103 protein-coding genes, 2 tRNA genes and 1 pseudogene (1 of these 106 cut by a window edge) are annotated in these 111793 nt (G+C 73.4%); 42 read left to right on the forward strand and 64 right to left on the reverse strand.

Annotation, left to right across the window (positions count from 1 at the left end):
* Window positions 1-94 precede the first annotated feature (94 nt).
* The 3 genes from ACPYO4_RS06720 (at window position 95) to ACPYO4_RS06730 (ending at window position 4031) form a co-directional block, all read left to right on the forward strand.
* Window positions 95-1153, forward strand: a complete 1059-nt coding sequence (locus tag ACPYO4_RS06720) for a glutathione S-transferase family protein (protein WP_425708443.1) — start codon at window positions 95-97, stop codon at window positions 1151-1153.
* A 261-nt stretch (window positions 1154-1414) separates the two neighbouring features.
* Complete coding sequence (locus ACPYO4_RS06725) at window positions 1415-2656, forward strand: sulfurtransferase (protein WP_425708444.1); 1242 nt, start codon at window positions 1415-1417, stop codon at window positions 2654-2656.
* 100 nt (window positions 2657-2756) lie between these two features.
* Window positions 2757-4031, forward strand: coding sequence for a YeeE/YedE family protein (locus tag ACPYO4_RS06730; protein ID WP_425708445.1), 1275 nt, complete (start codon window positions 2757-2759; stop codon window positions 4029-4031).
* A 17-nt stretch (window positions 4032-4048) separates the two neighbouring features.
* On the opposite strand, the gene ACPYO4_RS06735 is transcribed toward ACPYO4_RS06730, so the two are convergent.
* From ACPYO4_RS06735 to ACPYO4_RS06750, 4 genes are all read right to left on the reverse strand, one after another.
* Window positions 4049-6028: a hypothetical protein gene (locus ACPYO4_RS06735; RefSeq protein ID WP_425708446.1), complete on the reverse strand. Its 1980-nt coding sequence runs from the start codon at window positions 6026-6028 to the stop codon at window positions 4049-4051.
* A 65-nt stretch (window positions 6029-6093) separates the two neighbouring features.
* Window positions 6094-6858, reverse strand: coding sequence for an HAD-IIB family hydrolase (locus ACPYO4_RS06740; RefSeq protein WP_425708610.1), 765 nt, complete (start codon window positions 6856-6858; stop codon window positions 6094-6096).
* 130 nt (window positions 6859-6988) lie between these two features.
* On the reverse strand, window positions 6989-7336 hold the full coding sequence (locus ACPYO4_RS06745) for a type II toxin-antitoxin system PemK/MazF family toxin (protein WP_425708447.1): 348 nt from the start codon (window positions 7334-7336) through the stop codon (window positions 6989-6991).
* Window positions 7309-7530 (reverse strand): antitoxin MazE family protein, encoded by a 222-nt coding sequence (locus tag ACPYO4_RS06750; RefSeq protein WP_425708448.1) that lies wholly within the window; start codon window positions 7528-7530, stop codon window positions 7309-7311. The genes ACPYO4_RS06745 and ACPYO4_RS06750 overlap by 28 nt, the downstream gene beginning before the upstream one ends.
* Before the next feature lie 148 nt (window positions 7531-7678).
* On the opposite strand from ACPYO4_RS06750, the gene ACPYO4_RS06755 reads away from it, so the two are divergent.
* Both ACPYO4_RS06755 and ACPYO4_RS06760 read left to right on the forward strand, forming a co-directional pair.
* Entirely contained in the window at window positions 7679-8503 is an 825-nt protein-coding gene (locus tag ACPYO4_RS06755; protein ID WP_425708449.1) for a hypothetical protein, read from the forward strand.
* A 20-nt stretch (window positions 8504-8523) separates the two neighbouring features.
* Window positions 8524-9306 (forward strand): class F sortase, encoded by a 783-nt coding sequence (locus ACPYO4_RS06760; RefSeq protein ID WP_425708450.1) that lies wholly within the window; start codon window positions 8524-8526, stop codon window positions 9304-9306.
* 73 nt (window positions 9307-9379) lie between these two features.
* Here the strand turns inward: ACPYO4_RS06760 and dhaM are convergent, their stop codons facing one another.
* From dhaM to ACPYO4_RS06785, 5 genes are all read right to left on the reverse strand, one after another.
* On the reverse strand, window positions 9380-10114 hold the full coding sequence (dhaM, locus tag ACPYO4_RS06765) for a dihydroxyacetone kinase phosphoryl donor subunit DhaM (protein ID WP_425708451.1): 735 nt from the start codon (window positions 10112-10114) through the stop codon (window positions 9380-9382).
* Window positions 10114-10752: a dihydroxyacetone kinase subunit DhaL gene (gene dhaL, locus ACPYO4_RS06770; protein ID WP_425708452.1), complete on the reverse strand. Its 639-nt coding sequence runs from the start codon at window positions 10750-10752 to the stop codon at window positions 10114-10116. The genes dhaM and dhaL overlap by 1 nt, the downstream gene beginning before the upstream one ends.
* Window positions 10753-10869: 117 nt before the next feature.
* Window positions 10870-11862: a dihydroxyacetone kinase subunit DhaK gene (gene dhaK / locus ACPYO4_RS06775; RefSeq protein ID WP_425708453.1), complete on the reverse strand. Its 993-nt coding sequence runs from the start codon at window positions 11860-11862 to the stop codon at window positions 10870-10872.
* Between the two features lie 85 nt (window positions 11863-11947).
* A complete protein-coding gene (locus tag ACPYO4_RS06780; RefSeq protein WP_425708454.1) occupies window positions 11948-13753 on the reverse strand; it encodes a bifunctional folylpolyglutamate synthase/dihydrofolate synthase in 1806 nt (601 codons plus the stop codon).
* A gap of 164 nt (window positions 13754-13917) precedes the next feature.
* Complete coding sequence (locus tag ACPYO4_RS06785; protein ID WP_425708455.1) at window positions 13918-14439, reverse strand: GNAT family N-acetyltransferase; 522 nt, start codon at window positions 14437-14439, stop codon at window positions 13918-13920.
* Between the two features lie 49 nt (window positions 14440-14488).
* Between ACPYO4_RS06785 and ACPYO4_RS06790 the strand changes: the two genes are divergently transcribed.
* Window positions 14489-14707 (forward strand): hypothetical protein, encoded by a 219-nt coding sequence (locus ACPYO4_RS06790; RefSeq protein WP_425708456.1) that lies wholly within the window; start codon window positions 14489-14491, stop codon window positions 14705-14707.
* Here the strand turns inward: ACPYO4_RS06790 and ACPYO4_RS06795 are convergent.
* Window positions 14680-15279, reverse strand: a complete 600-nt coding sequence (locus tag ACPYO4_RS06795; RefSeq protein WP_425708457.1) for a DUF2087 domain-containing protein — start codon at window positions 15277-15279, stop codon at window positions 14680-14682. The two genes, ACPYO4_RS06790 and ACPYO4_RS06795, sit on opposite strands and share 28 nt — an antisense overlap.
* A 74-nt stretch (window positions 15280-15353) precedes the next feature.
* The gene (locus tag ACPYO4_RS06800; protein ID WP_425708458.1) at window positions 15354-16622 is read right to left on the reverse strand and encodes an alpha-amylase family protein; all 1269 of its coding nucleotides are present in this window, start codon (window positions 16620-16622) and stop codon (window positions 15354-15356) included.
* 120 nt (window positions 16623-16742) lie between these two features.
* On the opposite strand from ACPYO4_RS06800, the gene ACPYO4_RS06805 reads away from it, so the two are divergent.
* Complete coding sequence (locus ACPYO4_RS06805) at window positions 16743-17639, forward strand: NUDIX hydrolase (protein ID WP_425708459.1); 897 nt, start codon at window positions 16743-16745, stop codon at window positions 17637-17639.
* Between the two features lie 81 nt (window positions 17640-17720).
* Here the strand turns inward: ACPYO4_RS06805 and ACPYO4_RS06810 are convergent, their stop codons facing one another.
* Window positions 17721-18617 carry a hypothetical protein gene (locus ACPYO4_RS06810; RefSeq protein ID WP_425708460.1) on the reverse strand — a complete coding sequence of 299 codons (897 nt, stop codon included), beginning with the start codon at window positions 18615-18617 and terminating at the stop codon, window positions 17721-17723.
* Between the two features lie 218 nt (window positions 18618-18835).
* Here ACPYO4_RS06810 and nadA point away from each other — a divergent pair, with 218 nt between their 5' ends.
* Genes nadA through nadC form a run of 3 tightly spaced genes read left to right on the forward strand, consistent with a single transcriptional unit; the run spans window position 18836 to window position 22160 of the window.
* On the forward strand, window positions 18836-19813 hold the full coding sequence (nadA, locus tag ACPYO4_RS06815; RefSeq protein ID WP_425708461.1) for a quinolinate synthase NadA: 978 nt from the start codon (window positions 18836-18838) through the stop codon (window positions 19811-19813).
* Entirely contained in the window at window positions 19810-21318 is a 1509-nt protein-coding gene (locus ACPYO4_RS06820; protein ID WP_425708462.1) for an L-aspartate oxidase, read from the forward strand. The genes nadA and ACPYO4_RS06820 overlap by 4 nt, the downstream gene beginning before the upstream one ends.
* Entirely contained in the window at window positions 21315-22160 is an 846-nt protein-coding gene (gene nadC / locus ACPYO4_RS06825) for a carboxylating nicotinate-nucleotide diphosphorylase (protein ID WP_425708463.1), read from the forward strand. Before ACPYO4_RS06820 ends, nadC begins: the two co-directional genes overlap by 4 nt.
* An 88-nt stretch (window positions 22161-22248) precedes the next feature.
* On the opposite strand, the gene ileS is transcribed toward nadC, so the two are convergent.
* Window positions 22249-25533: an isoleucine--tRNA ligase gene (ileS, locus tag ACPYO4_RS06830; RefSeq protein ID WP_425708464.1), complete on the reverse strand. Its 3285-nt coding sequence runs from the start codon at window positions 25531-25533 to the stop codon at window positions 22249-22251.
* A 422-nt stretch (window positions 25534-25955) separates the two neighbouring features.
* Between ileS and ACPYO4_RS06835 the strand changes: the two genes are divergently transcribed.
* Together ACPYO4_RS06835 and ACPYO4_RS06840 are read left to right on the forward strand one after the other, a co-directional pair.
* Complete coding sequence (locus ACPYO4_RS06835; RefSeq protein ID WP_425708465.1) at window positions 25956-26714, forward strand: hypothetical protein; 759 nt, start codon at window positions 25956-25958, stop codon at window positions 26712-26714.
* A gap of 122 nt (window positions 26715-26836) precedes the next feature.
* On the forward strand, window positions 26837-27691 hold the full coding sequence (locus ACPYO4_RS06840; RefSeq protein ID WP_425708466.1) for a hypothetical protein: 855 nt from the start codon (window positions 26837-26839) through the stop codon (window positions 27689-27691).
* 14 nt (window positions 27692-27705) lie between these two features.
* Here ACPYO4_RS06840 and ACPYO4_RS06845 read toward each other — a convergent pair whose 3' ends face one another.
* The gene (locus ACPYO4_RS06845) at window positions 27706-28401 is read right to left on the reverse strand and encodes a response regulator (protein WP_425708467.1); all 696 of its coding nucleotides are present in this window, start codon (window positions 28399-28401) and stop codon (window positions 27706-27708) included.
* Window positions 28398-29384: a sensor histidine kinase gene (locus tag ACPYO4_RS06850; protein ID WP_425708468.1), complete on the reverse strand. Its 987-nt coding sequence runs from the start codon at window positions 29382-29384 to the stop codon at window positions 28398-28400. The genes ACPYO4_RS06845 and ACPYO4_RS06850 overlap by 4 nt, the downstream gene beginning before the upstream one ends.
* A gap of 130 nt (window positions 29385-29514) precedes the next feature.
* Here ACPYO4_RS06850 and ACPYO4_RS06855 point away from each other — a divergent pair, with 130 nt between their 5' ends.
* Together ACPYO4_RS06855 and ACPYO4_RS06860 are read left to right on the forward strand one after the other, a co-directional pair.
* Window positions 29515-30216 (forward strand): ABC transporter ATP-binding protein, encoded by a 702-nt coding sequence (locus ACPYO4_RS06855; RefSeq protein ID WP_425708469.1) that lies wholly within the window; start codon window positions 29515-29517, stop codon window positions 30214-30216.
* Complete coding sequence (locus ACPYO4_RS06860) at window positions 30213-31613, forward strand: FtsX-like permease family protein (protein WP_425708470.1); 1401 nt, start codon at window positions 30213-30215, stop codon at window positions 31611-31613. Before ACPYO4_RS06855 ends, ACPYO4_RS06860 begins: the two co-directional genes overlap by 4 nt.
* A gap of 159 nt (window positions 31614-31772) precedes the next feature.
* Here ACPYO4_RS06860 and ACPYO4_RS06865 read toward each other — a convergent pair whose 3' ends face one another.
* From ACPYO4_RS06865 to ACPYO4_RS06905, 9 genes are read right to left on the reverse strand one after another with little or no spacing between them, the layout of a single operon-like run.
* Entirely contained in the window at window positions 31773-32480 is a 708-nt protein-coding gene (locus ACPYO4_RS06865) for a hypothetical protein (RefSeq protein ID WP_425708471.1), read from the reverse strand.
* Window positions 32481-32529: 49 nt separating this feature from the next.
* Window positions 32530-33648 carry a polyprenyl synthetase family protein gene (locus ACPYO4_RS06870; RefSeq protein WP_425708472.1) on the reverse strand — a complete coding sequence of 373 codons (1119 nt, stop codon included), beginning with the start codon at window positions 33646-33648 and terminating at the stop codon, window positions 32530-32532.
* Entirely contained in the window at window positions 33641-34204 is a 564-nt protein-coding gene (gene idi / locus ACPYO4_RS06875) for an isopentenyl-diphosphate Delta-isomerase (RefSeq protein ID WP_425708473.1), read from the reverse strand. The genes ACPYO4_RS06870 and idi overlap by 8 nt, the downstream gene beginning before the upstream one ends.
* The gene (locus ACPYO4_RS06880; protein WP_425708474.1) at window positions 34201-35616 is read right to left on the reverse strand and encodes a nucleotide pyrophosphatase/phosphodiesterase family protein; all 1416 of its coding nucleotides are present in this window, start codon (window positions 35614-35616) and stop codon (window positions 34201-34203) included. Before ACPYO4_RS06880 ends, idi begins: the two co-directional genes overlap by 4 nt.
* Complete coding sequence (gene eboE / locus ACPYO4_RS06885) at window positions 35613-36842, reverse strand: metabolite traffic protein EboE (protein WP_425708475.1); 1230 nt, start codon at window positions 36840-36842, stop codon at window positions 35613-35615. Before eboE ends, ACPYO4_RS06880 begins: the two co-directional genes overlap by 4 nt.
* Window positions 36842-37726: a TatD family hydrolase gene (locus tag ACPYO4_RS06890; protein WP_425708476.1), complete on the reverse strand. Its 885-nt coding sequence runs from the start codon at window positions 37724-37726 to the stop codon at window positions 36842-36844. Before ACPYO4_RS06890 ends, eboE begins: the two co-directional genes overlap by 1 nt.
* Window position 37727: 1 nt before the next feature.
* Window positions 37728-39311 carry an EboA domain-containing protein gene (locus ACPYO4_RS06895; protein WP_425708477.1) on the reverse strand — a complete coding sequence of 528 codons (1584 nt, stop codon included), beginning with the start codon at window positions 39309-39311 and terminating at the stop codon, window positions 37728-37730.
* Window positions 39308-40171 (reverse strand): SCO3242 family prenyltransferase, encoded by an 864-nt coding sequence (locus tag ACPYO4_RS06900; protein WP_425708478.1) that lies wholly within the window; start codon window positions 40169-40171, stop codon window positions 39308-39310. Before ACPYO4_RS06900 ends, ACPYO4_RS06895 begins: the two co-directional genes overlap by 4 nt.
* On the reverse strand, window positions 40168-41442 hold the full coding sequence (locus ACPYO4_RS06905) for an inositol-3-phosphate synthase (protein ID WP_425708479.1): 1275 nt from the start codon (window positions 41440-41442) through the stop codon (window positions 40168-40170). The genes ACPYO4_RS06900 and ACPYO4_RS06905 overlap by 4 nt, the downstream gene beginning before the upstream one ends.
* Window positions 41443-41712: 270 nt before the next feature.
* Here ACPYO4_RS06905 and ACPYO4_RS06910 point away from each other — a divergent pair, with 270 nt between their 5' ends.
* Window positions 41713-42399: a hypothetical protein gene (locus ACPYO4_RS06910; protein ID WP_425708480.1), complete on the forward strand. Its 687-nt coding sequence runs from the start codon at window positions 41713-41715 to the stop codon at window positions 42397-42399.
* Window positions 42400-42542: 143 nt separating this feature from the next.
* Window positions 42543-43376 (forward strand): hypothetical protein, encoded by an 834-nt coding sequence (locus ACPYO4_RS06915; protein ID WP_425708481.1) that lies wholly within the window; start codon window positions 42543-42545, stop codon window positions 43374-43376.
* 37 nt (window positions 43377-43413) lie between these two features.
* Here the strand turns inward: ACPYO4_RS06915 and ACPYO4_RS06920 are convergent, their stop codons facing one another.
* On the reverse strand, window positions 43414-44193 hold the full coding sequence (locus tag ACPYO4_RS06920; RefSeq protein WP_425708482.1) for an SDR family NAD(P)-dependent oxidoreductase: 780 nt from the start codon (window positions 44191-44193) through the stop codon (window positions 43414-43416).
* 51 nt (window positions 44194-44244) lie between these two features.
* On the opposite strand from ACPYO4_RS06920, the gene proC reads away from it, so the two are divergent.
* On the forward strand, window positions 44245-45063 hold the full coding sequence (gene proC / locus ACPYO4_RS06925) for a pyrroline-5-carboxylate reductase (protein ID WP_425708483.1): 819 nt from the start codon (window positions 44245-44247) through the stop codon (window positions 45061-45063).
* 125 nt (window positions 45064-45188) lie between these two features.
* On the opposite strand, the gene ACPYO4_RS06930 is transcribed toward proC, so the two are convergent.
* Entirely contained in the window at window positions 45189-47156 is a 1968-nt protein-coding gene (locus ACPYO4_RS06930) for an ABC transporter ATP-binding protein (RefSeq protein WP_425708484.1), read from the reverse strand.
* A gap of 123 nt (window positions 47157-47279) precedes the next feature.
* On the opposite strand from ACPYO4_RS06930, the gene ACPYO4_RS06935 reads away from it, so the two are divergent.
* The 5 genes from ACPYO4_RS06935 (at window position 47280) to ACPYO4_RS06955 (ending at window position 54367) form a co-directional block, all read left to right on the forward strand.
* A complete protein-coding gene (locus tag ACPYO4_RS06935; protein ID WP_425708485.1) occupies window positions 47280-47846 on the forward strand; it encodes a MarR family winged helix-turn-helix transcriptional regulator in 567 nt (188 codons plus the stop codon).
* Between the two features lie 12 nt (window positions 47847-47858).
* Window positions 47859-48764 (forward strand): MauE/DoxX family redox-associated membrane protein, encoded by a 906-nt coding sequence (locus ACPYO4_RS06940; protein ID WP_425708486.1) that lies wholly within the window; start codon window positions 47859-47861, stop codon window positions 48762-48764.
* 162 nt (window positions 48765-48926) lie between these two features.
* Complete coding sequence (valS, locus tag ACPYO4_RS06945) at window positions 48927-51581, forward strand: valine--tRNA ligase (protein ID WP_425708487.1); 2655 nt, start codon at window positions 48927-48929, stop codon at window positions 51579-51581.
* Between the two features lie 87 nt (window positions 51582-51668).
* Window positions 51669-53510 carry an AMP-dependent synthetase/ligase gene (locus tag ACPYO4_RS06950; RefSeq protein ID WP_425708488.1) on the forward strand — a complete coding sequence of 614 codons (1842 nt, stop codon included), beginning with the start codon at window positions 51669-51671 and terminating at the stop codon, window positions 53508-53510.
* 137 nt (window positions 53511-53647) lie between these two features.
* Complete coding sequence (locus tag ACPYO4_RS06955; protein WP_425708489.1) at window positions 53648-54367, forward strand: hypothetical protein; 720 nt, start codon at window positions 53648-53650, stop codon at window positions 54365-54367.
* 20 nt (window positions 54368-54387) lie between these two features.
* On the opposite strand, the gene ACPYO4_RS06960 is transcribed toward ACPYO4_RS06955, so the two are convergent.
* The 8 genes from ACPYO4_RS06960 to tig form a co-directional block, all read right to left on the reverse strand.
* Window positions 54388-55002, reverse strand: a complete 615-nt coding sequence (locus ACPYO4_RS06960; RefSeq protein WP_425708490.1) for a hypothetical protein — start codon at window positions 55000-55002, stop codon at window positions 54388-54390.
* Window positions 55003-55069: 67 nt separating this feature from the next.
* Window positions 55070-55393: a chorismate mutase gene (locus ACPYO4_RS06965; RefSeq protein ID WP_425708491.1), complete on the reverse strand. Its 324-nt coding sequence runs from the start codon at window positions 55391-55393 to the stop codon at window positions 55070-55072.
* 79 nt (window positions 55394-55472) lie between these two features.
* Complete coding sequence (locus ACPYO4_RS06970) at window positions 55473-56021, reverse strand: Clp protease N-terminal domain-containing protein (RefSeq protein WP_425708492.1); 549 nt, start codon at window positions 56019-56021, stop codon at window positions 55473-55475.
* 13 nt (window positions 56022-56034) lie between these two features.
* Window positions 56035-56244, reverse strand: coding sequence for a helix-turn-helix domain-containing protein (locus ACPYO4_RS06975; RefSeq protein WP_425708493.1), 210 nt, complete (start codon window positions 56242-56244; stop codon window positions 56035-56037).
* 183 nt (window positions 56245-56427) lie between these two features.
* Window positions 56428-57696: an ATP-dependent Clp protease ATP-binding subunit ClpX gene (gene clpX / locus ACPYO4_RS06980; protein WP_425708494.1), complete on the reverse strand. Its 1269-nt coding sequence runs from the start codon at window positions 57694-57696 to the stop codon at window positions 56428-56430.
* A gap of 281 nt (window positions 57697-57977) precedes the next feature.
* Window positions 57978-58688, reverse strand: a complete 711-nt coding sequence (locus ACPYO4_RS06985) for an ATP-dependent Clp protease proteolytic subunit (protein ID WP_425708495.1) — start codon at window positions 58686-58688, stop codon at window positions 57978-57980.
* Between the two features lie 26 nt (window positions 58689-58714).
* Entirely contained in the window at window positions 58715-59356 is a 642-nt protein-coding gene (locus tag ACPYO4_RS06990) for an ATP-dependent Clp protease proteolytic subunit (protein WP_425708496.1), read from the reverse strand.
* Between the two features lie 284 nt (window positions 59357-59640).
* Complete coding sequence (tig, locus tag ACPYO4_RS06995; protein ID WP_425708497.1) at window positions 59641-61254, reverse strand: trigger factor; 1614 nt, start codon at window positions 61252-61254, stop codon at window positions 59641-59643.
* Between the two features lie 233 nt (window positions 61255-61487).
* Here tig and ACPYO4_RS07000 point away from each other — a divergent pair, with 233 nt between their 5' ends.
* The 3 genes from ACPYO4_RS07000 to thpD all read left to right on the forward strand — a co-directional run bounded on the left by ACPYO4_RS07000 (window position 61488) and on the right by thpD (window position 64218).
* A complete protein-coding gene (locus ACPYO4_RS07000) occupies window positions 61488-62024 on the forward strand; it encodes a hypothetical protein (RefSeq protein WP_425708498.1) in 537 nt (178 codons plus the stop codon).
* 645 nt (window positions 62025-62669) lie between these two features.
* Window positions 62670-62948 (forward strand): DUF1540 domain-containing protein, encoded by a 279-nt coding sequence (locus ACPYO4_RS07005; RefSeq protein WP_425708499.1) that lies wholly within the window; start codon window positions 62670-62672, stop codon window positions 62946-62948.
* Between the two features lie 370 nt (window positions 62949-63318).
* Complete coding sequence (gene thpD / locus ACPYO4_RS07010; RefSeq protein WP_425708500.1) at window positions 63319-64218, forward strand: ectoine hydroxylase; 900 nt, start codon at window positions 63319-63321, stop codon at window positions 64216-64218.
* A gap of 134 nt (window positions 64219-64352) precedes the next feature.
* On the opposite strand, the gene ACPYO4_RS07015 is transcribed toward thpD, so the two are convergent.
* Window positions 64353-64425, reverse strand: a tRNA-Pro gene (locus tag ACPYO4_RS07015).
* 211 nt (window positions 64426-64636) lie between these two features.
* On the opposite strand from ACPYO4_RS07015, the gene ACPYO4_RS07020 reads away from it, so the two are divergent.
* A tRNA-Gly gene (locus tag ACPYO4_RS07020) sits at window positions 64637-64710 on the forward strand.
* 19 nt (window positions 64711-64729) lie between these two features.
* Here the strand turns inward: ACPYO4_RS07020 and ACPYO4_RS07025 are convergent.
* From ACPYO4_RS07025 to rpmF, 3 genes are all read right to left on the reverse strand, one after another.
* Window positions 64730-67219: a protein kinase domain-containing protein gene (locus tag ACPYO4_RS07025; protein ID WP_425708501.1), complete on the reverse strand. Its 2490-nt coding sequence runs from the start codon at window positions 67217-67219 to the stop codon at window positions 64730-64732.
* Between the two features lie 169 nt (window positions 67220-67388).
* Window positions 67389-68621 (reverse strand): mannose-6-phosphate isomerase, class I, encoded by a 1233-nt coding sequence (manA, locus tag ACPYO4_RS07030; RefSeq protein ID WP_425708502.1) that lies wholly within the window; start codon window positions 68619-68621, stop codon window positions 67389-67391.
* Between the two features lie 185 nt (window positions 68622-68806).
* The gene (rpmF, locus tag ACPYO4_RS07035; RefSeq protein WP_425708503.1) at window positions 68807-68974 is read right to left on the reverse strand and encodes a 50S ribosomal protein L32; all 168 of its coding nucleotides are present in this window, start codon (window positions 68972-68974) and stop codon (window positions 68807-68809) included.
* 185 nt (window positions 68975-69159) lie between these two features.
* Between rpmF and ACPYO4_RS07040 the strand changes: the two genes are divergently transcribed.
* The 7 genes from ACPYO4_RS07040 to epsC all read left to right on the forward strand — a co-directional run bounded on the left by ACPYO4_RS07040 (window position 69160) and on the right by epsC (window position 75185).
* Window positions 69160-70353 carry a sensor histidine kinase gene (locus tag ACPYO4_RS07040; protein WP_425708504.1) on the forward strand — a complete coding sequence of 398 codons (1194 nt, stop codon included), beginning with the start codon at window positions 69160-69162 and terminating at the stop codon, window positions 70351-70353.
* Entirely contained in the window at window positions 70350-70850 is a 501-nt protein-coding gene (locus ACPYO4_RS07045) for a response regulator (RefSeq protein ID WP_425708505.1), read from the forward strand. The genes ACPYO4_RS07040 and ACPYO4_RS07045 overlap by 4 nt, the downstream gene beginning before the upstream one ends.
* Window positions 70847-71581 carry an IMPACT family protein gene (locus tag ACPYO4_RS07050; RefSeq protein ID WP_425708506.1) on the forward strand — a complete coding sequence of 245 codons (735 nt, stop codon included), beginning with the start codon at window positions 70847-70849 and terminating at the stop codon, window positions 71579-71581. The genes ACPYO4_RS07045 and ACPYO4_RS07050 overlap by 4 nt, the downstream gene beginning before the upstream one ends.
* 233 nt (window positions 71582-71814) lie before the next feature.
* Window positions 71815-72168, forward strand: a complete 354-nt coding sequence (locus tag ACPYO4_RS07055) for a GntR family transcriptional regulator (RefSeq protein WP_425708507.1) — start codon at window positions 71815-71817, stop codon at window positions 72166-72168.
* On the forward strand, window positions 72165-73271 hold the full coding sequence (locus ACPYO4_RS07060) for a DUF1648 domain-containing protein (protein WP_425708508.1): 1107 nt from the start codon (window positions 72165-72167) through the stop codon (window positions 73269-73271). Before ACPYO4_RS07055 ends, ACPYO4_RS07060 begins: the two co-directional genes overlap by 4 nt.
* Window positions 73272-73651: 380 nt before the next feature.
* Window positions 73652-74587 (forward strand): cysteine synthase A, encoded by a 936-nt coding sequence (cysK, locus tag ACPYO4_RS07065; RefSeq protein WP_425708509.1) that lies wholly within the window; start codon window positions 73652-73654, stop codon window positions 74585-74587.
* Between the two features lie 16 nt (window positions 74588-74603).
* Entirely contained in the window at window positions 74604-75185 is a 582-nt protein-coding gene (epsC, locus tag ACPYO4_RS07070) for a serine O-acetyltransferase EpsC (RefSeq protein ID WP_425708510.1), read from the forward strand.
* 151 nt (window positions 75186-75336) lie between these two features.
* Here epsC and ptsP read toward each other — a convergent pair whose 3' ends face one another.
* The 4 genes from ptsP to ACPYO4_RS07090 all read right to left on the reverse strand — a co-directional run bounded on the left by ptsP (window position 75337) and on the right by ACPYO4_RS07090 (window position 78812).
* On the reverse strand, window positions 75337-77052 hold the full coding sequence (gene ptsP, locus ACPYO4_RS07075; protein WP_425708511.1) for a phosphoenolpyruvate--protein phosphotransferase: 1716 nt from the start codon (window positions 77050-77052) through the stop codon (window positions 75337-75339).
* Window positions 77049-77315, reverse strand: a complete 267-nt coding sequence (locus ACPYO4_RS07080; protein WP_425708512.1) for an HPr family phosphocarrier protein — start codon at window positions 77313-77315, stop codon at window positions 77049-77051. The genes ptsP and ACPYO4_RS07080 overlap by 4 nt, the downstream gene beginning before the upstream one ends.
* Before the next feature lie 116 nt (window positions 77316-77431).
* On the reverse strand, window positions 77432-78451 hold the full coding sequence (locus ACPYO4_RS07085) for an Fpg/Nei family DNA glycosylase (protein ID WP_425708513.1): 1020 nt from the start codon (window positions 78449-78451) through the stop codon (window positions 77432-77434).
* Entirely contained in the window at window positions 78444-78812 is a 369-nt protein-coding gene (locus ACPYO4_RS07090; protein ID WP_425708514.1) for an MGMT family protein, read from the reverse strand. Before ACPYO4_RS07090 ends, ACPYO4_RS07085 begins: the two co-directional genes overlap by 8 nt.
* Window positions 78813-78833: 21 nt before the next feature.
* Here ACPYO4_RS07090 and ACPYO4_RS07095 point away from each other — a divergent pair, with 21 nt between their 5' ends.
* Complete coding sequence (locus tag ACPYO4_RS07095) at window positions 78834-79538, forward strand: hypothetical protein (protein ID WP_425708515.1); 705 nt, start codon at window positions 78834-78836, stop codon at window positions 79536-79538.
* Here the strand turns inward: ACPYO4_RS07095 and ACPYO4_RS07100 are convergent.
* The 3 genes from ACPYO4_RS07100 to ACPYO4_RS07110 are packed head-to-tail and all read right to left on the reverse strand — an operon-like array spanning window position 79507 to window position 81618.
* The gene (locus ACPYO4_RS07100) at window positions 79507-80391 is read right to left on the reverse strand and encodes an alpha/beta hydrolase (protein ID WP_425708516.1); all 885 of its coding nucleotides are present in this window, start codon (window positions 80389-80391) and stop codon (window positions 79507-79509) included. The two genes, ACPYO4_RS07095 and ACPYO4_RS07100, sit on opposite strands and share 32 nt — an antisense overlap.
* 4 nt (window positions 80392-80395) lie before the next feature.
* Complete coding sequence (locus ACPYO4_RS07105; RefSeq protein ID WP_425708517.1) at window positions 80396-81178, reverse strand: hypothetical protein; 783 nt, start codon at window positions 81176-81178, stop codon at window positions 80396-80398.
* The gene (locus ACPYO4_RS07110) at window positions 81175-81618 is read right to left on the reverse strand and encodes a ribose-5-phosphate isomerase (RefSeq protein WP_425708518.1); all 444 of its coding nucleotides are present in this window, start codon (window positions 81616-81618) and stop codon (window positions 81175-81177) included. Before ACPYO4_RS07110 ends, ACPYO4_RS07105 begins: the two co-directional genes overlap by 4 nt.
* A 45-nt stretch (window positions 81619-81663) precedes the next feature.
* Between ACPYO4_RS07110 and ACPYO4_RS07115 the strand changes: the two genes are divergently transcribed.
* Window positions 81664-83727 carry a M13 family metallopeptidase gene (locus ACPYO4_RS07115; protein WP_425708519.1) on the forward strand — a complete coding sequence of 688 codons (2064 nt, stop codon included), beginning with the start codon at window positions 81664-81666 and terminating at the stop codon, window positions 83725-83727.
* A gap of 43 nt (window positions 83728-83770) precedes the next feature.
* On the opposite strand, the gene ACPYO4_RS07120 is transcribed toward ACPYO4_RS07115, so the two are convergent.
* From ACPYO4_RS07120 to ACPYO4_RS07155, 8 genes are all read right to left on the reverse strand, one after another.
* Entirely contained in the window at window positions 83771-84478 is a 708-nt protein-coding gene (locus ACPYO4_RS07120; protein WP_425708520.1) for a hypothetical protein, read from the reverse strand.
* 158 nt (window positions 84479-84636) lie between these two features.
* A complete protein-coding gene (locus ACPYO4_RS07125; protein WP_425708521.1) occupies window positions 84637-85380 on the reverse strand; it encodes a hypothetical protein in 744 nt (247 codons plus the stop codon).
* Window positions 85381-85525: 145 nt separating this feature from the next.
* A complete protein-coding gene (locus ACPYO4_RS07130) occupies window positions 85526-86260 on the reverse strand; it encodes a hypothetical protein (RefSeq protein WP_425708522.1) in 735 nt (244 codons plus the stop codon).
* 89 nt (window positions 86261-86349) lie between these two features.
* Complete coding sequence (locus ACPYO4_RS07135) at window positions 86350-86967, reverse strand: hypothetical protein (protein ID WP_425708523.1); 618 nt, start codon at window positions 86965-86967, stop codon at window positions 86350-86352.
* Between the two features lie 220 nt (window positions 86968-87187).
* A complete protein-coding gene (locus ACPYO4_RS07140) occupies window positions 87188-87925 on the reverse strand; it encodes a hypothetical protein (RefSeq protein WP_425708524.1) in 738 nt (245 codons plus the stop codon).
* Between the two features lie 158 nt (window positions 87926-88083).
* Complete coding sequence (locus ACPYO4_RS07145) at window positions 88084-88857, reverse strand: hypothetical protein (RefSeq protein ID WP_425708525.1); 774 nt, start codon at window positions 88855-88857, stop codon at window positions 88084-88086.
* 117 nt (window positions 88858-88974) lie between these two features.
* Window positions 88975-89727, reverse strand: a complete 753-nt coding sequence (locus ACPYO4_RS07150; protein ID WP_425708526.1) for a hypothetical protein — start codon at window positions 89725-89727, stop codon at window positions 88975-88977.
* Between the two features lie 70 nt (window positions 89728-89797).
* The gene (locus ACPYO4_RS07155) at window positions 89798-90424 is read right to left on the reverse strand and encodes a disulfide bond formation protein DsbA (protein ID WP_425708527.1); all 627 of its coding nucleotides are present in this window, start codon (window positions 90422-90424) and stop codon (window positions 89798-89800) included.
* A gap of 160 nt (window positions 90425-90584) precedes the next feature.
* Between ACPYO4_RS07155 and pepN the strand changes: the two genes are divergently transcribed.
* Entirely contained in the window at window positions 90585-93185 is a 2601-nt protein-coding gene (pepN, locus tag ACPYO4_RS07160; protein WP_425708528.1) for an aminopeptidase N, read from the forward strand.
* A 217-nt stretch (window positions 93186-93402) separates the two neighbouring features.
* Here pepN and malQ read toward each other — a convergent pair whose 3' ends face one another.
* On the reverse strand, window positions 93403-95547 hold the full coding sequence (gene malQ, locus ACPYO4_RS07165) for a 4-alpha-glucanotransferase (RefSeq protein WP_425708529.1): 2145 nt from the start codon (window positions 95545-95547) through the stop codon (window positions 93403-93405).
* A 135-nt stretch (window positions 95548-95682) separates the two neighbouring features.
* Here malQ and ACPYO4_RS07170 point away from each other — a divergent pair, with 135 nt between their 5' ends.
* On the forward strand, window positions 95683-96099 hold the full coding sequence (locus ACPYO4_RS07170; protein WP_425708530.1) for a globin: 417 nt from the start codon (window positions 95683-95685) through the stop codon (window positions 96097-96099).
* A complete protein-coding gene (locus ACPYO4_RS07175) occupies window positions 96096-97109 on the forward strand; it encodes an acyl-CoA thioesterase (RefSeq protein ID WP_425708531.1) in 1014 nt (337 codons plus the stop codon). Before ACPYO4_RS07170 ends, ACPYO4_RS07175 begins: the two co-directional genes overlap by 4 nt.
* A gap of 19 nt (window positions 97110-97128) precedes the next feature.
* On the opposite strand, the gene ACPYO4_RS07180 is transcribed toward ACPYO4_RS07175, so the two are convergent.
* The 8 genes and pseudogenes from ACPYO4_RS07180 to ACPYO4_RS07215 form a co-directional block, all read right to left on the reverse strand.
* On the reverse strand, window positions 97129-97701 hold the full coding sequence (locus tag ACPYO4_RS07180) for an acyl-CoA thioesterase (RefSeq protein ID WP_425708532.1): 573 nt from the start codon (window positions 97699-97701) through the stop codon (window positions 97129-97131).
* A 118-nt stretch (window positions 97702-97819) separates the two neighbouring features.
* Window positions 97820-98347: a DUF4282 domain-containing protein gene (locus ACPYO4_RS07185; RefSeq protein ID WP_425708533.1), complete on the reverse strand. Its 528-nt coding sequence runs from the start codon at window positions 98345-98347 to the stop codon at window positions 97820-97822.
* Between the two features lie 180 nt (window positions 98348-98527).
* Entirely contained in the window at window positions 98528-100210 is a 1683-nt protein-coding gene (gene ettA / locus ACPYO4_RS07190) for an energy-dependent translational throttle protein EttA (RefSeq protein ID WP_425708534.1), read from the reverse strand.
* Window positions 100211-100478: 268 nt separating this feature from the next.
* Window positions 100479-101051 carry a single-stranded DNA-binding protein gene (locus ACPYO4_RS07195; protein ID WP_425708535.1) on the reverse strand — a complete coding sequence of 191 codons (573 nt, stop codon included), beginning with the start codon at window positions 101049-101051 and terminating at the stop codon, window positions 100479-100481.
* A gap of 250 nt (window positions 101052-101301) precedes the next feature.
* Window positions 101302-102849, reverse strand: coding sequence for a GTPase (locus tag ACPYO4_RS07200; protein WP_425708536.1), 1548 nt, complete (start codon window positions 102847-102849; stop codon window positions 101302-101304).
* On the reverse strand, window positions 102846-104486 hold the full coding sequence (locus tag ACPYO4_RS07205) for a hypothetical protein (RefSeq protein ID WP_425708537.1): 1641 nt from the start codon (window positions 104484-104486) through the stop codon (window positions 102846-102848). The genes ACPYO4_RS07200 and ACPYO4_RS07205 overlap by 4 nt, the downstream gene beginning before the upstream one ends.
* 80 nt (window positions 104487-104566) lie before the next feature.
* Entirely contained in the window at window positions 104567-105184 is a 618-nt protein-coding gene (locus ACPYO4_RS07210) for a glycosyltransferase (RefSeq protein WP_425708538.1), read from the reverse strand.
* Between the two features lie 143 nt (window positions 105185-105327).
* A pseudogene (locus tag ACPYO4_RS07215) lies at window positions 105328-105852 on the reverse strand (glycosyltransferase); the annotation flags it as partial.
* A 192-nt stretch (window positions 105853-106044) separates the two neighbouring features.
* Between ACPYO4_RS07215 and ACPYO4_RS07220 the strand changes: the two are divergent.
* From ACPYO4_RS07220 to ACPYO4_RS07235, 4 genes are all read left to right on the forward strand, one after another.
* The gene (locus ACPYO4_RS07220; RefSeq protein ID WP_425708539.1) at window positions 106045-107028 is read left to right on the forward strand and encodes an ABC transporter ATP-binding protein; all 984 of its coding nucleotides are present in this window, start codon (window positions 106045-106047) and stop codon (window positions 107026-107028) included.
* Window positions 107029-107047: 19 nt separating this feature from the next.
* The gene (locus tag ACPYO4_RS07225; protein ID WP_425708540.1) at window positions 107048-108196 is read left to right on the forward strand and encodes an ABC transporter permease; all 1149 of its coding nucleotides are present in this window, start codon (window positions 107048-107050) and stop codon (window positions 108194-108196) included.
* Window positions 108193-109356: an ABC transporter permease gene (locus ACPYO4_RS07230; protein WP_425708541.1), complete on the forward strand. Its 1164-nt coding sequence runs from the start codon at window positions 108193-108195 to the stop codon at window positions 109354-109356. Before ACPYO4_RS07225 ends, ACPYO4_RS07230 begins: the two co-directional genes overlap by 4 nt.
* 133 nt (window positions 109357-109489) lie before the next feature.
* The gene (locus tag ACPYO4_RS07235; RefSeq protein ID WP_425708542.1) at window positions 109490-110347 is read left to right on the forward strand and encodes an HAD family hydrolase; all 858 of its coding nucleotides are present in this window, start codon (window positions 109490-109492) and stop codon (window positions 110345-110347) included.
* A gap of 48 nt (window positions 110348-110395) precedes the next feature.
* Here ACPYO4_RS07235 and ACPYO4_RS07240 read toward each other — a convergent pair whose 3' ends face one another.
* Both ACPYO4_RS07240 and ACPYO4_RS07245 read right to left on the reverse strand, forming a co-directional pair.
* Window positions 110396-110821 (reverse strand): NUDIX hydrolase, encoded by a 426-nt coding sequence (locus ACPYO4_RS07240; RefSeq protein WP_425708543.1) that lies wholly within the window; start codon window positions 110819-110821, stop codon window positions 110396-110398.
* Between the two features lie 137 nt (window positions 110822-110958).
* Window positions 110959-111793: the 3' portion of an FUSC family protein gene (locus ACPYO4_RS07245; protein WP_425708544.1), read on the reverse strand. 377 nt of this gene lie beyond the right edge of the window; the window shows 835 of its 1212 coding nt (coding positions 378-1212); its start codon lies off the right edge, out of view; its stop codon occupies window positions 110959-110961.

The raw sequence follows: 111793 nt of genomic DNA on the forward strand, positions 1-111793 counted from the left end.
ATGGACACAAAACGGCAAGAAAAGGGGAGGGGCTGCGTCCCGGGCCCCTCCCCCCCCCCCCCCCGCGGCCCTCGTCGCGTCCTAGGCTGGGGCGATGAGCGACCAGCAGTCCGAGAGCCGGCCCGAGCACTCGACCGGCGGCACCTACTCGGTCCCGGGCAAGGAGTTCTCGCGGGACACGAACTACATCACCACGCGGATCGTCCGCGAGCCGGAACCCGGCTCCGGTGACTACCCCGTCGAGCCGAACCGCTACCGCCTCGTGGCCGCGCGGGCGTGCCCGTGGGCGAACCGTACGGTGATCGTGCGACGGCTCCTCGGCCTGGAGGGCGTGATCTCGCTGGGGCAGCCCGGCCCCACCCACGACGCCGACTCGTGGACCTTCGACCTCGACCCCGGCGGCGTCGACCCGGTGCTCGGCATCCCCCGGCTCAAGGACGCCTTCCTCGCGCGCGACCCCGACTACGCGCGCGGCATCACGGTGCCCGCGATCGTCGACGAGCGGTCGGGCGCCGTGGTGACGAACGACTTCGCCCAGATCACGCTCGACCTGTCGACGGAATGGACCGAGCACCACCGCGAGGCCGCCCCCGACCTGCTGCCGACGGCCCACCGCGACGAGATGGACGCGGTCATGCGGCACGTCTACACCGAGGTCAACAACGGCGTGTACCGCTGCGGGTTCGCCGGCTCCCAGGAGGCCTACGACGCCGCCTACGACCGGCTGTGGACCGCCCTGGACCAGCTCGAGGACAGGCTGACGGAGCGGCGCTACCTCGTCGGCGACACGATCACCGAGGCCGACGTCCGCCTGTTCACCACGCTCGCCCGCTTCGACGCCGTCTACCACGGGCACTTCAAGGCGAACCGCAACCTGCTGCGGGAGATGCCGGCCCTGTGGGGGTACGCGCGCGACCTGTTCCAGACCCCGGGCTTCGGCGACACGATCGACTTCGTCCAGATCAAGGAGCACTACTACGTGGTGCACACGGACATCAACCCGTCGGGCATCGTGCCCGCCGGACCGGCGCTGTGGAGCTGGCTGACGCCGCACGGCCGCGAGGCCCTCGGCGGACGCCCGTTCGGGGACGGAACCCCGCCGGGGCCGGTGGCCGCGGGCGAGGAGGTCGCCGAGGGGCACGGCGCGGTCTGACCCGGGCTCTCGCGGACCCGCGGGACCGCGGAGCTGCCGGCCTGCGGCCCTGCAGTCCCGCGGGTCCACAGGCCTGCAGACCCGCGGCCCCGAGCACCCGCAGCCCAGCGGCTCCACATACCTGAGGTCCCGGGATCTCAGCATGTGGATTCTGCGCACCTAGCGATACGACGCGGTCGGATTCCCTTTAACTTTCCACTACCGAGAGAGGCGCGGCACAGACGGCGCACCCGGCACGGAAGCCACCAAGGAGAGTCCCCCATGAGCGAGCAGAACACGCCCACCGAGCGCCCAGAGCCCACCGACGACGCGGGCTCCACCGGTTCGCCACCCGCACCCGAGGAAGCCACGTCTCCGCCCGCCGGCGGGCGCAAGACCTGGCAGACCGTCGTCGCCGTCGTCGCCGTGGCGGCCCTGGCCGGCACTGCCGGCCTGCTGATCGGCCGCGGTGGCACGGCGGAGGCGGACGCGGACACCCCGGGCAGCGGCGCCGGCCAGGCGGGTGCGGTCGACGGGGACACCGTCGTGGCCGACACCGTCTCCCAGAGCTTCGCCGAGGGCGAGCACCGCGGTCTCGACTCGGTCCACCAGGGCGGCGACGAGGACATCGAGAACGTCCTGGTCTCCACCGACTGGCTCGCCGAGCAGATCGGGTCGGGGCTGGAGGAGAACAACATCGTGCTGGTCGACGTCAGCGAGCAGCTCGCCTCCTCCGAGCTCACGCCCTACGTCGACGGCCACATCCCCGGCGCACAGTTCCTCGACTGGGCGACCTCCTTCACCCAGGACAACACCCGCGAGTTCATCGACGCCGACCAGTTCACCGAGGTCAGCCAGGGCCTCGGCCTGGACGAGGACTCCACCCTGGTGCTCTACGGGGACAACAACAACTGGTTCGCGGCCTACGCCGCCTGGGTGTTCAACCTCTACGGCTTCGAGGACGTCCGCCTGCTCGACGGCGGCCTGCACAAGTGGGAGCAGGTCGACGGGCGCGAGCTCGTCCAGGAGGTCCCCCAGCCCGAGCCCGGCACGTGGGTCGCCCAGCCGCAGAACTTCGACATCCGCGCGTTCCAGCCCGAGGTGCTCGACGCCGTCGACACCGGCAGCCACACCCTCATCGACATCCGCTCGACCGAGGAGTACAACGGCGAGGTCGGCGTCGACCCGGCGATCTTCGGGGGCGAGTCCACGGTGATCTGGGGGCACATCCCCGGCGCGATCAACGTCCCGTGGGGCTCCATCGTCAACGAGGACGGCACCTACCGCAGCGCCGAGGAGATCCGCGCGGTCTACGAGGAGGCGGGCGTGGACCTCGACGGCCCGATCATCACCTACTGCAGGATCGGCGAGCGCTCCTCGCACACCTGGTTCGCCCTCTCCCAGATCCTCGGCCTCGACGTGCAGAACTACGACGGCAGCTGGACCGAGTGGGGCAACACCGTCGGTGTGCCGGTCACCAACGAGACCGGCGACCGCGGCGGCGTGTGGGGCACGAGCCGGTAGTCCTCCCGCCCGGCACGGGCGACCCCACCGATGCCCCCGACGGCGGACGCGCCTCGCGCCTCCGCCGTCGGGGCACGCCACCGAAAGGACGACGACGACCGTGAGCACAGCACCCGTGGCAGCCCCTGCGGCCGGCCCTGCCCCCTCGCCCCGGGCGACCCCCGAGGGCGAACGACCGCTCGGCTGGACGCCGGCCGACACCGTACGGACCGTGATCGCGCTGACGGTGGCCGTCGCGCTGCTGGCGACGGCCGGCTGGCTCGGGTCCGTGCGCGGCGACGGGGTCGGGGGCAGCGCGGCGAGCTTCGCGCTGCTCGCCGGCACCGGTCTCGGCATCCTCTTCGAGCGCGGCCGGTTCTGCTTCTTCTGCATCTTCCGCGACGCCTTCGAGAAGAAGAACACCCGGGGCGTCTACTCGATCCTCACCGCGATCGGCGTGGGCACCGTGGGCTACGCGCTCGTCTTCTCGATCCGGCTGCCCGACCCCACGTCTGGCACGCTGCCCTCCGGCGCGCACATCGCGCCGGTCAGCATCGCGCTCGTCGTGGCCGGCCTCGTGTTCGGGGCCGGTGTAGTGATCTCCGGCGGCTGCATCGCCGGTCACCTCTACCGCCTCGGCGAGGGCAGCCTGCGCTCGATCCCCGCGCTGCTCGGCGCGCTGATCGGGTTCGGGCTCGGCTTCCTCACGTGGAACCCGATCTACTCGCACGTCGTCGTCGGCGCGCCTGTGCCGTGGCTGCCGGCCGGCGCCGGATACGGGATCGCCGTCGCCCTGCAGCTCGGCGTGCTCGCCGCGGTGGCCGTCGCGCTGCTCCGGTGGAACCCGCCGATCGCGGCGCGGCCACGACGCACGCTCGACGCCGACACCCTCCGCCGCCTGGTCTTCTTCAAACGGTGGCCGGCCCTGGCCACGGGCGCCGGCGTGGGCGTCATCGGTTTCCTGGCGTTCCTGCGCGACCGTCCGCTCGGCGTGACCTCGCAGCTGTCCAGCCTGACCCGCACGACGATGGACTCGGTCGACGCCCTGCCCCACACCCTCCTCGGGCTCGACGTCAGCCTGGGCGGCTGCGTCGCCCTCGTGGTCGACACGATCACCTCCAACGGGTGGCTCGTCATCGGGATCGTCGCGGGCTCCTTCGCCGCGGCGCTGCCGGGCAGGCGGTTCTCGATCGAGCCGCTGACCCTGCGCGGCTCCGGGACCGGGCTCCTCGGCGGTGTGCTCATCGGCTGGGCCTCGATCATCGGCCTGGGCTGCACGATCGGCGTCTTCCTGTCCGGGACGCAGGCGCTGGCCGTGTCCGGCTGGGTGTTCGCCGGTGCCGTCGTGCTCGCGCTCGGCGTCGGGTTCCGGCTCGGTCTGCACCGCGGAACCTGACCCGCACCCGGCACGAGCTACTGGTAGGTGACCAGGTCCGGGGTCGGCTCGACCGCCATCGTCCCCTCCGGGGTCAGCATCGGCGTGTCCTCGTCGTAGAAGTTCTTCCAGCCCCACGCGGTCACGGACGGTGCGTTGTCGAGCAGCGTGCGCCACGTCGTCTGCTTGTCGCCCTGCGCGCCCTGGCCGTCGGCATGGATGAGCACCTGGACCTCGTCGCGCGACTGGTCGACCTGGTCGACGTCGGGGATCATCCGCACCTGGAACTGGTGCAGGACGAGGAGCTTCTGCGGCAGGTCGTGCTCCGACGTGAGGTCGGCGAGGTAGGTGACGACCTCGTTGACCTCCTCGACCGGGACCTGCCCGATCTGGGTGAGGTGGACCTGGTCCGGCGTGAGCCGCCACTCCGGGTCGAGCGCGAGCCCGACGTGCGGCTCGAGCAGCAGCTCCTCGTAGATCTGCGCCTGCGTGACGAAGTCCGTGCGGCCGGGCTGCAGGTCGAGCACGACGTACAGCCCGTGCTCGCCGGCGAGGTCGACGAGGGGGCGGATCCGCTCGACCGGCGTCTCGTTGGAGTAGTCGCCGTCGTCGCCCGGCTCACCGGAGGCCACGGTCGCGATGATCTCCAGCGTGGGCACCACCGTCTCGTCGGTGAGCCCCTCGTACTCGGCGGCGACCTCCTCCGCCCTGGCGATCGTCTCCTCGGGCCCCTGCTCGCCGAGCACGCCGAGGGCGGAGGAGTCGGGGCTGCCGTAGAGCGCGACGTAGAGCGCGCCGGTCTGGTCGCCGTCCGGCTCGGGCAGCACGAGCTGGCCGCCCGCCGGCAGCTGGACACCGGTGGCGGCACTCCTCGTCCGGGTGGCCAGCTGATCGGCGTCGCCGAGACCGGGCGAGAGTCCGACGACGACGAGACCCGACTCCGCCTCGGCCTCGCCCTCGGCGGTGGCCGGGTCGGAGGGCGACTCGCCGGGGGCACCGTCGGACTCGTCGGACTCGGCGGACTCGTCGGACTCGTCGGAGTCGCTCCCGGCGCCGTCGCTCGACGCCTCCGGCCCACCTGAGGCACTCTCCTCGTCCGGTGCCAGGCCCAGGTCGGTGGCCAGCGCATGGACGGCCTCGACGCCGGCCGCGCTCGCGCGCGGGTCGCCGCCGCTCGCCACGACGACGTTGGCTCCGGCCGCCCGTGCGGTGGCGGCGACGGCGAGCTCGTCGAGGGTGCCGCCCCCGAGTGCGACGGTCTCGCCGGCGGAGGCCTCGGTGTCACCGAGGTCGGGCAGCTCGGTGACGACGTCGTGCGAGCCCGTCTCGGCGGCGCCGTCGCTCGCCGGCTCCGTCGGGCCGTCCGAGGTCGTCCCTGCCGGACCGTCGCTCGCCGGCTCGGCCGGGCCGTCCGTGGTCGTCTCGGCGCCGGCAGCGCCGGGACCCCAGTCCGCACCGGCCACGACGAGCGCCTCGGCGCCGGTCCCGGCCACGGCGCTGACGGCCTCCGAGGACTCGACCTCCTGTACGTCGGGCCCGCCGAGCAGCTCGGCGAGCGCGGCATCGTCGGCCGGGGCGGCGACATCGACGCCGACGTCCCCGGGGACCGACACCGGCCCGACGGCGAGGACCGTGGTCGCGCCGAGGCGCTCGATCTCGGCGGCCTCGGCCGCGTCATCGCCGTCGACCAGGACGGGCACCCCGAGGTGCACGCCGGCGGAGGCCGCCTCGACGGAACGGGGTCCGCCGTCGGGCGCGAGGACGACGACCGGGGACGAGTCGAAATAGGTGCCGGCGGCCGCGACGGAACGCGCGGTGCCCTCCCCCTCGAGCACGAGCGACTCCCCCGGCGCGGCGGCCTGCGCGACGTGGGCGGTGGAACCGTCGGCACCGCCGTCGCCGTCCTGCCCGCCGTCCCCCTCGGCGTCGTCGCCGCCCGAGCCGCAGGCAGCAAGGACGAGCGTGCTGGTGGCCAGCGCGGCGAGCGCAGCGCGCCGCGGTGATCGAACGGTGCTCATGTCACCCCTCCCGGTCGGAACCCGACCACGGTAGGCGCATCTGGACCGATGGTCGCCAGGAGAGCTCAGGACGTGGCGGGCCCGTCGGTGTCGAGGTCGGCCACCAGGGCCGTCACCAGGTCGACCGTCTCCTCCCAGCCGGTGACCGCCCGGCAGGGCACGCCGAGGTCGAGGACCGGGCGGTCGTTGCCGCCCTCGTCGAGGCGGTCGCCGACGAAGAGCATGTCCGCCAGCGCGACGCCGGTCCGCTGTGCGAGCCGCTCCATGCCGTACGCCTTGTCGATGCCGGTGGCCGTGATGTCCACGGAGGTCGAACCGCCGGAGCGGACCTCGAGGTCCGGCAGGTCGGCGGCGACGGCGGCGCGCAGGCGTTCCTTCTTCTCGCCCGTGGGGTCCCACGCCTTCTTCGCGTCCACGGGGGCCCGCTGGCCGAGGGCGGAGAACGTCATCTGGGTGCCGCGGTCCTCGATGATGTCGCCCCACGTGTCCGGCTCCCACAGGCCGAGCTCGCGGGCCCGGCGCTCGAGCGAGGCGGCCGCGGCCGAGCGCATGGCCTCGGGAAGCTCGTGGGCGTAGATCTCGACCAGCTGCTCGCCCTCGACCCGGAGGTAGCGGGTGCCGCACGTGGGCAGGAGGTGGAGGTCGGTGAGGTCGTGGCCGGCCATCCGCTCGACCACCTGGGTGCGGAACTGCGAGACGTCGCCGCCCGAGATGAGGCAGACGGGCACGCGGGCGAGGAGGTCCGCGAGCGCGCGGACCATCGGGTCCGGCAGGGGCTGCTTCGACGGCGCGAGCGTGTCGTCGAGGTCGAAGGCCACGAGGGCTGGCATGGGCACGGCGGCTCCCGGGGTCGGTGGCGGAGCCTCGATCGTAGGCTCGCTGCCCGGGTCTGTCGGGAGCGGTTGTCCTGCACCACGTCGGTGCCGATGGCCTCCGCAGCCCCGGGGCGAACCGGGCCGGTCAGCCCGCGAGGCCGAGGAAGGCGAGCAGTGCCCGGTTCAGCCGCACGAGCTCGTCGTCGGGCAGCCGTCCCACCCGCTCGCGCACGCCTGCACGCGGCACGGTGGTGACCTTGTCGACCATGATCCAGCTGGACCGAGCGATGCCGACGGCGGGGTCCACAGGAATCCTCAGCAACGGGGCGTCGACAGCGCTGGTGGTCATCGGGCAGACCGTCACGGACCCGGTCGCATCGAAGCGGTCGTCCTGGACGATCACCACGGGCCGTGGCTTTCCGGAGTAGCTGCCCCGCGCAGCAGCGGTCCATATCTCGCCGCGTCTCACTCGCCCTCGTCCTCGTCGCCCCACTCCACCGATATGGCGTCGACGAAGGCCTGGTCGTCGCTCTCGTGTGCGCTGCCGGCCACGAGAGTCGACTGGCGATGCGCCTCCGCCACGAACTCGGGTGCGCGCACGTCCGGCACCCAGATCTGCACCGGTCGCAGCCCCTGGTCACGGAGACGCTGGCGATACGCCTGGACCCTCTCGCGCGTGCTCGCCATGCACCGATGTTACATGTCACGCACTCTCGCGAGCAACGGTTCGGCAGAGCGACGACGGAATCTCGGCGTCGTCGAATCCGCACCCATCCGATCGCCCACCGGCTCCGAACCCTGCGTGTCCGACCGACGGATCACGAAGGAGCTCATCATGCGAACGACGAAGTTCTTGGCAGCACCGGCCCTGGCGCTCGGTGCCCTGACCCTGGCGGCCGGCCCGGCGCTGGCGCACGGCCACGACGACGGGCACGACGACGGCGGTCACGACGGCGGCAGCCACGCCGAAGGCACCTGGTCCGGCCAGGCCCACCTGGGAGAGCTCAACAACAGCGGGACGACCGGCGACTTCTGGCTCGAGCTCGACGGCCACGAGGCGACCGTGTCGATGAACGTCTCCGGTGCGGCCGAGACGTTCATGGACGCACCGTTCCCGCACGCGCAGCACATCCACATCGGCGCGGAGGGGACCTGCCCCGGGCCGGAGGCCGACATGAACGGCGACGACGCGGTCAACGTCGAGGAGGGCCACCCCTTCTACGGCATGATCGCCACCTCGCTGACCACCGAGGGCGACACGAGCCCTGACTCCGGCCTGGCCGTCGACCGCTTCCCGGGCGGCTCGGCCTACACGTACGAGCGGACCCTCGAGCTCGACGACGACACCGTGGCGGCCCTCGCGGACGGCACCGCCGTCGTGGTCGTCCACGGCGTCGACCCCGCGAACCTGTCCGACGCCGCGGCCGGCGCGCAGAGCGAGCTCGACCCGTCGCTGCCCCTGGCCGCGACGCTGCCGGCGGCCTGCGGACCGGTGACGGTCTCGCAGGTGGGCGAGATGCCGCACGGCGGCGCCGACACCGGCTCGCCGGTGCAGCAGTCGGACGACGGCACCGCGCTCGCGGTCGGCGCCGGCGTGCTCGGGGTCGGCATCCTCGGCGGCGGAGCCTGGGCGCTCAAGCGTCGCGCCGCCACGGCCTGACGGGTCGGGAGCACCCCGTGATGCCTCGCATCCACGGTCGCCGCGCGGGCCTCACGGCCGGCGCGGCGGCCGTGCTCCTGGTCCTCGGCGCCTGCTCGGGGACCGACGAGCCCGACTACGCCGACCCGGTCGGCCCCTCGGCGTCGAGCACTCCTGACGGGGATCGCGGGTCGACCACCCCGAACGGGGAGCAGGTCCCACCGTCGGACGGCGCGGCCCCCGACGCGCCCACGGACGGCCCGGGGCCTGCTCCCTCCCCCGGTGACGGGTCCAGTTCTCCGACCGACGCGCCCGCTCCGCAGGAGGACGGCGCGCAGGAGGCGGAGGAGGTACCCGTCGCCGATGCCATGCCCGCCTCGGAGCCGGCCCGGATCGAGATCCCGAGCCTCGGCGTCTCCTCGGAGGTCATGGACCTCGGTCGCCAGGAGAACGGGGTCATCGAGGTCCCGCCGTACAACCTCGGGTCGCCGGCCGGCTGGTACGTCCACTCGCCGACCCCCGGAGAGGCCGGTCCGTCCGTCGTCCTCGGGCACCGCAACGGCAGCGAGGGCGGGCCCGGGATCTTCGCGGACCTGCCCCGGACCGAGGTCGGAGACACCGTGGAGGTCACGCGGGAGGACGGTTCGGTGGCGACGTTCACCGTCTACCGGACCGAGCAGTTCTACCAGCAGGAGTTCCCCACGCTGGACGTCTACGGGAACACGGCGGGGCCCGAGATCCGCCTCATCACCTGCGACGGGCTCAACCCTGAGACCGGGCAGCTGGAGGACAACTTCATCGTCTACGCCGCCCTGGACGCCTGACGGGACCGGCCGGTCGCCGGCGGCGTCGGCCCGTGGTCAGGCGAAGGTCCGTCGTCGGGTGCCGGTCCGCGGGTCAGCCCTTGGCCTCGGCGATCACGCGCACGACCGCGGCCACGGCCTCGGCGGCGTCGGCGCCGGTGGCCGCCACGGTGAGCTCGGTGCCCGGCTTGACGTTCTTCGCCATGAGGGCGAGGACGCTGCGTGCGTCGGCGCCGTCGATCGTCACGGCCGCCTCGAACGTGGCCGCCGTCGTCGCGACGGCCGCGGCCGGCCGGGCGTGCAGGCCCATCGGGTCCTCGATGACGACGGTCTCCCGGACAGCGTCGGCGGCCGAGGCGTCGCCTGCTCCGGGGGAGGTACCGCCCTCCGCCGCGGTCGCGTCCGGCTCGCCCTCCGCCGCCGCACCCGCGGCACCGTCGACGAGGCTGCGCCCGGCCGCCGCGACCGCGCCGGCGACCGCCGTCAGGTCCCCGCCACCCTGCGCCTCGACCGCCGCGGCGACGACCCCCTCCACGAGCGGACCGGTCGCGTGACGGGCGGGCTCGTCGTCGTGCAGCTCGAGGACCGAGTCGATCGTCATCGCCGCCGACCCTAGGTCCGCGACGAGCACCACGCCGGACACCTCGTCCTCGGCGAGCAGGTCGGTCAGGGCCGTCTCCAGGGCGTCGAAGCTCGTCCCGATCCGGCCGTCGTCGGTGCCGCCGACACCGACGATCCGCACGTCGGGCGCCATCTGCGCCGCGAGCTCGACCAGCCCGTCCGCGAGCGCCCGCGAGTGGGACACCGCGACGAGCGCGACCCTGGACATCAGTTCGCCTGGGCCGCGGCGGCGTCGGCGGCCGCGCGCAGGAGGAGCGCGGTCGAGCGGGCCCCCGGGTCCATGTGGCCCGCGGAGCGCTCACCCAGGTAGGAGGCGCGCCCCTTGGTGGCCACGAGCGGGACGGTGGCCTCGGCGCCCTCCTGAGCGGCGGTGGCGGCGGCCTCGAGCGCGGCGGTGGCGTCCCCGCCGTCGGACTGCACCTTCTTCGCCGCCTCGAGGGCGGGGGCGAGGGCGTCGACCATCGTCTTCTCCCCCGGCGTCGCGCGGCCGCGGGCCTTGACGCCCTCGAGGGCGGCCTCGAGGAACGCGGCCACGCCGGCGGCGTCGACCTCCTCGCCGATCTGCTTGGAGCCCCGCAGGAACGCGGTGCCGTAGAGCGGGCCCGCCGCTCCCCCGACGACGGACATCAGCGTGCTGGCCACGCCCTTGAGGACGTCCGGGACCGTCGCGGGTGCGGAGGTCTCGAAGCGCGGCGCGATCGCGGAGAAGCCCCGGTCGAGGTTCTCGCCGTGGTCGGCGTCGCCGATCGCTCGGTCGAGGTCGATGAGCTCGATGCGGTGCTCGGCGATGGTCGCCGTCGCCCTGCTCACCCAGTCCAGCGCCCAGTCCGTGCCCAGCGTGCTCATGTCTCTCCTCAGGTCGTTCTCGGTGTGCGTATGTCGGTCGGTGTGCGTGCGCGACCCGTCAGGGCCTGCGCCGCCCGCGCCGACCCGGCCGCACGGGCGGCCGGGTCGGCCTACGGATCAGCCCTGCGTCCAGGCGACCGTGCGGGCGGGGGCGTCGTACAGGGCGAGCAGCTCGTCGTCGACCTTGAGCACGGTGACCGAGGCACCCGCCATGTCGAGGCTGGTCACGTAGCTGCCGACCTTCGAACGGACGACCTCGACGCCCTTCTCCTCCAGCCGCGCGCGGGCGCGGCCGTAGATGAGGTAGAGCTCGGAGTCCGGGGTGGCGCCCATGCCGTTGACGAGGAGGACGACCTTCTCGCCGCCGGTGAGCCCCAGGTCCTCGACCACCGGGTCGGTGAGCTGGTCGGTGAGCTCGTCGGAGGTCGTCATCGGGATGCGACGGCGGCCGGGCTCGCCGTGGATGCCGATGCCGATCTCGACCTCGTCGTCGCCCAGGTCGAACGAGTGCTCGCCCGTGCTCGGCGAGACCGGCGAGTCGAGCGCGAGGCCCATCGACCGCACGTTGTCGGCGGCGCGCTGCGCGAGAGCGGTGACGCCCGCGAGGTCGTCCCCGCGCGCGGCGGCGGCCCCGGCGATCTTCTCCACGAGGATCGTGCCGGCCACGCCGCGCCGGCCCGCGGTGTAGAGGGAGTCCTCGACCGCGACGTCGTCGTTGACCAGGACGGTCGTGATCTCGACGTCGTCCGCGAGCTCGGCGGCGGTCTCGAAGTTGAGCACGTCGCCCGTGTAGTTCTTGACGATGTGCAGGACGCCGGCGCCGGAATCGACCGCACGGCTCGCCGCCTCGATCGGGTCCGGCGAGGGCGAGGTGAAGACGGGACCGGGGACGGCGGCGTCGAGCATGCCCTCGCCGACGAACCCGGCGTGCATCGGCTCGTGTCCGGAGCCGCCGCCGGAGATCACGCCGACGCGTCCGGCCACCGGGGCGTCGTTGCGCACGACGTACAGGGGGTCGGCGTTGACCCCGAGGATGTCGGAGTGGGCGAGACCGAACGCGCGGACGGACTCGTCGACGAAGCGGGCCGGGTCGTTGAGGAACTTCTTCATGGCATCTCCCTCGATGGCTGGTGGGCACCATCCTGCCGCGTCGTGCGTGCGGCGTCACTCCCGTCCGCCGGCCGTGGACGGATTCTCAGCCCCGGGTGTGCCCGGTGACCTCGCGGGCGCGGCCGGCGAGCACGACTGACCCGACGACGAGGACCGCGGTCCGCGTGACGAGCTCCGACTGGTCGGCCTCGGCGAGGGTGGCGGCCCGGTCGATGGCCTCGTCGAGGCGGGGCACGAGATGGACGCGCTCCTCACCGAACACCTCGCGGGCGATCTCGGCGAGCTCCTCGGCGGGCATCGCGCGGTCGGTGCCGGCGTCGGTGATGACGACCTCCTCCAGGAGGGGCTCGAGCTCGCCGAGCATCGCCTCCGCCTCCTTGTCGTACATCACTCCCACGACGCCGACGACGTGCTCGAGGTCGAACGCCTCCGCCAGGCCCTCGCGCAGGGCCTCGATGCCGGCGGGGTTGTGCGCGGCGTCGACGATGACCAGCGGCGAGGCGCGGACCACCTCGAGGCGGCCCGGCGAGGTCACGCCCGCGAAGGCCTGCTCCACGACGTCGCCGGCGAGCGCCGCCCCGCCGAAGAACTGCTCGACGGCGGCCAGCGCCAGGAGCGCGTTGCGGGCCTGGTGGGCACCGTGCAGCGGGAGGAAGATCCCCTCGTAGACGCCGGCGGGGGTGCTCAGGGTGAGGACCTGGCCGCCGACCGCGGTCTCCCGGTCGACGACCTCGAGCTCGACGTCCTCGCGGACGAGCCGGGCGCCCGCGGTGGCCGCGGCGGACAGCACGATGCCCTCGACCTCCTCGTGCTGGCGGGCCACGACGACGGTCGCGCCCTCCTCGATGATGCCGACCTTCTCGTTGGCGATGTCGGTGAGGGTGGAGCCGAGCCAGCGCATGTGGTCGCGCTCGATGGTGGTGAGGACGGCGACCTGGCCGCGCGCGACGTTGGTGGCGTCCCAGCGACCCCCCAGGCCGACCTCGACGACCGCCACGTCGACGGGGGTGTCCGCGAAGGCCGCGTAGCCCAGGACGGTGAGGAGCTCGAAGAAGCTGAGGCGCGCGCCGCCGTCGGCGACGTTCCGCTCGTCGATGAGATCGAGGTACGGGGCGACGTCGTGGTAAGCGGTGAGGAAGTCCGGCGTCGAGATGGGGGCGCCGTCCAGCGCGATGCGCTCGCGCACCGAGTGCAGGTGGGGGGAGGTGAACCGGCCGGTGCGCAGGCCGCGCTCGCGCAGCAGCGCCTCGATCATGCGGGCGGTCGAGGACTTGCCGTTGGTGCCGGTGAGGTGGATGACCGGGTAGGAGTCCTGCGGGTTCCCCAGGAGGTCGAGCGCCTCGCGGACGCGCTCCAGGCTCGGCTGCGGGGCGTGCTCGGGGGCGCGGGCGACGATCTGCGCGGCGAGCTCGGCGAGCGCCGCCTCCTCCTCGGGGGTGCCCTCGCCGGTGGGGTTCTCCGACGACGCCGGGTCGCCGGTCGGGTCGCCGGCGCCCGCGTCGTCGGTGCCCGCGTAGGGGGCGTGCGGGTCGTCGTCGGGGCGATGGGCGTCGTCGGGGTCGATCCGCTCGTCGTCGCTGACGAACAGCTCGTCGTAGTCGTCGTCGAAGTCGGCGTCCCGACCGGCCTCGCCGGCGACCTCCCGGACGACGTCGTCGTCGGGTCCGCCGAACAGGCCGGAGCGCAGGACGACCTGGAGGTCGGCCTCGCGCTCGTCGTCCTCCGCCCGGGCCTCGGCCAGGCGTTCGGCCAGCTCGGGGTCGGCCTCGTCCTCCGCGGCGGCGAGGGCCTCGTCGATCGTCGGGAAGGACTCGCTGATCGCGGGCTCGTCGCCGCGCATGTCGTCGCGCGCGTCGTCGTCGGGCCGCTCGTTACCGCCGGGAGTCGTCACCGTCCGATCCTCCCACGCGCCGGGGGCTCGCCGCCGGGGCGATCGGCTCTACCACCGCTCCACCCGAGCTTCACCGACTTCGTGCCTGAGCCGTCGAGGTCGTGCTTCGGAGGCACGACCTCGCCACACCAGGCACGACCTCGCCACCGTGGGGCGAAGCCGCCTCAGTCCAGCGGCAGCTTGTAGCCCTCGTGGGTGGCTCGGTAGCCGAGTCGCTCGTAGAACCGGTGCGCGTCCGCGCGCGACCTGTCGGTCGTCAGCTGGACGAAGCGGGCGCCCCGGCTGCGGCCGTAGGCGTGGGCCCAGTCGAACATCGCCCCGCCGAGGCCGGAGCCGCGGGTCGTGGCCGCCACCCGCACGCCCTCGATCTGGAGGCGGAGCGCGCCGCCGCGCGAGAGGCCCGGCAGGAGCGTGAGCTGCATGACGCCGACGACCTGCCCCTGAGAGTCGCGCGCGCACGCGAGGTAGTGGCTCGGGTCGCGATCGATCGCCTCGAACGCGCGCTCGTAGGCGGCGAGGTCGTGGTCCTCGCGCTGGGCGCCGAGCACGTCGTCCCGGAGCAGGTCGACGATCGCCGGGACGTCCTCCGCCCTCGCCCGGTCGACCCGGTAGGTCACCCCGCCGGCCTCGAGCACGCCGTCGGGCGTCACCGCTGCTGGGCTCTGGGGTCCTCCGGAGGTGCGCACGCACCGATGCTGCCACGCGCGCCCCACCCCTTGTCCGGATTCCCGTCGCGTGCTGCAGGAGTTCTTCCGCGGCGCGATGAGCTCGCTCCGGCCCCGACTGACCCTGCATCGGGTGATCGACGGTGGGCGGGCGATCGCCATGGAGATGACCGAGCGGTGGACGCATGACGACCAGGAAAGGACGGCCGCGCTCGTGGCCGTCCTCGACATTGCCGACGGTCGCATCTCGGGGGCGAAGATCTACCGCGAGGGGTCGGCCGAGCCCTGATCGCCCCCGCCGCCGTTCGTGTCACATCTGGATGGACCCGCGACGACGTCCGCGCTCTCGTTGTCGAGGACTCGTGCGTACTCAGACCCTGACGGGGTCCTCTCCATCACCTCGTGGTCGATCATCTCGCGTCGCAGTCGCGCCGTATCGTCTGCGAACGCTGTCAGACGCTCGCTCAGCTCCCGCTCCGGGAGCACCTCGCCCTCGCCGATCGTCTTTCTCGCGAGGAGGTGGAGCAGTGCGCGACGCTCGTCGAGATCGGTGGGGTAGCGATCGATGCGACCTTCGCCGTCGAGGAATCTCTCGGGGCCTTGCGGTCGGTCGGAGGCACCGGCTGCGAGCGCATCGGCGAACACGTCACTGCAGGCCACGAAGGTGCCTTCCTCCTCACGAACGAGACCGGATCGCACGAGGGCATCGAGCGTGCGCCGCCGCCGTGTCGGACCGAGGTCGGAACCGATCACCTCCGCCGACTCGCCGACCACGATCTGTGAGAACACGAGTCGGCAGTGCGGATTCGCAAGTGCCGCGATGAGTGGCCGCCAGTCCGCGTGCTGAGGCGATGCGCGCATGCCACCAGGCTAGGTGGACCTGTCACGTCGAGCCCGCGCATTCTTGCTCGGACCTTCGCGGTCCGCGGGCGGGCTCAGCGTCCGACGACGAGCAACGTCTGGTCGCCGTCGCGGATATCCGCCCACGGCACGCCGCCGATGTCGAGGGTGACGCGCAGCCGCTCGTCGTCGGCCCCGACGGCGTCGTAGGCGTACCGGGTGTTGGTGAGCTCGACGGTCTCGGTGCGGGCGGTAGTCAGCCACGGGTGCCGCCGGCGCAGCGCGATGAGGTCCTGGTGGACGCGAAGCATCGTCTGCTGCTGCGGGTTCAGCCCGTCCGGCTCCGGCGGGTCCGGCGGGAAGATCGGGCGGACCTCGTCGTCGCCGCCGAGCCGCTCCTCCTTGACGCCCTCCCAGCCGTACTCGTCGCCGCCGTAGATCGACGGGATGCCGCCGACCGTCAGCAGGACGACCGCGGCGAGCGCCGCCTTCTCGGCCCCGACCTGGCTGGCGATGCGGGTGGTGTCGTGGTTGCCGACGAACGTCTGGGGCACGAAGGCCTCGAGGAACTCGTCGTGCCGCTGGAGCGTCCAGTCGAGCTCGAAGAAGTTGCCCTCCTTCAGCGAGCTCCAGGTCGCCTTCCACAGCTCGTACTGGGTGACGGAGTCGATCGTGCCGTCGACGACGAAGCCCGCGTAGTCGCCGTGGATGACCTCCCCGAGGAACCAGGTGTCCGGGAACTCCTCACGCACGCGCGGCAGCACGCGTGCCCACAGTTCCGTGGGCACCGAGTAGGCGGCGTCGAGTCGCCAGCCGTCGACCCCGCGCGCCAGCCAGTGCGTCATCACCTCGACGAGCAGGTCCTCCACCGCCGAGCTGGCGTGGTTGAGCGCGACGAGCGAGCCGTGCCCCTCGAAGTCCTCGGCCACCGGCTCGTCCCCGGAGAAGTCGATGCGGAACAGCTCGGCCTCGGCCGACCCCTCGCCCCCCTCGAGCGCCGCCGTGTAGAGCGGGTGGGTGGCGCCGACGTGGTTGAAGACGCCGTCGAGGAGGACACGGATCCCGCGCGAGCGACACTCGGCCACCAGGTGGTCGAGGTCGTCGTCGTCGCCGAGGCGGGGGTCGATGCGGAAGAAGTCGGTCGTGTCGTAGCCGTGCGTCTCGGACTCGAAGACCGGGCCGAGCAGCAGGCCGTTGGCCCCGAGCTCGACGACGTGGTCGAGCCACGCGGTCAGGTGCCGCAGGCGGTGGACCGGCTCGGCCTCGACGGCGGCACGCTCCTCCTCGGTGGGGCGCACCGGGGCGCCGGTGAACCCGAGCGGGTAGACGTGCCACCAGATCGCGTGCTCGCTCCAGTCGCTCATGGGGTCACTCTTCCGTCAATCCGGCGAACATGCGACCAGGTGGCACAGGTGCACGGTCAGTCGGGCCGACGACGGCGCACCAGGCGGCATGATGGTTCCGGTGCGACGACAGGAGGGTCCATGGCCGACGTGGCCGAGCAGGTGGAGGCCGAGCTGGTCGCCGTCATCACGGCGGTGCACGACGGCGAACCCCTGGCCCTGACCACCGAGGACGGGCGACGGCTGCCGTCGGGGCCCCTGCAGACCGAGCACCGGTCGATGCAGGCCGGGATGCGCTCGTGGGTGACCCGGCAGACCGGTCACGACCTCGGGTACGTCGAACAGCTCTACACGTTCGCCGACCGGCGGCGTGCGCCCCACCCGGCCCTGGAGATCTCCTACCTCGGGCTCACCACCGTCGCCTCCCCCACGGACTCGTGGGTGAGCTGGCTGGAGTACTTCCCCTGGGAGGACCGTCGCGCGGGCGACGACCTTATCGAGGCCCACCTCGCGCCCGCGCTGAGCCGCTGGGCGGACGAGCCGCCGGACCGTGAGCTGGCCGTGCGCCGGCGCCTGCGGTGCGCCGTCACCTTCGGCCTGGAGGGCCAACCGTGGTTGCCCGGCATGGCGCTGCAGCGCTACGAGCTGCTGTACGAGGTCGGGCTGGTCCCCGAGGCCGGTGCGAGCGCCGACCCGGAGGTGACCGGGCGGCCGATGGACCGCGACCACCGGCGGATCCTCGCCACCGGGATCGGTCGGCTGCGCGCCAAGATCCAGTACCGGCCGGTGATCTTCGAGCTCGTCCCGGAGTCGTTCACGCTCGGCCGCCTCCAGTCCACGGTCGAGGCGGTGGCCGGCCACCAACTGCACAAGCAGAACTTCCGCCGGCTGGTCGAGCACCAGGAGCTGGTCGAGGAGACCGGCGAGGTGGAGCACTCCACAGGCGGGCGTCCCGCCAAGTTGTTCCGGTTCCGCCGCGAGGTCCTCGACGAGCGCGAGGCCGCGGGGACGAAGCTGCCGATCGTCCGCTCGCGCTGACGCCTGCGACCTGCACGGTCCGGCCGAAGCGCTCCGGTCAGTCCCGGACCCAGGCGCTCCGTCACGCCGTTACCTGTGCGCTTATAGGTCGGGTCGACGAGCGGATGTCTCGGCATTCAGAGTGTCGCCGTCCCAGGTGAGGTCCGAGTCCTCGTCCACCTCGTACGCCTCGAACTGCGGGTCGGCGAGGACCTCCTCGACGAGCGTGCGGGAGCCGGCGACGATCGTCGAGTCCCAGTCGATCTCGCTCGCCACCACCCACGACCGGTCCGCAGGCCACAGCAGCTGGGGCAGCACTCCTCCGATCCCCCAGCCCGGATCACACTCGCCGGCACTCACCCGCCTCAGGTCGGCGAGCTCGGTCAGACTCGTGCCGAAAAGCAGGAAGTCCCGGCCCGGCCATTCGAGGAACGGCCCCGTCACCGCCGCGCGACGGACGTCAGCGCAGACGGAATCCCTCCGCTCCGCCTCAGCTCGAGCACGCTCGGTCGCCCTCTCGACCGGGTCTGCGTCGGCGTCGACGAACACGTAGACGGCACCGTTGCCGTGGAGCTCGCCCCACCCGTTCCAGACGCCGGCGGTCACATCATCGGCAGCGGCGGTGGAGAGCCTCAGATGCTCCGTCAGGGCGGCGAGCTGGTCGGGCTCGAGCATCCCCTCGACACTCGGCGAGACCTGCCAACCGTCGGCGAAGGACAGGGCCGTCTCGTCGTCCGTGAGGCGGCACCACTGCACGAGCGGGTGCATCACCCGGCCGTTGCGGGCGGCGACCTCAGCCCACGTCCACCGGGCAGCGTCGATCGCCGCGCGCTCGCCCGGCTCGTCGGCGTCCGGCGAGACCACACGGCGTGCGTCGACGGGGTGCAGGATCCGTGCGTACGCCTCGAACCCGGTTCCCGCGGAGCCCCCGACCCTGCCCCAGCCGCCGACGCGCTCGAGCAGCCACGCCCCACGCCCGATTTCGCCCGTCAGCTCCACGCCGCGAGCGTAGCCATCTGCCGAGCCGGCACGGCTGATGGCCGGCCGAGCGGCGGTCGGCCCGTCCGACTCCGCGGACCCACAGAGAACGCCGCGGCACGACACGACGCCGAGTCGTTTGCACCGCGCTACCGCTCTGGTTATGCTCACCTCGAGCATCACTAATGCTCACTCTGAGCATCACTAGCGGTCACCGACGACCAGGCAGGGAAGGCACCATGACGACGGTCAGCATCAGCACCGACGCCCTCTACGAGCGGGTCCGCGGGTCCGTGCCGCGCGTGGAGTGGGCGACGATGGAGGACGACGTCGCGGCGATCTGGCGGCTCAAGGCCGAGCGCAACGCGGTGATCCTCGCGCACAACTACCAGACCCCGGAGATCTTCCACGGGGTGTCCGACATCGTCGGGGACTCCCTCGCCCTGGCGCGCGAGGCCCAGGACGTCGACGCCGACGTCATCGTCCTGGCAGGCGTCCACTTCATGGCCGAGACCGCGAAGCTGCTCAACCCGTCCCGGACCGTGCTCGTGCCCGACCTGCGCGCCGGCTGCTCGCTGGCCGAGTCCATCACCGCCGCCGACGTGCGCGGCCTGCGGGCCCAGCACCCCGGCGTCCCGGTCGTCACCTACGTCAACACCTCGGCCGCCGTGAAGGCCGAGTCCGACATCTGCTGCACGTCCGGCAACGCCGTGAAGATCATCGAGTCCCTCGGCGTGGACCGGGTGATCATGATCCCCGACGAGTACCTCGCCCAGAACATCGCCCGGCAGACCGGCGTCGAGGTCATCACGTGGGCCGGCCGCTGCGAGGTGCATGAGCGCTTCACGCCCGGCGACATCGCCCAGGTCCGCCGCGACCACCCCGGCGTCGTCGTGGTCAGCCACCCGGAGTGCCCGCCCGACGTCGTCGACGTCTCCGACATGTCCGGCTCCACCGCCCAGATGATCGACTACGTCCAGGACCGCCGGCCCCGCCAGGTCGCGCTCATCACCGAGTGCTCGATGAGCGACAACATCGCCGCCGCCTCCCCCGGCGTGGAGTTCGTCCGCCCGTGCAACCTGTGCCCGCACATGAAGCGCAACAACCTCGGCAACATCCGGGTCGCGCTGGAGGAGATGCGCAACGAGGTGACGATCGACCCCGACGTCGCAGAGCGCGCCCGCGCCGCCGTCGAGCGCATGCTCGCGGTCCGATGAGCGCCGATCGGCCGGTGATCGTCGGCGCCGGGCTCGCCGGCCTGCTCACCGCGCTGCGCCTGGCCCCGACGCCGTGCCTCGTCCTCAGCGCCGGAACGCTCGGCGCGGACAGCTCGACCGCGCTCGCCCAGGGCGGCATCGCCGCGGCCGTGGTGCCCGGTGACTCGGCGGCGCTGCACGCACTCGACACGCTGGCCGCGGGCGCGGGGCTCGGCCAGCGTGGGGCGATCGACCGGGTGACGAACGGGGCCGCCGAGGCCCTCGCGTACCTCGTGGAGCTGGGCGCGGAGCTCGACCGGGACGACGACGGTGCCCTGGTCCTCGGCCTGGAGGGGGCGCACAGCCGGCATCGCATCGCGCACGCGGGCGGCGACGCCACCGGACGCGAGCTGCTGCGCGCTGCGACGGCCGCCGTGCGGCGCACGCCGTCGGTCACGGTGCTCGAGCACGCGCGAGCGGTCCGGGTCGTCGTCGAGGACGGGACGGTCCGCCGCCTCGAGGTCGTCCTGCAGGGCGACCAGCCGGCGTTCCTGCCGACCGACCGGGTCGTGCTGGCCACCGGCGGGATCGGCGGCCTGTTCGCGCACTCGACCAACCCCTCGTCCTCGCGCGGCCAGGGCCTCGCACTCGCGGCGCGTGCCGGCGCGGTGCTGCGGGACCTGGAGATGGTGCAGTTCCACCCCACCGCCCTCGACGTCGGCCTGCGGCCCATGCCGCTGGTCAGCGAGGCGCTCCGTGGCGCCGGCGCGCGCCTGGTGGACGCCTCCGGCCGCGACCTGCCGGGTGACCCGCTCGCGTCGCGCGACGTCGTCGCCCGCCGGGTGTGGACGCACCTGGCCGACGGCGGACGCACCTTCCTCGACGCCCGCGACCTCCAGGACGTCGCCGACCACTTCCCCACCGTCACCGCCGCGTGCCGGGCGGCGGGGATCGACCCCGCCCGCGATCTGCTCCCCGTACGGCCGGCCGCGCACTATCAGATGGGCGGCGTCGTGGTCGACGAGCACGGCCGCAGCACGGTGCCGGGTCTGTGGGCCGTCGGGGAGGTCGCGAGCACCGGTCTGCACGGCGCCAACCGGCTCGCGTCGAACTCGCTCCTCGAGGCGGCGGTGTGCTCCCGCTGGGTGGCCGAGGACGTCGCGGGGGGCGCCCCTCCCACGCTCGCCCACACCACGCCCCACCTCGGGCATCGCGGGCCGGCGCAGCAACATCCCGAGGCGCTCGATCTCGCCAGGGTGCGCGACCTCGTGTCGTCCGCCGTCGGCGTCGTGCGCTATGGCCCCACCCTGACTGCCGCCCAGGACCGGCTCCGCGCGGCCCATCTCACCGATCCCGATGACGACGACACGCTCGTCGCCCTCCTGCTCGTCACCGGTGCGCTTCGGCGCGAGGAGAGCCGCGGCGCGCACCACCGCACCGACCACCCCTCCCCCGCACCGGCGGCCCACCAGGACCTCACCCTGGCCGACGCCTACCACCACGCCCTGGAACGGAGCTCCGCATGAGGCACCTGCCGACCGTCCTGATCGAACCGCTCGTCCGCGACGCCCTGCGCGAGGACCTCGGCCGCGCCGGCGACGTCACCACCGACTGGGTCGTCCCCGCCGACCGGGTCGCCACCGCGGAGCTCGTCGCGCGGGACCCGGGCGTCGTCGCAGGCACGGACCTCGTCGTCCTCGCCTTCGGCCTGCTCGACGCGCGGGTGACGGTCGACGTCGAGAGGCCCGACGGGACCGCCGTCGCTCCCGGCGACCGCGTCGCCACGGTCAGCGGTCCCGCCCGCGCGCTACTGACGGCGGAACGGGTGGCACTGAACTTCCTGGGTCACCTGTCCGGGGTGGCCACCGCGACCACCCAGATCGCACGAGCGATCGACGGGACCGGCACGCGGGTGTGCTGTACCCGCAAGACCACGCCGGGTCTGCGGACGGTGGAGAAGCACGCCGTGGTCGCGGGCGGGGGCGTCAACCACCGCTTCGGCCTGGACGACGCGGTACTCATCAAGGACAACCACGTCGCGCTGGCCGGCGGCGTCGGCGCAGCCGTGGCCCGGGTGCGCGAGGCGGCCGGCCACCTCGTGCCGATCGAGGTGGAGGTCGACACGCTCGATCAGCTGCGCGAGCTGCTGACCACCCCGGTCGACGCCGTCCTGCTGGACAACATGACGCCCGCCCAGCTGGCGGAGGCGGTCGCGCTGGTCGACGGCCGAATGGTCACTGAGGCGTCGGGGCGGTTGACCGCCGAGACAGCGCCCGCCGTGGCCGCCAGCGGCGTGGACCTGGTGTCGGCCGGTTGGCTGACGCACTCCGCGCCGGTCCTCGACATCGGCCTGGACCTCAAGGTGTGACCCGCGCCGGGAGGCGGCGGAACCGTGAGCCCCCGCAGCTCAGCCAGCCTCCGGCGCCCGCACCACCCCCCGGCGCCGACTGCCGGCGTCACCCGACCTTGCGCACCTGCGGCACGATCGCGTCGCCCTCCCCGGCGGACACCGTCAGCCCGATGGACAGCGTCTCGTCCATGACGAGCTGCCGATGCGCTTCGACCACCGCGACCCGCCCCGCAGGCACGGCGAGCTCCAGCGCGATCCGGTCGGACACATGCAGGCCGGCGTTCTTGCGCTCGTCCTGCACGGCGCGCACGACGTCGCGGGCGTACCCCTCGGCCTCGAGCTCGTCGTCGATGGAGGTGTCCAGCGCGACGAAGCCGCCGGCCGGGAGCACGCCCGCCGTCACGTCCTCGGAGGCCCCCTCGGCCCGGTCGACGGTCGTGGTGCGCTCGACCTGCTCGGCGCCCAGCGTCACCGGTGCGCCGGCTCCCTCGAGGCCCTCGGGGACGAGGACGCCCGGGAACGTCGCTCCGCCGTCGTCGATCTCCTGCCACTCCCCTGCCTTCGCGGCGGCGAACAGCTGGGACGTCAGCCGGCGCAGCTCCTTCGGCAGCTCGCGCGGCAGCACGGCGAGGTCGGTGCGGACCTCGAGGGCGGCGTCCTCGGGGCGGACGAGCTCGACTGCCCGCACATTGACCTCGCGGGCGATCAGCGACGCGTACGGCTCGAGGGCCGCCGGGTCGTCGACGGCCACGGTGAGGGTGCGCAGCGGCTGGCGCACCCGCAGGGACGCCGCCTTGCGCAGCGCGTGCGCGGCGGAGACGGCCTCGCGGACCTGGTCCATCGCCGCGACGATCTCCGGCGCCACGACCGACTCACCCAGGGAGGGCCAGTCCGTGAGGTGCACGGAGCGCCCGCCGGTGAGCCCCCGCCAGACCTCCTCGGTGACCATCGGCGCGAGCGGAGCCATCACGCGGGTGAGCACCTCCAGGGCCGTACGCAGCGTGTCGAACGCCCCGCGCTCCTCGGCCCAGAACCGGTCGCGTGAGGTCCGCACGTACCAGTTGGTCAGCAGGTCGAGGTGCTCACGGACGAGCTGGGTCGCCCGCGGCACGTCGTAGGCCTCGAGCGCGGCGCCCACCTCGTCGGCGAGCGTCCCCGTGCGGGCCAGCAGGTAGCGGTCCATGACGTCGAGCGCCTCGAACGCCTCCCGGTCGCCCAGGTCCACGCCGTCCGACACGTAGCCCGCCCCGCCGTCGAGCGTCCCGGCATAGAGCGCGTAGAAGTACCAGGCGTTCCACAGCGGGAGGTGCACCTGCCGGACGACCTCGCGGATGCCCTCCTCGGTCACCACGAGGTTGCCGCCGCGCAGGATCGGGGAGGCCATGAGGAACCAGCGCATCGCGTCGGCGCCGTCGCGGTCGAGGACCTCGGAGACGTCGGGGTAGTTGCGCAGGGACTTGCTCATCTTGCGGCCGTCGGAGCCGAGCACGATGCCGTGGCTCACCGAGGTGCGGAACGACGGCCGGTCGAAGATCGCGGTCGCGAGGACGTGCAGCGTGTAGAACCAGCCGCGCGTCTGCCCGATGTACTCCACGATGAAGTCGCCCGGGTAGTGGTGCTCGAACCAGTCGGCATTCTCGAACGGGTAGTGCACCTGCGCGAACGGCATCGACCCGGAGTCAAACCAGACGTCGAGGATGTCGGGGATGCGGCGCATCGTCGCCCTGCCCGACGGGTCGTCCGGGTTGGGGCGGGTGAGCTCGTCGATGAACGGGCGGTGCAGGTCGGGGTTCCCGTCCCGGTCCGTCGGCAGGCGGCCGAAGTCGGCCTCGAGCTCGGCGAGGGACCCGTAGACATCCGTGCGCGGGTACGCGGGGTCGTCGCTCACCCACACGGGGATGGGGGTGCCCCAGTAGCGGTTGCGGGAGATCGACCAGTCGCGGGCACCGGCGAGCCAGTTGCCGAAGATGCCGTCCTTGATGTGCTCCGGCACCCAGGTGATGTCCTGGTTGAGCTCGACCATGCGGTCCCGGAACTGGGTGACGCGGACGAACCAGCTGGTCACGGCCTTGTAGATGAGCGGGGTGCGGCACCGCCAGCAGTGCGGGTAGGAGTGCACGTAGGACGCGCGGCGCACGAGCAGCGCGCGCTCGGCCTCGGGCCGGCGGGCGAGCGGTCCGCTGCCGTCGCGCAGGTCGGTGAGGATCGACTTGTTGGCGTCGAAGACCTGCTGCCCCGCGTAGTCGCTCACCTCGGCGGTGAAGCGGCCACCGGCGTCGACGGGCACCACGGGTCGGATCCCGACGGCGTCGCACACCGCCATGTCGTCCTCACCGAAGGCGGGGGCGAGGTGGACGAGGCCGGTGCCGTCCTCGGTGGTGACGAAGTCGCCGAGGATGATCTGCCACGCGTGCGGACCGGGGGCGGCGTCGTCGTCGCGGCCGGTGAAGTAGTCGAAGATCGGGGCGTAGCTGCGCCCGGCGAGGTCGCGTCCCGTGAGCCGCTCGACGATCTCGGGCTCCTCGCCGAGCTCCTTGGCGTAGGCGCCGAGGAGGGCCTCGGCGAGGATGACGCGCTCGCCGGCGGCGGGGCCGTCGGCCGAGCGCACCACCACGTAGTCGATGTCCGGCCCGACGGCGATGGCCAGGTTCGAGGGCAGCGTCCACGGGGTGGTGGTCCAGATCAGGGCGAGCTCGCCGGTCTCGAGCCGCACGCCGACGGTGGCGGTCTCGTCCTGGCGGTCGGAGTAGACGTCGTCGTCCATGCGGAGCTCGTGGTTGGACAGCGGCGTCTGGTCGTTCCAGCAGTACGGCAGGACGCGGTAGCCCTCGTAGGCCAGGCCCTTGTCGTAGAGCTGCTTGAACGCCCAGATCACCGACTCCATGTAGGTGACGTCGAGGGTCTTGTAGTCGTGCTCGAAGTCGACCCAGCGGGCCATGCGGGTGACGTAGTCCTGCCACTCGCCGGTGTAGCGCAGCACGGAGTCATGGCAGGCCTTGTTGAAGGCCTCGATGCCCATCTCGTCGATCTGGGACTTGTCGGTGATGCCGAGGATCCGCTCGGCCTCGAGCTCGGCGGGCAGGCCGTGCGTGTCCCAGCCGAAGCGGCGCTCGACGCGGCGGCCGCGCTGGGTCTGGAAGCGGGCCACGAGATCCTTGACGTAGCTCGTCAGCAGGTGCCCGTAGTGGGGCAGTCCGTTGGCGAACGGCGGGCCGTCGTAGAAGACGAACTCGTTGTCCCCGTTCTCGCCCGGCTCGCGGTTGTCGATCGAGGCCTGGAACGTGTCGTCGGCACGCCAGTGCGCGAGGACGTCCTCCTCGATGCGGGGCAGGCGCGGCGAGGGGTCGACGTCGCCGTCGCGGTGGAGGGGGTAGTGGCCCTGGGTGCTCATCGCGGTCCTTCTCGTCACGGGTTGCCTGCCGTGCGAGGACGACGCTCCTTCCGCGCGTCTCCGCGCGGCCGGTGCCGCGGTACCACCCCGCTTGCCGCTCCCCCGCTCTTGCGCGGGTGCGGCCGCTCTGCTCCGGCTGTCACGGGCCTGCCCCGTCCGGGTCTACTGGGGCCCCCGCTGACGGGGAACGCCTGTTCTTCCGGAGGCTCGCCGGTGATGCCCCCACGGACGGGGCCGGGTCGATGCCTGTGCGACGAGTGTAGCGGCCCCGCAGATTCATCGAGCGTGCGGTTTCCAGGTGTCGAGTGTGCGGCTCCCGAGGTGCGATCGGGCAGCTCCCGACCTGCACGTATCTCCGCCGAGGATCGACCTACCCATGCGCGTGCGGTGCAGACCGGCCACACGAGGGCCACGGTGGTGGTATGAGTCACTCACTGAGCAGACAGGTCGTACCCGTATCGGCCGTGGCTCTCGCGCTGAGCCTCGCCGCGTGCTCGTCCGACGACGACACCGATGCCACCGAGCCCGAACCGCCGGCCACGTCGGAACCGGCGCCCGAGCCGACCGAAGAGCCGTCCGAGGAGGCCCCGACGGAGGAGGCGCCGTCAGAGGATCCGACCACCGAGGAACCGCCCGCGGAGGAGACCCCGTCCGACGAGCCGCCCGCCGAGGAGGCCCCATCCGACGACGAGGAGGACGACGGCGAGGACGCCGGGAGCGCGCACCCGACCGACGTCCCCGGCTCGGCTGAGCTGTTCGGGGCGATCGCGACCGTCCAGGCCACATACCCGGATGCCGAGGTCGTCGCCGTCTCCCACAACGACACCACCGAGTTCCCCGAGGAGCCGGAGGGCAACGGCACCGTGGTCGAGGCCGTCAGCGGTGACCAGCTGCTGACGATCACGCTCGACCCGTCGGGTGCAGTCGTCGACGAGACCTCGGCGCCGGCCGACGCGGAGATCCTCGGTCACCTCGACGTCGCGACGCTGACCATCGACGACGCCATCGACCTCGCGATCGAGGAGACCAGCCTCGGTGGCGGCGAGTTCATCCTGCACAGCCTGTCCCTGACGGAGGTGTGGGAGGGCGACGCGGCGTGGAACTTCCTGTTCTACGGCGCCCACGACTTCTCAGTCGTCTACGACGCCGTCACCGGGGAGAACGTCAGCCCGGTGGGATGACAGGCACCGACGTCGGCCGGCCGCCCGCATTCGTTCGAGTCCGACAAGGGGAGGGCTTCCCGGGGCAGTGCTCCCCTCGTCCGCCCCGGCAGATCGCACTGCGGCACGGCTACGGTCGCGACATGTCCCCCCACCGCACCACCTGGTCCCTCGCCGCCGTGGCCGGCATCGCACTGACGCTGGGCGCCTGCGCCGGCGACCCGATCCCGCCCTCCGGCACCCCCACCGGACCGGCCGGACCCACCGAGGTGCCGTCGGACCCCTGCCCGGCCTGGCCGGAGTGCGACACCATGCCCGCACCGCCGGTCGACCTCCCGACGACCGACGACGGGCTCGGGCTGCCCGACCGTGCGTTCGACACCGTCGATCGTGCGCTGCGCGACGCAGACGACCAGAGCCCGACGCTGAGCATCGCCGACATCGCAACTCTCGAGGAGCTCTCCCTCGGCGAGACCGGGCAACGGATCGCCTGGGTGGTCGAGCACTCGACGATCGCGGGTACGGAGGACCACGGCACGACCGACGGTACCGAGGGCCGGTTCGATCAGGACGTGTGGCAGGTCTACACGGCCGATGCCGACGAGGTGAGCATCGTCAGCTGGCCGGCCCCGCTCGACCCTGACCCGCACGCCTGGGAGCCGCTCGAGGTCGAGACATTCGGCAACGAGGAGCTGGATACCGGCGCCGAGGACCAGCTGGCCGCCCACGAGGTAGGACTGACGGATACAGCGGCGGCAGCGGTGACCGCACGCCCGGGCAGCGTCCTCATCGTCGCCACGACGGACGACGTGTCGGCCCGCTCGCTCCTCGCGGTAGGGATCCTCCAGGACGACGGGACCGCGTTGCGGGTGACCGTCGACGCCGCCACCGGTGAGGTGCTCAACGCGGTGCCGGTCGGCAACGGTGCCTCGGACGGCGGGTCCCGGGGCGACCGCGGCGAGACCGAGGAGCCCGACGAGGGCGGCACCACCACCTGACGGGTGGTTCCGGCTCAGGAACCGACCGCGGTGAGGTAGGCGAGCACCGCGCGCACACGGCGGTTCTCCTCGTTCGCCGCCAGCCCCAGCCCGCTGAACACGTTGGCCACGTGCTTGGCCACCGCCCCGTTCGACAGCACCAGCCGCTCGGCGATCTGGGAGTTGCTCAGCCCCGAGGCCATGAGCTCGAGCACCTCCCGCTCTCGGACGGTCAGCGCGTCGACGGCGGTGCGACGGCCTGCCACGAGACGCGAGACGACGTCGGGGTCCGCCACCACTCCCCCGGCCGCCACGATGCCGAGCGAACGCATGAAGTCCGCCACCCGCGCCACCCGCTCCTTGAGCAGATAGCCCAACCCGCCGACGTCGGGCCGGGACGAGGCCGCGGCCGCCGGGTCCGACAGCGGCGCGAACAGCTCTGCCGCGTACGCCGGGGCCGCGTACTGGGACAGCACGAGGATCCCGATCTCCGGGTGCGCGGCGCGGATCCGGGCTGCGGCGCGCAGGCCGTCCTCGCCGTCGCCGGGCGGCATCCGCACGTCGGTGACGACGACGTCGATCGCCTCCCCGCCGCCCGCCACCTTCTCGACGACGGCCTCGAGCTCGGGCGCCGACGCCGCCTGCGCCACCACCTCGTGCCCCTGCCGCTCGAGCAGCCCGACCAGGCCCTCCCGCAGCAGCGCCGCGTCGTCCGCCACCACCAGTCTCACGGCCGACCTCCCAGCTCGACGACGACGGCGGCGTCCCCCTGGTCGAGCAGCAGGGGGACGTGGGCGGCGACGATCGTCGGCCCGCCGGAGGGGCTGGAGACCTCGAGCCCGCTCCCGACGGCGGCGAGCCGCTCGGCCATCCCGGCCAGCCCGCGACCGGGCACGATCTCGGCCCCGCCGGGACCGTCGTCGACGATCGAGACGTGCAGGGCGTCGTCGACGACGAGCAGCACCGTCACCGACGCCTCCGGCGCGTACTTCGCCACGTTGGTCAGCGCCTCGCTGATGACGAAGTAGGCCACCGCCGCCACGCCCTCCGGGAGCGCGGGCAGTGCGTGCGGGACCTGGACGGTCACGGGCACGACGGCGCGCTCGCCGAGCTCGCGGACGGCTGCCTCGAGACCACGGTCGGACAGCACGGTGGGGTGGATGCCGGAGACGGTCTCGCGCAGGGCGGCGAGCGCCCGGTCGGCGTCGTCCTGCGCGGCAGCCAGCAGCTGGGACACGTTCGCGAGGCGGTCAGGGCCGGGCGGGACGGCGTCGTCGTCGGGGGCGTGGACGGGATCCGAGGTGGCGCCGGTGTGCTGCTCGACGAGCATCGCGGCCTCCCCCAGCTTCATGCCGGCGGTGACGAGGTGCTGCTGGGCGCCGTCGTGCAGGTCACGTTCGATGCGGCGGCGCTCGAGCTCGAAGGCGGCGACGATCTCCCGGCGCGAGGTGCGCAGGTCGGCGACGCGCTGCGCCCACTCCGGCACGTCCGCGACGTCCTCGGCGAACGGCTTGCGCCGCTCGAGGGCGAGCAGCGCACCGACCAGCACACCGAGGCAGGCCAACCCGAGCACGGCCCCGTAGGCCCACCACGAACCGGCGCTCAAGCTGGCGAGGACGGCACCGAGCAGGACGACCCCGCCGACCAGCCCGACGGCCACCTGGAGCCAGAACAGGCGGCGCGCACCGCGCTCGGGCCTGCTCAGGGACGACATCCCGCTACCGTACCGAGGCACGGCCGATCCGCCCCGAGTGCCACCGCCCGCTCGGCGGTGGTGCCAGCACCACCCCAGGTCGGCACCGGGCACCATGGGAAAGCGACCCGGCACGCAGTGAGGTGGAGGCATGACACAGAACAACGGCCCAGCGTCCCTGCTCGCCACCGACCTCACCACCACGTACGGGCAGGTCCGCGCCCTGGCCGGCGTCAGCCTCGCCGTCCCGGCCGGCCAGACCCTCGCCGTCATGGGCCCCTCCGGCTCCGGCAAGACCACCCTCCTGCACTGCCTCGCCGGCATCCGCGTGCCGGACTCCGGCGAGGTGCGCCTCGGCGACGTGCCGGTATCCGCGCTGGGCGACACCGCCCGGTCCCGGCTGCGGCGCGAACGGCTCGGCTTCGTCTTCCAGGACGGACAGCTCGTCCCCGAGCTCTCCGCCCGCGAGAACGTGGCGCTCCCCCTCCTCCTGGGTGGCACGCGCAGGGGCGAGGCGCTCAGGACCGCCGACGAATGGCTCGAGCGGCTCGGCATCGGGCAGGCGGCGGGGCGCCGTCCCGGCGAGATGTCCGGCGGGCAGGCGCAGCGGGTGGCCGTGGCGCGAGCGATGGTCCACGGCCCGTCGGTCGTGTTCGCCGACGAGCCCACCGGTGCGCTGGACCAGGCCACCGGCCACGAGGTCATGCAGGTGCTCACCACCACGACCCGGATGTCCGGCGCCACGCTCGTGGTCGTCACGCACGACACCCAGGTCGCGTCCTGGTGCGAGCGGCTCGTCGAGCTGCGCGACGCCATGATCCACGCCGACCGGAAGCTGGAGGCCGCGCGATGAACCAGGTCCTCTCCCTCGCTCCCCGGCTGGCCGTGGCACGCATGCGCGGCGCGCGGGCCGGCGCCACGCTCGACGTGCTCGCCGTCGTCACGTTCGCGGTCAGCTCGTTCCTCGCGCTCACCGTGGTGGGCGGCACGTGGATGTTCATCACCCGCTTCCAGGAGGCGCCGCAGTCCGTCCTCACCGCCATGGCGCTCGATCCCGAGTGGGCCGACAACCAGCTGCAGGTGTACGTGGTGCTCGCCGCGATCGCCTGCGCGCTGCTGGTGCTGCCGGTCCTCGGCCTCGGCGCCGCCGCCGCCCGGCTCGGCGCGCGCGGCCGCTCCCGCCGGCTGGCCTCGATGCGGCTCGTCGGCATGACCGGGGGCGAGGTCGTGTCCCTGTCCGTGCTCGAGACCCTCGTCCAGGCCGCGGCCGGCACGATCGTCGGTGGCGCGCTGTGGCTGCTGTCCCTTCCCCTGTGGCAGGCCGTGTCCTTCCAGGGCGTTCCTATCGGCGCCACGGAGATGCTCGTGCCGCTCTGGCTCGGCCTCGCCACGGTCGCCGGTCTGCTCGCTCTCGCCGCGCTGTCCACGGTGGTCGGACTGCAGCGCGTGCGGATCAGCCCCCTCGGCGTGGCCGCCCAGCAGGTGCCCCCGCGGCTCAAGGCCTGGCGGCTCGTCATCATGGTCGCGGCCGTGCTCGCGTTCGCGCTGGTGTCCCAGTCGTTCGGGGACGCCGTCGCGGCCTCGGAGCTGTTCGGCTACGCGTTCCTCGTCGGGATGATGCTCGTGGTCATCGGCGCCCTCAACCTCGTGGGCCCGTGGGTGCTCCAGCTCGTGGCCCGGCCGCTCGCCCGCACCTCCTCGGTGCCGCGGCTGCTCGCCGCGCGCCGCATCGTCGACGACCCGCGGGCCGCGTGGCGCAACGTCTCGAGCGTGGCGCTGCTCGGCATGATCGCCGCGTTCGCGGCACTGCTGCCCTCGGACGCCGACTCCCTCGGCGCGGACCGCGCGAGCCTCATCATGGCCACCGACATGCGCACGGGCGTGGTCATCACGCTCGCCGTGGGGCTCGTCGTCGCCGCGACGTCGACGCTCGTCAACCAGGCGTCCACCGTGGTCGACCGGGCCGAGGAGTCGGTCGCCATGGACCGCGCGGGGACGCCCCGGCCGGTGTTCGCGGCGCTGCGCCGGCACCAGGTCCTCGTGCCGCTCGTGGTCACGCTCGCGATCTCGATCGGCGTGGGCGTGCTGCTGTCGGTGCCGTTCCTCGCCTTCTCGAGGCCGAGCGCCACCGGGATCCTCGTCGTGCTCGCCACCGTGGTGCTCGGCGTGCTGCTCACCCTGCTGTCCGCGGAGGCCTGCCGGCCGCTGCAGTCCACGGTGCTCGGGGATCAGCGCCGCCGCAACGACTGATCGCTCCCGCACCTGCCCGGTTCGCCGAGTGTGCGGTTCTTTATCGCCGAGTGTGCGGTTCGGGATCGCCGAGAGTGCGGTCGGGGCCCTCCCCGACCGCACTCTCGGCGTGGGGTCTGCTGAACAGATGAGCGACACCTGATCTGCGCACCAGCACCCTCAGTCTCGGGGTTCGGCCGACTTCCGTTCTGGGGCCGGGGGCGGGGCCGGACGGGACCGGTCGGCGATCCGCTCGGCCTCGTCGGCCACGTGAGGATGCAGCTCGCGCAGCACCGAGAGGACCTCGACGGGCAGCGGCTCCCTGGCCAGCACTGCGGACGCGACGTACATCGAGTCGTCCCGAGCGATCTCGACGAGACGGGCAAGGGACGTGGCCGGGTCCACCACTTCCTTGTGCAGACGATTCATGTGCCAGGTCTCGTCCTGCATGGCGCGATGCCTCGCGGTGGCCGCGCGGTGCGCGACGTCGTCGTGCTCGTGTCGGATCCGGTACTCGCGAGTGATCTCACCGAGCGGGGGGCCACCGGTCGGCGGGTACGCGCGCTGGGCGGAAACGAATCGACGCCACAGGTCGTCGTCGGCCCCGATCCGCCACATGTAGTTGAGGATCGCCCCACCGACGCGATTCACCGGCTGCGCCTCGATAACCTCCAGCGGCGCGTTCTTCTCGCTCGCGATCGACTCGGCCATGTCGGGGCGCGCCTCAACGAGACTGCGGAGCACGGCTTCGCTGAGACTCGGGTTCATCAGGACGGAGACGACGACGTTCATCGAGTCGGACCGGGTGAGCTCCAGGAGACGCCACTCGGGCGTCTCCCCGCTGCTCGCCTCCAGGGCATCGCGGTCACTATCGGAAATCTTCATCATCTCACCGACAGGAGTGTCGTTGCCGACGCGTAGTCATGAGTTCTCGAGGCTACCTCTCGCGGTCGCGCAGCGTGGCCGTGAGGCCGACCAGGTAGGTGGACAGCGCGGGCGGCAGCCCTGCCTCGGCGGCCTCCAGGGCCTGCCCGAGCAGGGCGTCGACCTGCTCGAGGACGGCGGCCCGCGCGCCGGTGGAGACGATGATCGTGCGCAGGACCTCTGCCCCGTCGTCGTCGAGGTCGGGATCGCCCAGCAGCCGGTCGAGGTCCCTGCGCTGGTCCGGGTCCGCCCGCTGAGCCGCCAGCCGGACGTGCTCGGTGCGCTTGCCGTCGCGCAGGTCGGAGACGACGGACTTGCCCGTCGTCGCCGGCTCGCCGAACAGCCCGAGATCGTCGTCCCTCAGCTGGTAGGCCACACCGAGCGGCTCGCCCACCTCGGCGAGGACCGCTCGGACGGGCTGGTCGTCCATGCCGGCGGCCACCGCACCCAGCACGAGCGGCAGCGTGATGCTGTACGACGCCGTCTTCAGCGCCGCCACCACGAGCGGCCGGGACGTCGCGGGCTCCGCGGTCTCGGACCAGACGTCGAGCGTCTCGCCGGCGATCGCCTGCTCGAGCGCCGCCAGCGCGGCCTCCGCGAGCCGCAGCCGGACGGCCGTCGACGCAGGGGCCGAGACGAGCGCCGCGACGGCCGTGCTCATCGCGAGGTCCCCGGACAGCACGCCGGCCGCCATGCCCCGCCGCCCCGCGTCGCCCGCATCCTCGCCCGCCTCGCGGGCCGCGTCCTCCACCCGGGCGACGACACCGACGCGGCCATGGCGCACGCGGTCACCGTCGATGAGGTCGTCGTGGACGCAGAGCCCGACGTGCAGGAGCTGCTGGGCGGCCGCGACCCGGCGCAGCAGCTCCGGGTCCGTCCCGCCGAACGCGTAGTAGGCCGCGGCAACGAGCCGAGGCCGGAGGTACTTGCCGCCGTCGGCGGCGCGTGCGGCCTCGACCAGCTCGGTGAGGGCGTCCGACGCCGAGGGGCCGCCCGACACGCCGGCCCACAGCTCGTCGGTCAGGGTGTGCGCGCCGGCCATGAACTCCTCGACGCGCGCCATCACCTCCTCGAGGCCGATGACAGTCACCGGCGAGGCCGGCGCCGTCGCGGGCGAGGCGGCGCTACCCATGGGCGGGCCGCACGCCTCGGGCACGCATCTGCTCGACCTGCAGCACCGACCACGGGCTGAAGACCATCGGCGCGGCCGCGATCGCGGTCAACATGTCGTCGATCTCGATCCACGCCCACTCCTCGACCTCGTCGGGGGCCGGCACCGGGTCGCCGACGACCTCCCCGACGAACACCGGGCAGATCTCGTTCTCGACGATCCCGTCGCTCGCGACCGCCCGGTAGCGGAAGTCCGGCAGCAGTGGCCGGACCCGCGCGACCTCGAGGCCGAGCTCGTCGCGCATCCGGCGCACAACAGCGTCCTCCGACGTCTCCCCCGGTCCGGGATGCCCGCAGCACGCGTTGGTCCACACGCCCGGCCAGGTCGTCTTGCTCAGCGCGCGGCGAGTGAGGAGCGTCCGGCCGCGCGCGTCGAGCACGTAGCAGGAGAAGGCGAGGTGCAGCGGCGTGGCGTCGGTGTGGATCTCGGCCTTCGGGGCGGTGCCGACGGGGGTCCCGTCCTCGTCGACGAGGACGACGAGCTCCTCCCCGGTCGCGCCGGCCTCCCCCGCGGTCACCCCGTTCCTCCCGCTCCCGCGCCGCCCAGGCCCTGCGCGGCGAGGACGAGGTCGCGCACGGCGGTCGCGCGGACCGACTCCACGTCGTCCGCCAGCAACGACGGGTCGGAGGTGAGCAGCATCGGGCCGTCGGCGGCACTGTCCGGCAGCCGGCCGTGCGTCCCGCGCACGAGTCGCGGGTCCAGGGGAACGGTGCTCATCGCGTACCTGAGGCCCACCTTCTTCTTCACGAGGTTGAGCCCGGCCTTGGCCTTGGCGAGCCGGTCCTCGGGGTCGAAGAACAGCTCGGCGGGGTCGTACCCGGGCTTGCGGTGGATGTCGACGCCGCGGGCGTACTCGGGCGCGCGGTCGTCGTCGAGCCAGAAGTAGTAGGTGAACCAGGCGCCGGGCTCGGCGACGGCGACGAGGTCGCCCGCGCGCTCGTGGTCGAGCCCGTAGCGGGCCTGCTCGCTTCGGTCGAGCACCTCGTCGACCCCGGCCAGCCCGCCGACGATCGCCCGCACCCGTGGGAGGTCGGCCGGGTCGGGGACGTAGACGTGGGCGACCTGATGGTCGGCGACGGCGAACGCCCGCGACGTCCACGGGTCGAGCTGCTCGCGCCGCTGTTGGACGTACACCTCGAGGAGGCCCTCGCGGCGCAGCGCCCGGTTGATGTCGACCGGCCGGTCGGCGTCCGCGATCCCGTACTCGCTCAGCGCGATGACGGAGTAGCCGAGCTCGAGCGCGTCGTCGAGCAGCGGGGCGAGCGCGGCGTCGAGGTCGGCGGCGGCCCGGTCGGCCTCGGGCGAGTCCGGGCCGAAGCGCTGCAGGTCGTAGTCCAGGTGCGGCAGGTAGGTCATCACCAGGTCCGACTCCGGCTGGCCGAACCGGCCCCGGAGCTGGCCGCGAGTGGCCTCGATGAGCCAGCGCGAGGAGACGATCGACGCGGTGGGCCCCCAGTACTGGAACAGCGGGAACTCCCCCAGCTCGCCGACGAGCTGATCGTGCAGGGCGGGCGGGCGCACGTAGGCGTCGGGGCTCTTGCGGCCGTCGGCGTGATAGATGGGCCGGGGGGTGACGGTGATGTCCGTCGTCGCGCCCATGGCGTACCACCAGCCCATGTTCGCCACCCGGAAGGCAGGTTCGGCCCGGCGGGCGGTCTCCCAGACCTTCTCGGCCTCGACGAGGCGGTTGTGCTGGCGCCACAGGAGCGGGTCGCCGAGGCCGCGGAAGTACCAGCCGTTGCCGACGATCCCGTGGTCGCGCGGCATGCGGCCGGTGAGGATCGTCGACTGCACGCTGCACGTGACGGCGGGCAGGATCGTGTCGTGCCGGACGGCCCGCCCCTGCTCGCCGAGGGCGCGCAGCCGGGGCATGTGGGCCAGGGTCTTCGGGGTGAGGCCGACGACGTCGAGAAGCAGGACGCGGTTCATCGGGCCACCTCCTTCCTCGTGCGGGGGTCGCCGGCGGGGATCATCTCCGGCGGGAGGGCGTCGGCGAGGTGCTCGGTCGCCCAGCGGAGCTCGGCGGCGATCCCACCGACGAGGCTGTCCGGCTGCAGCGCGTCCGGGAGCACGTGCCAGGTGTAGGTCTCGACGTCGAGGTGTGCCTCGTCCCCGTGCGGGGCGTCGAGCACGGCGTCGACGGCGGACGCGAGCACCTCGGTCGTGGCCCGCAGCGGCTCCGCGGGTCGTGCGTGCAGCGGGATGTGGACGTGCACGCGCCACGGGCGGTCGACCGGCCAGGCGGGGTCGGCGCGCAGGACGTCGATGAGGTCGTCGGCCGCGAGCGCCTCCCACTCGTCGGCGGGCGGACCGTCGCCGGGGCCACGCGCCTGGTCGGCGCCGCCCGGCCGCGCCCGGACCTGGTGGACGTAGCGGGCCTCGGCGAACGGCTCGAGCGCCGCCATGACGCCCGGCGCGGACGGGTCGGGCACCTCGAGCGCGACGGAGGCCTGGACCTTGACGACCCGCACCCCGGCCGCGTTCGCGGCGGCGACCGCGCCGGCGGGGTCGGCGAACGAGACCGCGAGGTGGCAGGTGTCCAGGCACAGCCCCACGTAGCCGTCCTCGATCAGCGCCGGGCGGGCGCCGAGCCAGGCGACGACGTCGGCAACGTCGTCGAGGATGCAGCCCGGTTCCGGCTCGACGGCGAGGCGGACAGTGCGTCCGGTGCTCGCCTCGAGCTCGCGCAGGTGGGCGACGAGCGCGGTGAGGTTGTCCTCGGCCTCGGCGTCGGCGGCCGCGTCCCAGCCGGTGCGCCAGCCCAGCGGCAGGGTGGAGATGCTGCCCGAGCCGCCCGCGGGCAGGAGGTCGGCGAGCGCCGTCGCGCAGTCCTTCGTGTAGGCCAGCCGCTCTGGGGTGGTCCAGTCCGGGCGGTAGACGGCGAGCTTGACGACGTCGTCGTGGAAGCCCGCGAAAGGGAACGCGTTGACGGTGCGCAGCTCGAGTCCCTCGGCCGCCAGCACATCGCGGAGCCGGTCGCGCGCCGCGGGGTCGCCGGCGAGCTCGGCGGCGGCGCCGACCGGGAGCCAGAGGCCCACGCCGAGCGTGTCGAGCCCGGCCTGGCGGCGGACCGGTCCCGCGTGGCGGCGGAGCTGGTCGATGATGCCGTCGAGGTCCTCGGCAGGGTGGACGTTGGTGCAGTAGGACAGGTCCATCAGGCCTCCCGGCGCGACTTCATGCCGCGCAGGACCGAGTTGCCCTCGAACAGGTCGGGGCCCTGCCGCTCGGGCTCGAAGCCGGGGATCGGTTCGAGCTCGAGGCGGCCGGACTGGCCGTAGAACTTGACGGGGTTGCGCCACAGGACCTTGTCGACGTCGTCCTCGCTGAAGCCGGCCTCGAGCATCGCGTGTCCGGTCTTCAGGGTCTTCAGCGGGTCGGAGCGGCCCCAGTCGGCGGCGGAGTTGACGATGATCCGGTCCAGGCCCAGGCGCTGCATGATCGCGACGACGCGGGTCTCGTCCATCTTCGTGTCGGGGTAGATGGAGAAGCCCATCCAGGCGCCAGTGTCGGCGACCATGTCGACGCACGTCTCGTTGAGGTGGTCGACGAGCACCCGCTCGACGCTCAGGCCCGACTCGGCGACGACGTCGAGGGTGCGCTGCGTGCCCGGCGCCTTGTCGCGGTGCGGGGTGTGCACGAGGGCCGGCAGCTCGAACTCGATCGCGAGCGCCAGGTGGCGGGCGAGGATGTCGTCCTCCTCCGGCGTCATCGAGTCGTATCCCGTCTCCCCGACGGCGACGACCCCGTCCTTGCCCAGGTAGCGGGGCAGGATGTCCATCACCTCGGTCAGGCGGGGGTCGCCGGCCTCCTTGGGGTTGAGCGCGATCGTGCAGTGATGCCGGATGCCGAACTGCGCGGAGCGGAAGCGCTCCCAGCCGATGAGGGAGTCGAAGTAGTCGACGAAGGACCCGACGTTGGTGCGCGGCTGGCCGAGCCAGAACGCCGGCTCGACGAGGGCCCGCACGCCCGCGGCATACATGGCCTCGTAGTCGTCGGTGGTGCGGGAGGTCATGTGGATGTGGGGGTCGAAGATGCGCATGTCACGCCTCCTGGGGGCGGTCGTCGATATGGGGCTGCTCGTGCGTCTGGGGCTGCTCGTCGATGAGGTGCAGGTCGTCGGGGACGGTGCGGCCGGCCGCGCGGCGCTCCTCGGCGAACCGGGCGGCCATCGCGGCGAGCTCGGCGTCGCGCCGGTCGTCGAGGCCGGCGACGACGCTCAGGGGGACGCCCATGAACACGAGCTTGAGGACGCCGTGGCGCCACGCGTGGGCGTCGAGGTGGGCCGCGGCCAGCGGGCCCATGGCGGCGGCGACGAGGCGGGGGTCGTTGGTGCGCAGGGCGTCGGCTGTGAGGTCGAGGCCGGTGGCGCGCCAGTCGTCGTCGAGCTCTCCGGACGCGGTCAGGGTGCCGAGACCGCGCAGGACGCCGCGGCGCTCGGAGTCGTCGCCGTGCTCGTAGAGGGCGCGGACGGTGTCCGGTCCCGCGCCGGCGTCCTTCAGCGCGCGGACGATCGTGGCGCGGGCCTCGTCGTCGGCCGTGCCGCCGAACCCGGCGGTGTCGGTGGGGTCGAGGGGCGCACGGCCGACCTTGCGGCCGGCCTCGGCGAACAGCCGGGTCGCCCGGGCGGGCTCCTCGGTGACCGCGGCGACGGCGGTGGCGGTCCACGGGTCACGGGCGGAGGCGTCTCGCGCGGCGGCCGCCCCGGTCGTGGCACCGGCCTCGACGGCGGGCGCTCCGGCCGTGCCGTCGGCTGTCGCTGCCGCCCCCGGGGCTTCGGCGGCGGCCTCCCATGCCACGAGGGACGTGCGGGCGAGCCGCGGGGCGTCGTGGGAGTGCCGGGGCAGCTCCACGGCGGCAACCCCCGCGTACCCGATCTCGCGCAGCGTCGCGATCGCGGCGATCAGGTCCAGCTCGCCGGCGCCGAGCTCGAGGTGCTCGTGGACGCCAGGGAGCATGTCGTCGACCTGCACGTTGCGCAGGAGCGTGCCGGCCGCCCGCAGCGCGCCGACCACGCCGTCCGGCTCCACCGCCACGCAGTGGCCGAGGTCGACGGTGATGCCCACGCCCTCCGGCTCACCGAGTGCGGTGCGCAGCCGGAGCGCGTCGGCGACGGTCTCCACCAGCATCCCCGGCTCGGGCTCGATCGACAGGACCACGCCGCGCTCGGCGGCGAACGGCACGAGCTCGGCAAGGCGCCCGACCATCAGGTCCCAGCCCTCGTCGGCGGTGACGTCCTCCGGCAGCACCCCGCTCCACAACGAGACGCAGTCGGCCCGCAGGACCTGTGCGATCTCCACCGCGCGCCGTAGGAAGGCCGTTCGGGCGTCGGCGTCCCGGTCGACGAGGGTGGGGCGGTGCTTGCGCCGCGGGTCGAGGAGGTAGCGGGTGCCGGTCTCGACCACCGAGCGGAAGCCGCGCCGGTCCAGGTCCGCGGCGAGCGCCTCGGCGGACTCCCGCCACCCGTCCGCGAACGGGTCGAGGTGGGGGTGGCCGATCGTCAGGGCGACGGCCTGGTAGCCGGTCTCTGCCATGACGTCGAGCGCGTCGGCCAGTCGGTGGTCGGCGAACCCGTTGGTGCCGTAGCCGAGGGCCCAGGCGTCGCTGGTCGTGTGGCGCGTGGTCATGTGACGTCTCCCTTCGTGCGTGCGCGCGCGACCAGGCGGCTCGCGCCCTGGACGGCGAGGAGAGCGGCCGTACCGATCGCGTGCCCGGTGCGGGCGACGAGCGCCGTCTGCAGCGGGACCATCCCGCGTATGCCCTGCCTCGTAGCGGTACGGGCGTGGTCCGCGGTGGGCTCGCGCGCCGCGTCGACCTGCGGGGGCAGGACGGCGCCGGCGTAGGTGGCGGCGCCCAGGACCGCCCCGGCGGCGGCTCCCCGGCGGGCGCCGACGGGGACGAGCGCGGCGGTGCCGGTGGTGACGGCGACGGCGGCCGAGGCGGCGGCGCGGCTCGTGCCGTGCACCTCACCCATGGACACGGTGGTGACTGCGGCGGTGTGCGCGGCCATGAGCGCGGCCGGCAGCGCGGCCCGGCGCCAGCCCGGGCCGGCGGCGCCCATGAGGACGTCCAGCCCGCGGCACACGGCCATGACCGGCGGTCCCGCCGGCGTCGACTTGGCCAGCAGGTCGTAGATCCACACCGAGGCGGCCAGCGCGAGCGCGACACGGCCGTGCGGGCGGCCCGCGCCGAACGCCAGGCCGACGCCCGTGGCCGTCAGGCCGGCGCCCACGACCAGGGCCGTCTCGCGCGGCACGCGCCCGGAGGGGATGGGCCGCTCGGGCCGCTCGACGGCGTCGAGGTCGGCGTCGGCGTAGTCGTTGAGGGCCATGCCGGCCGCGTAGATGCACGCGGAGGACAGGGCGAGCGGCACGGCGCGGCCGCCCACCCGCCCGCGCGCGGCCGTGGCACCGACGAGCGTGTCGCCGACGACCGTCAGCGCAGCGGGCGCCCGGACCAGCTCGAGGACATCGGCCGGCGCCGTCATCGTCCGGCGGAGACGCGCGTGTCGGCCGCGGGCGTGCCGGCGTCGTCGTGCGTGCCCTCGTGTCCCGGCGCGGCGCCACGAGCTCCCGTCGCCGCGAACAGCGAGGTCTGCTCGACCCACGCGGCGAACCGCCTGGTCTGCTCGGCGAACGCGTGCACGTCGCTGCCCCACGGATCCTTGAAGAAGCAGCCGAGCTCGGTGACCGCGCCGGCCACACCGGCGTCGGAGGCGAGGGCGAGCGAGCGGACGAGGTCGATGACGAGCGGCGCCGCGAGTGCGGAGTCGTGGGCGCTCCACGTGGTCTGCAACGTGATGCGGCTGCCGAGGAAGCCCACGGCGTGGACGTGGTCCCAGGCGGTCTTGACGTTGCCCATGTCCGGCACGTTGTCGATGTGCAGGGGCGTGTGCACGTCGTCCCCGACGAGCGCGTGCAGCCCACGGTTCTTGGAGGCGAGCTTGGAGCTCACGGCGCGCGGGTCCGCGAGCGTCGCGCCGTCGCCGCCCCCGAGGATGTTCGTGCCGGCCCAGGACAGGACCTTGAGGTTGCGCGCGGCGAACATCGGGGCGATGACCGTGCGGAGCAGCGTCTCGCCGGTCTTGCCGTCCTGCCCGGCGTACGGGACGCCGGCCAGCTCGGCGCGGGCGCGCAGCACGGGCAGGCTCAGGGCGGCGGACGGGGTGAATCCGGCGTAGGGCGAGCCGGCCTGGACGGCCGCGGCGGCGGCGACCGCGCTCGCCGGCAGCACGTCGCCGTCCGGCGACTTCAGCGCCTCGAGCAGGTCGTCCTCCGAGTGGAAGGCCGGGTGGTCGTCCGGCAGGGCCTCGGTCGAGGAGATGTCGACGACGACCACGGTGCGCAGGCCGTGGCGGTCCTTGAAGGAGGTGATGTCGGCGGCCATCGCGTCGATCGCCTCCTGCTGCGTGGCGGCGGCCAGCGGGACAGGACACAGCTCGTCGTCGATCTCCGCAAGGTCCTCGGCGACCTGGTCGACCAGCTCGCGCGGGAACAGCCCGCCGGCGGCGAGTGCGGCGGCCTTCGTCGCCAGCGGGGTCGTCTCGACGTCGTGCCCACCGACGACGATGTCGCCGAACCCGACGAAGGGGGCGTCGGCGAGGTCGCCGGCCGCGGTGGTGACGCCGTGCGGCTCGACCAGCTCGTGGGCCAGCGCCCGCAGACCGACCGTCGCGGTGGTCGCGAGCGAGCCGCGCGCTCCGATGAACCACGCGCCGACGGCGCCCTGGTGGTTCGTGGAACGGGTCCTGTCATTCATTGAAGATCCTTCTCGATTCGCCTGCCCGAGCGACATCACCGGGGGGACGGTGCGGAAGCGCTCGTTGATCCCGCGTCTTGCACTCTATGTCACCTGTTGGCCCATGCAACTCGCCACGGCTGCACTTATGTTCATTGCGATAAGAAGGCGCTCACCTGCGCGTTCTCCATCGGGGGACCACCCCGGCGCCGCGGCCGCCACCGGCGCCGCTGAGAACGCTCTCACCGGCACCTTGACCACTGCCTCATGCCGGCGCGCGATCATGGAGACATGCGAACGAACCGACTCACCGCCACCCTGTCCGCCTCGACGCTCGCCCTCGCGCTCGTCCTCGCCGGGTGCTCCTCCTCGACCGACGACGGGTCGGGCGCCGAGGACCAGACGGGGTCGGCCGACACCGGCACCGGCGATGACGCCGGCACCGACGACTCCGGCGAGGCGGGCGGCCAGGACGACTCCGGCGAGACCGGGTCCGAGGGCGCGGATGGCCAGGACGACTCCGGCGAGTCGGGCTCCGCCAGCTCTGGCGAGGCCGGGTCCGACGGCGCCGAGCTGCCCGGCGTGGCCGAGCTCGCCGCCGCCGTCAACGCGGCCCTCGAGGTCGCCCCGGAGGGCGACGTCGTGATGGTCGAGCGGGACGACACCGGGTACGAGGTCGACGTCGTCGACGGCTCGACGCTCATCGACGTCACGCTGCGCGCCGACCACTCGATCGTCGAGCAGGAGTCCGACGACGTGGACGACGACACGGTCGCCGAGCTCGAGACCGCCGAGCTGACGATCATCGACGCGATCACGGCCGCCGCCGAGGAGGGCGCGATCAGCGACGACCCGATGGTCGAGGAGATCGAGCTCGACACCGAGGACGGCACGGTCTACTGGGAGTTCGACCACGACGAGGACGACGAGGTCGACGTCTACGTCGACGCCGTCACCGGTGAGGTCCGCGTCGGCTGACGCCCCACGGGCCGGCCGGCCTCACGGGGTGCGCCTCACGGGTGCGCGCCGGCCGACCCCACCACTGCGGGGAGCGCTGCCCCAGGTAGCGCTCCCCGCCGTCGGCCATGGCCGTGCGGCGCCCGGCTCCCTAGCCTCCGACCATGACCACGACCCGCCCCCGGCGCTCCCCCCTCGCCGCCGCCGCAGCCGCCCTGCTCCTCGCGCTCGTCGGCGGGTGCGCCGGCGGTGAGGTCGTCGGCACCGCACCGCCGACCGACGGCACGGACAGTCCCGAGCCGCCTATTCCCACGACCGACGACGTCCTCGACGTCGACCCGATCTCGCTGGTCACGGTCGACACCCTCCTCCTCGAGTCCACGGCGACGTCACCCGCCCTCACGCTCGACGAGGTCCGGTCCCTCGAGGACGCGACCCTGGACCACACGGGGCACGACGTCGCCCTCGGCCTCCACCCCGAGGACACCAGCGGGGGCGAGGCATGGCAGGTCTGGTCGGTCGGCGACGACGAGATGGCGCTGACCGAGCTCCTGAACGGCCGGGTCGACACCGGGCGGTCCGAGTCCTTCCCGTTGACGGAGGACGAGGCCGGCGGCACAGAGGCCCTGGAGATCGTCCTGGGCTGGCAGGTCCGGGTGTCCGACGCCGTCGAGAACGCGCTGCAGGTCCTGCCCGGCGAGGTCCTCGTCGCGATGCCGCCCGACGAGCCGGCGTCGATCCTGCTCGTCGGCATCCGCACCGACGACGGCGACTTCGCACGCGTCGGCATCGAGGCGGTGACCGGCGATGTTCTCAACGTCGTCACCCCCGATCCGACCACGGGCGACCACGACGACCAGCTGTGCGAGCAGGACGGGACCGGATGTGACGGCGACACGGAGACCCCGACCCCGCACGCGCCCGACGCAGCCCCGGACCACGCACCGGGCACCACTCGCGACACGGCACCCGGCGAGCCGCGCGGGCCGGTCGCGTGACCGAGACGTCCCGGGCCGGTGACCCGGCCCCTGAGACTCAGGGCTCCCGGTGCAGGAGGGTGTGGGTGGCCTGCGCGCGCGGTCGGATGACGATCGAGTCGAGGTTGACGTGATGCGGACGGGTGAGGGCGAACGTGATGACGTCGGCCACGTCGTCGGCGGTGAGCGGCTCGGCCACGCCCTCGTAGACCTTCGCGGCCGCCTCGACGTCGCCCCGGTAGCGGTTGACCGAGAACTCGGGCGTGGCGACCAGGCCCGGCTGGATGTCGAGCACGCGGATCGGCTCGCCCATGAGCTCGAGCCGGAGCGTGTCGACGATCATCCGGGCCGCGTGCTTCGCCCCCGTGTACCCGGCGCCGCCGGGGTAGGTCCCGGTCGCGGCGGTCGAGGTGACCACGAGGACGTCCCCGCCTCCGTCGGCGCGCAGGTGCGGGAGGAGGGCCCGGGTGACCCGCAGCGTGGTGAGCACGTTGAGGTCGTACATCCGCGCCCAGTCCGCCGGGTCGCCGTCCTCGACCCTGTCGGCCCCGACGGCTCCGCCGGCGTTGTTGACGAGCGAGGTCAGCGGCCCGCCGGCGATCACGTGGTCGGCGAGCGCGTCGACGTCGGCCTGCACGGTGAGGTCGGCGACGAACGTGTCGCAGCTGATCTCGTCGGCGAGGGTGGCGAGCCGGTCGGCCCGGCGGGCGGTGGCGACGACGCGGTACCCGGCCCGCGCGAGGTGCTGGGCGGTCGCGCGGCCGATGCCGGACGATGCTCCGGTGACGAGGGCGCGCGGGGCGCCCGGGGCGGACGGCGCTGGGTGGTCGGTACTCATGGGTCCATCATGTAGTCACTGACCACGCAGGACCGGCGGGAGGACACACACGTGCGCATCGGATTCATCGGGGCCGGGGCGATGGCCTCGGCCATCGCCCACGGGGTGGCCGCCTCGGCAGGCGGGCACGAGATCGTCGTCACCGACGTCGTCGCGGCCTCGGCGGAGCGGGTCGCCGCCGCGGTGGGCGGCACGGCGGTGCCCGACGCCGACGCCCTGGTCCGCGAGGTCGGTCCGGACGGGCTCGTGGTCGTCGCGGTCAAGCCGCACGTCGTGCTGGGCGTGCTCGAGGGGGTCCGCGAGTCGCTGGCCGAGACCGGCGCACCCGTGGTGTCGATCGCCGCCGGGCTGCAGCTGGCCACGCTGACGTCCGCGGTGCCGGACGGTCACCCGGTGGTACGTGCGATGCCGAACGTGGCCGCCCAGGTCGGCGTCGGCGCCGCGGCCGTGTGCGGGAACGACGCGGCGACCGAGCAGCAGGTCTCCGCCGTCGTCGAGGTCTTCGAGGCCGTCGGCACCGCGGAGGTGCTCGAGGAGCGGCACTTCAGCGCGTTCACCGCCATCGCGGGCTCCTCACCCGCATTCGTGTTCCAGCTCGTCGACTCCCTGGCGCGCGCCGCCGTGGCGGCAGGGCTCCCGAAGGCGCAGGCCGTGCGGATCGCCGCGCAGGCCGCCGCGGGTGCGGGCACGCTCGCGCGCGAGCTCGCCGCCGAGGGCACGAGCCCCCAGGACCTCGTCGACCGGGTGTGCTCGCCTGGTGGCACGACGGTCGCCGGCATGGTCGCGCTCGACGCCGCGGGCTTCCCCGCCGCCGTCGTGGCCGGGGCGAACGCGGTGATGGCGCGCGACGCCGAGCTGGCCGGGGACTGACCCGGCCAGCTCGCCGGCCCACCACGCCGAACTGGACCATGCCCGGTCGAGACTGACCACGCAGAGGTCCAGCTCGACCGCTACCGGTCCAGCTCGCCGGCGGTCGGTCCGACGAGCACCCGGACTCAGGCGTCGACCAGCTCCTGCGAGCCGGCGAGCCCGGCGAAGACTCCCCCGCGGGAGACGAGCTCGGCGTAGGTCCCCCGCTCGACGACCCGGCCGTGGTCGAGGACCGCGATCTGGTCCGCTCCTGCGATGGTCGACAGGCGGTGGGCGATGGTGATCGTGGTGCGCCCCTCGGCGAGCGCGTCGAGCGCCTCCTGGACGGCCCGTTCCGTGCTCGTGTCGAGCGCGGAGGTCGCCTCGTCGAGGACGAGGACGCGGGGGTCCCGCAGGATGGTGCGGGCGATGGCGATGCGCTGCTTCTCACCGCCGGAGAACCGGTGGCCGCGGGCGCCGACCACAGTGTCGTAGCCGTCGGGGAGGTCCTCGATGAGCTCGTGGACCTGGGCGGCGCGGGCCGCGGCGACGATCTCCTCGTCGGGCGCGTCGGGCCGGGCGTAGCGCAGGTTCTCGCGGATCGTCGTGTGCAGCAGGTAGGTCTCCTGGGAGACGACGCCGACCACCGAGGCGAGGTCGGCGAGCGCCATGTCGCGCAGGTCGACGCCGTCGATCGTCACCCGGCCGGCGGACGGGTCCGCGAGGCGGGCGACGAGCGAGCCGAGCGTGGACTTCCCCGAGCCGGTGTGCCCGACCAGGGCGAGCGACCGCCCCGCCGGCACGTCGAGGTCGATGCCGTCCAGCGCGGGCACGGAGGAGCCCGGGTAGCTGTAGCCCACGCCCTCGAGCCGCACATGGCCGCTGACGGCCCCGGGGTCGATCTCGGCCGGGTCGGCCGGGTCGTCGATCTCGACCACGAGGTCCAGGTACTCGAAGACGCGGCTGAACAGGGCCATGGAGGTGACGACCTGCACGCCCACGTTGAGCACGCCCATGAGCGGGCGGAACAACTGGGACTGCAACGCGGTGAACGCCACGAGCGTCCCGATCGTCATGCCGCCGGACGTAGCCGGGAGGCCCGCGACCAGGTAGATGAGCGCCGGGATCGCGGCGAACACGATGCTCAGGCTGGCCATCCGCCAACGTCCGGCGAGCTGGGAGCGCACCTCGAGGTCCGCGAGGTCGCGGGACGTGCCCGCGAAGGCCGCCGACGCGGTCGGTCCGGTGCCGAGGATCTTGCCCAGGGTGACGCCGCTGACGGACAGCGACTCCTCGACCTGGCTCTGCAGGTCGGCCATCGCGCGCTGGCGCCGCGTGGTGATCTCCCGGCGCAGGAGCGCGACACGTCGGGTCAACCAGATCGCGGGCGGCAGCACGGCGAGCGAGAGCAGCGACAGCTGCCAGGACAGGGCGACCATCGCCACCGCGGTGCCGACCGCCGTCGTCACGTTGGTGGCCATCGAGGTGGCGGTCGTGGTGACGACGGACTGCATGCCCTGGATGTCCTGCGTGAGGCGGGCCTGGACCTCGCCGCCTCGGGTGCGGGTGAAGAAGTCGACGGACTGACGCTGGAGGTGGGTGAAGACGTCGGTGCGCAGCCCGTGCATGACGCGCTGGCCGACGGTCGTGGACATCCAGGTCTGCACCACCCCGAGAACGGCGGTGACGATGGTGACGGCGAGGAGCCCGCCCACGAGCCACAGCAGGAGCGGGACGTCCTGGTGCGGGATCGCGTCGTCGATGAGGTGCTTGGTGATGAACGGGGTCGCGAGGCCGACGAGCGAGGTCGCGACGATGAGGATCATGACCACGGCGATCGTGCCGCGGTGGGGAGCGAAGAGCGCGCCGATGCGGCGCAGGCTGACAGGGTGCTCGGCGAGCTGGGCCCTGTCGGCCGGGTCGACGGTGGCGACCCTGCCGCCCGGGCCGCCAGGTCCACCGGGTCCGCCAGGTCCACCCAGGCCACCGGGGCCGCCAGGTCCGCCCGGGCCACCGGGCACGCCGGTTCCGTCGGACGCGCCGCCGCCCTGATGCGTGTGGCGCGAGGGGCCACCACCTCGGCGGCCGGAGGAGAAGTTGTGGGGTGCTGCCATGGCGCACCACCTCCTGTTCGTCGGAGTCGTCGGGCTCGACGGCGCGACCGGGCGACCGGCCGGAGCCATATAGTGAGGTTACCTCACGATGAGGGTAACCGCGACGGGCAGTACGCTATTCCGGTGAGCCGCCAGTCCGCCTCCCCCGCGCACCCGCACGACGAACGGGCGCGGGCCGACGTGGCAGGCGACGGCCGGGCGAAGGCCGAGCACCGGCACCGTCCGGACCACGCACACGGCACGGACCGGCCGCACGGTCCCGACCACGCGCACGAGCCCGACACGTACGAGCTCATCGTCCGGGCGGCCCGCCAGGTCAGGCGCCGGTGGATGGAGGCGCTCGAGTCGGACGGCCCCTCGCCGCACGAGTTCCGCGCGCTACGCGCCGCCGTCGCGGCCGACGGCGGCGCCCGACTGGCCGACATCGCCGAACGGCTGCGCATCGCCCCCCGCTCGGCGACCGAGGTCGTCGACTCCCTCGAGGCCAAGGGCCTCGTCCGCCGGACGCCGAGCCCCACCGACCGGCGCGCGATCCTCGTCGAACCCACCGGTTCCGGGCGCGCGCTCGCCGAGGAGGTCGCCGCGGCCCGGGCGGCTCACGGGGCCGCCCTGCTCGCCCCGCTCGACGAGGACGAGGCCGCCCAGCTGCACGCGCTCCTCGCCCGGGTCGTCGACGCCGCCGGCTGCTGACCCGGGTCGTCCATGACCGACGTCGTCCTCGGCGCAGCCGTCCTCTCCCTCACCGTGGTCCTCCTGGTGGCGGGCGCCGGGAAGCTCGCGCGGCCGCCGGACCCGGTCCACATGGACGTCCTCGGGCTGCCCCGCGGCCTGCAGCGGTACGGGTTCGTGCGCACCCACGCCGTCGCGGAGATCGTCCTCGCCCTCGCGCTGCTCGGCGCGCCGGGCCCGTGGCTCGCCGGCGTCGGCACGGTCGTCCTCCTGCTCACCGTCGCCTACCTCGTCGTCGCCCTGCGGGCGTGGCGGTCGCCCGAGCCCCTCGCCTGCCACTGCTTCGGGCAGGACGACGACCGACCCGTCGGCCCGCTGCACGTCGCCCTCAACGCCCTGCTCGTCCTCGCCGCGGGGGGCGCCGTCGCGGCCGGGGCGACCGGTTGGTGGGCCGTCGACGACCTGCACCCGGCGATCCTCGGCGCGGCCGGGGCGATCGCGCTCGTCGTCCATCTCTGGGGCAGCGGCGAGGAGGGCTCCGGCCGGGTGCAGCCCTACCTGCGCCGGCCGATCCCGGCGGGACAGGTCGTCGTCGACGGGGTGCGACGCGACCTCACCGAGCTGGCCGCGCAGCGCGCCCAGCTGCTCGTGCGGATCCCCCGCCTCGGGAAGGACGCCGAGCACCTGCGCACGGCGCTGCCCGACTGGCGGCGCCGGCTGCCGCACGTCGACGTCCGGGTCACCCAGGGCGACGCCGGTGGCGCCTACCGGCGCCTCGGGCTGACCGGCGCGCCCTCGGCGGTCGTGCTCGGGTCGGACGGGCTGCTGGCCGGCGGGCCCGTCGTCGGCGCCGACCTCGTCCGCGATCTCGTCGACGAGCTCGCCCGCACCGCCCCGGCGAGGGGCCACACGGGCCCGGCGGAGCGGCCACGGACCTGACCCGCGCCTCCCGCCACCGACAGTCGAGCGGGAATCGACGCGAGGTCACGCGGGTGAGCCGCAGGCCGACGCCGCAGACCTCCTCCACGGGCCCGCGAGAGTCGCGCCCGCCACCGTTCGGCCCACCCGGGCAGCGCCCTCACCGTGGAACAATCGGACACCATGAGCACCCCGTCCTCCACCTCGCGACCCACCCGTCTTCCCGCCCCCACGGCGCCGGACAAGGTAGGGACCGACGGGCTGGAGGATCGGCACGACGCCCGCTGGAGCGAGCTCGGCACGTACGCGTTCGACCGCACGGCCGACCGGGCCGACGTCTTCTCGATCGACACCCCGCCGCCCACGGCGTCGGGCTCCCTGCACGTGGGCCACGTCTTCAGCTACACCCAGACCGACGTGCTCGCCCGCTTCCAGCGGATGCGTGGTCGCTCGGTGTTCTACCCGATGGGGTGGGACGACAACGGGCTGCCCACCGAGCGTCGCGTGCAGAACTACTACGGCGTGCGCTGCGACCCCTCCCTGCCCTACGAGCCCGGCTTCACTCCGCCCCAGGAGGGCGGGGACGGGAAGTCGGTCCGGGCCGCCGACCAGGTGCCGGTGAGCCGGAAGAACTTCGTCGAGCTGTGCCTGCGCCTGGCCGCCTCGGACGAGGAGGCCTTCGAGCAGGTGTTCCGCCGCCTCGGCCTGTCCGTCGACTGGCGGCAGACCTACCAGACGATCGGGGCTGACGCCCAGCGCGCCTCCCAGACCGCGTTCCTGCGCAACCTCGCCCGCGGCGAGGCCTACCAGTCCGAGGCGCCAGGGCTGTGGGACGTCACCTTCCAGACCGCCGTCGCCCAGGCCGAGCTCGAGGCCCGCGACTACCCCGGGCACTACCACCGGCTCGCGTTCCACACCGACGAGGCGGCCGACGTCGTCATCGAGACCACCCGCCCCGAGCTGCTGCCCGCGTGCGTGGCCCTCGTCGCCCACCCCGACGACGAGCGGTACCGCTTCCTGTTCGGCCGCACCGTGCGCACGCCGCTGTTCGACGTCGAGGTCCCCGTGCTCGCCCACCCCGCCGCCGAAGCGGACAAGGGCACCGGCATCGCGATGGTCTGCACGTTCGGTGACCTCACCGACGTCATCTGGTGGCGCGAGCTCGACCTGGCCACCCGCGCCGTCGTCGGGCGCGACGGCCGCCTGCTGCGCGCCACACCCGAGTGGCTCACCGGCTCCGGCGCCGAGCTCTACGCCGAGCAGCTCGCCGGGAAGACCGCGTTCTCCGCCCGCGAGGCGGTCGCCGCGGCCGCGCGGGAGTCCGGCGAGATGCTCGACGACCCCACGCCCACGCAGCGCAAGGCGAACTTCTACGAGCGGGGCGACAAGCCGCTGGAGATCGTCACCTCGCGCCAGTGGTACATCCGCAACGGCGGGCGCGCACACGAGGACACCAACGGCGTCGACCTGCGCACGAACCTCCTTCAGCGCGGCCGCGACCTGCGCTTCCACCCGGGCTTCATGCAGTCGCGCTACGAGAACTGGGTCGACGGCCTCAACTCGGACTGGCTGGTCAGCCGCCAGCGCTTCTTCGGCGTGCCGATCCCGCTGTGGTACCCGCTCGACGAGCACGGCGAGGTCCGGCACGAGTCCCCAATCGTTCCGGACGAGTCCGCGCTGCCGGTCGACCCCACCTCCGACCCGGCGCCGGGCTACGAGGAGTCCCAGCGGGGGCAGGCCGGCGGGTTCGTCGGGGAGGCCGACATCCTCGACACGTGGGCCACGTCCTCGCTCACCCCGCAGATCGCGGCCGGCTGGCTGCGCGACGAGGACCTGTTCGACCGCGTGTACCCGATGGACCTGCGCCCGCAGGGGCACGACATCATCCGCACGTGGCTGTTCTCCTCGGTGGTGCGCGCGCACCTGGAGTTCGGCGCGCTGCCGTGGTCCGACGCCGCGATCTCGGGGTGGATCCTCGACCCGGACCGCAAGAAGATGAGCAAGTCCAAGGGCAACGTCGTCACGCCGATGGCGCTGCTCGAGGAGCACGGCTCCGACGCGGTCAGGTACTGGGCGACGTCCGCGAAGCTCGGCGTCGACACCGCCTTCGAGGTCTCACAGATGAAGATCGGCCGGCGCCTGGCGATCAAGATCCTCAACGCCTCGAAGTTCGCCCTGACGATGGGCGGCGACGCCGACCTCGAGCTCGACCCGGCCCTGGTGACGCACGAGATCGACCGGGCGATGCTCGCCGGGCTGACCGACGTCGTCGCCCAGGCCACCCGCGCGCTCGACGCCTTCGAGCACGCCAAGGCGCTGGAGGTCACGGAGTCCTCGTTCTGGACGTTCTGCGACGACTACCTCGAGCTCGTCAAGGAGCGGGCCTACGACCGGGACGGCACCGCCGAGCCCGGTGCCAAGGAGTCCGCCCGCGCGGCGCTCGCGCTCGCCGTCGACACCTACGTCCGGCTGCTCGCGCCGTTCCTCCCCTTCGCCACGGACGAGGTGTGGACCTGGTACCGCGAGGGTTCGGTCCACTCCGCCGACTGGCCGACCGGCGACCAGCTGCGCGCCGCGGCCGGGGACGCGGACGCCGGGCTCGTCGGCGCGGCCGGGCGCGCCCTGGCGGCGCTGCGCAAGGTGAAGTCGGAGGCCAAGGTCTCCCAGAAGGTCCCGTTCGCCTCGGTCACGCTCGCGGTCCCGACGGCGGACGCCGCCTTCGTCCGGTCGGTCGCCGGCGACCTGCGCGACGCGGCCAAGATCCGCGGCGAGCTGACCATCACCGACGGCGTGGAGACCACCGCGGTCACCGACCACCTGCTCGAGCCGGCCGCCTGAGCACGTACCCTCGTTCCGGGTGCCCAGGACCCCACCGGCGGGGTGCCGGCCTCTCCTGACCCCCCACGCGCGACCACGGAGGATGCGATGACCCAGCCCACGTCCAGCACCGAGGCGCGCGGCGAGATCGACGGCTCGACGACGATCCCGCACCTGCTGCGGGCCCGCCTGGAGAATGGCGGCACGGCCCCGATGTTCGAGGTGGCCACGCCGTCCGGCGGCTGGGACACCGTGTCGGTCGCCCAGTTCCACACGCAGGTCGTGGAGGTCGCCAAGGGCCTGATCGCGTCGGGCGTCGAGGTGGGCGACCGGGTCGCCATCATGTCCGCGACCCGCTACGAGTGGACGCTGCTCGACCTCGCGGCCTGGAGCGCGGGCGCCGTGCCGGTGCCGATCTACGAGACCTCCTCGGCCGAGCAGTGCGAGTGGATCCTCACCAACGCGGGCGTGGTGCTGGCGTTCGTCGACGACGCCGACCGCGCCGCGGTCCTTTCGGAGGCCGCCCCGAACGCGCCCGCCCTGCGCGAGACCCTGACGATCGACGACGGGGCGATCGACGAGCTCGTCCGCCGGGGCGCGGGCGTCGAGGACGGCGAGGTGGAGGCCCGCATCTCCGCGCGCACCGGGTCGGACGTCGCCACCATCATCTACACCTCCGGCACCACCGGCCGGCCCAAGGGGGTCGAGCTCACGCACGGCAACTTCGTGGCGCTCGTGGTCAACGGCGTCGCGGACCCCAACCTGCGCGACGTGGTGGCGAGCGACGGCGCCCGCACCCTGCTGTTCATCCCGCTCGCGCACGTGTTCGGCCGGTTCGTCTCCGTGCTGTGCGTGCACTCGGGTGCGGTCCTCGCCCACAGCCCCGACCTCAAGCAGCTCGTCCCGAACCTGCAGAGCTTCCGGCCCTCCTTCCTTCTCGCCGTCCCGCGCGTGTTCGAGAAGGTCTACAACTCCGCGGACGCCAAGGCCTCCGCCTCGACGGTCCGGCGCCGGATCTTCCGCTGGGCCGCGAAGGTCGCCGAGCGCACCTCGCGCGCCGAGGAGTCCGGCCACGGCGTGGGCCGGGTGCTCGCCGCCCAGCGCAAGGTCGCCGACCGCCTCGTGTTCTCCACGCTCCGCGAGGTCATGGGCGGGAACCTGCGCTACGCCGTGTCCGGCGGCGGCCCGCTCGGCACGCGGCTCGGGCACTTCTACCGCGGCATGGGGCTCGTCATCCTCGAGGGCTACGGCCTGACCGAGACCGGCGCGCCCACGTCCGTCAACCTGCCCGGCCGCATCAAGATCGGCACCGTCGGCCCCGCCTACCCCGGCACCTTGGTGCGGATCTCGGAGACGAACGAGATCGAGATCAAGGGCCCGCACGTGTTCCGCGGGTACCACGACGACGAGGCGGCCACCCGCGAGTCGTTCACCGACGACGGCTGGTTCCGCACCGGCGATCTCGGGACGCTCGACGACGACGGCTACCTCTCGATCACCGGCCGCGCGAAGGAGATCATCGTGACGGCCGGCGGGAAGAACGTGGCGCCCGCCGTGCTCGAGGACCGGCTGCGCGGCCACCCGATCGTCTCCCAGGTGGTCGTCGTCGGCGAGGGTCGGCCGTTCATCGGCGCCCTGGTCACCCTCGACGCCGAGATGCTGCCGCAGTGGCTGACCAACCACGACCTGCCCGAGATGAGCGTGGCCGAGGCCGCCCGGAACGAGAAGGTGCGCGAGGCGTTGGACCGCGCCGTCGAACGGGCCAACCGGGCGGTCAGCCGCGCCGAGTCGATCCGCAAGTTCACGATCCTCGACACCGACTTCACGCTGGAGAACGACCTGCTCACGCCGTCGTCGAAGGTCAAGCGCGCCCCCGTGCACGAGCGGTTCGCCGACGTCATCGACGAGCTCTACGCCGGGCCGAAGCCGGAGCGGTCGACCAAGGCCTAATCGGGAGGTAGCCGGGGCGGACGCCGCCGGTGGGCGGTCCGGTGCCCGACGTCGCCGGGTCTGGTCGTCCGTCCCGCAGGAGGGCAGGGGTACCCCGCCCTCCTCCGCCCGCGGGGCGCGGGTCCTAGCGTCCTGCCATGCGTACCGCCGACCGTCCCCCCGCCCCGATGACGCTCCGCCCGCTGGCTGCAGCCGCGCTGGTGGTGCTCGGGCTATCGCTGGCCGCCTGCGCCGGCGGGCCCGGCGGGCCGGCCGGCGGATCGGCGGGGGCCGGAGGTGCGGGCGGAGCGGCAGGCACCCTGCCGACGTCGGACGACGACCTCGGCCTCCCGGACGACGCGTTCGACCGGCTGGAGCGACACGCGGTCGAGGCGATCAGCGAGCTCGGGAGGCTCACACCGGCGGACGTCGCCCGACTGGCCGAGGACGCGGCCGGCGACGGAGAGCTCACACTGGCGGTGCAGCCCGAGTTCATCCGGGTCCACTACAGCGACGACACCACGGCGCCGGACGAGTTCCACGAGGCCGAGGCGACCGAGTGGGCCGTGCACACGACGGACGGCTCTACCGTCTCGACGGTCGCGTTCCCCGCCGTGGGCGAGCCGGAACGTCATCCGCTGACCCACCCGCACGTCCCGGAGGTCCCGACCGCGGTCCTGGCCGAGTGGGTCGTCACGGCCGAGGACGCCGCACGCACGGCGAGCGAGGTGCAGGACGGCGAGATCGAACGGATCGGGGTGCCGGACGGTATCGACCGACCGCTGACGACCGTGGTCCTGCGGGACGGCCACGATCGCGTGCGCGTGACCGTCGATGGGGTCACCGGCGAGGCGCTCAACGCCGTCACGATCGGCTGACCGCAGCCGGCCGCCGCGGCCTACTGCGGGGGCTGCTGGCCGGGCTGCGCCTGGCCGTAGCCCTGCGGGGGCTGCTGGCCGGGCTGCGCCTGGCCGTAGCCCTGCGGCGGCTGTCCGTAGCCCTGCGGGGCCGGCTGGCCGTGCGGGGCACCAGCACCCTGAGGCGGCATTCCCTGCTGCGGGTAGCCCTGCGCGGACTGGCCGTACGGCGCGCCCTGGTGCGCGGGCATGACCTGCTGCGGGGGCCCCTGGTGCGGCTGACCCTGTTGGGGCTGGCCTCCGAACTGCGCTCGGATCGCTGCGGCGTCGGCCTTGTCGACGCCGAACCCGAGCGTGGTGACCTTCTTGCCGGTCGGCACGTGCCAGAGAGCCTTCTCGTCCGCTCGCAGGTCGGACTGCGCCCGGATGGGGAAGCGCTTGAGGGTCATCCCGAAGAGGTTCTTGCGCTGCGCCTCCCCCTGCTCGACGCGCGCCATCGGGTTGACGAGTGCGAGGAGGCCGAAGAGCAGGAGAAGGAAGCCCGGCAACGAGATCGCCCAACTCCGGCTGAGGAACGTGGTGCCGAGCAGGAGCACCCCGACCACGATCATGGCGATGATGAAGGGCTTGCTGAAGCGGATATCGAGAGCACCCATGGCTGCCAATGTATCTGGGACGAGCTGCACCTGGCGCCGAAGCCGCGCCCGTGCCGAGGCCAGACCGTCAGGACCGGCCGTGCTCCTCGGCGATCGTCTCGTGGTGCTGGATGACCTCGGCGACGATGAAGTCGAGGAACTTCTCCGCGAACACGGGGTCGAGCCCGGCCTCCTCCGCCTTCTCACGCAGCCGCGCCACCTGCCGCTCCTCGCGCCCGGGGTCGGACGGCGGCAGCCCCTGCTCGGCCTTGAGCCGCCCCACGGCCTGGGTGCAGCGGAACCGCTCGGCGAGGAGATGGATGAGGGCGGCGTCGATGTTGTCGATCGTCCCGCGGGCGGACCGCAGCCCCTCGGGCAGATCGTCCGGCTCGGTGCGCGCGGCGTCGGTCATGCGCACCACCGTAGACCGACCGCCCTGGGGATCGGGTGCAACGACCGGGAAGCGGATGCCCCGCAGGCCGTCCGGACCGTCAGGCGACCCGCGAGCCGGCCTCGAGCGCCCGGCGCACGGACGGCCGGTCGGTCGCCTGCGCGAGCGTCTCGGCGACCGGGCCGCCGGACCTGAGCACCGCCAGGAGGATGTGCCGCTCGTCGATGGCCTTGTCCCCCAGGCGTACCGCCTCGCGCAGCGCGAGCTGGAGGACCTTCCGCGCGGCGGCGGTGAACGGCAGATGATTCCCACGGCGCCCGCGGTTGCGGGCGATGAGGTCGGCGCGCGCGAACGCGCCCTCGCCGAACGTCGCGTCGGTGGCACTCCGGACGGCGTCGACGTCGATCCCGAGCCCGGCAAGCGCCTCGCCGTCCAGGCCCGGACCGCTCAGCCGGGCCGCGAGGCCGGCCCTGGCCCCGTCGACGTCCACGCCCCCGGCACCCAGGGCACGGGCCGCCTCCCCGTCCGTGGTGAGGGCGGCGCGTGCGACGTGCACGACCTCGATCTGCGGAGCCCCGGCCCGGCGGGCCAGCTCCTGCGCGTGCACGACGGCAGCCCGTGCCTCGCTCGTGAACCGGTTGACCTTCATGCGGAGCTCCTCCTCAGCGTCCCCGGCCGTGCTTCTTGTGCGCCGCCTGCCTGCTCACGCCCAGCTGGTCGGCGATCTCCTGCCACGACCAGCCCTCGTCCCGGGCGCGCTCGACCTGGAGGATCTCCAGCCGGTCGGCGAGCTCTCTGAGCGCGCGCACGCCGCGGAGCCCGCGCCGGGGGTCCGGGTCCTGCGCGGCGACTGCGGTGTCCTTGACGGCCATGCGTCAACTTTGGTTGACAGCGGACAGTCTGTCAACCCAGATTGACACGTGGGGTGTGGCGGGACGGCCAGTGTGAGGTGCGGGCAGCCCCGCGGCGCCGGTCGGGCGGACAAGCAACGTTCGGGACGGTGCGTAGCGGGGAGGTCAGGGCATCCCCGGGGAGTCGCGGAGCGCCGCGGAGCGTCAGGCGGAGCGCTGCTGGCGACGCCGGGTCTTGCTGCGCAGCGCCAGGGTCGGCGCCTGGCCGCTGCGCACCGACTCGGCGGTGACGACGACCTTCTCGACGTCGTCGCGCGAGGGCACGTCGAACATGGTCTCGCGCAGGGTGTTCTCCATGATGGCGCGCAGCCCGCGCGCCCCCGTCCCGCGCTCGAGCGCGAGCTCGGCAATGGCCTCCACGGCCTCGTCCGTGAGCTCGAGCTGCACGCCGTCGAGGTCGAAGATCTTCTGGTACTGCTTGACGAGCGCGTTCTTCGGCTCCGTCAGGATCGTCACCAGGTCGGACTGGGTGAGCGCATTGACCGTCGCCGTGACGGGCAGGCGCCCGACGAGCTCGGGGATGAGCCCGAACTTGTGCAGGTCCTCGGGCGAGACCTTGGTCAGCAGGTCGGCCTCGCTCTCGGTGCCCTTGAGGGCGGCGCCGAAGCCGATGCCGTGCCGCCCCACACGGCTGCTCACGATGTCCTCGAGGCCGGCGAACGCACCGGCCACGATGAACAGCACGTTCGTCGTGTCGATCTGCAGGAACTCCTGGTGGGGGTGCTTGCGCCCGCCCTGCGGCGGCACCGCCGCGGAGGTGCCCTCGATGATCTTCAGCAGCGCCTGCTGGACGCCCTCGCCGGAGACGTCGCGGGTGATCGACGGGTTCTCGGCCTTGCGGGCCACCTTGTCGATCTCGTCGATGTAGATGATGCCGGTCTCGGCCTTCTTCACGTCGAAGTCGGCGGACTGGATGAGCTTGAGGAGGATGTTCTCCACGTCCTCGCCGACGTAGCCGGCCTCCGTCAGCGCCGTGGCGTCCGCGATGGCGAACGGGACGTCGAGCATCTTCGCGAGCGACTGTGCGAGGTAGGTCTTGCCCGTACCCGTCGGGCCGATCATGAGGATGTTGGACTTCTGGATCTCCACGGCGTCCGGCGCCGGCTTCTCCTCGGCCGACCGCACCCGCTTGTAGTGGTTGTAGACCGCGACGGCGAGGCCACGCTTCGCCTCGTCCTGCCCGACCACGTACTCGCCCAGGAAGTCGAAGATCTCGCGGGGCTTGGGCAGGTCCTCCAGGGAGGACTCGCCGAGCTCGGCCAGCTCCTCGTCGATGATCTCGTTGCACAGCTCGACGCACTCGTCGCAGATGTAGACGCCCGGGCCGCCGATCAGCTTCTTGACCTGCTTCTGGCTCTTCCCGCAGAACGAGCACGTGAGGAGGTCCGCCGTGGCGGGTCCAGTGCGCACCATCGGGTCCTCCTTGTCTCGTCGCGGTCCGGGGCCGCTCGCCGCTGGGTACGGCTCTCGGCTCAACCTTCGCACACGCGCGACCCGGTAGGCATCTGCGTTTGCCCGGCGCGCCTCGTCGTCCGCGCCACGGTGCACGGTCCGTACGGCAGGTGCGCGACGCCGTCGGGCCGCGCCCATGCGCCACGGCGCACCGTCCGTACGGCAGGTGCGAGACGCCGTCGGGCCGCGCCCACGCGCGACGGCGCCCCCGGACCGTTGGTCCGGGGGCGCTGTGCGCGAGGCTACTTCTGGATGGTTACCGGCTCGGTGTTCTTCCGGGACTCCAGGACCTGGTCGACGATCCCGTACTCCAGCGCCTGCTGGGCGGTGAGGATCTTGTCGCGCTCGATGTCCCGCGAGATCGTCTCCGAGTCCTGGGACGTGTGGTGCGCGAGCGTCTGCTCGAGCCACTGGCGCATCCGCTGGACCTCGTTGGCGTGGATCTCGATGTCCGAGGCCTGCGCGTAGCCGCCGCCCTCGAGGGCGGGCTGGTGGATCATCACGCGCGCGTTGGGCAGCGCGAGGCGGCGCCCCGGGGAGCCGGCCGCGAGGAGCACGGCAGCGGCCGAGGCGGCCTGCCCGAGGCAGACCGTCTGGATCTCCGGCTTGATGTACTGCATCGTGTCGTAGATCGCGGTCAGCGCCGTGAACGAGCCGCCGGGGCTGTTGATGTACATGGTGATGACGCCGTCCGGGTCCTGCGACTCCAGGACGAGCAGCTGGGCCATGACGTCGTCGGCCGAGGCGTCGTCCACCTGCACGCCGAGGAAGATGATGCGGTCCTCGAAGAGCTTGGCGTACGGGTCCTGGCGCTTGTAGCCGTAGGCGGTGCGCTCCTCGAAGGACGGGAGGATGTAGCGCGAGGTCGGGCTCTGCGGGGCGGTCCCGCCGGGCATCGGGGCGGTGGCGCCGTTCGGTGCGAAGCCGGCGCGGCCCATCATGGGGAGGTTCATTCGGACTCCTTCGGTGGTCGCGGGGCTCAGGACGTGGAGGACGGGTCGGACTCGTCGTCGGACGCGGTGCCACCCGAACCGGTGACGGCGGCGGCGCTGGCGACCACGTGGTCGATGAAGCCGTACTCGAGCGCCTCGGCGGCCGTGAACCACCGGTCGCGGTCGGCGTCGGAGTTGATCCGGTCCAGCGGCTGGCCGGTCTGCTCCGCCGTGAGCTCGGCGAGGACCTTCTTCATGTGAAGGATGAGCTCGGCGTTGATCTTGATCTCGGTGGCCGTGCCGCCGATGCCGCCCGAGGGCTGGTGCATCATCACGCGGGCGTGCGGCGTGGCGTAGCGCTTGCCCTTGGTGCCCGAGGTGAGCAGGAACTGCCCCATCGAGGCGGCCAGGCCCATGCCGACCGTGGCGACGTCGGGCTTGACGTACTGCATCGTGTCGTAGATGGCCATGCCCGCGGTGATCGAGCCGCCGGGGCTGTTGATGTAGAGGAAGATGTCCTCGTCCGGGTCCTCGGCGGCGAGGAGGAGCATCTGCGCGCAGATGGCGTTCGCGTTCTCGTCGCGCACCTCCGAGCCGAGCCAGATGATGCGCTCCTTGAGCAGCCGGTTGTAGATGCTGTCGTTCAGACCGAGGTTGCTCGCCTCGGCGCGCGCGATCGGTTCGCTCACGTGCAGCTCCTAGATCGAAGGTGGGGGCGGCGGTGCGGAGTGCCTCCGCCGCGGGTAGTCACTGGACCCTAACCGCGCGCGGCCGAGGTTCCTGCCCCTGTCCGGGGCCTTTTCGCTGTCGGCGCACGGGCAGCCGCGCCGGGGCCGCCAGGGCAGCCACGCCGGGCGTACACACGCCTCTGGGCGTACACGCGCCGAGGGGCGTACACGGGCCAAGGGGCGTACACGGGCCGAGGGGCGGCCGACCGGTGGTCGGCCGCCCCTCGTGGCGGATGGTGCCCGGGTCAGGCGTCCGAGTCGGTCGTCGCCTCGTCGGACTCCTCAGCGGCCGCCTTCTTGGCAGCAGGCTTCTTCGCGGCCGGCTTCTTGGCGGCAGCCTTCTTCTCAGCGGGCTTCTTGGCGGCAGGCTTCTCGGTCTCGGCCTCTGCTGCCTCGTCCGCGCTGTCGGCGGACTCGGGGCTGTCCGGGGAGTCCGCCGAGTCGGCGCTGTCGGCCGAGTCGCCGGAGTCCGCGCTGTCGGCCGACTCCTCGCTCTCCTCGGCGTCGATCTCGTCGAGCTCCGCCTCGGCCTGGTCGGTCTCCTCGGAGCCGAGGTACTCGGAGAGGTCGAGCTCGGTGCCGGAGCCGTCGACGACCTTGACGTCGCGGAGCACCACGGCGAGGGCCTTGTTGCGGGCGACCTCACCCATGAAGGCGGGCAGCTGCCCGGTCTGGCCGGCGGCCTGGATGAAGTTGTTCGGGTCCATGCCGTACTGCTGGGCCTGCTCGACGAGGAACTCGAGCAGCTCGTTCTGCGAGACCTGAACCGAGACCTGGTCGGAGATCGTGTCGAGGATGATCTGGTCGCGCAGGAGCTCCTCGGTCTCGCCGCGGATCTCCTCGCCGTGCGGGTCGCCCTCGGGCTTGCCCTCCGCCTCGAGGTGACGGGCGATCTCGGCGTCGACGACGCCCGAGGGGATCGGGACCTCGAGGTTGTCGCGCAGGTGCGCCAGGAGCAGGTCACGGGCCTCGACGGCCTGGTTGCCGGCGCGGTCGGAGGCCACCTGGGTACGCAGGTCGGCGCGCAGCTCCTCGAGCGTGTCGAACTCGGAGGCGAGCTGGGCGAAGTCGTCGTCGGCGTCAGGGAGCTCGCGGACCTTGACGGCGGTCGGCGTCACGGAGACGTCGGCCTCCTTGCCGGCGTGGTCGCCGCCGGCGAGCGTCGTGGTGAAGGTGCCCTCCTTGCCCGCGGTGAGGCCGACGAGGGCCTCGTCCTGGCCGGGGAGCATCGAGCCGGAGCCGACCTCGTAGGAGATGCCCGACGCGGTGTCGACCTCCTCGCCGTCGACCATGGCGGACAGGTCGAGCGTGACGAAGTCGCCGGTCTCGACGGCGCGGTCCACGCCCGTCAGCGTGCCGAAGCGCTCGCGCAGGGCGGTCAGACGCTCCTCGACGTCCTCGTCCGAGACCTCGGAGTCGGCCACCGTCAGGGTGATCGTGGAGAAGTCGGGGAGCTCGATCTCGGGGCGCACGTCCATGGTGGCCGTGAAGACGAGCTGACCGCCGAGGGGGCCGGTGACGGCAGGGAGCTCGGTGACCTCGATCTCCGGCCGGCCGAGCGGGTTGACGCCCGACTCGCCGACGGCCTCGCGGTAGAGGGAGTCCATCTGGCTGTTGATCGCCTGGTCGAGGACCGCGGCACGGCCCACGCGCTGGTCGATGATCCGGGCCGGGACCTTGCCCTTGCGGAAGCCGGGGATGCTCACCTGCTGGGAGACCGTGGCGTAGGCGGAGTCGATCGCCGAGCTGAGGTCCTCGTACGGGACCGTCACGGTCAGCCGGGCCCTGGTGGCCTCGAGGTTCTCCACGTCCGTCTTCACTGCGGGGTACTCCAACTCGTCGGTAGCTGACTTGAGCACGGGGCAGCGCGCACGGCGGCGCGGTGGGACCCGTGGGGTGGCGCCGCACGCCTCGTCGAGCAGGCGTGGGCACGCACGATCCTCACGATCCTACGGCACACCGCGGCTCGCGTAGAGGGTGAACGACCCAGGGACAGCGTCATCCGGGCCACACCACACCCGGAGCGCGACCCGGCTCCTGGGCCGGCGCCTACGCTCGGCTGCGACACACACGCCCCGACGACGGAGCCGCCATGACCACCGATCCGAGCGCCACCGACCTCCGCCGCGAGGTACGCAGCCTCGAGGGGCGGGTGCTCGAGCTCGAGACCGCCCTCGTCCGGTTCGTCATGGCCACGGCGAGCGCCCTGCTCGTCGCGGGGCTCGTCCTGCCGTTCATCCACTACACGCACGACGGCGAGGAACGATCCTTCGCCCTCGCGTGGGCGGCGCTCCAGGCGACCGCCGAGGGGGCACTGGCGACGGACGGCATCGTCGTGGTGATCGTGCTCTGCCTGCCCGCGCTCGTCTCGTTCCTCGCGCTCGCCTCCCTCGCGGGCCACGGTGTGCACCGGGACGCCGGTCGACGCAAGGCGTTCGACACTGCGGTCGGCGCGCTTCTCTTCCTGTCCACGCTCGGTGTCGGGGCCCTGGTGCTGCTCGCGCGGAGCACGGCCGAGGTGGACGACCCCGTCGGCCCGGCGATCTGGCTCTACGTGCCGGGCGCGATCGCGGTGGCCTGGGTGCTGTCCGAGCGGTCCGCGCGCCGGTGGTGGGACGCGGGGAGGTGATCCGGCGCGCCGGGCCGGCAGGCGAGCGTGCGGACGAGCGGCCGCTCTCCGCGCCGGCGGAGCGGCGTCAGGCCACGTCGGCGGCAACGACCCGGTCGTGCGCATGTACGCAAAGAGGCGGTCGACGAGGATCGACGGCTTGCCTGCCTCGAGCTCCCGGACGTACCTCTGGGTGGTGCCGGGCTGGTCGGCCGGCTCGCTCTGCGTGAACCCCTCGAGCAGGCGCGACTGCCGGATGATCCGTCCGAGCGACTCGGGCCGGCAATCCTGCCGATGTACGCCATTCGATCCTCCGACGACGATATTGACGTCAAGGTGTCCGACTACGTTTTCGACGTCAACGGCTGCGACGTCGATACGCGGCTCATCCGCAGGCGGCGCCATAGAGCGCCGACCGACCGTGGCGCGCCTCGTGCCGGGGGCGACAGAGGCGGCCACGCCGCCGCGCGGTCGATGCGCGCGCCTGGACGCCGGGTTCCAGAAATAAGTGACACGGACGAATAAGAAAACATTAGCCACGCACAAATCAATGATTGCTCGAAACAAGCGGTAAGGCGTGCCATACCTTTCTAGACGCGCATTCGATATCGTTCTACATTCTTCATAAGCGGCGCGATCAACGTGCCTCGGTCGAAGGAGATGGTCATGAGTGTCATGGAGATGCCCCACGTCACCGAGTGCTCGGTCGGCGCCTGCTCGTACAACCACGACGGCTGCACCGCGTTTGCCGTCACCGTCGGGCAGGACGCGCAGTGTGCGACGTTCCTGCCCCTCAACATCAAGGGTGGGCTCGACAAGATCGTCGCCCAGGTCGGTGCCTGCCAGCGCACGTCCTGCGTGCACAACAAGGACCTCGAGTGCGCGGCCGAGTTCATCAGGGTCGGCGGCGCCGAGGCCGACTGCCTCTCCTACGAGGCGCGCTGACCCGCCTCCGAAGAGCGCTGACCCGACCGACGACCGACGCCTCCCGCCCGCAAGGGCCGGGAGGCGTCGTCGTGCCTGTGGCCGGCGTCGTCGCGCTCGGGACATGGGGCGTCGTCGTACCCGGGGAGCGAGCGTCGTCGTCCCCGCGGGGCGAGACCCAACCCTGGCTGTCCACAGTCACGACGTGCAGATCTGGCGACGATGCGTACGGTGGGAGTGAGCCACCCGCCCACGTCGGCCGGGGTGGCGGACAAGAGCACAGCGTGCAACCGCTGGTGACCGAGCAGAGCGGACGACCGGGCCGAGCCCGGCGCCGCCGCGCGCGGGACCCGTCCACGGACGGTCTCGTCGCCCGAGGAAAGGGAGACTCATGACCACAGCCCTCGATCCGACCACCGACCACTACCGCACCCGCCTCGCGACGCCGGGCAGCTTCGCCGACCGTGCGCACCCCACGGTGTGGGGCACGGAGGCGGACGGGCCGTTCGATGCGGCCGCGCTCGAGGCGCACGAGTCCCGCGGCTTCACGATCCTCGAGGACTTCGTCACGCCGCAGGAGGTCCGGGCCTTCAGCGCCGAGCTCGACCGGCTCGCTACGGACCCGCGCCTGACCGACGACGCACGGCTCGTCACCGAGAAGGCCACCGGCGAGGTCCGGTCCGTGTTCGAGGTGCAGGCCCTGAGCGAGGTGCTGGACGCGCTCAGCCGCGACCCCCGCCTGCTCGACCGGGCGCGGCAGCTCCTCGGCTCGGAGGTCTACCTCCACCAGACCCGGGTGAACTACATGCCCGGCTTCAAGGGGACGGGCTTCTACTGGCACTCGGACTTCGAGACCTGGCACGCGGAGGACGGCATGCCCGCGCCGCGCGCCGTGAGCTGCTCCATCGCCCTCACGCCGAACTACCCCTACAACGGCGGTCTCATGGTCATGCCCGGCTCGCACCGCACCTACGTCCCGTGCGTGGGCGAGACGCCCGACAACAACCACGCCTCCTCGCTCAAGGAGCAGCGGATCGGCGTGCCGTCGGAGGACGACATCACCGCGATGGCCGAGAAGCACGGGATCGACCAGTTCACCGGCCCCGCCGGGTCGGCCCTCTGGTTCGACGCCAACATCATGCACGGGTCGGGCAACAACATCACGCCGTACCCGCGCTCCAACGTGTTCCTCGTGTTCAACAGCGTGGACAACGCGCTGACCGAGCCGTACGCCGCCTCCGCGCCGCGACCGGAGCACATCGCGAGCCGCGACACCACGCCGCTGCGGTAGGACGCGCCGGGGCCGTCGACGTCGCGGGCCGGTCCGCCCGGGTGGCCTGCACCCGGGCGGGCCGGCCCGCGCGCCCCCGGGACCACATCCCTGGGGCGACGGATTCGTTCACGATGTCCTGGGACATCACACGGTCGGGGTGGCGGGACTTGAACCCACGGCCTTCCGCTCCCAAAGCGGACGCGCTACCACCTGCGCCACACCCCGTTCGCCCCGGTCCCCCGGAGGCGGCGGCCCGCCGTCCGGTACGCCGAGGGCGCGGTCCGATCGACGGTCGCTCGCTCAGGGTACGCACGCGCTCGTCCGCGGGGTGCCCGCGACCCGGCTGCGAGAGACCGATCACTCACCGCCCGGCCCGCTTCGGCGCGGGCCGTCCACCTTGCTAACGTGGGCGCCGCCCCGGTCACGACCGGGGCGCGCGGGTGTAGCTCAATGGTAGAGCCTCTGCCTTCCAAGCAGATTACGCGGGTTCGATTCCCGTCACCCGCTCCACAGCGCGGCGGGCCGTGCGTCAGAACGGCGAGGCGTTCCACCAGTCGTCGTGCAGCGACTCCGAGCCGATGCCCTCCCCGTACACGGCGACCACCATGTTCTGCCGCTCGGCGTCGTGGAAGGTCGTGTAGTGCTCGCCCGGGTCGGTGACCTCCGGCGGGGTCCGGAAGAGGATTCCGGCCTCCTCGTCCGGGTTGCTGTTGTAGTTCCAGGTCGAGTTCTGCCAGCCACGGTTCTGGTCCCCGTCCGTGGTGAAGGCGTCTCGCGAGGCGCTCCCGTCGAACTGCAGCACCGAGTACTCGATGCCGTCCGACTGGGTGCAGGTGACCGCCGTGACGAGGCCGTCGGGCTGGGTGTCCATGTGCGCGGAGACGCCGTTCGCGCAGGTGGCCGAGTTGTAGCCCTGGCCGCCCTCCTGCGTGGAGACCAGCTCGGTGAAGGTGGCGGGGATCGAGGACTGCTCGCCCCAGGCGTCGGCGAGCTCCGCTGCCTCCTCGTCGCCACCTCCGCGGACGAGAAGCCAGATCCCACCACCGACGACGACGAGACCGACGACGATCGCCACGACCACCACGAGCGGGTTCAGGCCGCGACGCTTCTGCGCCTGCGACGGTCCGCCGTACGGAGCCGGTCCGGGCCCGCCCACCGACGCAGGCGAACCCGCGAACGGAGCAGGACCACCCGTCGACGCGGGGGAACCTGCGAACGGCGCAGGACCCGCCGCGGGGCCAGGCGACCCTGCGAACGGTGCGGGCCCGCCCGACGACGCAGGGGAACCGGGGAACGGCGCGGGACCCGTCGCGGAGCCGGCCGACGTGCCCGGTCCGCCAGGTCCTTGCTGAGGCGATCCGCCGGGACCGGGCACCGGGTGCGGGCCGGTGGCACCGGACGCGGCCGAGACCGGGACACCGTGGCTGCCCGTGGCGCCGGACGCCGCGGAGGGGGCACCGCCGGGCACGCCGCCCTGACCAGGAGCGGGCCCACCGGCAGGTGCCCCACCGGGCCCACCGGCCTGCTCGGACACGGGGACAGCGGCGGTCGGCTGCCACTGCTGCATCCGCGCGAGCCGCTGGCCGATCCCGTCGAGGACCTCGGGGTGCCGAGCCCCCTGGAACTCGTACGCCACCGTCCAGGTCCGACCACCGCTGCCCACGGTGATCTCCTCGAGGTGGTCACCCTGGACCACCCGCTCGAGCGGGAGGCGGGGCGGCAGGTCGAAGAACTGGGAGTCGCGCAACAGCTGTTCGATCGCGCCGCGATCCTGGGGCGATACCTGGCGCGTGTCCACCGGACCGACCTGAAGCGACTGGGTCCCGGGGCCGAAGAACCGACGCACCATGACCGTGAAAGGCGGGCGTGGGCCCGTGTGGGACTCGCTCGGGTACTGCACGCCGCCCGTGGGGCGCCCGGGCATCACCTGGGAGCCCGCGCCGGGGGCCGCGGCCCGCCCGGTCCCGGTCCGCTCGCCGGGGCCTGCGACGCGCCTGCCGGTCGGCGGCCCGGCAGTGTGCAGGCCGCTCGGCCCGCCCGACGTCGACGACCCCGCCGCGCCGGCACCGGCTCCCGCGCCGGCACCTGCTCCTGCACCGCCGCCCGCGGACCCGGCCCCCGCACCGGCACCCGCACCGCCGTCCACGTTCTCGCCGGCCCGCTGCTCACGCAGCGCGGCGTACGCCGCACGGCTCAGCGCGCGGCAGCTCTCGAATCGCTCGGCGGGATCCTTGGCCATCGCCTTCGCGACGACGTCGTCGAAGGCCGTGCCCAGCCCCGGCACGGCGGCGGACGGCTTGGGCGGCTCCAGCGTGAGGTGCGCGTTCATCTTGTTGAACGGCGTCTCCGCGGGGAACGGGATGCTGCCGGTGAGCAGCTCATAGAGCACGCAGCCCAGGGCGTAGACGTCGACCTTGTGCGAGAGGTGGTGGGCCTCGATCTGCTCCGGGGCGGCGTAGGCGAGGGTCGCCAGCAGGTTGCCGGTGCCGGTGAGGTTCTCGCCGTCGTCGACGGTCTTGGCGATGCCGAAGTCGGTGAGCAGGACCTGCTCGGGCTCGTCCTCGTCGTCGGGGTCGAGCGGGGGCGCGAGCAGGATGTTGGCCGGCTTGACGTCTCGGTGCAGCAGCCCGGTGCGGTGGGCGAAGTCCAGGCCCGCGGCGACCTCGTGGACGATGTGGACGGCGCGGGCGGGGTCGAGCCCGCCGTCCGCCTCCTTGAGGGCGGCCGCGGCGTCGGTGCCCTCGACGTACTGCATGGCGATCCAGAGCTGGCCGTCGTGCTCGCCGCGGTCGTAGACGGCGACCACGTTGCGGTGGAAGATCTGGGCCGCGAGGTCGGCCTCGCGCTCGAAGCGGTTGCGGAAGCTGTCGTCCTTGGCGAGCGAGGTGCTGAGCATCTTCAGGGCGTCGTACCGGGGCAGCCGAGGGTGCTTGGCGAGGTACACCGACCCCATGCCGCCGCGGCCGAGCTCGCGCACGATCGTGTAGCCGGCGAACTGCTGGCCGGGCTCGTGGTCCACCGATGGACTCCGCTCTGGTCGGGGTACGCCCTCGCGGGCGCGGGTGAGGCTGCCGACACGCTATCGCCGTGGCCCCGGGCCGGCGCGCACGAGACGCGGCCAGTTCTCCCCGGGTACGCGCCGGGCGCCGAGGGCCGGGCACCAGGAGCCGGGTGCCGGGGCCGGTCGGTCAGGGCACGTCGGCCTGGACCAGCCGCCCGGCGCCGCTGACGCTGACGGGCCCCAGGTCGCCGGCGACGAAGGCGGCCTGACCGCGGCGCAGCGTCGTCGTGCGACCGTCGATCGCGACGTCGATCTCCCCCTCGAGCGCGAGCAGGATCCGCGGGCCACGACCGGGGACGAGGGCCCGGCCCTCGCCGTCGAGGGTGACGACGGCGAGCTCGAAGTCGTCCACCGGCGCGTAGTAGACGCCGACGCTGCCGCTCACGGTCTCGGGCGCGATCCGCACGGGCGGTGCCGCCACGTAGTCGAGCGCCTCGAGGACCTCGGCGACGTCGACGTGCTTGGTCGTGAGCCCCGCCCGCAGCACGTTGTCCGACGAGGCCATGATCTCCACCGCGAATCCCGAGAGGTAGGCGTGCACGGCGCCGGCGGGCACGAACATCGCCTCGCCCGGGTGGAGGGTGACGGGGTTGAGCAGGAGCGCGACGACGACGCCCGGGTCTCCCGGGTGCTCCCCTGCCAGCTGGCCGACGATCCGGTCGACGCGCGGCGACGGCGAGGAGCCGCTCGCGAGCCGCCGCGCGCACGCGCTCGCCACCGCATCGACCTCGTCCGGGCCCGGGCGCGTCTCGTCCCGGAGCAGCCGCTCGACGACGTCGCGCACCCCGTCGGCCGACGGCGCGCGCCGCAGCGTCTCCTCGAGCTCGGTGGTCAGCGTGGTGCCGAGCCCGGCGAGGACCTCGATGGCGCGGCGCGGCGCGCGGAACCCGCACACCGCCTCGAACCGGGTGAGGGCGTAGACCATCTCCGGCTTGTGGTTGGGGTCGCGGTAGCTGCGGGCGAAGTCGCCGCGCGGGATGCCCGCGGCCTCCTCCTCGGCGTATCGGCGCCGCGCGCGCTCGAGGTCGGGATGGACCTGCAGCGAGAGGGCGCGGGCGGGGGCGACGAGCTTGAGGAGGTAGGGCAGCTGCTCGCCGTACCGGCCGACGACGTCGGGGCCGAGGGTCCGGGAGGGGTCCGCCGCGATGTGCTCGCCGAGGGTGCGGCCCGTCGCGGCGTCGTCAGGCGTTCCGCAGGGGCGCGTGCGCGCCTGTGCCTCGGGGTGCGCGCCGAACCAGAGCTCGGCGACGGGGCCGCCGTCGGGGGTGGTCCCGATCATCTCGGGGATGAGGTCCGCCGAGCCCCACGCGTAGCGGCGCTCGGCGCCCTCGACGCGCACCAGTCCCGGGACGGCGGACATGCTCACTCCTTGCGACTCACGCCCGCCCGGACCGGCGGGACCCGTCATCCTCCCCCGGCCGCGACTCGGTGGTCGAGCGCCGGACGGGCAGTTCGCCCCGGTCCGCGCGGCGATCGGGTGTCCGGCCCCGGGCACGACGACGGCCCCGGACCCTGGCGGGTACGGGGCCGTGCGGAACGGGCTCGTCAGTCGGTCTCGACGAGGCCCTTCTGGTAGGCCTTCGCCAGACGACGGGGGACCTTGATCTCGCGACCCTTGACGCGGACGGTGACGAGCTGCGTGAGCTCGGCCTTCCACTGGGACCGGCGAGAGCGGGTGTTGCTGCGGGACATCTTGCGCTTGGGAACTGCCATGACCCTGCCGCTCCTTTCTCGGGTGGACGATCAACGACCCCCAAGGATGCCAGAGCGTGCAGGACGGGGGCCAACCTGCACAGCCTACGCGTCGTGTGAGATCCCTCGCCAGACGGGTGGGCGCGCGACGCGTCACACCGGCCGTCTAGGATCGTTGCACTGCCGAGCCCGAGGAGGCGACGACCGTGCCGAACCCGCACGCGGGTACCGACGACGGCGCGGCCGACCCCGCGATCCCGGACGACAGCGCGGCCCGGAACGACCACGACCTCGACGGCGCGTCCCCGGACCTCGATTCCCTGTCCCAGGACGAGGCCGCCCAGGCGTCGACCGCCCTGCTCGGCGAGCTCACGGCGGGGATCGCGCACGAGATGACCAACCCCGTCGCGGCGATTCGCAGCGCGCTCGACCATCTCGCCCACGACCTCGACGACCTGCTCGCCTCGTTCGCCGAGGGCACCGCCGACGCCGATGTCCGCGCCCGGGCCGGCGACGCGCGGCGCCGCATCTCGAGCGCACGTGACCGCACGCTGCGTTCGAGCGCGGACGCGCGTGCGCTGCGGCGGGCCATCACGGGCGAGGTGGGAGACGACGTGCTCGCGCGCCGCCTGGTGGCCGCCGGCGCCGAGGACCCCGCCGATGCCGCCGACCTCGCCGCCGGCGGCGAGCCGGCGATCGAGCGGGCGAGGCACGCGACCGCCGTCGGGGATGCGCTGCGCCACCTCGACGCCGCCTCGCGCCAGGTTGGCGCGCTGGTCTCGAGCATCCGCGCGCACGTGCGCCCCCTCCCCCCGGGCGACGAGGTGCAGGCGACGACCGGCACCGAGCCCCCCACGGCCGAGGGTGCCGACGAGACGAGCACCCATGACGCCCGCGCCGACGCCGACCCGCGCCAGAGCGTCGTGGTGGCGGACTCCCTCAGGTCAGCGCTGACGCTCACCGAGCACCGACGTCGCGGGCTCGGCTGCGACCTCTCGCTCGGCGACGTCCCCCCGGTGCGCGCCGAGCCCGGCCACCTCGACCAGGTGTGGACCAACGTCCTCGTCAACGCCGCCGACGCGATGGGCGGCTCCGGCACGCTGACGATCGACCTCACGCAGACCGACGACGGCCTGGTGCGCGTGGTCCTCGCGAACGACGGTCCCCCCATCCCCGCGGGCGACCTCGACCGCATCTTCACCCGTCGGTTCACCACCAGGTCCGGCGGGCGCGGCGGCGGGCTCGGGCTGGGGCTCGCCCTGTCCAAGGACATCGTCGAGCGCGCGGGCGGGACGATGCACGCACGCTCGCGCGAGGGACTGACCGAGATGATCGTGGAGCTGCCGCCCGACCCGGGCGCGCACGTGGCGGCATCGGCCGCCGGGAGGGAGACGAGATGAGCGAGCCGAGGCTGACCGTCGTCGTGCTGGAGGACGACCCCGGGGTGCGCTCCGCCGTCGTGCGTGACCTGGAACCGTTCGCCGCGACGGTGCGGATCGAGGAGGCCGACACCGTCGACGACGCGTGGGCCATCGTCGACGAGGTCATGGCCGACGAGGACCTTCCCGCGCTGCTGCTCGTGGACCACGGGCTACCGGGCCGCAAGGGCGTCGACCTGCTCGTCGAGGCCTGGGTCGACCCGCGCACGTCCGACTCGCGCAAGATCCTGCTGACGGCGGAGGCGGACCAGGCGGCCACGATCCGCGCCGTCAACGAGGGCGGGCTCGACCACTACATCGCCAAGCCCTGGGACCCCGACGTGCTGCGCGCGACGGTCCGCAAGCAGCTGACGGACTTCGTGCTGACGACCGGCACCGCGCCCGACCGCCATGTCGACGCCCTCGACGCCGAGCGCGTGGCGCACCTCCTGGGCCGCGAGGAGCAGGCCGCCGAGTGACCGGCTCGCCCGCCGGGGATCCGGCCGGGGCGCCCGGCGCCGGCCCCGGGACGCCCCGCCCCGACGACGACGCACCCCCCGCCGCCCTGCGGCCCGCGCGCGGCGCACGGGCCGAGTCCGAGCTCGTGGAGAAGCGGTCGCGGTTCCTCGCCTACGCGGCGCGGGCCGACACGGCCGAGGATGCCCGCGCACTGCTGGCCGCCACCCGCGCCGAGCACCCGCAGGCCCGGCACCACTGCTCCGCGTGGATCCTGCCCGTCGACGGCGGCGGCCCGCCGGTGGCCCACAGCTCCGACGACGGCGAGCCCTCGGGGACGGCGGGGCGGCCCATGCTCGACCGGCTGTCGGGCGCGGGGCTCGAGGCGGTGGCCGTCGTCGTCGTGCGGTACTTCGGTGGCACGCTGCTCGGGACCGGCGGGCTCGTGCGCGCGTACGGGGACGCCGTCGGTGGGGTGCTCGCCGGCCTCCCCCTGGTGCGGGTCCGGGTCCTCACGCGGTGCACGGTCGCCGCGGACCACGCGACCGGGGCGCGGATCGAGGCCGAGCTCCGCTCGTCGACGGCCTCGCTGATCTCTGTGCTGGACGTCCGCTGGGGCCCGGACGGGGTCGAGCTCGACGTCACCACCGACGACCCGGCCGGACTCGACGCGCGGACGGCGGAGCTCTCCGCGGGGGCGGCGCGCACCACCGAGATCGGCCCGCACGAGGTCGAGCTGACCCTCGACGAGTGAGGGGCCGTTCGCCTCCTACCCCGACGAGTGCGGTGACCGACCGACGAGTGCGGGGAGCGGATCCCCTCCCTCGTGGGCCGGCCACCGCACTCGTCGTGCTGGCGTCAGTCGGCGGTCGGTCCGTCCCCGCACTCCTGTCGTGGCCCACCGCCAGGAGGAGGTCCCTCATCGCCAGACGAAAGTCCCCTCACTCGCGACTTGTTCTAGTTGCAATAGAACTATAGAATGAAGCCATGCAAGTGGTCATCGACACCGCCTCGGCGCAGCCGCTCTTCGAGCAGGTCGCCGCCCAGGTCCGTGGTGCCGTCCTGGCGGGCGAGGTCGGCCCGGGCGAGAAGCTCCCGTCCGCCAAGGACCTCGCCGCCGGACTGGACGTCAACCAGCACACCGTGCTGCACGCCTACCAGCTCCTGCGGGACGAAGGGTTCATCGAGCTTCGCCGCGGGCGGGGCGCCACCGTCCGCGAGGACCACCCCTACCCCGACCCGAAGCTCCTGCGCGCGATCGAGAACGTGCGCCGTGCCGCGACCGAGTCGGGCGTCCCGCTCAACACCGTCATCCACCTCCTCAAGGAGCCGCAGTCATGAGCGCCACCGGCCGGAACACGACAAAGCCCGGCCGCGGACCGATCCCGCACCGCGGACGTCGCCTGCTTCTCGGCGTCGTGCTCCCGCTCGCCGTGACGGCAGCCGCGTGGATCTACATCGCGGTAGTGGCCGGCGACCTCCCGGACCGGGTCGCGGTGCACTGGGGCACCGACGGGCCGGACCGGTGGAGCTCGGTGACCGAGCTGCTGACGATCCCCGCGGTGATGTGCGGCGTGAGCCTGGCGTTCACCTGCCCGCTCGCGGCGTTCACGGGGCGGCAGTCCATGACCCGCCGGACGATCGTCGGAATCTCGGCGGGGTTCGCCACGATGTTCGCCGGCATCGCCGTCTCGACGGTGCAGGTCAACCTCACCGACCCGCCGGGCGATCCCGTCGCCGGCATCGTGCTCGCCAGCCTTGCGGGTCTCGCCGTCGCGGTCGCGGCAGCCGCGGCGGCCGGCGAGGACCCGGTCGTCCCGGCGACCGATCCCGTGCCCGCCGACGCGGCCCGGGCGGACCTGGGCCCCACCGAGCGCGCCGTCTGGGTCCGCGGGACGGGGGCCTCCGTCAGGACGCTGGTCGTGATCGTGGTGCTGTTGGTCGGCTCCGGCGTCCTCATCGGCGCCCTCAGCAGCTGGTGGTGGGGCGCGGTCTTCGCGGCCCCCCTCATCGCGCTGGAGCTCGCACTGCTGCGCTACGTCGTCCGGGTCGACGCCGACGGCCTGGTCGCACGCTCGGCCCTCGGCGTCACCGTGCTGCGGGCACGCGCGGACGAGGTCGTGCGGGCCGACGTCGTCTCGATCGAGCCGTTCCCCGAGTTCGGCGGCTGGGGCCTGCGCACGGACGTCCACGGCCGCGTCGGCCTCGTCACCCGCAAGGGGGCGGCGGTGCGGATCGAGCGCACCGGCGGCCGCATCCAGGTGATCACCGTCGACGACGCCGAACGGGGCGCCGCCCTGCTCAACACCATGGCGGAGCGAGCCCGGCCGGTGTCGCACATCGAGGACACGCCGCTCGGGAGCGCCACCCGCCCGGGAGCGAGCGAGTCGATCGAGCCGCAGGGACCGGTCGCGGGCGGGCGGAGCGGCACGAGCACCGACTGAGTACCGGCCCGCACCCACATGGCGGACCGGGCCCACCATGCGTACATGCGAGCGGCACCGATCGGGCACCATGGGGACCGGCCACCGGCTAAGGTGGTTGAGAGTTCAATCCATCGGTGGCCACTGACGGCCCGTGCAGGGAGGTGACGCGTGCGCGACGACCTGGTGTCCCTCGCTCCCCCACCGCACTTCGGCTTCTGCACCGAGGGCGGCTGTCGCTAGGGCGTCGGGCCCGTAACCGCCGCCAGGCCTCCCGACCCCCCGCCCCGCCGACCCGGCCCCCACCGCTCGAGCCATGCCCGAGGACGGACCGGGTACGGCCTCGCCGTCATCGGCGCACCCGACCAGCACGCACACCCACCCAACTCTCGGAGGACCCCATGGCCCAGATCTTCGACGACGTCACCCAGGCGGTCGGTCGCACCCCCCTCGTCCGCCTCAACCGCGTGACGGACGGCGCCGGCGCGACCGTCCTCGCCAAGCTCGAGCACTTCAACCCCGCGAACTCCGTCAAGGACCGGATCGGCGTCGCGATCGTCGACGCGGCCGAGGCCTCCGGTGAGCTCACCGACGGCGGGACGATCGTCGAGGCGACGTCGGGCAACACCGGCATCGCGCTCGCGATGGTCGGCGCGGCCCGCGGCTACACGGTCGTCCTCACCATGCCGGAGACCATGTCGAAGGAGCGGCGCGCACTGCTGCGCGCCTTCGGTGCCGAGCTCATCCTCACGCCCGGGCCCGACGGCATGCGAGGCGCGGTGGAGGCCGCCGAGAAGGCCGCCGCCGAGCGCCCCGGGGCCGTCCTCGCCCGCCAGTTCGCCAACCAGGCCAACGTCGAGATCCACCGCACCACCACCGGCCCCGAGGTCTGGAACGACACCGACGGCGCCGTCGACATCTTCGTGTCGGGCATCGGCACCGGCGGCACGATCACCGGCGCCGGGGGCTACCTCAAGTCGCAGAAGCCCGAGCTCCACCTCGTCGCCGTCGAGCCGGAGGAGTCCCCGATCCTCACGGGCGGCAAGCCCGGGCCGCACAAGATCCAGGGCCTGGGTGCGAACTTCGTACCCGAGATCCTCGACACCGACCTGTACGACGAGGTCGTCGACATCAACCTCGACGCCTCGCTCAACTTCGCGCGCCGCGCCGCCACGGAGGAGGGCCTGCTCGTGGGGATCTCCTCGGGTGCCGCCATCGCGGCCGCCGTCCAGGTCGCCCAGCGTCCGGAGAACGCGGGCAAGACGATCGTCGTGGTCCTCCCGGACCTCGGCGAGCGCTACCAGTCGACGGCGCTGTTCGAGGGCCTGGTCGACTGACGTGCACGATTCCGGCGTGCCCTTCTGGGTCCTCCTGCGCGAGGACCTCGAGGCGGCCCAGCGCGGCGACCCCGCCGCCCGTTCCATGGCCGAGGTGGCCCTGGCGTACCCGGGCGTCCACGCCCTGTGGGCGCACCGGGTCGCGCACCGGATGTGGCACGCCGACCGGTCGCGCGGGCGGCTCCGGCTGCCCGCGCGGCTGCTCTCGCAGGTCGCACGCGCCGTGACCGGCATCGAGATCCACCCCGGTGCGGTCATCGGGCGACGCATGTTCATCGACCACGGCATGGGCGTGGTCATCGGCGAGACCGCCGAGGTCGGCGAGGACGTCGTCATCTTCCACGGGACCACGCTCGGCGGGGTCTCGATGTCGAAGGGCAAGCGGCACCCCACCGTCGGCGACCGCGTGACGATCGGGGCCGGCGCCAAGGTCCTCGGACCGGTGACCGTGGGCTCGGACGCCCGGGTCGGCGCCAACGCTGTCGTCGTCAAGGACGTCGAGGCCGGCACCTCCGCCGTCGGCGTGCCGGCGAAGGCGATCCGCCCCAAGGTGACGGCCGACGAGGCCCGCTGGATGGACCCGGCGATCTATATCTGAGGAACCAGCCGCATCGAGCTCGTGCCCGGGGTGGTGAGGTCGTGCTTCGGACGCACGACCTCACCATGTACGGCACGACCTCGACGACGGTGGCGGCCGCACCCGCTGACCAGCCAGCCCTACGGCCACGGGCGCGCACGCTCTCCGCGGCCTAGATGCCCAGGACCTCGCGCACGTCGGCGTGCAGCAGCCGGGCCACGGCCTCCCGTGCGGCGCCGGCGTCGCCCGCGGCGAGCGCCGCCTGCGCCATCGCCTCGCACTCGGCCGACGTGTGGGAGCGCAGCGCGTGCCGCACCTCCGCCAACGCCCCGGTGGACATCGACAGGCTCGTCACGCCCAGACCGGTCAGCACGAGCGCCATGAGCGGGTCGCCGGCCGACTCGCCGCACACGCCGACCGGCTTCCCGGCCGCCACACCCGCCGACGCCGTGCGCGCCACGAGGTCGAGCACCGCCGGCTGCCACGGGTCGAGCAGGTCGGCCAGGCCGCCGAGGAGCCGGTCGGACGCCATCGTGTACTGGGCAAGGTCGTTGGTCCCCAGCGAGCCGAAGTCCACCTCGGCGAGCACGCCCTCCGCTCGCAGTGCCGCGCCGGGGACCTCGACCATCACGCCGACCTTCACACCGGCTCCCTGCAGCCCGGCCTCCTGTGCTGCGGCAGCGAACTCCCGCGCCTCGGCGGCGGTGGCGATCATCGGCGCCATCACCCACAGCTCGGCGGCCCCCTCCCCCGCCTGCTCGCGGGCCTGCGCGAGGGCACGCAGCTGGTCCTGGACGAGGTCCGGCATCGTACGCACGAGCCGGTAGCCCCGGACCCCGAGGGCCGGGTTGTCCTCGTCGTCCTGGTTGGCGAACGCGAGCGGCTTGTCGGCCCCCGCGTCGAGCGTGCGCACCACGACCTTCCGCCCCGAGAACGCGCTCAGCACGGCGGCGTAGGCCTCCGCCTGGTCCTCGACGGTCGGCGCCTCCGCGGCGTCGAGGAACAGCACCTCCGTGCGGAACAGGCCCACGCCCTCGGCGGCGGTCGCCGCGGCCCGCTCGGCGTCCTCGACGGTGCCGATGTTGGCGAGCAGCTGGACGGCGTGGCCGTCGGAGGTCGCTCCCGGTTCGCGGTCGGACTCGAGGGCGTCGAGCGCCGCGGTCCGGCCCTCGATCTCGCGTCGTACGTCGTCGTCGGGGTCGAGGAGCACCCGGCCGTTCGCGGCGTCGACGGCGACGATCCCGCCGTCGGGCAGTCCGGTCGCCCCGGCGGCGCGGACCACGCAGGGCAGGCCGAGCTGGCGGGCGATGATCGCCGTGTGCGAGGTGGGCCCACCCTCCTCGGTGACGATGCCGAGCACGAGCGAGAGGTCGAGCGCGGACGTGTCGGCGGGCGAGAGGTCGCGGGCGACGACGACGGCAGGCTCGCTCAGCTCGGCACCCGGCTCCGGCTGCCCCGTCAGGCGGGCGACCACGCGGTCGCGGACCGAGCGCAGGTCGGTCACGCGCTCGGCCATGTAGCCGCCGATGGACTCGAAGGTGGCCGCGAACTCCTCGACGGCGTCGTGGACCGCGTGCGCGGGGCCGGTCCCGGAGCGCACGAGCTCGGCGGCGCGGGCGGCGAGCGCCGGGTCACCGGCCATGAGCGCCGCGGCACCGAGCACCTCCCCCAGCGTGCTGCCGGCAGCCGCCTCGGACCGCGCCGTGAGGTCGGCGCGCACGTCGCCGAGCGCCTCCTCGACGCGTGCGACGGCAGCCTCCGGATCTGTCGGCGCAGGCTCGTCCGCCGGGAGCTCCGGGCCACCACGGACGTGCCGGACCGGCCCGACGACGCCGCGGCGTCCGACCCCGATCCCGGCCAGCCCGGGGTGGGCTGCGGCGCCGGTCACTTGCCGTCCTCCTTCTCGAGCATGGTGACGAGCTCGTCCAGCGTCTCCTCGGCACCGTCACCGGCCGCCTCGAGCACGACCGTGTCCCCCTGCTTCACGCCGAGGCTCATCACGGACAGGATCGATCCGGCCGGTACCGGCGTCGCACCGTCCTTCGCGATGGTCACCGGAACCGGGCTCCTGGACGCGGCGGCGACGAAGTCCGAGGCCGGTCGGGCGTGCAGGCCCTGCGCGGAGGCGACGACGGCAGTTCTCTGCGACATGCGGACTCCTTCGTCGATGGAGGTGCCCGGGCGGACACCGACGTTCACCGCTCCACGATATCGGCGTCCCAGGCGCGTGCGCCTCCCCCTCGCCCACCGACCGCCCGCAGAGCTGCCTACGCGGCCCTCGCGCGGGACCTCAGCCTGCGCTGGCATCTGGCGCACCAGAACACGGTGCGCCCGGCGAGGTCGTCGATCGAGACCGGGTTCCCGCACACGTGGCAGGGCCGCCCGGCTCTCCGGTAGACGTACCAGCGGAAGTCGGCCTCCTCGTCCGTGGCCCGCTCGGCGGCGCGGGCCCAGGAGTCGGGGCGCGGGGCTCGGCGGTCCTCGGGGCGCGTGGTGACGATCACTCCGTGCTCGACGCCGTCCGCCAGCAGCTCCGCGACGTCGTCCCACATGGCGCGCAGCCGGGCCACGCTCACGGCACGCCCCTCGGTCCGCGGGTGGATCCGGGCGCGGTAGAGGGCCTCGGCCCGGTAGATGTTGCCCACGCCGGCGATGACCGACTGGTCCATGAGCAGCTCGCCGACGCTGCGGCGCGTCCGGCGCACGGCGGCGACGAAGCGCTCGGGATCGGCGTCGCGCCTGAGCGGGTCGGGCCCGAGCCGGTCGTGGACGGAGTCCTTCTGGCCCTCGTCGATGAGGTCGCACCGCGCGGGGCCGGTGAGGTCGGCCACGACGGTGTCGGTCAGGAGCCTGAGACGGACGGTGGGGCGCGGCTCGGGCACGACGAGCTCGGCGCTCGCCTCGGCCTCGATGTCCGCAGGGTCCGCCGGTACGACGGCATCGGCTACAGCTACGGCATCGGTGCCGGTGCCGGTCTCGGGTGCCCGGGAGGTGGGCCGACGCGGAGCGCCGATGGCGTGCGGCCCTGCTCCGTCGGCGGTGACGAACGCCCAGGCGCCGTACAGCCCGAGGTGGACGTGCACGAACCGGGGCTCGCCCCCGGCGGGCGGCTCGAGCTCGACGAACAGGTGCTTGCCGTGCGCGTCGGTCCCGGTCACGCGCCAGCCGTCGACGGCCCCGGCCCCGGCGTCGAACCGCCCCTGCGGGGACGAGGCGCGCACGACCTGACCGGTGAACAGGCTGTCGAGCATGGTGGCGAGCCTGCGGATCGAGTGGCCCTCAGGCATGCGTCTCGGGCGCCTTCCACGCGGTCGGCGCGTCCCACAGGGCGCGGCGGAGGTCGACCATCGTGGGCACCAGCGGCTCCAGCGGCGTCCCCTCGGACCGGTAGCGCACGCTCGCGTCGGCGCGCAGCTGCCGGGGCAGGGTGCCGTCGGCCCGCACGACCCGCCACCACGGCACGCGATAGCCGTGGCGTGCGAGGACGGTGCCGACGTACCGTGCGCTGCCCCGCCCCGTGCGGTCCCGGACGGCCTCGGCGATCAGGCCGTAGGTGGTCGCCCTCCCCTCGGGGACCTGCTGGGCGACGTCGAGCACCAGCTCGGTGAGCTCGGTGGTGGTGATCCCCACGGGCCTGGGTGCGGACATGGTCCTTATGATCGCAGCATCATGTCCTTCTCCACCCTGCCCACGCCCGCCTCCGCCGACGCGCACGGGGCTGGTTGCTCACACTGCGACGACTCCGTGCCCCACGAGCACATCGACGTCCGGGCCGAGCTCACCGCGGCCGCCCGCCGGTCGCGCCGCCGGTCGCTCGTCGTCACCGGGATCGCCGCCGCACCGCTGGTCCTCGGCCTCGTCCTCGCGGTCCTCGACGGCGCCGCGGGCCGCGCGGCGCTGCTCGCGCTCGCGGTGGGGGCCGGGTGGCTCGTCGCCTCCGCCGTCGGGGTGGTCCTCGTGCGCCGGGTCGGTCGCCGGTCCTCCCGGCTCGGCATCGCGGCCGGAGCCGCCACGACGGCGGCGCTCGGCCCCGTCGTCGGGCTCGCTGCCGCGATGGTCACCGGGGCGCCGGTCAGCCTTGCGACGGCCCTCGTCGCGGGCGGTGCCTGGTGGTCGGCCTCCGCGCTCGCCGACACGCTCGCCGCCGTGGCCTGGCGACGTTCCCTGTTCGAGCCCGGCGACGCCGCCGAGGTGGCCCGCACCCAGGCGATCGCCGGACGCGAGGAGAACCTCGCCCTGCCCCTCGCCTGGTTCGTCCAGGGACCTGCGGTCGCCGTGGCGGCACTGCTCGGCGGGCCGCTCGCGGTCGCGGTGATCCTGCTGGCCGCACTGTGCGCCGCCCTCAGCGTCCGGGGGTCGGCCCACCGCCGCTGACGCCCGTGAGCGAACGGGCGAGCTCGTCGAGCACCGCCGCCGTCTCCTCGGGCGCGGTGACCATCGGCCAGTGCCCGGCGTCGATCTCCCGGTAGGACCAGCCCGGGGTCGACGCGGTGACCGACGACGTCGGCGGATCGGTACGCAGGCAGCGCACATACCCGAGGGCCACCCCTGAGTCGGCCAGCTCGAAGTCCGGCGCGGGCTCGGCATAGGTCCCGAGCGGCTGCCCGCTCACGCGGGAGGCCATCCACGCATGGTCCGCGTCGGTCAGCCCGTGCCCCGGGAACAGCGCGTCGATCTCCTGGCGCGTGAACCAGGGCGTCGCCCCGTCGACGGCGAGGAGCGGCATCACCTCGGCCGCCCCGGGGCGCTGCTGGTCGAACCAGGACCGGCCAGGACTCGGCAGGACCGCGTCCACCATGACGACGGCGCGCACGGCACTCGTGCGGGGCGCCGGAGCGTGCGCGGACGTCGTCAGCGGCGTGGACGGACGGGCAGGAGTCCGCTCACTCGTCACGGGTGGGGCAACCGCACGGGCAGGAGTCCGCCCACTCGTCGAAAGGCGGACGAGAGCTCCCGCCGTGACGTAGGCGGCGAACGAGTGCGCGACGACGGTCACGCCCTTGCCGCCCTGGCCGTCCGCCTCGCCCTCGACGGCCGCTGCGAGGTCGTCTGCCCAGTCGCTGAGGGTGACCTCCGCGGCCGGCGTGGGGTCGCCGTCGATGCCGCGCAGGTGCGGCGTGACGACGCGGTGGCCCCGCCGCTCGAGGAGGGGCACGACGCGCTCCCAGACCCAGCCGCCCAGGCCGCTACCGCCGACGAGGACCAGCGTCGAGGGGCTCTCGACCACGGGCTCAGTCCTCGATCGTCACCGAGGCGAGGATCTGGTCGAACAACGGCTCGGCCTCGGCGAGCACGTCGACCGGGGACGTCAGCGTGATCGCGGCCATGCCCCCGCCCTCGAGCTCGAGGGGATAGAAGCGCTGGGTCGCGGGCAGGCCGTGCGGGGTGAGGTCGACCTCGAGCGGGGTGACCGTCTGGCCCGCCACCTCACGCGGCTCGAGCTCGACGAGCTCCTCGGCCGGCGCGCCCTCGGCGGCGACCATCTCCTCGAAGCTCTGCCCGGCGACGAACTCGGGGCTGTAGACGGTGAGGACACCACCGGGATAGACCTCGGTCTCCGAGATGCCGAACATCTCCAGCTCGGCGCCGCTCGGCGTCGCGCCCATGAGGTGCGTGAGCGAGATCCACTCGGCGGGCCAGGTCAGCGACACCGGGTCGATCCCGGCCGGCGTCCCCTCGCCGGCACCGTCGGCCCCGGCATCACCGTCCGCCTCGTCGTCGGCCGCGGCGTCGTCGGCGTCCTCCCCGGGCGAGGCCGAGTCGGCCTCGTCCTCCGAGGTCGCGTCGTCGGAGGCAGAGTCCTCGCCCGCGGTGGCGTCGTCGTCGGAGGCAGCCTCGGAGGTGTCCTCCGGCGGGTCGACCTCCTGCGCCTCGGGCGGCTCCGGACTGCCCGAGTCGGTCGACTCGTCGTCCCCGCCCCCGCATCCGGCGAGCGTGAGCGCGACCGCGAGGACCGCCCCGGCGAAGGCCGACCGGCGGCCGGCTCCGCCCCGACGGCTCGTGCGCGTGCTCATCGCTCGAGCTCCGCGACCTGGTCGATGCGCCGCTGGTGGCGGGCCTCGCCGGAGAACGGCTCGGCGAGGAAGGCGTCCACGATCGCGAACGCCTCGTCCTGCGTGTGCATGCGGGCGCCGATACCGACGACGTTGGCGTCGTTGTGCGCCCGGGTGAGGCGGGCGGTCTCGACGGACCAGGCCAGTCCGGCGCGCACGCCCGGCACCTTGTTGGCGGCGATCTGCTCGCCGTTGCCGGACCCGCCGATGACGACGCCGAGGGAGCCCGGCTCCTCGACGACGGCGCGGCCGGCCGTGAAGCAGAAGCCCGGGTAGTCGTCCTCGGCGTCGTAGGTGTCGGCCCCGTGGTCGACGACGTCGTGGCCGGCCCCCGTGAGGTGGGCGGACAGGGCGGACTTGAGCTCGAAGCCGGCGTGGTCGGCGGCGATGTGGACGCGCATGGCGCACAGTGTGGCACGCACCGTGCCGCGCCTACCCTGGGGGCCATGACCTCATCGACCACCGAGACCCCCGTCGACCTCGAGAGCTACGTCGACACCGACGTGCGCCCGCAGGACGACCTGTTCCGGCACGTGAACGGCCGCTGGATCGCGGAGACGGAGATCCCGGCCGACCGGGCGAGGATCGGCGGGTTCATCGACCTGCGCGACCGCTCCGAGGAGCGGGTCCGCGCCCTCATCGAGGAGCTCGGCGCGGCGGCCGCTGCCGACGGGGACCCGGAGGGTGTCGCCCAGCACGCGGCGGACCCTGCGGTCACCGACGCCGACCCGGCCGGTGCCGCCCCGAAGATCGGTGCGGTCTACGCGATGTTCATGGACGAGAGCGCCATCGAGGCGGCCGGGGCCGAGCCGCTCGCCGCCGACCTGGACCTCGTGCGCGGCGCCGACGACCACGCCTCGCTGGCTCGTGTCATGGGTGAGCTGCAGCGCACCGGGGTGTCCGGGCTGGCCGGGATCGACGTCTCGCCGGGCATCTCTGACCCGGACTACCTCGTGTGGTTCGCGCAGGACGGCATCGGGCTGCCCGACGAGGCCTATTACCGCGAGGCCGAGCACGCCGCCGTGCGCGAGGCGTACGCGGGTCATGTCGGCCGTCTGCTCGAGCTCGTCGGCGCGGTGGGGGCCGGCGAGGGCGCGGGTGCCGCCGAGCGGGTGCTCGCGCTCGAGACCCGGATCGCCTCGAGCCACTGGGACGTGGTCGCCACGCGCGAGGCGGACAAGATCGACAACCCGATGAGCTTCGACGAGCTCGCCGCCTCCGCGCCGGGCCTGGACTGGACCGCCTACCGCGCCGGCCTGCGGCTGCCCGACGGCGACCTCAAGCTGCTGGTGGCCACGCCGTCGGCGCTCGTCGGGGCGGCGGAGACCTGGGCCTCGACACCGGTCGACGACCTCAGGGTGTGGCTCTCGTTCCATGCGGCGGCCTCGCGCGCACCGTTCCTCACGAAGGAGATCGTGGCCGAGCGTTTCGACTTCGCCGGGCGCACGCTCACCGGCGCCCAGGAGAACCGCGAGCGCTGGCGCCGCGGGGTCGGCCTCGTCGAGGGTCTGCTCGGCGAGGACGTCGGGCGGCTCTACGTCGCCCGGCACTTCCCGCCGGCGCACAAGGCCCGGATGGACGAGCTCGTGGCGAACCTCGTCGAGGCTTACCGGGTCTCGATCGACGAGCTGGACTGGATGAGCGCGGGGACGAAGGAGCGCGCCCAGGCGAAGCTCGCCGCGTTCACGCCGAAGATCGGTTTCCCCGAGGTCGTGCGCGACTCCTCGGGCCTCGTCGTCACCGAGGGCGACCTCGTGGGGTCGGTGCGCGCGGGGCGCGCGTACTGGTGGGACGACGAGATGGCCCGCTACGGCACCGCGGTCGACCGCAGGGAGTGGCTCATGACGCCGCAGACCGTCAACGCCTACTACAACCCGGTGTGGAACGAGATCGTGTTCCCGGCGGCGATCCTCCAGCCCCCGTTCTTCGACCCCGAGACGGACGACGCGTTCAACTACGGCGGCATCGGCACGGTGATCGGGCACGAGATCGGGCACGGGTTCGACGACCAGGGTTCGAAGTTCGGTCCCGACGGCCAACTGTCGAACTGGTGGACCGAGGAGGACCGGGAGCGGTTCATGGAGCGGGCGAACGCGCTGATCGCCCAGTACGACGGCCTGGTGCCTGCGCAGCTCGGCGAGGGCTCGGAGGCGTCGGTGAACGGCGCGCTCACGGTCGGCGAGAACATCGGCGACCTCGGCGGCCTGGACATCGGTCTCAAGGCCTACGCCCTCGCGCTGCGCGCGCAGGGGATCGACAGCATCGACGACGCTCCGGTGCTCGACGGCCGGAGCGGCCTGCAGCGCTTCTTCACCGGGTGGGCCCGGGTCTGGCGGTCCAAGCACCGCGACGAGACCCTGCGCACCCAGATGGCCACCGACCCCCACTCCCCCGACGAGTTCCGGGCCAACGTCACGGCCAGCAACCTCGACGCGTTCCACCGTGCGTTCGACGTGCAGCCCGGCGACGGCGGCTACCGCGCCCCCGAGGACCGCGTCGCCATCTGGTGACGCCCGTCGCCCGGTGACACGCGCCGACCGGTGAGCCGCGTCGTCAACCGAGCTCGACGGAGTCGAGGACGGACGCGATGTCGTCCTCGACCTCGTCGGCCCGGTCGGCGGTGACGACGAACGAGAAGAGCGCGACGAGGCCGTCCGGCCCGGGGACCGGGTAGGCGATCGTGTCCCACTCGCCCGACGTGCTGCGGGCCTCCCACCGGGTGGCCGGAGCACCGGAGACGGTGCGCGCCTCGCCCTCGACGACGCTGGCCGGGTCGGCCCCGCGCCCCACGAGCACGGCCGCCCAGTCGGTCGTCCCGGCCGGGTCCTCCTGGAGCACGACCGTCGCGGCGGCGATGGTCCCGCTCTCCGTCACCGTGGCCATGGCCAGCGAGCCGGGCGGAAGGGACTCCGCGGCCGCCGGCTGCTCCGCCCAGGCCTGCGGCCAGGTGATGTCAAGGGTGACCGCGTCCTCGGGCACGTCGGCGGGGTCGGGTTCGGGGCCAGGGGCGGGGTCGGGGTCGGCCGGGGCGGACGGGGCTGACGGCTGCTCTGCGGCAGCGGTCGCGCCGGAGCCGTCGGACCCGTCCGACGCTGCGCCGGCGGAGGCCGACTCGGCGGCGAGCTGCAGCGGCTCCGAGACGGGACGAGCCAGCTCTCCGGTGCCGCAGGCAGTGAGGACGAGCAGCACCGCACCGGCACAGGCGGTCAGTGCGGCGGGGCGGACGGTCGGGCGGGACTCGGGGCGTGTGACTGTGCGCATGCCGACAGCGTTGCCCCGCCGCATGCGCGATACGGAGCCTCGTCCACAGCTCCGTCTCCGACCGTCCGTCGTCCACAGGCGTGGCGACGGCGCCGCCCGCGGTGGGCGACGCCGTCGAGTATCCGCGCGGCGGCCCCCAAGGGCCGCGCATCTGCGGGTCAGCTGATGGTGATGGAGTCGAGGATCGACTCGAAGTCGGCCTCGTGGGTGTCGAACTGCTCCACCGGTGCCTGGAGGGAGACCTCGACGAACGAGCCGTCGTCGAGCGGGAAGCCGTAGGCGCGCTGACGCATCTCCCCCTCGCCCGGGTCCTGCTCGAACTCCAGGCCCTCGGCGTCGTGCCCGGCGATGTCCCGCGGCTCGATCTCGGTGAGCTCCGAGGTGTCCTGGCCGCTCTGCTCGAGCAGCTCGATGTACGAGCCGTCACCGATGGTGCCGGGCGCGTAGCGGGTGACCGATGCCCCGGTCGGGAACGGCTCCGCCGGGTCGAGCGCGTACGAGTGCATCTCCGCGACTCCCTGCGGCAGCGGACCGGCCGCGTCCGCCTGCAGGTCCTCCCAGCCCTCGGGCCAGGTGATCTCGATGCGCTCCTCGCCCGCGGCACCGCTCTCCGACTCGCCGCCGGGGCCGGGGCCGGGACCGGCCGAGCCGGCCTCGCTCTCCGACTCGCCACCGCCGGGGGCGCCCGCGGCATCGTCCGAGCCGGACTCCGACGGGCTCTCGCCGACGCCGGGTTCGTCCGACCCGGTCTCGTCGCCACCGCTGGGAGCCTCTGCCGGAGCGTCCATGGTGGCCGGGGACTCCTCGTCGTCGCCCCCGCCGCAGGCGGCGAGCGTGAGGCCCGCGCCGAGCGCGACAGCCGCGACGAGCGAACGACGGACAGGTGCGTGCGTGATGTTCATGCCTTCCACTGTCGCTGACATGCCGCGCGGACGGGGATCGGGGCGCGCGTGGAGGCACCCGCCACGCACGACGACGGCGCCGCCCGAGGTGGGCGACGCCGTCGTGGAGCCGTGGAACGGTCCGTCAGGACCGTCCGCGGAGGGGTCAGTTGATGGTGATGGAGTCCAGGATCGACTCGAAGTCGGCCTCGTGGGTCTCGAACTCCTCGGCGGAGGAGGACAGGACGACCTCGACGAACGAGCCGTCGTCGAGCTGCACGCCGTAGGCGCGCTGCAGGATCGGGCCGGTGCCCGGGTCCTGCTCGAACTCCAGGCCCTCGGCCTCGTTACCGTCGATGTCGCGCGGCTCGATCTCGGTGAAGGACGACGTGTCCTGGCCGCTCTGCTCGAGCAGCTCGATGTAGGAGCCCTCGCCCATGATGCCCTCGGCGTACCGGATGACCGTCACGTTGGTCGCGAAGGTCTCGGAGTCGGTGAGCCCGTAGGCGTGCATCTCCTCGACGCCGTCGGGCGTCGGCATCTCGGTGACCTCGGTCAGGTCCTCCCAGCCCTCGGGCCAGGTGATCTCGATGCGCTCCTCGCCCGCGGCGTCGCTGCCCGACTCGCCGCCGGCAGCGCCGTCCGAGCCGGCCTCGCTCTCGGACTCGCCGGGCAGGCCCGCGGCGTCGTCCGACTCGGTCTCGCCGCCGAGGCCCGAGTCGTCGGACTCGGTCTCCTCGTCCTCGGAGGGCGCCTCGGGCTCCTCCTCGGCGGGCGGAGCCTCCTCGGTGGTCGTCGACTCCTCGTCGTCGCCCCCGCCGCAGGCGGCGAGCGTGAGGCCCGCGCCGAGCGCGACAGCCGCGACGAGCGAACGACGGACAGGTGTGTGCGTGATGTTCATGCGAACCACTTTCCAGTAGGGGTCTGGTCTGAGCGGGGAGGTTCGACGGGGACATGTCCCCGTGAGGCGTTCCCCACGTGCTTGCTCGCTCAGTCGATGACGACGGAGTCGAGAATCTCCTCGAAGACGGGGATGAGGCCGGCGAACGTGGTCTGCTCGGCCACGAGCGTGATCTCGACGAGGCCGCCGTCGTCGAGCTCGACGGGGTAGAGGTGCTGGACGACCGGCCCGGTGTCGGCCTCGGTGACGCGCTCGTACGGGGTGACCGTCGTCCCGTCGACGTCCCGTGCGGGCAGCTCGAGGAGCTCGGCGAGATCGGTCCCCTGCTCCTCGAGGATCTCGGTGTAGGACCGCCCGTCGACCGTGCTCTCACCGAACGACATGACGACGACGGACGTCGCGTACTCCGTGGTCGGGTCCCCGTACGCCTGGACCTCGGCGCCCTCGGGGGTCGTCGAGATGTAAGGGGCGAGGTCCTCCCACTCGTCGGGCCACGTGATGTCGACCGCGGGGCCGTCGAACGGCTCCTCGGTCTCCGTCTCGCTCTCCGACGCGGACTCGGCATCGGTCGCGGTCTCGTCGGACGGTGTCTCCTGCCCGGACGTCTCCGACTCGTCGTCGCCCCCGCCGCAGGCGGCGAGCGTGAGCGAACCGACGGTCACGGCCAGTGCCGCGGCCGCCCGGGAGCTCGTCGGTCGGATTCTCATCGCCACCACAGTTGCACCACCGGCGCCCGCCCGCACCTCTGCCTCGCGTGAGAAAGCCCGCACGCAGGCGGGACGGGGCGCCGTAGATCGGCGCTCCCGCACCGTTCCACGGCTCTCTTCGCCGAGGGTGAACATCGAGTGCGGCACGCGGCGCCGCACCAGGTCAGACGTTCACAACGGGCCCGGTGTCACCACGCCGGACCCGCTGCCCGAGGAGATCTCAGCCGCCGATGACGATCGAGTCGAGGATCGCCTCGAACGTCCCCACGTGCTCGTCGAACTCCTCGACGTCGGCGGAGTAGACGACCTCGACCGCACTGCCGTCCTCGAGGACCACGCCGTGCATCTGCTGGCGGTAGGTCAGGCCACCGCCGCTCGCGTCGGTCGAGTACCCCGTCGCCGGGTGGCCGCCGATCTCCCGGTCCGGCACCGCGCGGAGCTCGTCGGGCGCGAGCCCCTGCGCCTCGACCATCTCGTCGTAGGAGCCGCCGGTCGCCGTGCCCGGCGGGTAGGCGACGACCACGACGTTGGTCGAGAAGCCGGCCGGGTTCGGGATGCCGTAGGCCTGCAGGTCGTAGGTCGGCGGGACGCTCCCGCCGAGGTCCGAGGAGAGGTCGGTCCAGTCCTCGGGCCAGGCCACCTCGACCTGGGGCACGCCGCCCGGGGCCCCGGCGGGGTCGTCGGTGGGTTCGTCCGTGGGGTCGTCGGCGGGTTCGTCCGTGGGGGCGTCGGACGCGTCCTGGGAGGGTCCCTCCTCGGCCGGCTCGGAGGACTCCGACGAGTCGTCGGGCTCCTCCTCGGCCGGCTCGGACGTCTCGGCCGGTGCGGGGGTGTCGTCGGGCGACGGCGCGATCTGCGAGCTGTCGTCGTCGCCCCCGCCGCATGCGGCAAGGACCAGGGCGGAGGCGAGGGTCAATGACGCGGTCGCGGCCAGGCGCGAGGGCGAAGGTGTCTGCATGCCACAAGTATCGCAGTCGTCGCCCCTCGCGGAGACGACCCCGCCGGTGATTCCCGCCCTGGTGGCAGGGGCGCAGGGCGGTGCCCGGGACGGCCTGAGGCCCGGGACCGAGCTGCTCGGTCCCGGGCCTCAGGTCCGGTCGTCGGTCGGGTCGGAGGTCAGCCGATGACGGCGGAGTCGAGCACCGTCTCGAACAGCTCCATACCCTCGGTGATCTGGTCGACCTCGGCCGAGAGCACGAACTCGACGATGCTGCCGTCCTCGAGCACCACGCCGTACAGGCGCTGACGGAAGGTCTCGCCGGCCTCGGACGCGTCCTGCTGGTAGCCCATCGCGGTGTGGCCGTCGATCTCGCGCTCGCCGACCTCGGCCAGCTGGCCGGAGTCGCCGCCGAGCTCCTCGACGAGCAGGTCGCCGTAGGTCGCGCCCTCGGGGGCGGTGCCCGCCGGGTACGTGGTGACGACGCCGTTCATCGAGAAGCCGTCCGGGTTCGGCTCGCCGTGCACCTGCACCTCGAGGCCCGGCTGCGCGGGCACCTGGTCGGACATGTCGACCCACTCCGAGGGCCAGGAGACCTCGACCTGGGGGAACTCGCCCGAGGCGGCCGCGCCGTCGTCAGCGTCGTCGTCGCCGGGCTGCTCGGCCGCGTCGTCGTCCGCGTCGTCGGAGGGCGCCTCGTCCGTGCCGTCGTCAGCGCCGTCGTCGCCGGGCTCCTCGGCCGCGTCGTCGTCCGCGTCGTCGGACGGCGCCTCGTCCGTGTCGTCGTCGGTGGGCTCGTCCTCGGACGGCTCCGCGGGCTCCGTCGTCGTGGTGTCGTCGTCGGGCGAGGGAGCGATGGTGTCGTCGCCGCCGCACGCCGCGAGCGTGAGCGCGGCGGCGAGGGCGAGGCTGGCAGTGGCTGCGTGACGGGGGGTAACAGTTCGCCTGTTCATGCCTTCACGCTAAACCGCCGACGGCCGTCCCCTGTATCGCCGTCATGGGGATGTCTGACCAGGTAGGGCTACCCGTCGGCCCGGCGCCGGCCAACCTCACTCGACGCCGGACCTGCCTCACTCGATGGTGATCGACCCGGCGACCTGCCGCATGCCCGGCAGGTCCCCCTCCTCGTCGGCGGCGTCCATCGCGAACTGCAGCTCCCACTGGTAGCCGCCCTCGAAGATCGGGTAGGTGTACTGGACGAACCCGCCCGTCGGGGTCGACATCTCGACCCGCAGCCCCTCGACGGTGGCGCCGTCGACGGTCAGCGGATCGGCGTCCGTCATCTCGGCGTCCGGTGGACGCTGCTGCTCGAGCGCCTCCCGGTAGGCCTCGTACGAACCTGCGCCGCCCTCGATGGCGGTGAGCGTCACCTGGGTGCCGTTGGCGGCGGTCGCCAGCGGGGCGGCGCCCATGACGATCGTCGGGTGCCCCTCGTAGGCGAACGACAGGTCGTTCCACTCCTCGGGGAGCGTGTAGCTCACCGTCCCGGCGTCGTGCTCGACGGTCAGCTGCTCGCCGTCGAGCGGCGGAGCCTCCTCCTCGGCACCGTCGGAGGTGGGCTCCTCCTCGGACTCGTCCGTCTCCTCCTCCGGGTCGGCAGGCCCGTCGTCGGCCGCGCTCGGCGCCTCCGGGTCGTCGGTCCCGTCCGTGGTGGACTCCTCGCTCTCCTCGCCGGCGGTGGGCTGCTCGGAGGCGGACCCGGACGGTGACTCCTCGGCCTCGGTGGTCTCCTCGTCGTCGAGGCTCTCGACCGGGCTGCAGGCGGCGAGCGCCGCCGCCAGGGCGAGCGTCGCGCCGACGCCGATGCTGCGACCGTGTCGCATGGGGACTCCTTCGGAGGTGGGGACGAGGAAGGACGCGTCGACGGCCCCGGGGGTGGGGCCGCCGGCGGGGTCAGGAGAAGATCGGGCCCGAGGTGCGGCTGCGCTTGAGCTCGTACATGCCGGGGACGGAGACCACCAGGGCGAAGCCGTCCCACAGCCGTAGGGCGTCGTCGCCGGTCGGGGCGGGCGTGACGACGGGGCCGAAGAACGCGGAGTCGCCGTACCTGATGACGGGCACGCCCACGTCGTCACCCACGAGGTCCTGCGCGGCCTGGGTCGTGGCGCGGAAGGCGGCGTCCAGCGAGGTGTCGTCGGCGGCGTCGAGGAGGTCGGCCGGCAGGTCGAGCTCGGCGAGCGCCTCAGCGACGACCCCCGAGCCCTCGTCCGTGCGGCCGGCCGGGTGGAACCGCGTGCCGACGGCGGTGTAGAGCGCCGCGAACTGCTCGTCGGTCAGGCGCTCCTTGGCGGCCTGGAAGATGCGCACGACCCCCCACTGCCTCTCGAGCCCCGCCCGGTACTCCTCGGGGACGTCCTTGCCCTCGTTGATGATGACGAGCGGCATGAGGTGCAGGTGGAGGTTGAGGCCGCGGACCTCGGCGACCTCGGTGAGCCAGCGGGAGGTCATCCACGCCCACGGGCAGTGCGGGTCGAAGAACAGGTCGACGTCGTTCGGCTGGAAGGAGGCGGAGTCCGACATGACCCCATCGTCACACGTGGTACCGCAGCGGGGCGGGAGCACCGCCGGTCGGCTCGAGCGTCGCAGCGGTCACGGCACCGTTACGCTGCCTGGTGGCGCGACGCGCCCGGCCGGGACCACGGCGGTCCCGGTGCGTCATCCTCGAGCCCCAGGAGCCCCCGTGCCCGCAGAGAACCTCACCCGGGCGGAGGCCGCCGAGCGCGCCTCCCTCGTCGCCACGCAGACCTACCGGGTCGAGCTCGACCTCACCCGGGGGCCAGAGGTGTTCGGCTCGACGACGACACTCACCTTCACGGCGACGCCCGGATCCTCGACGTTCGTCGACCTCATCGCTCCCGCGGTCCACCGGATCACCCTCAACGGCGCCGACGTCGACACCTCCGCCTTCGCCGACTCGCGCATCGCCCTGTCCGGCCTCGCGCAGACCAACGAGCTCGTCGTGGAGGCCGAGGGCGCGTACATGACCACCGGCGAGGGGCTGCACCGCTTCGTCGACCCGGTCGACGAGAAGGTGTACCTCTACTCGCAGTTCGAGGTCGCCGACGCCCGGCGCGTCTTCGCCTGCTTCGAGCAGCCCGACCTCAAGGCCGAGTTCTCCTTCGTCGTCACGGCTCCGGCCCAGTGGACGGTCTTCTCCAACGAGGCGGCCGCCGAGGTCACGGACGCGGCCGCGCAGGCCGGCGAGGTCGACGGGGCCGGTGCGCGGACCTGGACCTTCGCCCCCACCGCCCGCATCTCGACCTACCTCACGGCGATCGTCGCCGGCCCCTACGCGGGGACCACCGGCGAGCTCACCTCCAGCGACGGCCGCACCATCCCCCTGGGCGTCTACGCCCGCGCCTCGATCGCCGAGCACCTCGACGCCGAGACGATCATGGACGTCACCCGCCAGGGCTTCGCCTTCTACGAGGAGGCCTTCGACCGGCCCTACCCGTTCACGAAGTACGACCAGGTCTTCGTCCCGGAGTTCAACGCGGGCGCCATGGAGAACGTCGGGCTGGTCACCTACCTGGAGAACTACGTCTTCCGCGGCCCGGTCTCCGGTGCCGTGCGGGAGCGCCGCGTCATCACGATCCTCCACGAGCTCGCCCACATGTGGTTCGGCGACCTGGTGACCATGCGCTGGTGGAACGACCTCTGGCTCAACGAGTCGTTCGCCGAGTACGCCTCCCACCTGTCCGCCGCCGAGGGGCTGGGGATCGACGACGCGTGGGTGACGTTCACGTCGCTGGAGAAGGCGTGGGCGCTGGACCAGGACCAGCTGCCGACCACGCACCCGATCGTCGCGTCGATCGAGGACCTCGAGGACGTCGAGGTCAACTTCGACGGCATCACCTACGCCAAGGGCTCCTCGGTGCTCACCCAGCTCGTGACGTTCGTCGGGAGGGACGCCTTCCTCACGGGCCTGCGCCGCTACTTCGCCACGCACGCGTTTGGCAACACCGAGCTCTCCGACCTGCTCGTCGAGCTCGAGGCGGCCTCCGGCCGCGACCTGCGCTCGTGGTCGACGGTGTGGCTGGAGTCCGCCGGCGTCACCACGCTCGTCCCGGAGGTCACGACGGAGACCGGCGACGACAGCGTCGAACGGATCGCCTCCGCCGCCGTCGTGCAGACCGTGCCCGAGGCTCATCCCGTGCAGCGCCCGCACCGGCTCGCCGTCGCCGGCTACGACCTCGACGGCGACCGGCTCGTGCGCAGCTGGTCCGACGAGGTCGACGTCGACGGCGAGCGCACCGAGCTGCCCACGCTCGTCGGCCGCCCGTGGCCGGCGGTGCTGCTCGTCAACGACGAGGACCTCACCTACGCCAAGGTCCGGCTCGACGACCGCTCGCTCGCCTCCGCGACCCGCCACGTCGACGCCTTCGCCGAGGCCATGCCCCGCACCCTCGTGCTCGCCTCCGCCTGGGACATGACCCGTGACGGCCAGTGGGCCGCGAGCCGCTACCTCGACCTCGCGCTGCGGGCCCTGGCCTCCGAGACCCAGCCCACCGCGATGCGGGTGCTGCTTGCCAACGTGCGCACCGCCGTCGAGCGGTACTCCGACCCCGCCACCCGGGACCGGGTGCGCGCGGCCGTCGCGGACGACCTCGTGGCGCTGGCCACGGGCGCCGATCCCGGTTCGGACGCCCAGCTCCAGCTCTCCCGCGCCGCCGCCCAGCTCGCCGTCACCGACGAGCAGGTCGCCACCGTGCGCGGGTGGATCGACGGCAGCGGCCCGCTGCCGGGCCAGGAGGTCGACCCGCAGCAGCGGTGGGAGGTCCTGCGCGGGCTCGCGCTGGCCGGCGCCCTCACCGAGGACGACGTGACGGCGGCCCTCGACGCCGACCCGTCCGCGACCGGCCGGGAGCACGCCGTCTGGGTGCGGTCCGCACGCCCCACGGCCGAGGCCAAGCAGTGGGTGTGGGACAACGTCGTGGCGGCGGCCAACCTGCCGAACACGCAGCAGCGGTACGCCGCGCTCGGGTTCGCCGACGTCCGCGACCCGGCGGTGCTCGCGCCGTTCGTGCGGCCCTACCTCGACTCCCTCACGCGCGTGTGGGCGGAGCAGACCAACGAGATGGCGCAGAACGTGGTCACCTACGCGTTCCCGGCCGCCCTGGCGGGCCGGTCCGCAGAGGCGGGCGTCGACGTCGTGACCGAGACCCGGGCCTGGCTGGACGCGCACGCGGAGGCCCCCGCCGCGCTGCGCCGGCTCGTGGCCGAGCGGCTCGACACGGCCGAGCGTGCCGTGCGCGCCCAGGCGGTCGACGCGGGACGCTGAGTGAGCGGGCCGAGCAGGTCTCGCAGCTCCGCGAGCTTGTCGCCACCAGCACACTGCTGCCCGCCTGACCCGGGGGTGGCCGGGTGGCCGGTCGCCATTCTCAACTCGGTGAGATCGGGGGAAGAGCTCGAGATTAGGGGTTGTTTCCCCCGCACTCGTGAATCTTCCCCCGATCTCACGGGTGGCGGGCGGGCCTGCGGGGCCTGCCGGGGACAGATCAGTCGGTGGCGCGCCCCATCGCCTCGTTGACGGTCCGCACGAGCGAACGGACCCGCGGGTGGGCGTGCAGGTCGTCGAGGAGGACCACCTGCTCGGTACCGTCGGCGAGCGGCACCTTCCAGTTCGGGTACTCGGTGTGCGTGCCCGGCTGGTTCTGCGCGCGCCGCTCCCCGACCGCGTCCACGAGCGAGACACCGACCAGGTAGCTCGGGGTGGCCGCGACGTAGGCGTGCAGCGCCTCGAGGATCTCGCGCTCTGAGGGGTCCGCCCCCACGAGCCCGAGCTCGCGCAGCCGCTCGACGGCGCGGCGCCGCTCGAGGGCCGACTCGGCGCGCACCTTCTCCACGGGCTCGACCAGCAGGCCGAGGCGCTCGCGCAGGTCCACGTGCTCGTCGGCCAGGTAGCCGGCCACCGGCGGGAGGTCGTGCGTGTCGACCGTCGCGAGCGCGAGCCGTCGGTACTCCTCGGGCCGCCTGGGCCGTCCGTCGTCGTCCTTCTCGAACCAGAACACCTGCGTGCCGAGCACGCCGCGCTCCTCGAGGTAGTCGCGCACCCAGGGCTCGACGGTCCCCAGGTCCTCCCCGATGACGACCGCGCCCGCGCGGTGCGCCTCGAGCAGCATGACGCCGACCATCGCCTCGTGGTCGTAGCTGACGTACGTGCCCTGGTCGGCGCCGCCGTCGGCCGGGATCCACCACAGGCGGAACAGGCCGGCGACGTGGTCGACCCGGATCGCACCCGCGTGCCGCAGCACGGTGCGCAGCATCTGGCGCAGGGGGGCGTAGGCCGTGCGCGCCAGGGCGTCCGGTCGCCACGGCGGCTGCGACCAGTTCTGCCCCTGCTGGTTGTACATGTCCGGCGGCGCCCCGACCTCGATGCCGGCGGCGAACACCTCCTGGCCGGACCAGCGCTCGGCGCCCTGGGAGTCGACGCCGACCGCGAGATCGTGCATGATCCCGAGCGCCATCCCTGAGTCCTTCGCGGCGCGCTGGGCCGCGGCGAGCTGGTCGTCGAGCACCCACTGCAGCCAGGCGAAGAACTCCACGCGGTCGGCGAGCTCGGACCTCTTGAGCGCGACCTGGGGGCTCGCGGGATCGGTGAGCTCGACGGGCCACGGCCGGCCGGCCTGGTCCTCGATCAGCGCGCACCACAGGGCGAAGTCCTGCAGCCCCTCCCCCTCGGTGGCCCGGAACCTCTCGAACGCCTGCTGCCTGGCCGCGGTCCGGCCGGCCGCGAAGATCACCTCGAGGGCCTGGAGCTTGGCGGCCCAGACGGCGTCGCGGTCCAGCGGCTCGTTGGTCTCGTTCAGCGGCCGCACCTCGTCCGCCGCCCACTGCACGAGCGAGCGCTGGGGGCCCGAGAGGTAGGCCGCCTCGTGGATCTCCTCGGGCCGCAGGTAGATCGGGTTGACGAACCGGCGGGTGACCGGCAGGTACGGCGACGTCGTCATCCCCGCCACCGGCTGCGCCGCGTGCAGGGGGTTGATGAGGACGAAGTCCGCACCGGAGCTGCCGGCGATCGCGGCCAGCTCGGCGAGGTCGGCGGCGTCGCCGAGTCCCCACGAGCGGCGCGAGCGCACGGAGTACAGCTGCGCGGCGAGGCCCCACCCGCGGCCCCCCTCGAGCTCGGGAAGCTCGAGGCGGTCCGGCGTGACGGCGATCGGCGCGCGTCGGCGGCGGGCGCCCGCCGGCTCGGCGACGACGGTGTGCCAGCCGAGCGGGAGGTCGGCCGGGACCACGAACTCGATCCGGGTGTGCGTGCGCCCGTCGACCTCGCGCATCTCGGGCGGCTCGGACGCGGCCGCGAGCTGCCAGCTGCCACCGTCCTCGAGGTGGATCTCGACGCGGACCTCCGAGCCGAGCGGCACGTAGACGGGCAGGCGGGACTCGCGCCCGCGCCGGACGACCACCGAGTCCGGCAGGGTCTCGCGCCAGGGGGCCAGGTCGTGCTCGGCCAGCGAGGCGCTCACGTCGTCGTCGGAGTCGGCGGGCACTCCCAGCGCCCGGAGCGCCGCCCGGATCGTGGCGGCGCTGATCGTCCGGTGCTTCCCGTGGAAGTCCCAGAACTCGGTGGCGACCCCCTTGAGGTCCGCCAGACGCGCGAGGGCCTTCGAGGGTGTCTCGGCGTCGCCGGCGTCCGACATTGAGCTCCTTATCCGTGGCCCGCGCTGGCCGGCCTGCTGATCGTTCGGGACCCCCCGATCCTGCCAGAGCACGGCCGCGGACGACGCGAGGTGGCGCCGTGGTGCCGCACCGGTCGTGCGGGTGACAATGGTGCGATGACGACGAGCGACCGGCCGAGCCAGACGACCCAGCGCGCGGAGCTGTACGCCCGCCTCGGCGGCCACGACACGTTCGAGCGCCTGACCAGGAGGTTCTACGAGGGCGTCGCGACCGACGAGGTCCTCGCCCCGATGTACGAGGGCGACCTCGACGGCGGCGAGGAACGGCTGCGCATGTTCCTCGAGCAGTACTGGGGCGGACCGACGACCTACCAGGAGCAGCGCGGGCACCCGAGGTTGCGGATGCGGCACCAGCCGTTCCGGGTGACGCCGGACGCCCGGGACCGCTGGCTCACGCACATGCGCGCAGCCCTCGACGACGTCGCTCTCGACCCGGAGGCCGACCGCGCCATGTGGGACTACTTCGTGCGCGCGGCCGACGCCATGATCAACACGCTCGAGCCGCGGCCGTGAGCGGCGACGCCCCGTCCCGGGTCGGCGTGCCGTCCGTGCCCCCGCCGCCGGGAGCCCGGCACGGCGTGCTCGACGTCCCGGACAGCGACTCGGCGCAGATGCGGCAGATCCTGGACTCGCTGCGGCTCGAGCGCACCGGCCCGGACTCGTTCGCGGGCGGCTCCCTGCCCCAGCTGTCCGGACGGATCTACGGCGGTCAGGTCCTCGCGCAGGCCCTGCTCGCCGCGGACGACACGCTCACCGACGACGGCCCGCGGTACCTCCACTCCGCGCACGGGTACTTCCTGCGGCCGGGCCGTTCTCAGGACGGGGTGACCCTCGCCGTCGAGCAGCTCCACGACGGTCGGTCCTTCTCCACGCGGCGCACGCACGCGTTCCAGCACGGCAAGCCGATCCTGTCGATCATCTCCTCGTACCAGAAGTCCCAGCCGGGCCTCGACCACCACGACCCCGCGCCGCAGGCACCGGACCCGGAGACTCTGCCGAGCGCCATCGACCTGTTCGAGTCCGTCGACCATCCGGTGGCGCGCTTCATGTCCTCGACGGCGGCGTTCGACATCCGCCACGTGGGTGGCAACCTCTACCTCGGGCCCGACCCGGACCGGGCCGAGCGGCAGATGCTGTGGATGCGGGCCCGCACCCCGCTCCCGGAGAGCACCAGCCAGCTCCTGCACCGCGCCCTGCTCGCCTACGCGTGCGACCAGGTGATGCTCGAGCCTGTCCTGCGCCGACAGGGGCTGGCGTGGCGCTCGGAGGGACTGTCGATGGCGTCCCTGGACCACTCGATGTGGTGGCACCGCGAGGTCCGGGTCGACGAGTGGCTGCTGTTCGTCCAGCGCTCGCCGTCCGCGCAGGGTGGGCGTGGGCTCGGCACGGCCGAGGTCTACGACCGGTCCGGCGCGCTCGTCTCGTCGATCGGCCAGGAGGGCATGGTCCGGGTGCCCGACCCCGACCCGCCGCTGGCTGCCTCCGGTCCGGACGGGGAGTGGCGCCGGCCGTCCCTGCGGTGAGCCGACCCGATGAGGCGGTTCAGGCGCCGTCCTGGGCGGTCGCCGAGGCAGCGTCGGACGTGTCTCGGTCCCGGCGCCGGAAACGTATCGGAGGATCCATGAACTCGGACCAGACCGAACGCTCGTCCGCGGTGAGCCTGCGCGGACGGCCGGTCTCCTCGTCGACGAGGACCAGCGTGGTCGTCGCGCGAGCGGCCGGTCCGTCCGGTCCGGGGATCTCGTAGCAGACGTCGATCGACGCGCCACCCAGGTGCGAGATCCACAGCTCGACCTGCAGCGGCTCGAGGGAGTACGGGACGGGCGCCAGGTACTCGATCTCCTGGCGGGCGATGTAGGTGTTGGTGCCGGAGCCCGGGCCGGTCGCGAGGACCTTGGTGCCCGGCGCGTCGGCGGCCGCCTGGAGGGCGGACATGGTCGGGCCCGAGGTCGCCGGTGCCTCGGCGGGTGGGCCCGCCGGGTCCCCGGGGACGGACGCCCAGAACGCCTGGATGCGGCACTCCTCGAGGATGCCGAGCATCCGGGCGTTGTTGACGTGCCGGTAGGCGTCGATGTCCGACCAGCGCAGGCGCACGGGAATCGTCAGGCGAGGCATGACAGCCATTGTCCTCCGTGCGCCGGGTGCCCGGGGACGACGGCGGGCGGGGAACCGGCATGCAGCCGTGCTCCCCGCCCGCCGACGAGCCCCGGGCCGGCCGGCCCGGTCCACTGACCTATCGGCGGTCGCCACCGCGCGTCACGGCGACGACGATCTCGATGAAACCGCGCAGCAGCGCGATCTTGAGCACGACGACGAGCAGGCTGAGCACCCACGCCACCCAGATCCCCGCGGGCACGTCGCCGCGACCGGCGGTGAGCGTGAAGAGCTGGGCGAGCCACTCGATCGCGAGGACGGCGACGCCGATGTAGAAGACCGTCGAGGCGAACCGCGCCACGGCCGAGCGGGAGAAGTCGCCGGAGAACAGGGCGGCGAAGATGTTGCCGCCGGAGGACTGCGGGGCGAACTGCTGGCCCGGTGCGCCGTATCCGCCGGGAGCCGGGCCGGCCGCCGGCTGACCGTAGCCCGGCTGGCCGTAACCGCCGGGGGCCTGGCCCGACGCAGGCTGTCCGTAGCCCTGTTGCCCGTAGCCCGGCTGCCCATCGCCCTGGTCGTAGTCGGCCGGCCGGCCCTGCGGCTGGCCGGGGCCGGCCGGGCCGCCGGGCCCGGGTGCCGATGCTGCCGAGGGGTCGTACTCAGTCACGTGTGTCTCCTGCGTCGTCGGGAATCGGCCGGAGGGCCGCCCGAGACCATATCGGACGCGAGCGGGCGTGAACCACCGAGGCCCAGGCGTGCACCAACGAGGCCCCCGCGGTCTCGCGGAGGCCCCTGGACCGGCCGGACACCCCGGAGGGTGCCCGGCCGGGTAATCGCCGGTCGCGCGTCAGTCGCGCGTGAGCTTGCGGTAGGTGACCGAGTGGGGACGAGCCGCCTCGGGGCCCAGACGCTGGATCTTGTTGGCCTCGTAGGACTCGAAGTTGCCCTCGAACCAGTACCAGCTCGCCGGGTTCTCCTCCGTGCCCTCCCACGCGAGGATGTGGGTCGCCACGCGGTCGAGGAACCACCGGTCGTGCGTGACGACGACCGCGCAGCCCGGGAACTCCAGCAGGGCATTCTCCAGCGAGCCGAGGGTCTCGACGTCGAGGTCGTTCGTCGGCTCGTCGAGCAGGAGGAGGTTGCCGCCCTGCTTGAGGGTGAGCGCGAGGTTGAGGCGGTTGCGCTCACCGCCCGAGAGCACGCCGGCCCGCTTCTGCTGGTCCGGTCCCTTGAACCCGAACGCCGAGACGTAGGCGCGCGAGGGCATCTCGACGTTGCCGACCTGGATGTAGTCCATCCCGTCGGAGACGACCTCCCACAGGCTCTTGTCCGGGTCGATACCGCCACGCGACTGGTCGACGTAGCTGATCTTCACGGTCTCGCCGATCGTCAGGTCTCCGGAGTCCAACGGCTCCAGCCCGACGATCGTCTTGAACAGCGTGGTCTTGCCGACGCCGTTGGGGCCGATGACGCCGACGATGCCGTTGCGCGGCAGGCTGAAGGACAGCCCGTCGATGAGGACGCGGTCGCCGAACCCCTTGTGCAGGTCGTCCGCCTCGATGACGACGTTGCCCAGGCGCGGCCCGGGCGGGATCTGGATCTCCTCGAAGTCGAGCTTCCTCGTGCGCTCGGCCTCGGCCGCCATCTCCTCGTACCGGGCGAGACGGGCCTTGGACTTGGCCTGCCGGCCCTTGGCGTTGGAGCGCACCCACTCGAGCTCGTCGGCCAGGCGCTTGGCCATCTTCGCGTCCTTCTTGCCCTGGACCTCGAGGCGCTGCTGCTTCTTCTCCAGGTAGGTGGAGTAGTTGCCCTCGTAGGGGTACAGGCGGCCGCGGTCGACCTCGGCGATCCACTCAGCCACGTGATCGAGGAAGTACCGGTCGTGCGTGACGGCGATGACGGCGCCGGGGTACTTCGACAGGTGCTGCTCGAGCCAGAGCACGGACTCCGCGTCGAGGTGGTTCGTGGGCTCGTCCAGCAGGAGCAGGTCGGGCTGCTCGAGGAGGAGCTTGCACAGCGCGACTCGACGCCGCTCACCGCCAGAGAGGTTGGTCACGGGAGCGTCCGGCGGCGGGCAGCGCAGGGCGTCCATCGCCTGGGCGAGCTGGGCGTCGATGTCCCAGGCGTTCGCCGCGTCGATCTCCGTCTGGAGCTTGCCCATCTCCTCCATCAGGGCGTCGAAGTCGGCGTCGGGCTCGGCCATCTCGTTGCCGATCTCGTTGAACCGCTCGACCTTGGACAGGATCTCGCCGACGCCTTCCTGGACGTTGCCGAGGACCGTCTTCTCCTCGTTCAGCGGCGGCTCCTGCAGCAGGATGCCGACGGTGTGGCCGGGCGTGAGGACCGCGTCGCCGTTCGACGGCTGGTCGAGGCCGGCCATGATCTTGAGGATCGTGGACTTCCCCGCGCCGTTCGGACCGACCATGCCGATCTTGGCGCCCGGGTAGAACGACATCGTCACGTCGTCGAGGATGACCTTGTCCCCGTGGGCCTTGCGGGCCCGGACCATGGAGTAGATGTACTCGGCCACGTATCTCCCTCTCGATCGGGTGGTGGGTGTGCCCGGCCGGATCTGCCGGAGCGCTGTCCCCCAGCGTAGGCGAGCCGGGCGGGGCCGCGGCCCCGCACCGCACGTGCCCGGGGACACGAACCACCCGGGCGACGGGCACCGAGCGACGGGCACCGAGCGACGGGGGCCGGGCGCCGGCAGCATCACGGCACGACGCCCGGCATCGCCCGGGGCGGCGTCATGGCGACGTCCGGCCCAGCTCCCCCGCCGGGCCGGACGCCTCCCGATGTCAGGAGTAGGCGTGCTCGAGCTGCGGACCGACCTCCTCGACGTCGGCCACCCCCTCGTCGTCGACGCCATCCGCGACGTCGCCGGCGGTGGAGCTCTCGGCATCCGTCGTCGTGTGCTCGACGACGGACCAGCTGCCCGGGCCGCCGGACGTCACCTCACCGGCGGGCGCGTCGCCGGCCGCTCCGCCGGCCTGGTCGCGCGAGCCGTTGTCGACCTTCATGTAGGTGGTCACCCCGCGGGACATCTCGAGCGCCACGGAGTCGCCGTTGATGACGAGCGAGGTGCGCTCGGCACCGTCCTTGTCCACCCACATCTCGGTGAGCAGGTGGCCGCGGACGAGGACGGGGGTGCCCTTCTTGACGGAGGCACCGATGTGCGGCGCCATTCGTCCGAAGACCTTGACGTTGAACCACTGGGTCTCGGCGTCCACCCAGGAGCCCGTGGCCTGGTCGAACTTCCGTCGCGTCGAGCCGAGCCGGAACGTCACCCAGGGCGAACCGGACTCGGTGTGGCGGAGCGTGGCGTCGGCGGCGGCGTTACCGCGGACCGTCACGTTGATCTCGTTGGACATGGCGTGCTCCTTCGCTGCCGGCGCCGTGCCGACTCGCGCCCACCGTGGCGCGAGGCGCCCCGGCGCCGCACCGGAGCTGGTGCGGGTTGTGGATGGACTGCCGCCGAGCGGCCCTGTGGGGACGCCGGCGTGGCTACCGGTGGGGGGACGCCGGCGTGGCTACCTGTGGGACTCCGACCAGGGCGCCGCGGGGCCGCGAGCTCGGGTCGGAGCGTCGCGTCGAACCGGGTCAGATCACGGTCGGACCAGGTCAGCCCAGGGCCGCGCGCAACGCCTCGTGGTCCTCGAGCACCTGCTCCGCGGGCTCGCGCAGGCCCGAGCGCCCGACCGCGCGCAGCCGGGTCTCGAGCTCGCGGGAGTACTCGTCGGCCCGTTCCTGCGCGGCGGCCGCTCGCACGCGCGGAGCCGACAGCAGCAGGTACGCGCCGACGCCTGCGAGGACGACCGCCACGACGATCCACGCGATCGTGGGCAGGTCGAGCACGAGACCGAGGACGACGACGACGACCGCGAGGGCCAGCGCGACCGCCCCACCGATCTGCAGTCCGCGTGCCCGCGGCACGTCGGTGGCCGGCAGAGGCACCTCGGCGACGGCCGTGTCGACCGAGCGGGCCAGGTCCGGCGCTGCGGTCACGGAGTCGTCGACGGCGCTCGACCATCGCCCGGGCAGCCCGCCGGTGACCTCGGCGAGCCAGTCGGTGCGCACGTCCTCGACCGCGACCGGTCGCACCGGTTCGGGCCGGGCGGCGGCACCGCCCGACCGAACGGCGGTGCGCACGGAGTCGGCAGCGGCCTCGGTGCCCACGGCTCGGGACAGGTGCGCGCCGACGGCGTCGTCTGCGGGCAGCGCGACGGACCTGGCGGCCACCTGGTCGCCGAGCTGCGCGGCGAGCCGGTCGATACCTGCGTCGAGCGTGGCCGAGGACGTCGTGGGGCGCACGAGGGCGCGGGCGAGGAACTCGCGTACGTCGGCGACCCCCTCCCCCGTCAGCGCGGACGCGGTGAGGATCTCGACCCCGCCGAGCCCGTCGTCGGCGAGGACCTGGCTCACGTCCCGCACCACGACGTCGACGTCCTGCTCGCGCAGGTTGTCGATCTGGTTGACGACGACGAGCATGTGCTCCTCGCGGCCCCGCAGGTGCGTGAGGTAGTTGTCGTGCAGCACGTGGTCGGCGTACTTCTGCGGGTCGACCACCCACACGAGGACGTCGACGAGCGGCAGCATCCGCTCCACGATCTTCTGGTTGGACTCGGAGCGGGAGTCGTGGTCGGGCAGGTCGAGGAGGACCAGGCCGTGGAGGAGCTCCTCGTCGGACGCGTCCAGCAGCGACTCACGCGTGACGCGACGCCCGGGCTCGACGAGCAGGAAGTCGAGCAGCCCGCTCGCGTCCGGCCCCCACACGCAGGCCGTGGGCTCCTCGGTGGTCGGCCGGAGCGGACCGACCTCGGCGACCTCGAGGGTGGCGATCTGGTTGAACAGGGACGACTTGCCGGAGCCGGTGCCGCCGACGAGCGCGACGACCGCGTGGTCGACACCCAGCTCGAGGCGGTCGAGCAGCTCGGCGCACCGGGCCCGGGCCGCGGCGGCGGCCTCCGGGTCGACGCGGTCCCCGGCGCGGTCGAGCGCGTCGGTCAGGCGGGTGATGCGGGCGCGGAGCCGGTCGGCGACCGGGCGGTCGGAGGCGGCGGGCATCGCGGGGCGGCCGGTGCCGCTGCCGCCGACAGGCTCGGCGGCCCGGTCGGCGGCGGCCGGGCGTCCGGCCGCCCGGTCGGTGGCGGTCGGTGCGGGATCGGTCACGTGAACTCCTTCAGCTCGCCCGCACGCAGGCGGACGGCGGTGCCGGGATCGACGGCGAGGTCCCTCAGCACGTCGGCGTACGGGCGGGCGACGTCGCGGACGGCACCCTGGGCGAGGTCCGCGAGCCGCTCGCGGGCGGACTGCACGAGCCGTTCGCCGTCGGCGGGGAACAACCCCCGCAGGGCAGTGGCGGGCCCGGCGAGACCGGCGGCCGCGGCCCGCACGAGGCCCGCGACGCCGTCCGCGCCCAGCGCCTCGGCGGCCACCGTCCCGGGCAGGACCGCGGCCACCTCCTCGGCGACGGCGTCCTGCCACCCCTCGACGGCACGCTCGGCGAGCGCCTCCGGTCCGCGCGAGCGGTGCACGCGCTCGCCGGCGAGGATCTCGGCGGCGCCACCGTCCTCCCACCGCGACGTCATCGCGGCGTCCGCGACGCGCACGTGACGCAGGATCGTGTCGTGCACGGGACCGTCCACCTGCGCGCCGACGCTCACGGCGGCGCGCCGACGCTCCTCGCGCACGCGTGAACGGCCGGCGCGCAGCCGTGACGGCCTGGCCGCGAGACGTGCGAGGGGGCCACCGGTGGAGGCGAGCGCGAGCCAGCGGGTGGTGGGCGAGCCGTGCGCCAGGGCGGGGTCCGCGACGTCGGCACGCACGCCCTGCAGCGGGCCCGCGACGGCGTCGTCGACCAGTCCGGTCAGATCCTCGGCGCGGCGGACCTGGGCGTCTGCGGCGTCGGCGATCGCCAGGAGGTCCTCGCGCAGGGCCGCCCACGTGGTGCGGGTGGTCTGGCGGCGCAGCATCGACCCGGCGCGCGAGCGCGCGACCAGGGCGAGCCACTGGCGCAGCTCCGCGACCCGGGCGGGCGGGAGCGGTCCGTGGTTCGGTCCGACGTCGGGGACCACGAAGATCGGCGCGTCCGAGGCACCCAGCGCCTGGAGGCGCCGCGTGAGGTCCTGCTCCACGTCGCGCCGCACCCGGTCGCCGGCCCGGTTGAGCACGACGGCGACGGTCACGCCGCGCGCGTGCGCGGCGGCCAGGGCGGACCACGGCAGCTCGTCGCCGTACCGCACGGGCGTGGTGACGAACACCCACAGGTCGGCGGCCTCGACGAGCCGGGCCGACAGCTGTCGGTTCCTCGCCTCGACGGAGTCCAGGTCGGGGGCGTCGAGCACGGCGACACCGCGCGGCACCTCGTCCGTCGGCACGAGGTGCGCGAGCTCGAGGAGCGGGTTGTCCTCGAGGGCGGGGGCGTCGTCGGTGTGGGCGGCGAGGATCGCCGTGCGTGTGGTCGGGCGCAGGACGCCGGCCAGGGAGATCTCCTCACCGACCAGGGAGTTGAGCAGCGTCGACTTCCCGGCCCCCGAGGACCCGCCAAGGACGACGATCGCCGGCGCGGAGTCCTCGCGCAGGCGCGGCAGGAGGCGCACCTCGAGCTCGGTGAGCACGCGCCGGCGGCGCCCCCGCGCCTCCTCGGCGCCGGGGATGTCGAGCGGGAGCCGCAGCTCGCGCAGGTCGCTCAGCGTGTCGGCGATGACGGCCACCCGGGGTAGACGGTCAGGGGCGACGCCCTCCGGCGCGGACCGGTGCGCCGCGGCGTCGGCCGTCGCGGCACGTCGGTTCTCGGAGGTGGGCACATGGCACATTGTGTCTGCCCGCGCGCGGTCGGTGCATGTCCGCCCGCCCGGCGCGTCCCCCGACGGGGCCCAGGCCGCGGTCAGGGCCTGCCGCACCGACCTCGTACCAACGCCGGGGACCTCCGGCCGCCCACCCGTGCGAGGTCGCGTGGCCCGGTGGACGCCCCGCGCCGCTCCCTGGCCCCGGTGCTCTCGTAGATTGCCAGGAGCCTGCGGCCGAAGTCGGCTGCGGAGGCGTTCTCGACGGCCCACCCGGCAGCGCCGGTGCTGACCCGGTCGTGGACGGCCGGGTCGGCCAGGTGGTCCAGCGCGGCGCGGAAGTCCGCCGGGTGGTCGAGCTGCCAGCCGTTGACGCCGTCGGTGACGACGCCGTCGAGCGACGGGTCACGTCGACAGACGACGGGTAGGCCGCAGGCGAGCGCCTCGCTGTAGGTCAGACCCTGGCTCTCGCTGCGCGACACGCTGACGAACACGTCGGAGAGGCGGTAGTAGCGGACTGCCTCCCGCCGGGGCACGGAGCCGGCGAAGACGACCCGGCCGGCGGGCCCGGCTCGTCGCGCCAGCTCCTCGAGCCGGGGCCGGTCCGGGCCGTCGCCGACCACGAGCAACGTGGTCGACGCGGACCCGAGCCCCCCGACAAGGCCGAGGAGCACGTCGATGTCCTTCTCCCGCGCCAGGCGGCCCAGCGAGAGCAGCACACGATCCCCGGGGGTATGCCGAGTCGGTGCCGGATCGTGGCGGCGTCCTCACGGTCGGCACGCGTGCGCACGGGTCGGAAGTGCGTGAGGTCCAGCCCGGTCGGACAGACGTGGATCGGCACCCGCACCCCGTACCCGCGCAGGATCGACTCGACCTTGCCGGTCGGGGCCACGACGGCGTCCACGCCGGCGAGCACCCTGCGGGAGAACGACGCCGCCAGCTTCCGACCCAGCGGACGGGACGGCGAGAAGTAGTGGGTGTAGTCCTCGTAGATCGTGTGGTACGTGTGCACGAGCGGCACCGCGAGAGCCCTGGCCAGCCGGCGGGCCCAGACGAAGGTGGTGAACTCGCACTGCGAGTGGATGACGTCGGGCCCCCACTCCTCGATGGCGCGGCGAGTGGGCCCGCTGGCCAGCGTGCCGAGCCGCGCGCCGTCGTACAGGGCGCTCACCGCCACCGATCCGAGGCGGTAGACGTCGCCCTCGCGGTGGGATCGGAGCCGGTTCGAGAGAGCGAGCACCCGGACCTCGCACCCGAGCTCCTCCGGCTCGGCACGCAGCGTCTGGACCGAGGTGACGACGCCGTTGACTGCGGGCTCGAACCAGCAGGTCGCGATGAGGACGCGCCGAACGGGAGTGTGGCCGGGCGGACGTGCCCGGTCGGTCATGGTTCGAGCCTCTCACACGGATCGGCCCCTGGAGCCGAGGGTCGGCTCACCGGTGCCCGGGCGGCACGACCCGCGACGACGACCGCGCCGCCGGGCGTGACACGTGACCCGGGGAGGCATGACAAATGTCGGAGACCCGGCCGCGCGCCCGCTTCTAGTGTCGTGAGCGTCCCGACACCGGAGGAAGGCACCATGACACTGCACGACGAGCACACCCCGCCGGCCGCGGGCGCTCCCACCGACACCGTCCTCGTCGTCGACGGCCTCGTGCGGCGCTTCGGCGACCTCACCGCCGTCGACGGGGTGAGCTTCCGCATCGGCCGGGGCGAGACGTTCGGTCTGCTCGGTCCCAACGGTGCGGGCAAGACGACGACGATCTCGATGGTCGCCGGCCTCATCCCGGCGGACTCCGGGACCGTGACGATCGCCGGCGAGACGGTCGGCCCGCACGCCGTCGGACCGAAGCGCCACATCGGCCTCGTCCCCCAGTCCCTCGCGATCTACCCCGAGCTCACCGCGCGCGAGAACCTCCAGTACTTCGGCCGGCTCCAGGGCCTGGCGGGCGCCGACCTCAAGGGCCGCGTCGAGGAGGTGCTCGACCTGGTCGGCCTCGCCGACCGCGCGAAGGACCAGACCAAGAAGTACTCCGGCGGCATGCAGCGGCGCCTCAACATCGGCATCGGCCTCCTGCACCGGCCCGAGCTGCTCATCCTCGACGAGCCGACGGTCGGCGTCGACCCGCAGTCGCGCAACTCCATCCTCGAGTCCGTCGAGCGGCTCTCGGTCGAGGGCATGGCCGTGCTCTACACGACCCACTACATGGAGGAGGCCGAGCGCCTCTGCGACCGGATCGCCATCGTCGACGCCGGGAAGATCCAGGCCGAGGGCACGCGCGACGAGCTGACCCGCCTCGTCGGCGGCGTGGACCAGATCGTGCTGACCGGCACGGGGGACACCGAGGCCGCGGCGGCCGCCCTGCGCGAGCTGGACGCCGTCGTCGACGTCGACGTCGAGCGCCGCACGCTGCGCCTGACCGTCCACGACGCGCCGACCGCCGTCGCCGACGTCGTCAACCGTGGGACCTCGACCGGGCTGAGCCTGTCCGACGTCGAGATCTCCCGGCCCGACCTGGAGTCCGTCTTCCTCCACCTCACCGGCAAGGCGCTGAGGGACTGACATGCGCACGATCTGGACCATGACGCAGTCGGACCTGCGTCAACGCATCCGTGACAAGTCCGTCATCATCTTCGCGATCGTCGTGCCGCTGGCGCTCATGGCGGTCCTCAACCTCGTCCTCGGCGGTGCCCAGGACGAGGAGCTCGACCCCCTGACGGTGGCCGCCTCGGTCCCCGAGGGGGACGACTCGGCCACCACGCTCGTCGACACGCTGAGCGGGATCGAGGGGTTCGACGTCACCGTCGAGGAGACCACCGCAGACGACGCCCGCGCCCGAGCCGAGGACGGGTCCGCGGCGCTCGCACTCATCGTCCCGGACGGGTTCGGCGACGGGCTGCGCGGCGGGGACACGGTCGACGTCAGCGTCATCGAGGGCGACGGGGCCGGGATCGAGGGCGACGTCGTCCTGTCGATCCTCCAGGGCACGCTCACCCGGATGCACGCCGCCGGGACCGCGGCCGGGGCCGGCACCTCGCTCGGGCTCGCGCCGGAGGACATCGGCGCGGTCACCGAGCAGGTCGGCCGCGGCGAGTCCGTCATCGCCCTCGCGGCCGGGGAGACCGCCGACGAGCAGCTCGACGCCTCGGGCACCCTCGTGGCCGGCCAGGCCGGGCTGTTCCTCCTGTTCACGGTCGGCTTCGGCGTGCTCGCGCTGGTCACCGAGCGGGAGCAGGGCACGCTCGCCCGGCTGCGGTCGATGCCGATGCCGACCTGGCACATCGTCGCCGCCAAGGCGCTCGCGAGCTTCCTCCTCGGCGTCGTCGCCACCTCGGTCCTGCTGATCGCCGGCAGCCTGCTCTTCGACGTCGACTTCGGCGACCCCCTCCCCGTGGCCGTCCTCATCGTCTGCGTGGCGGCCGCGGGGACCGCCGTCATGCTCGTCATCGCCCGGGTCACCCGGACGAGCGAGCAGGCCGGCATCGCCCAGTCGATCGTCGCCCTCGTGCTCGGCATGGCCGGCGGCGCATTCTTCCCGATGGCCGCGTCCGGACTCCTCGGCCAGGTCCTCGACCTCAACCCGATCGGCGCGTTCACCCGCGGCCTCGGGATCACCTCGGGCGGCGGCGGGATCGGCGACATCGCCGTGCCGGCCGCGATCATGCTCGGGTTCGCACTCGTCATGGGCGCGGTCTCCCGCCTCGTCCCGGACAGGGGGACATCGCTGTGAGAGCCATCCTGACGGTCGCCGGCACGGAGCTGCGACGCTTCCTGCGCGACCGGTCCAACATCTTCTTCGTCTTCGTCTTCCCGCTGCTGCTGGTGCTCGTGCTCGGCTCCCAGTTCGGCGGCTCCGGCTCCCAGGGCGGGGTGACGATCAGCGGTGACGGCGGCGAGCTGCAGGACGAGGTCGTCACAGTTCTGGAGGACCACGACCTCACCGTCGACACCGACAAGGCCGAGGCGGCCCGCACCGCCGTCGCCCGCGGCCGCACCGATGTCGCCCTGGTCGTCCCCGACGACGCCGAGGCGGCCTGGGCGGACGGCGAGCCCGTCACGCTCGAGGTCGTCGCGGGCTCCGCCGGCAACTCAGTCGCCGTCCAGCAGCGCGTGTCCACCGCCGTCGAGTCGCTGTCCCTGGACCGCATCCAGCTCGACGCCCTCGTCTCGGCCGGGGCCGACCCGGCCCAGGCAGACGACGAGCTCGCCGCGGCCCGCGAGGCGGGCGGGGCGCCCGAGGTCGTGGTGACGGACGTCGACGAGATCGCCCAGGAGTTCTCCGGGCTCGGCCAGTTCGACCTGGGCGGCGTCTCCCAGCTGCTGCTGTTCGTCTTCCTCATCTCGCTGGCCGCCTCCGGCACGCTCATCCAGGCCCGCCGCAACGGTGTCGTCGCACGCTCCCTGTCGGCGCCGATCCGCACGCAGCAGATGATGGGCGGGCTCACGCTGGGCCGCTGGGTGATCGCCATGTTCCAGGGCGTCTACATCATGGCGGCCACCGCGCTGCTGTTCGGCGTCGACTGGGGCAACCTCGCCCTGGCGGGTCTCGTCCTCGCCGTGTTCGCTGCGGTGGCGGCGGGGGTCGCGATGCTGCTCGGGTCCCTCCTGGACAACGAGGGGGCGGCGTCCGGGGTGGGTGTGGGACTCGGTCTCGTGCTCGCCGGCATCGGTGGGGGGATGGCCCCGCTGGAGATCTTCCCGGACACGATGCGGCAGGTCGCGCACGTGACGCCGCACGCCTGGGCGTACGACGCGTTCGCCGAGATCCAGCGGCACGACGGCTCGCTCGTCGACATCCTGCCGATGCTCGGGGTCCTCGCCGGGATGGCGCTGCTCGCGGTGCTGCTCGGCACGTGGGCCATGCGGCGCAGCCTCGCCCGCTCCCTGTGACGGGCCTGCTCGTCCGGGCGGGCACCCCTCCGCGGGGTGCCCGCCACGGTGAGCGACATCCACGACGCGTGGGTGGCGCGACTCTCCCGCGACCCGGGGCCACCACCGGTCGCCGGCTGGGAGGATGGAGCACGTGCTCGAGCAGACCTTCCCGGCCCCGATCCTCGACCTCCCGACCGCCGAGGAGGCCCGGGCCCTGCGGCTCGTGGCCCTCGACATGGACGGCACCTTCGTGCGCTCGGACAAGTCCGTGGCGCAGGAGGTGTGGCCCGTCGTCGACGAGCTGATCGACCGCGGCATCGTCCTGGTCGCGGCGAGCGGGCGGCAGCGCGGCGCGATCCTGGAGACGATGGCGCCCGTGGCCGACCGGATCACCGTCCTGTCCGAGAACGGGGCGGTCGTCTGGCGCGGGGAGGACGTCATGCGGGCCGAGGTCCTCGACCGCCAGGTGGTGACCGAGGTCGCGCGTACCGTCCGGGACCTCGCCGCGCAGGGCCGCGACACCGGTCTCGTGGCCGGTGCGCCCTCCCGGGCGTACGTCGAGCGCACCGACGACGACTTCCTCGCCCACGTGCGGCACTTCTACCCCGCCGTGGAGGTCGTCGACGACCTCACGTTGGTGCCCGAGGACGTCGTCAAGCTCGCCACCTGGGACGCGGCACCGATCGTCGAAGCCGTCGTCCCCGCGATCGAGGCCCTCGACCTCGAGGCGGATCTCGTCCGCTCGCACGAGCACTGGGCCGACGTCATGCGGGCCGGAGCCTCGAAGGGGGCCTCGCTCACCCGCCTGCGCACCGCGCTCGGCATCCCGCGCGAGGCGTGCGCGGCCTTCGGCGACCACCACAACGACCTCGCGATGCTGCGGTCCGTCGGCCTGCCGTTCGCCATGGCCAACGCCGAGCCGGAGGTCAAGGAGGCCGCCCGGTTCATCGCGCCCTCGAACGACGACGACGGGGTCCTGCAGGTCCTGCGCGCGCTGCTCGACGCCTGAGGCCGTTGCGGCCGGTACGGACGCCCGCGGCGCGTTCGACCAGGGGCCTCAGAGCCCCGCGAGGACGAGCGCCTCGTCGACCAGCTCCACGCGGTCGAGGTCGACGACGCGGTCCAGGCGGACCCACTCCGCGGCGTCGGTGGTCCCCTCAGCCTCGTGCCTCAGCGTCCCGCCGACGATGCGTGCGGCGTAGACGATGCGGATGCCCTGCAGCGGGATCCCCTCGCGCCCCGCGGCGAGCCGTTCGGCACCGGGCACGACGATGCTGCTGACGCCGAGCACGCGGCCGAGCTCGACCTCGTACCCGGTCTCCTCGCGGGCCTCACGCACGGCGGCGTCGTCCGGGTGCTCGCCGGGATCCAGGCCGCCGCCCGGCATGGTCCAGCCGTACGAGCCGGCGGACTCTCGTCCGCGGCAGAGCAGGATCTCGCCGGGGCGCTCGAGCACGACGTACGACGACACGCGGATGTCCACGTCCCGAGCCCACCAGGCGCGTCCGCCCGGCGCCAGTGAATACCGGTCACCTGCCGGGGACGACGACGGCGGGGGTCTGCACGTCCGGCGCACGCTCCTCGCCGCCCGACGGCGGGGCCCACTCACGCGCCCCGGCATCACGCCCGGGGACTCGAGCTCCCCGCCTCTCGCGCCGCGCGCGCGGACGCGATGTCGTCGACGACGACCGCCACGTGACGGACGCTGGTGATGAGTGCTCCGTAGACGGGCCAGGTGCTCTCGGGCAGCTTCCGGTCCCGGGACAGCTCCCCGGCGAGCATCTCGAGCCGGTCGGCGACCGGCTCGACCTCGGCGTCCGGATCCGCGACCGCTCGGCCACAGTCCCGGACGATACCGACCCACCGCTCGCGGAAGTGGGCGTCCCACTCACCCTCCGCGTAGGTCGCGTTGTACAGGGTGCGGGCCAGGTTCCGCAGGTGGGAGACGCCCTCGTCGAGGCGCGGAAGGATGTCCTCGTACCCGAGGCCACGACCGCGGCTCGCCGGGCTGCGCCGGTCCGGGCGGTACAGGCGCAGGTTGATGCGACGGCTCTCGCGCGCGTAACCGACCGCCCCCCACGCCCGCTCCACCGACCGGCTCATCGACTCCGTGGCACCGAACCAGTCGGACGCCTTGTCGGTGTCCCACGACTCGGAGAACTCGTCGGCCATCTCGACGAGAACCTGTCCCATCTGCCGGTTGACGCTGTCGACGTGCTGGGACGCCTGCCTGTCCCGCAGCGGCGGGATGATCAGCAGGTTGACGACGAGCCCGACGCCGACGCCGACGCCCACCTCCATGATCCGGTCGAGCAGAAGCGACTCCTGGTCGTCGAAGCCGCTGCCGAGCACGAAGATGGCCGTGGTGGCGATCGCGACCCCCTCGTCCCGGATCGTCGGCGTGCGCGCGACGGCCAGCCCGACGAGGATCGCGAGGGCGAAGGTCCAGACACTC

Source organism: Georgenia sp. Z1491 (assembly GCF_049856175.1).
Lineage (GTDB): Bacteria > Actinomycetota > Actinomycetes > Actinomycetales > Actinomycetaceae > JB111.

What these genes read in the sequence shown, in the direction of transcription:
- ACPYO4_RS06720 (WP_425708443.1), top strand. Translation starts at nt 95, where the DNA reads ATGAGCGACCAGCAGTCCGAGAGCCGGCCCGAGCACTCGACCGGCGGC.
- ACPYO4_RS06725 (WP_425708444.1), top strand. Translation starts at nt 1,415, where the DNA reads ATGAGCGAGCAGAACACGCCCACCGAGCGCCCAGAGCCCACCGACGAC.
- ACPYO4_RS06735 (WP_425708446.1), bottom strand. Translation starts at nt 6,028, where the DNA reads ATGAGCACCGTTCGATCACCGCGGCGCGCTGCGCTCGCCGCGCTGGCC.
- ACPYO4_RS06740 (WP_425708610.1), bottom strand. Translation starts at nt 6,858, where the DNA reads ATGCCAGCCCTCGTGGCCTTCGACCTCGACGACACGCTCGCGCCGTCG.
- ACPYO4_RS06750 (WP_425708448.1), bottom strand. Translation starts at nt 7,530, where the DNA reads ATGGCGAGCACGCGCGAGAGGGTCCAGGCGTATCGCCAGCGTCTCCGT.
- ACPYO4_RS06755 (WP_425708449.1), top strand. Translation starts at nt 7,679, where the DNA reads ATGCGAACGACGAAGTTCTTGGCAGCACCGGCCCTGGCGCTCGGTGCC.
- ACPYO4_RS06760 (WP_425708450.1), top strand. Translation starts at nt 8,524, where the DNA reads ATGCCTCGCATCCACGGTCGCCGCGCGGGCCTCACGGCCGGCGCGGCG.
- dhaM (WP_425708451.1), bottom strand. Translation starts at nt 10,114, where the DNA reads ATGTCCAGGGTCGCGCTCGTCGCGGTGTCCCACTCGCGGGCGCTCGCG.
- dhaL (WP_425708452.1), bottom strand. Translation starts at nt 10,752, where the DNA reads ATGAGCACGCTGGGCACGGACTGGGCGCTGGACTGGGTGAGCAGGGCG.
- dhaK (WP_425708453.1), bottom strand. Translation starts at nt 11,862, where the DNA reads ATGAAGAAGTTCCTCAACGACCCGGCCCGCTTCGTCGACGAGTCCGTC.
- ACPYO4_RS06795 (WP_425708457.1), bottom strand. Translation starts at nt 15,279, where the DNA reads ATGCGCGCATCGCCTCAGCACGCGGACTGGCGGCCACTCATCGCGGCA.
- ACPYO4_RS06800 (WP_425708458.1), bottom strand. Translation starts at nt 16,622, where the DNA reads ATGAGCGACTGGAGCGAGCACGCGATCTGGTGGCACGTCTACCCGCTC.
- ACPYO4_RS06805 (WP_425708459.1), top strand. Translation starts at nt 16,743, where the DNA reads ATGGCCGACGTGGCCGAGCAGGTGGAGGCCGAGCTGGTCGCCGTCATC.
- nadA (WP_425708461.1), top strand. Translation starts at nt 18,836, where the DNA reads ATGACGACGGTCAGCATCAGCACCGACGCCCTCTACGAGCGGGTCCGC.
- ACPYO4_RS06820 (WP_425708462.1), top strand. Translation starts at nt 19,810, where the DNA reads ATGAGCGCCGATCGGCCGGTGATCGTCGGCGCCGGGCTCGCCGGCCTG.
- nadC (WP_425708463.1), top strand. Translation starts at nt 21,315, where the DNA reads ATGAGGCACCTGCCGACCGTCCTGATCGAACCGCTCGTCCGCGACGCC.
- ileS (WP_425708464.1), bottom strand. Translation starts at nt 25,533, where the DNA reads ATGAGCACCCAGGGCCACTACCCCCTCCACCGCGACGGCGACGTCGAC.
- ACPYO4_RS06835 (WP_425708465.1), top strand. Translation starts at nt 25,956, where the DNA reads ATGAGTCACTCACTGAGCAGACAGGTCGTACCCGTATCGGCCGTGGCT.
- ACPYO4_RS06840 (WP_425708466.1), top strand. Translation starts at nt 26,837, where the DNA reads ATGTCCCCCCACCGCACCACCTGGTCCCTCGCCGCCGTGGCCGGCATC.
- ACPYO4_RS06850 (WP_425708468.1), bottom strand. Translation starts at nt 29,384, where the DNA reads ATGTCGTCCCTGAGCAGGCCCGAGCGCGGTGCGCGCCGCCTGTTCTGG.
- ACPYO4_RS06855 (WP_425708469.1), top strand. Translation starts at nt 29,515, where the DNA reads ATGACACAGAACAACGGCCCAGCGTCCCTGCTCGCCACCGACCTCACC.
- ACPYO4_RS06860 (WP_425708470.1), top strand. Translation starts at nt 30,213, where the DNA reads ATGAACCAGGTCCTCTCCCTCGCTCCCCGGCTGGCCGTGGCACGCATG.
- ACPYO4_RS06865 (WP_425708471.1), bottom strand. Translation starts at nt 32,480, where the DNA reads ATGATGAAGATTTCCGATAGTGACCGCGATGCCCTGGAGGCGAGCAGC.
- ACPYO4_RS06870 (WP_425708472.1), bottom strand. Translation starts at nt 33,648, where the DNA reads ATGGGTAGCGCCGCCTCGCCCGCGACGGCGCCGGCCTCGCCGGTGACT.
- ACPYO4_RS06880 (WP_425708474.1), bottom strand. Translation starts at nt 35,616, where the DNA reads ATGAACCGCGTCCTGCTTCTCGACGTCGTCGGCCTCACCCCGAAGACC.
- eboE (WP_425708475.1), bottom strand. Translation starts at nt 36,842, where the DNA reads ATGGACCTGTCCTACTGCACCAACGTCCACCCTGCCGAGGACCTCGAC.
- ACPYO4_RS06890 (WP_425708476.1), bottom strand. Translation starts at nt 37,726, where the DNA reads ATGCGCATCTTCGACCCCCACATCCACATGACCTCCCGCACCACCGAC.
- ACPYO4_RS06895 (WP_425708477.1), bottom strand. Translation starts at nt 39,311, where the DNA reads ATGACCACGCGCCACACGACCAGCGACGCCTGGGCCCTCGGCTACGGC.
- ACPYO4_RS06900 (WP_425708478.1), bottom strand. Translation starts at nt 40,171, where the DNA reads ATGACGGCGCCGGCCGATGTCCTCGAGCTGGTCCGGGCGCCCGCTGCG.
- ACPYO4_RS06905 (WP_425708479.1), bottom strand. Translation starts at nt 41,442, where the DNA reads ATGAATGACAGGACCCGTTCCACGAACCACCAGGGCGCCGTCGGCGCG.
- ACPYO4_RS06910 (WP_425708480.1), top strand. Translation starts at nt 41,713, where the DNA reads ATGCGAACGAACCGACTCACCGCCACCCTGTCCGCCTCGACGCTCGCC.
- ACPYO4_RS06915 (WP_425708481.1), top strand. Translation starts at nt 42,543, where the DNA reads ATGACCACGACCCGCCCCCGGCGCTCCCCCCTCGCCGCCGCCGCAGCC.
- ACPYO4_RS06920 (WP_425708482.1), bottom strand. Translation starts at nt 44,193, where the DNA reads ATGAGTACCGACCACCCAGCGCCGTCCGCCCCGGGCGCCCCGCGCGCC.
- ACPYO4_RS06930 (WP_425708484.1), bottom strand. Translation starts at nt 47,156, where the DNA reads ATGGCAGCACCCCACAACTTCTCCTCCGGCCGCCGAGGTGGTGGCCCC.
- ACPYO4_RS06940 (WP_425708486.1), top strand. Translation starts at nt 47,859, where the DNA reads ATGACCGACGTCGTCCTCGGCGCAGCCGTCCTCTCCCTCACCGTGGTC.
- valS (WP_425708487.1), top strand. Translation starts at nt 48,927, where the DNA reads ATGAGCACCCCGTCCTCCACCTCGCGACCCACCCGTCTTCCCGCCCCC.
- ACPYO4_RS06950 (WP_425708488.1), top strand. Translation starts at nt 51,669, where the DNA reads ATGACCCAGCCCACGTCCAGCACCGAGGCGCGCGGCGAGATCGACGGC.
- ACPYO4_RS06955 (WP_425708489.1), top strand. Translation starts at nt 53,648, where the DNA reads ATGCGTACCGCCGACCGTCCCCCCGCCCCGATGACGCTCCGCCCGCTG.
- ACPYO4_RS06960 (WP_425708490.1), bottom strand. Translation starts at nt 55,002, where the DNA reads ATGGGTGCTCTCGATATCCGCTTCAGCAAGCCCTTCATCATCGCCATG.
- ACPYO4_RS06965 (WP_425708491.1), bottom strand. Translation starts at nt 55,393, where the DNA reads ATGACCGACGCCGCGCGCACCGAGCCGGACGATCTGCCCGAGGGGCTG.
- ACPYO4_RS06970 (WP_425708492.1), bottom strand. Translation starts at nt 56,021, where the DNA reads ATGAAGGTCAACCGGTTCACGAGCGAGGCACGGGCTGCCGTCGTGCAC.
- ACPYO4_RS06975 (WP_425708493.1), bottom strand. Translation starts at nt 56,244, where the DNA reads ATGGCCGTCAAGGACACCGCAGTCGCCGCGCAGGACCCGGACCCCCGG.
- clpX (WP_425708494.1), bottom strand. Translation starts at nt 57,696, where the DNA reads ATGGTGCGCACTGGACCCGCCACGGCGGACCTCCTCACGTGCTCGTTC.
- ACPYO4_RS06985 (WP_425708495.1), bottom strand. Translation starts at nt 58,688, where the DNA reads ATGAACCTCCCCATGATGGGCCGCGCCGGCTTCGCACCGAACGGCGCC.
- ACPYO4_RS07000 (WP_425708498.1), top strand. Translation starts at nt 61,488, where the DNA reads ATGACCACCGATCCGAGCGCCACCGACCTCCGCCGCGAGGTACGCAGC.
- ACPYO4_RS07005 (WP_425708499.1), top strand. Translation starts at nt 62,670, where the DNA reads ATGAGTGTCATGGAGATGCCCCACGTCACCGAGTGCTCGGTCGGCGCC.
- thpD (WP_425708500.1), top strand. Translation starts at nt 63,319, where the DNA reads ATGACCACAGCCCTCGATCCGACCACCGACCACTACCGCACCCGCCTC.
- manA (WP_425708502.1), bottom strand. Translation starts at nt 68,621, where the DNA reads ATGTCCGCCGTCCCGGGACTGGTGCGCGTCGAGGGCGCCGAGCGCCGC.
- rpmF (WP_425708503.1), bottom strand. Translation starts at nt 68,974, where the DNA reads ATGGCAGTTCCCAAGCGCAAGATGTCCCGCAGCAACACCCGCTCTCGC.
- ACPYO4_RS07045 (WP_425708505.1), top strand. Translation starts at nt 70,350, where the DNA reads ATGAGCGAGCCGAGGCTGACCGTCGTCGTGCTGGAGGACGACCCCGGG.
- ACPYO4_RS07055 (WP_425708507.1), top strand. Translation starts at nt 71,815, where the DNA reads ATGCAAGTGGTCATCGACACCGCCTCGGCGCAGCCGCTCTTCGAGCAG.
- ACPYO4_RS07060 (WP_425708508.1), top strand. Translation starts at nt 72,165, where the DNA reads ATGAGCGCCACCGGCCGGAACACGACAAAGCCCGGCCGCGGACCGATC.
- cysK (WP_425708509.1), top strand. Translation starts at nt 73,652, where the DNA reads ATGGCCCAGATCTTCGACGACGTCACCCAGGCGGTCGGTCGCACCCCC.
- ACPYO4_RS07080 (WP_425708512.1), bottom strand. Translation starts at nt 77,315, where the DNA reads ATGTCGCAGAGAACTGCCGTCGTCGCCTCCGCGCAGGGCCTGCACGCC.
- ACPYO4_RS07085 (WP_425708513.1), bottom strand. Translation starts at nt 78,451, where the DNA reads ATGCCTGAGGGCCACTCGATCCGCAGGCTCGCCACCATGCTCGACAGC.
- ACPYO4_RS07090 (WP_425708514.1), bottom strand. Translation starts at nt 78,812, where the DNA reads ATGTCCGCACCCAGGCCCGTGGGGATCACCACCACCGAGCTCACCGAG.
- ACPYO4_RS07095 (WP_425708515.1), top strand. Translation starts at nt 78,834, where the DNA reads ATGTCCTTCTCCACCCTGCCCACGCCCGCCTCCGCCGACGCGCACGGG.
- ACPYO4_RS07105 (WP_425708517.1), bottom strand. Translation starts at nt 81,178, where the DNA reads ATGAGCACGCGCACGAGCCGTCGGGGCGGAGCCGGCCGCCGGTCGGCC.
- ACPYO4_RS07110 (WP_425708518.1), bottom strand. Translation starts at nt 81,618, where the DNA reads ATGCGCGTCCACATCGCCGCCGACCACGCCGGCTTCGAGCTCAAGTCC.
- ACPYO4_RS07115 (WP_425708519.1), top strand. Translation starts at nt 81,664, where the DNA reads ATGACCTCATCGACCACCGAGACCCCCGTCGACCTCGAGAGCTACGTC.
- ACPYO4_RS07120 (WP_425708520.1), bottom strand. Translation starts at nt 84,478, where the DNA reads ATGCGCACAGTCACACGCCCCGAGTCCCGCCCGACCGTCCGCCCCGCC.
- ACPYO4_RS07125 (WP_425708521.1), bottom strand. Translation starts at nt 85,380, where the DNA reads ATGAACATCACGCACGCACCTGTCCGTCGTTCGCTCGTCGCGGCTGTC.
- ACPYO4_RS07130 (WP_425708522.1), bottom strand. Translation starts at nt 86,260, where the DNA reads ATGAACATCACGCACACACCTGTCCGTCGTTCGCTCGTCGCGGCTGTC.
- ACPYO4_RS07135 (WP_425708523.1), bottom strand. Translation starts at nt 86,967, where the DNA reads ATGAGAATCCGACCGACGAGCTCCCGGGCGGCCGCGGCACTGGCCGTG.
- ACPYO4_RS07140 (WP_425708524.1), bottom strand. Translation starts at nt 87,925, where the DNA reads ATGCAGACACCTTCGCCCTCGCGCCTGGCCGCGACCGCGTCATTGACC.
- ACPYO4_RS07145 (WP_425708525.1), bottom strand. Translation starts at nt 88,857, where the DNA reads ATGAACAGGCGAACTGTTACCCCCCGTCACGCAGCCACTGCCAGCCTC.
- ACPYO4_RS07150 (WP_425708526.1), bottom strand. Translation starts at nt 89,727, where the DNA reads ATGCGACACGGTCGCAGCATCGGCGTCGGCGCGACGCTCGCCCTGGCG.
- ACPYO4_RS07155 (WP_425708527.1), bottom strand. Translation starts at nt 90,424, where the DNA reads ATGTCGGACTCCGCCTCCTTCCAGCCGAACGACGTCGACCTGTTCTTC.
- malQ (WP_425708529.1), bottom strand. Translation starts at nt 95,547, where the DNA reads ATGTCGGACGCCGGCGACGCCGAGACACCCTCGAAGGCCCTCGCGCGT.
- ACPYO4_RS07170 (WP_425708530.1), top strand. Translation starts at nt 95,683, where the DNA reads ATGACGACGAGCGACCGGCCGAGCCAGACGACCCAGCGCGCGGAGCTG.
- ACPYO4_RS07180 (WP_425708532.1), bottom strand. Translation starts at nt 97,701, where the DNA reads ATGCCTCGCCTGACGATTCCCGTGCGCCTGCGCTGGTCGGACATCGAC.
- ACPYO4_RS07195 (WP_425708535.1), bottom strand. Translation starts at nt 101,051, where the DNA reads ATGTCCAACGAGATCAACGTGACGGTCCGCGGTAACGCCGCCGCCGAC.
- ACPYO4_RS07220 (WP_425708539.1), top strand. Translation starts at nt 106,045, where the DNA reads ATGACACTGCACGACGAGCACACCCCGCCGGCCGCGGGCGCTCCCACC.
- ACPYO4_RS07225 (WP_425708540.1), top strand. Translation starts at nt 107,048, where the DNA reads ATGACGCAGTCGGACCTGCGTCAACGCATCCGTGACAAGTCCGTCATC.